This is a genomic window from Pradoshia sp. Z4_20, from assembly GCF_058216035.1.
Window position 1 is genome coordinate 344,335 of sequence record NZ_JBZAJD010000001.1, and the last position, 115,343, is coordinate 459,677.

Genomic DNA, 115,343 nt, shown 5'->3' on the forward strand with positions numbered 1-115,343 from the left:
AGAGTCACTGATCATATCTGTGACTCTTATAAATGGTGATATGTATGAAAAACGGCTGTTCAAACGATACAAATTTGAACCTTCTTAAAAATGAACGTGGAATATTTATGCCTGTTGCTTTATTGTTTTTTTCGGTTATTTTTATCATTTGTATGTATTCGATAGGAAATATGGCTCAGGAAGTGAATTATCATAAGTATCAAACCGAATGGTTAATTACCACCTATCTGGGTGATACGGGTACACATGCTGCAATCTTAATGCTTGATGATGATAGTGTTCCTGAGACAAAAGGGGAATGGATTTATTATAATGGAAGAATAGGCTATCATATAAAACCGCTTGAGAGAGGGTTCTATGAGATCTCATTGGATATTCAGACTGATCATACGGTGAGACGGGAGACGATTACGTACTCAATTGAAGCAAAGAAAGTAGTGAAATGGATAGATAGTTAGGAGTTAGGGGGAGCGAGATGAAAGCCATTTATTTAATTGGATTTATGGGAGCTGGGAAAACGACTGTGGGTAGGGCTCTCGCTGAAAAAATGCGTTGTCCCTTTTATGATAGTGATCAGACGGTGGTTGAACGTACAGGAAGGTCGATTCCGCAGCTCTTTGATGAAGTAGGTGAAGATGGATTCAGGGACCTAGAACAGCAGGCGTTGCAATCATTACCTATCGAAAATTGTATCATTGCGACAGGCGGGGGTATCATTCTTAGGGAAGACAACCGGAAATATATGAAGGAAAAGGGAACCGTTATTTGGCTCCATGCCAATCCGACAGAAATCATAAAAAGGCTCGAGACTGACTCATCACGCCCTTTATTGTCCGGAAATAAAGAGGAACAAATAGTGCAGCTTTATCAAAAGAGGGTTAACCTATATAAGTTAGCTGCTGATTTACAGGTTCATACGGACAGAAAAACAAAAATGGAGATTACAGAAGAGATATTAATGAAAATCACCATAAACTAGCCATCTTTTTTAGAAATTAATGAATAACATCCATGATAAATGGAGATACTTCTGATGGGTGAATGTCGATGAAAACAAATGATTATATAAAATTTTTAACAATTCAGTGGTTAGTGTATATGAAGCAGCCAAAGGAAGTACGTAAAGAGCAACGCCGTCATCATAGAGATGATCGGCCGCCATTAATGAACCATTGGTTCGGAATCATTCCGTTATCAATTGAAATGCTCTTTAAACGTAAGGCGTAATAAAGTTTCTTTAAAAAAGCAGTGGATTTTTTTGCAACCCACTGCTTTTTTGTATTCATTTTTATATCTTCATCAAAGATTAAGCTTTATTCTAAACTATTGTTTAGTTGATGCGAGAATTCAGCCTTAACTTTAAATACCTCTTTTAGATAGCCTGACCGCTAAGATAAAAAAGGCCGCCATTTATGAAGCTGACACGGATTCTGGGTTCATATTGCATTCGTAATGCTTCTTTTTCAAGGTCATACATGTGAGTTTCCTCTTCTTTTTTATCCTCATAAAAATGGTTCAGTAAACTCAAATCTTTATTCCAGCGCACGAGAGCCTCATCAGCCCACCCATGGTCATCCTGATTAATTTTATTTTGGATATAAGTTTTGATACGATGCAATCCGCTTTGATACCGAATAATTGGTGTAAGGGTAAATGTATAATCAGATATTTTAGGTGTAAGCGACAGTTTATCAGCTGAATCAATGAAATTTTCAACGAAAAGACCGTTAATCAGGTTCAATCCTATTGAAAAGAATAAATCCTTTTTTCGGTCGCATTCATAGGAGATATTAACATTTACACCTAACCAAGGAAATAAAGGCATCTGACCACTAGTCACTTTAATCTCCTCAAATAAGCGGATATGCTTCGATAGTCTTTGGGCAGATGCGAATATTTGGTGCAGGCGAGGGGATCCGAAATGTATGAATTCCCCTTTTAAATCAGGAGGAGCTGCCTCTTTGTCGAGGATAAACGTTAAGCTCATCGGATTAGGCACTCCGCCAACTTTCTCGAGATAATGCCAATAAAAAGGTCGGTTCATCAGTTCTTTATCCATATCAATTGTCAACTGCACAGTTAGATGACCTGGCCCTTGATTGATGATTTCGCATTGATTGGCTGTGAAAAATTGAACGAGAAACTCAAGAATTTCCTGTTGCTGCATGTGAAGGCATCTCCTTTTTTAGATCTTGAGCAAGCTGTATTAAAGACGTGAGATTATCCATTTTAACCTTCATCTCACCCTCTGTTTTTGATTTATTGAGGATGTCAGTTAAATGCTCTTCAAGATTCTTAACCTCCAGCCTCGTTAGAATATCATCAAGTTCCCCAACGACACGTTCAAATAATTGAATTTTTTCGTAGAGAATTTTCATAATATGATCCTCAATGGTATTCCTGGTCGCAAAATTATAGATTCTGACATCTTCTGTTTGTCCAAGTCTGTGAATTCGGCCGATTCTTTGTTCCAGTCGCATCGGATTCCAAGGTAAATCAAAGTTTATAATATGATGGCAAAACTGCAGGTTAATTCCTTCTCCACCTGCTTCTGTAGCAATTAAGACTTGTGCTTGTTTTTCGAACAGTTCTTTCATCCAGTCCTTCTTACTACGTTTAAATCCGCCGCGGAATGGAACAGAAGTGATTCCATTTTGCTTAAGAAACCACTGCAAATATAATTGCGTGGCTCGATACTCGGTAAAAATGATAACCTTATCTTTTATAGAATGAATCAATTCAAGCGCTTTTTTCGCTTTTGAATTGCAATCAACCAGTTCGACCAGGTTGATAAGGTTATGTATGGCTTCCTTAAAGCTTAGTCCGGCATCCGGGTTTCGATCGAGCATATTTTTTAACGTAAAGTAGACGGCTTCCCTGCTGCTGCATGCCTCACGCTGAAGGATTAAAGAAGAAAATGTACTCCCGATACCCTCCGGCAATTCTTTCCTAAATGAAGAAACTCCATCATATAGATCCTGTTCCTTTTCGGTGAAATCTATAAAAATTGTTTCAACCTTTCTTTTTGTCCACTCAATGCCGGTATCCTGGCGTTTATTTCGAATCATCACCATATTAACCAATTCTTTTAAATAAGCATCATCCTTTAATGAACGTTTCTTAGCAGAAAAGCGTTCATTAAATTTGGCATAGCTTCCTAAATGCCCTGGCTTAAGCAATGATACAAGATAAAAAATTTCTTCTAGCTTGTTTTGAATAGGGGTTGCCGTTAACAGTAGACAGAACTTTCTCTGGACTTTTTGTACAAACTCATAGTTTTTGGTTTTATTGTTTTTTAACTTGTGAGCCTCATCTATGATGACAATGTCATAGGTTTGTTCGAGTATGGCAGAACGATGAGGCTCTCGTTTAGCAGTATCTATGGAAGTGATTATACATTCAGAATCCCACCCATACCCCTTTCTGTATATGACAGCTGGTATGTGAAACTTCTGATTAAGCTCCTGTGCCCATTGAGATACGAGAGAGGCTGGGACTAGTATTAGTATTTTGCTTGCCAGGCCCCGAATCATATATTCCTTTAAGATCAGACCGGCCTCTATTGTTTTACCAAGACCTACTTCATCAGCTAATATGGCTTTACCATTCATTCTTTCAATGACTTCGGTAGCAGCTTCGAGCTGATGGGTTAAAGGTGTAAATCCTGATAAATGCTTTGGTGCAAGGAGGCCGTTGAAATCTGGAATCAGATTATGCTTTTCGGCATCCAATCCGAGTTTAAAAAGGGAGTAGCTGCACCAGGGGCCATCCTCCATAATCTTTTCCTCAAGCTCCTTTTCCCAATCTTCATCAAAATAGACCTTTGGTGTTAAACTCAATGTGAATCCCAACTTTCTTTATTTAAGCTAGTTAGATAAATGCTTGTTTGTAATTTAACTAAATTCAATAGAATTCTCTTACCTTATATAGGTATAGGTGGTGTCATTAATTTCTAAACAATAGTAGGAGTTTAATCTCCGGCTAAAATCTGATTAAATGCTTTATGCGGATGGCAGAAAATTATAAGGAATTTATTCAGTGACGCCTAAACAATTTTTTTGCCCCAATAAAGCTGAGGTGTTACTGATATTTTTTTAGTTTCCAATCATTCATCGAGATAACGTAAATGTTGCCACCTGATAATTGTTGATGGTAGGATATAAATGTAAGACTATTTAGAAAACGGCTTATCTCTTGCTTTTTGTTTAGTATGACCAATTTACATAATTATATGAGCGAATGAAGGCAAGGGGAGAGACCGTATTTGCGGCACCGAAGGAGCAAATGGTGAATCCATGAATCTCTCAGGTACAGAGACTCTTGCTGGACGCATCTCTGGAGAGCGCTTCCTTTATTGTGAAGCCACCCAAGAGGAAACGCCGAAGTACGTTACCCGGCGGTAAACTTTCAGGTATCAGGACAGAGCCCCCCCTAATAAGGGAGGTTTCTGTCCTTTTTTTCGTGGATCGCTGAAGGATATATCGCTTCGGTCAAATGTGGAAAAGCGGCGTTTTACTTAATAAGTTAACAAGCAATCATTTAAATGGCATAACAAGCAAGAGAATCCGTATAAAACGAATATTTTAGGAGGGTAAGGATGGGAGAATTAAAGCAGACTCCGCTGATCAGTGTGTACAGGGAGTACGGAGGAAAAACAATTGATTTTGGCGGCTGGGAATTGCCTGTCCAATTTTCGGGCATTAAACAGGAGCATGAATCAGTGCGTACAAAAGCAGGCCTCTTTGATGTATCACATATGGGCGAATTCATGATTAAGGGTGCTGGGTCTTTACCATTTTTGCAGCTGATGATGACCAACGATGTCAGTAAGCTGAAAACGGGCCGGGCACAGTATACTGCTATGTGCTATGAGAATGGCGGAACGGTTGATGACCTGATTATTTATAAAAAAGGTGAAGATGATTATTTGTTAGTTGTGAACGCATCTAATATTGATAAAGATTTTGAGTGGTTAAAAAAGCATGCGAGCGAAGATGTAGAACTAAAAAATATATCGGAACAAATAGGGCAATTGGCATTACAGGGACCGCTTGCAGCTGATATATTACAGAACCTTGCAGAGGAAGTAGATCTCAATACCATTGGTTTCTTTGCTTTTCGTGAAGATGTCATGATAAATGGCATTAGTGTACTTGTTTCAAGAACTGGCTACACCGGTGAAGATGGATTTGAATTGTACTGTAAGAGTGAAGATACAGTGAAGCTTTGGAAAGATCTTTTAGAATTCGGTAAGGATAAGGGATTGGTTCCATGTGGACTTGGGGCAAGAGATACGCTTCGGTTTGAAGCAAAACTTCCTTTATATGGCCAAGAGTTATCTCCAAAGATTACACCTATCGAAGCGGGGATTGGGTTCGCTGTAAAAACCGATAAAGAACATTTTATTGGTAAGGAAGTTTTAAAGGAACAGAAGGAAAATAGCGCCCCTAGAAAGCTTGTCGGAATCGAAATGATTGACCGCGGTATTCCGAGACATGGGTACCCGGTTTTCGTTAAGGATGAAAACATCGGGGAAGTGACCACTGGAACACAATCCCCAACCTTAAAGAAAAACGTAGGCCTTGTCCTGATTAATGTAGAATTCGCTAACCTTGATGAGGTAGTCGAGGTTGAGATACGGGGAAAAAGATTAAAGGCGAAAATTGTTAGTACTCCATTTTATAAACGCACTCAGGCAGGAGGAGTAAAAAAATGAAGCATCGTTATTTACCAATGACAGAGCAGGATACTGAACAGATGTTAACAGCGATTGGTGTAGAATCAATCGATGACTTATTTTCTGATATACCTGAAAAAGTAAGGTTTAAGGGTGAATACAAGCTAAAAAAAGCAAAGTCTGAATCAGCACTTCTGAAAGAATTAACTGAGCTGGCCGAGAAAAATGCCAATCTCAGGACCCATAGTTCTTTTCTTGGAGCGGGAGTATATGACCATTACATGCCAGTCATCGTTGATCACGTTATATCAAGATCAGAGTTTTATACCGCTTATACACCGTATCAACCGGAGATTTCCCAGGGAGAATTGCAGGCTATTTTTGAATTTCAAACGATGATTTGTGAACTGACCGGAATGGATGTGGCGAACTCCTCCATGTATGATGGGGGAACTGCTCTGGCCGAGGCAGCCATGCTCTCAGCAGGACATACACGTCGTAAGAAACTGCTTGTTTCAGAGACAGTGCACCCGGAATCACGGGCTGTTTTATCCACTTATGCAAAAGGCCAATATCTTGAGCTTGAAGTTGTCCCCTGTAAAAATGGAGTGACGGATACAGAACAATTGGCGGGTATGATGACTGATGAGGTAGCTGGTTTTATTACTCAATATCCAAACTTCTTTGGCCGAATCGAAAACTTAGCTGAAATTGAACAAATTGTTCATGAACATAAAGGAATGTTAATTGTTTCAAGTAACCCACTTTCACTTGGTGTCTTGAAACCGCCGGGTGATTTTGGTGCAGATATTGTCATAGGGGATGCACAGCCGTTCGGAATCCCGGCTGCATTTGGCGGACCTCATTGCGGATATTTTGCAGTTACTTCTAAGCTGATAAGAAAAGTACCTGGACGTTTGGTTGGCCAAACGGTTGATGAGGATGGGAAGCGTGGGTTTGTATTAACCTTGCAGGCGAGGGAACAGCATATTCGTCGCGATAAAGCGACCTCGAATATTTGCTCTAACCAAGCATTAAATGCTCTCGCAGCCTCTGTGGCAATGACTGCGTTAGGTAAGAAAGGCGTGCAGGAGATGGCGCTTCAAAATCTCCAAAAAGCGCATTATGCAAAGGAGCAATTAAAAGCAAATGGACTTGAAATTGCCTTTGAAGGACCTTCTTTCAATGAGTTTGTTGTTAAGTTAAATGGTTCTGTAGCTGCAGCTAATAAAATGCTCCTACAAAAAGGCATAATTGGTGGTTATGATTTAGCTTGTGATTATCCTGCCTTAACCAATCATATGCTTGTGGCAGTGACGGAGCTGCGTACAAAAGAAGAGATTGATAGATTTGCACAGGAATTGGGGGATTTCCATGAATAAACAGGATCAGCCATTAATATTTGAACAAACCAAGCCGGGCCGTATCGGCTATTCGTTGCCGGAAATGGATGTTCCGGAGTCAGCATTAACTGAGCTTTTGCCTGAGGAGTTCATTCGCACAGAGGAACCAAAGCTGCCTGAAGTATCCGAGTTGGATATCATGCGTCATTACACGGCACTTTCGAGAAGAAATCATGGCGTCGATTCCGGTTTCTATCCGCTCGGTTCCTGTACCATGAAATATAATCCGAAAATTAATGAGAATGTTGCCCGTCTAAATGGATTTGCACATGTTCATCCTCTGCAGGATGCAGAAGCTGTACAGGGTTCTTTAGAGTTAATGTATGATTTGCAGCAAAGTCTAAAGGAAATCACAGGTATGGACGAAGTCACTTTGCAACCGGCTGCGGGAGCGCATGGAGAGTGGACGGGATTAATGATGATTCGTGCCTATCATGAGGCGAATGGTGATTTTGACCGCGTAAAAGTAATTGTTCCTGATTCTGCGCATGGTACGAATCCTGCCTCAGCCACAGTTGCGGGATTGCAAACTGTTACCGTGAAGTCAGGTCCGGATGGTTTAGTAGATTTGGAAGATTTGAAGAGTGTTGTAGGGAAAGATACAGCAGCCTTAATGCTTACAAATCCGAATACACTGGGGCTTTTTGAAGAACAGATCATCGAGATGGCCGAAATTATTCATGATGCCGGTGGAAAACTATACTATGACGGTGCCAATCTGAATGCTGTACTATCCAAGGCTCGCCCGGGTGATATGGGATTTGACGTTGTTCATCTTAACTTGCATAAGACATTTACTGGACCACATGGCGGCGGTGGGCCAGGTTCAGGGCCGGTTGGGGTTAAGAAGGAGTTAATTCCGTTCTTACCAAAACCGCTTATTGTAAAAGAAGAGAATGGCTATCAGCTTGATTACAATCGTCCGCAATCAATTGGCAGAGTAAAGCCGTACTATGGAAATTTTGGAATCAATGTCCGTGCCTATACGTATATTCGGTCTATGGGACCAGACGGATTGAAGGCAGTAACGGAGTATGCTGTCTTAAATGCAAACTATATGATGAGAAGATTGGCAGAGTACTATGATCTCCCATATGATAAGCACTGTAAGCATGAGTTTGTTATCAGCGGAAAACGTCAGAAGAAACTTGGTGTTCGGGCTCTTGATATTGCCAAGAGATTGTTAGACTTTGGCTATCATCCACCAACCATTTATTTCCCTTTGAATGTGGAAGAATGCATGATGATTGAGCCAACAGAAACAGAATCAAAAGAAACACTGGATGGCTTTATTGATGCTATGATTCAAATTGCCAGGGAAGCAGAGGAGAATCCGGAAATTGTACAGGAAGCACCACATACAACGGTAATCAGCCGTTTGGATGAGGCACTGGCTGCTCGTAAGCCTGTATTGAGATATCAAAATTAATAAGAATAAATTTTAAGCAGCTATCATGACCAGATAGCTGCTTTTTTAGAAGAATGAAGTGGTTCAGGATAGGGAGGGAAATACGATCGAAAATATATTCTGCCTTTCAAATGAAAGAATCATGCTGAGAGAAATGATTAGTAGTGATTGGGTTGATGTACATAAATACGCATCACAGGATATAGTTTGTCAGTATCAGCCATGGGGACCGAATACGGAAGAAGAATCGAAAAAATTCGTGAGCCAAGTAATCGAGGATTCAACACAAAAACCAAGAGCAAGGTTTGTCTTCGCAATTATTTATAATGGAAATATGATTGGGGCCGGAGAACTTACAATACGAAGTTTCACTAATAAAGCTGGAGAAATTGGCTATGTTGTTAATCCGGATTATTGGGGAAAGGGAGTGGCGACAGAAGTCGCGTCTTTGTTAATTGAATTTGGATTTAAGGAACTGAACCTGCATCGTATATTTGCAACCTGTGATCCAAGAAATATAGGTTCAGCTAAGGTGTTGGAGAAAGTCGGAATGGTTAGAGAAGGAATCATTCGCGACCATTTGTTCATGAGAGAAGGCTGGCGAGATTCATTATTATACAGTGTTTTAGAACGGTAGCCTGAGATTAGAGTATCGTTCTAATTTCGATTATTCAGTGCCAATCAGGTATAATGGATAAAAGCATCTCTCAAGTTGAGAATCAGCTAAGTAACCGAAAAAGAGGAACATACATGACTGAACATAGCTTCAATGATTTTAACATAAGTCCCGAAATTATTCGGGCATTAAGTAAAATGAATTATTTTCAACCGACAGAGGTCCAGCAAAAGGTGATTCCAATTGCGATTGGTAATCAGGATCTTATCGTAAAAGCACAAACTGGCAGTGGGAAAACAGCTGCGTATGGAATCCCGATTTGCCATCATATAGAGTGGATTGAAAATAAGCCTCAGGCACTTATCCTAACCCCGACCAGAGAATTGGCTGCGCAGGTGAAGGAAGATTTAACGAATATTGGCCGATTTAAGCGGATTAAAGCAGCTGCTGTTTATGGAAAGCAATCATTTGCTAAGCAGCAGCTGGAGCTTAAGCAAAAAAATCATATTGTTGTTGGAACACCTGGAAGAGTGTTGGATCACATTCAAAAAGGTACATTAAATGTTGATGAACTTCGCTATTTGGTAATTGATGAAGCAGATGAAATGTTGAATATGGGCTTTATTGATCAGGTTGAAGCCATTATAAATGAATTACCTAAGGAACGAATCAGCATGCTGTTTTCAGCAACATTGCCGGATGATATTCAAAACCTATCCAATCAATATTTAAAAGAACCAATCTTTATTGAAATTAACAAAAAAGAGATGACGACTCAGTTGATCGAACACTCTTATTATAGGGTCAAGCATGAAAAGAAAGCGGAGCTGCTAAGGAAAGTTACGACGATAGAGAATGCGGATAGCTGCATCGTTTTTTGCCGCACACAGGAACAGGTAAACAATCTGTTTGATACATTGGTTAAATGGGGGTATTCATGCGGTAAAATTCATGGTGGAATGTATCAAGAGGACCGCTTCGATGTTATGAATCAATTTAAACGGGGTGAGTTTCGATATTTAATTGCCACGGATGTCGCTGCGCGCGGAATTGATATTGAAAATATTACACATGTCTTGAATTACGATTTTCCAGTGGAAAAGGAATCCTATGTACATAGGACGGGAAGAACGGGCCGTGCGGGACATACGGGAGTAGCCATTTCTTTTGTAACTCCTTTTGATGAAGAATTATTGAGAGAGACAGAAGAATATATAGGCTTTGCTATTCAGGTAAAAGAGGAGCCAACTGAAGCAGAAGTAGAAAAATGCAGGCCGAATTTCGAATCAAAAATGTTCGAAAATGAGATAAAGGAAGATAAAACGACCGAATTAAACAGTGGAATTATGAAGCTGTTTTTCAATGGCGGCAAGAAAAAGAAATTGAGAGCTGTCGATTTTGTGGGGACAATTGCAAAAATTGAAGGCATATCTGCTGAAGACATTGGAATTATCACAATTCAAGACCAGGCTACATTTGTTGAAATATTGAACAATAAAGGTCCAATCGTCTTACAGGCTATGAAGAATAAAACTGTTAAAGGAAAGAAATTAAAGGTATATGAGGCATTTGAATAATAATAGGATGCTCACCGATCTAAACAGCCCTTCCGAATCGTTCGGAAGGGCTGTTTTAATTAGATCCATCCTAAAGATCTAATCATCATTCTTGATAACCAAATCAGCTCGTTCTAGCGGGGTAACTTTCTTTATATAATACTCTTCTGCTTTCCAGTATCGATTTTGAAATTTATCGATATTCTCCTGTGTGGTCTTGCTTTCACGGCTGAATCTAGTTACTCTGGAACGATCTAGATAAATCATAAAATCAAAGAATGCTCTCCATTCTTTTCTTTGCAGAAATATACCTTCAACGATAATGAGGGAAGTTGCTGGAATCTGGATTACTTGCCATTTTTGCTTATCAGTGGTGGGGTCATATGCAGGGAGGAGTAACTCAGTTATTTCTTTAATTGATTGAAAAAATTAGCTCTTAGCCTCTCCGCGTCCCATTGGAGTCGGTAATATTCAATCCATTCATCGTGACCAGTGTGATAACGTTTATCTTTATCTACAATAAAATCATCAATATGAAAAAGGTGAAATGATAGACTCTGTTTCTCAAGTGACTGTTTCATTCTTTTGGTAAAAGTCGTCTTCCCAGAACGACTGAGGCCATCAATACCAAGAATAAATCTTTGTCCTACTTTAAGTTCGGGTAATTGATTAATTAGATTTTGTATATAATTCCCCATGTATTTCCTTGCCTCCTGTACTTTGAAATTGTCCTCACTTAAATAAAAGAATTTGATTTTTCCGTTATTTAATCTCCTTTAGAAATATTTTCCTTTATAATTATAGAAAAGGCAATACAAAGGAGGCGGTTACGTGGATATTGCTAGACATTATGAACAGATGCCACCCACTTTTCAAAAGTTACAGAAACTGCAGGACAATCTTGAAAAAGACGGGTATTCTTTAGATTCACTTGGACTAATGCTGGACACGGAGGATCAGAATTATTTCGTCACACCATGCGATGTCATTACATTTGCGTCTACCGGAGCGGATGGGATTCATTTTGGTTTATTGACTGATTTTGGAGCTGTTACTGATTTGGAAGAGGCCTATGTGGTTTATGTTAGCCCTATGGATTTTGGATCAGCTGTTTTTTTGGCTGCTCGTAATTTAAAGGAATTTACGAATCTCCTTTTCACGATGAAGGATGCGATCGAAATCGGAAATTTTCTTTCGATTGAGATGGCTGATGAAGGAGAAGAAAGTGAAGACAAAGCGGAATACGAATATGATGAAGAAGAGTTTTTACAAGAGAGGAAATATGTACTTGGAAAATTAAAGGAATCATTAAATTGTACGGTTATTCAAGATGTAAAGTCATATTATAAGAATCTATTTAAGGAGAGAAAACAGCAAATCGCTATACATACACAAGACGGGATTGGGGTGATTCCGATAAGTAATCAACCAATCACACGCGATAAATACGAATTAGAAGAGGATGTGGAAATTGACGTTCAAGATTTACAGGCATACTTTCAGAAAGCTTCCGTAGAAAATAAACTTGCTTTTGTCAGAGATGCACAAACTCTTGGCATTATAATGGATGATGAAGAAGTCCGGGAGTTCGTTTTAAGTGAGCTAAGGGGACTTGGATACAAGATTGAAGCGGATCGATTACAACACAGTAATGAATCCGATTAAAGAGAAAAGTTTTCCACATATCTGAATGGGTATATTAATAAGTAGCCTCCTTTTGTGGAAGAATATAAAAATTATTAATATCGAGTTAGAGGGAGAATAATGGATTTACTTTTATCAATTATATTGCTTTTAGTCATGCTTTTAATATCGAATATTATTAGCCACTATATTCCATCCATCCCCACCGCTTTAACTCAAATAGCTTTGGGGATTTTATTTGCTTTATTCATACAGGATCTATCATTTGAGTTAAAAGCGGAATGGTTTTTGCTTTTATTTATTGCACCGCTATTATTTAATGATGGACGTCGATTTCCACGCGATGATTTATGGAAAATGCGCTGGCCAATATTGGCCAATGCATTTATTCTTGTTTTTTTAACGACTATAATTGGCGGATATTTTATTAACTGGCTGATTCCCAGTATTCCGTTGGCCGCTGCTTTTGCTTTAGCAGCTATCCTTTCTCCAACGGATCCAGTAGCGGTGAATGGAATTGCCGAAAGGATTTACTTACCGACGATTATTTTACGTCTTGTTCGAGGCGAATCGTTGATTAATGATGCGTCTGGTTTAATTGCCTTTAATTATGCGGTTGCTGCGGTTGTAACAGGTTATTTTTCATTGCGGGAGGCAGCAGCCGATTTTGTTTATGTGGTCATTGTTGGCGCGATTGCTGGTATTATCCTCGGATTATTAGCTATCCTAATCCGTTATTCACTAAGAAGACAAGGGATACAGGATGTTACCTTTTATTCTTTGCTGCAATTTGTAACGCCATTTATTGTTTATATTGTTTCAGAAGAAGTCCTGCACGCCTCTGGTGTAATTGCTGTAGTAGCTGCAGGTATTGTTCATTCCAGTTTAAGTGAAAAGACTGGAATGAAAAGTGCGGAGGAACAGGTGGTCACTGAGAATATGTGGTCGATCATCTTGTTTGTACTCAATGGAGTGGTGTTTTTATTATTGGGTTTGAGTTTGCCTTCTTCTATGAGAGCAACGGTAGAGAATCCTCTAATCAGCAATTGGCTTGTGCTCGGTTATGTCCTGGCGATTGGTTTGGCTATCATGATTATCCGAATTGTTTGGTCCTACTGCTTCTTAAGCATGGGTTATTACATAACTAACAGAAAAGAACAATCGAAGCCCAGCTGGAAAGTGGCCCTTCTAACCGGCTTGACTGGCGTACGCGGTGCAATTACCATGGCAGGTGTATTGTCAATGCCATACTTTGTAGCAACTGGAGATTTATTTCCTGAACGGTCTCTAATTGTATTTATAGCAGGCGGTGTTATTTTATTTACTCTTTTAGCTGCGACTATTCTATTGCCTTTGATCAGTAAAAAAGCCATTGAACCAGAGAGTGATGAAGAGAAAGAGTTTTTAGATGCTCAGATGAAATTAAAAATATTGAGGACTGCCATAAAGCGGATTGAAGAAGAACTAGAGCCGGAGAATCAATCCGCTGGTTACGAGTTAATTGGTGAATATAAAAAGATGATTGAGCAAATTCGCTATGAAAATAAGGATTTAGAATTTATTAAGGTATCGCAAAAAGAGAGAATAGAGGCTCGCTTAGTTGGTTTAAGAGCAGAAAGACATTATATCCAGGAGGCTGCTGCTGATGGTTCTGTAAGTGAAGAGATTGTGAAAAGACTCGAGAAGTCCTTGGATATAAGAGAAAATTTACTCACAGAGAATTTCATGTCCAAAATAACGACTCTTTTTGGCCAATTATATAGGAAGTATAAGCAATATAAGCGTGTGATAACCAAGGAAAACGAAAAGACGGCAGTCCTGTTAAATGATATGCGGGATATTCAGATTCAGGCGACAAAAGCTGCCATTGAAAGTCTAGAAAAATATGTAGAGGAAACGAACAATTCACATGTTTCATCCATCATTTATGAGTATCGAAGAATTATTGATAAACTGAAGCAACCAAATAAAGCCCGTTCAAATAATAGTATGAAGGATCAGCAAAAAGAAGAATTACGTTTCAAAGCTATTGAAGCTGAACGAGCTGACATTCAGCGAATGTATGAAGAAGGCCAAATAAATCGCGAACTGGCTCAGGATTTACGTCGATTTGTGAATTATGTGGAGAGTGTTATGCTTCAGGAAATTGAGGAATAGGCTTGCAGGTGTTCTACCTGTGAGCTTTTTTGTTTACCGTTTAAAGGTAAAGGGAAATGTGAGTATAAGATTTCACATAAAATACATTTTTGGTCAAATATACCACTATCTTAGATGATAAAATTTAGGAGAATAAAACGGAGGAGGCAACCAACATGAAAGTATTTATGATTGGCGGTACGGGCTTATTAGGTGCTGAAGGCGCAAGGGTATTAATTGAACAAGGGCATGAAGTGGCAACATTGTCACTGCCACCTATCCCTGAAGGCAGTAACCTTCCTGAAGAAATGGAGATAACTCTGGGAAATTATTTAACATTGACAGATGATGATATTCGTAAATATTTAACAGGCTGTGACGGATTTGTTTTTGCGGCAGGTGTAGATGAAAGAGTAGAGGCACCATCACCAATCTATTCATTTTTTGAAAAATATAATATTACACCATTAGAACGGCTATTAAGAATAGCAAAGGAATGCGGTGTCAAACATTCAGTTGTACTGGGGTCGTATTTTGCTTATTTTAATAGAGAACTACCCGAGTATGAACTGACGAAGCACCATCCATATATAAGGAGCCGTGTAGATCAGGCTAATATGGCTTTATCCTTCGGGGATGATGATATGAGTGTAGCCGTTTTGGAGGTTCCATATGTCTTTGGAAGCCAGCAGGGACGTAAGCCTGTTTGGGTATTCCTTGTTGAACAGATTCAAAATATGAAAGAAGCTGTCATGTATCCTGAAGGAGGAACAACCATGGTGACAGCGAAGCAGATCGGGGAGTGCATTGCTGGTGCCTTAATAAATGGGAAGACAGGTAATTACCCGGTTGGCTATTATAATATGGAGTGGAAAGAAATGCTGACCATCTTCCATAAATACATGGGAACACCGGACAAAGAAATCATAACAATTCCTGCCTCTAATTATATTGAAGCGATGAAGGCGAAAGCAGAAAAACAAAAGAGTGCTGGAATAGAACTGGGATTGGATACGGCTGAATTCGCAAAAATCTTTACTAAAAATCTTTTCATTGATAAAAAGACAATTGTTGACCACTTTGGTGTACAGCCAGATGATATAGAAAAAGCCATCGGAGAATCAGTTCAGTTAAGTCTGGATATATTGGAAGGAAAAAAAGCCGTAGTTGATATGAAAGCTGAATAAATCTACATGAGAGAAAAATATATATAAAGGAAGGGAAGCTTTGTTTCCTTCCTTTTTGTTATGAAAAAGGTAATGGGTCATTATAAAGAACCTTAACAAAAGGCTGTTTCGTAAAGATTGTGGCTTTCGTATGGAAGGGGAAGTTGGTATGGTTCGTATTATATAGTTCAGCCAGAACTTTCTGGTTGAACTTTTTATATGGATTTATTCTATCAGTAGCCAGGGTAGAATTTACGGGGATGTGGGACTGATATGGATTTCCTCCGCTAAACTGTTCACCCCCTACTTGTATAAATATATATAAGGCTAGGTGGACTGAGATCTTGTATAACAAACGAAGCTATAATACTACTTGGAGGAAATAGGGGGGACTGGTGAATCTATCAGAGGAGTATAAAGAACGAACCCAATTGTGGGCGTAGATAGCATTTTAATAAATTAATGGAGGATTAGTTAAAGAAGAAGTAATATTTACAATAAAGAAAACACGCCGTTTTTTGGGGCGTGTTTTCTTTATCTTTATGCCATTTATGATATCAAAAAGGTTATTACTTCAGAGTATTTTTAGAAAAGCATCTCAAAACGTAAACCTTTGGATTGATTCTGGAGGTCTCTTCATAATTTTCCCGTTCTATTACTATATGGAAATAATATCTAGATTGAGTTCGGATTGCCGAGTGGTAAATAAGAATATGAGCTATTATGAAAAGCCTATTTGTTATCCATATTAATTACAAAAATAGAAGGAGGAAGAAAGATGGCTTTGTTGGTTGGACTGCTTTTAATATCTTTTCTAGGTCTAATCGTAGGTTTGAATGATCCGAACGTTGTTCTTTCATGGCTTCCAGAAACTAAAAGAAATAAGCCATTTGTGTGGCGGGTTTTTGGGGGCGCAATAGCAGTATCTTTTATTTGGATACTGTCACCTTCAGTAATTGATAATTTGCTTCTTATCCTATTTCTAGTATCTATCGCAGCTTTATTTGTGGGCTTAATTAAACCGAGCTTTGTTTTGAAGAGAGCTCCTGAAGCCAAAAGGTTGCATGTAGTAATGATTTTTGGTGCTGCAGCGATATTATGTATTACTTTAAGTTCAATAATTCCTCCAGTAGAAGAGTCTGCTGATAGTAGCGCACAGGTAGAGCAACAGCAAGAAGTAGGTACGGTTAAAGCAGAGGAAGAAAAAACTAAAGCGAAGGAAGAAGCAGAGGCTAAGGCAAAGGCGGAAGCGGAGGCTGAGGCGAAGGAAGAAGCGGAGGCTAAGGCAAAGGCGGAAGCGGAGGCTAAGGCAAAGGCGGAAGCGGAGGCTAAGGCAAAGGCGGAAGCGGAGGCTAAGGCAAAGGCAGAAGCAGAAGCTAAGACAAAGGCGGAAGCTAAGAAAAAAGAGGAGACACAGTTCTCAGGATACAAACTTATCAAAGTGGATGGTGGCGATTTATCTGGTTATCGTGAACCCAATGTTGTCGTGGATATCGGCTATGGGGATCGCAAATATTGGGCGTTTACTAATGAATACGGGCAACTAGTACGTGTCATTGCGGACGAGATTATTCTACAAGATGACAGTAGCGAGCATGTAACATCATCTGGTAGATATTACTCTGATGAGGCAAAAGTTCCGGGTGTTGAAAGTGATAATTTTGATGAAGGACATATCATAGCTGACTCTCTAGGAGGGGTATCGAATGCTTATAATATTACCCCACAAGAAAGTACATTGAATAGGTATGGCGACCAAGCATATATGGAAAAAGTGATTCGTGATGCAGGTGGTGCGACAAATTTTGAAGCAATTATCACCTATCCGAATACAAAAACACAGGTTCCTTCAAGCTATAAGTATACGTATACCATCAAGGGCAACAAAGTTGTAGATAAATTTGACAATGTTAACCCGGATGAAGTAAACCAATCACTTGGTTTAACAGAAAGCAAGTCTTCTAACTCAACCAGTTCAAGTAAAAACTCAACTAGTTCAAGTGAAAACTCAATCAGTTCAAATACAGGCGGTAATATTTCTAGTGTCGATACGAACGGTAATGGTGAGGTGACGATTAAAGAAGCAAAAGATGCAGGTTTCAGTATGCCTATAACGAGTGACCACTGGTTGTACCCTTATATGCGGGATAACGATGGTGATGGGATGGTAGGTGAGTAGGCATCTAAACTATAGAAATATTAAAACCCTCCTAGTCAATAGGAGGGTTCTGTAGTGATAAAAATTACTTAAACTGAAAGAGCGTTAGTCCAATAAGCTACTTCCTTTTTGGTGGGGCTATTTTCATATTAACAAAGATAATAACTAGCTAGAATCCTTACCCTTTCCAATCAACGCATTAGTTTGCCAGGTAACCGTTTAATCCCTTCGGTACAAATAATACTTCCTAAAACACCAACTAAAACGCTGGATGAAATAATTTTAAATGCATAATAAATACCTGTACCTGTTATAAAATCTAGTACTAAAAATTTTTTAATGGTAGACCACCTAATCGTATAGAAAACAACTTGATTATGTGTTTTCATATTCTTTAATCACACCCAAATCATTTTTCCTAAGATATGAATATATAAGGTTGTTTGATTCCACTAACCTGCAATATAAGAAGGAGCAATATTATGAATTTTTGAGGGCTTTATAAAATAATGCTATCTAACAGGGAATTTCATGTTAATGGAAGTAATGGGTTTTAGTGGTACTACTAATAGGTGTTACTCTATTTATGGGATTAATCGTAAGAAAGGCTGGCAAGTAAGCAAAAAGCCATGAGAAACATAACTCATGGCATTCGATTACAAGGTATTAATGCTGTTTATTTGGAAGTTTTTTGCTTGGACGTCCATATCCTTGTTTAGCTTGGTTCTTTTCAGCCTTTTGTTGCTTTTCATGCAAATTTTCTACAAATTCATGAGTGCTTTCTTCTTTCATATATTTCATCCTCCCTCTTATGGATTTATAGTTATTTTCTCAATTTTAATGGAATTCATGCATGACGAAAATAGATTATAATAGAGGAAACGAAAATAAAGGGTAGATGGAGGAAAATAGATGACCGGTAAAGTAGGGTTAGTAATTGGGGCAACCGGATTAGTTGGAAAGGAATTGGTGACAACGCTTTTGGATTCACGTGAATTTGAGAAAGTGATTGTATGGGTAAGGACCAGCACGGGTATTCAACATTCAAAGCTTAGGGAAAGTTTTCCGGATTTTGAACAATTGGATCAGGAACCTCTACCAAGTGATGTTGATTGTATTTTTTGCTGTTTGGGTACAACCATTAAGAAAGCGAAGACAAAGGAAGCGTTTAGGAAAGTCGATTATACATACCCGTTGATGCTTGCAGAGAATGCTAAACAGCACCAGGTTCGTCAATTCTTAATTATTTCTGCAATGGGTGCTGATGAAAAATCCCATGTGTTTTACAGCAAAACAAAAGGGCAACTGGAGACTGCATTGAAACAGCTTCAATTAAACAGTCTAACCATTTTTAGACCATCACTTTTATTGGGGAATAGGCAAGAATTTAGATTGGGAGAGGGATTGGCAGCTTTAGTCAGTAAATCTTGCCCGTTTGTATTTAAAGGTCCTCTTAAGAAATATAAGCCGGTACAAGGAAAAATGGTGGCAGAGGCTATGTATATATGTGCGCTGCAGGATAAAAAGGGTATAAATGAAGTTGCTTCCCATGAGATAGAGCAAATTGCCAAGTATTCCGAAATTATAAAATGCTAAAAGTTCACCATCCTTACAGAATCTGAATGGTTAATGTATAATAGAAATTACTATTAGTAAACAGAGGTTACAAAATGAAAAACAATGAAGAACTTATCAATCAACTGGGATTGCAAGATAAAATCACATTAGAGGATATACCAGATATTGATTTATATATGGATCAAGTCATTCAATTATTCGAGAGTAAATTCAAAATGTCTAAGCGGAATGATGATGAAAAAGTTTTAACTAAAACGATGATCAACAATTATGCCAAGGGTAAAGTATTTTTTCCTATTAAAAATAAAAAATATTCTAAGCGGCATTTAATAGTAATCAGCCTGATTTATCAGTTGAAAGGGACACTCTCTATAAGTGACATTAAAACGATTCTGGGACCCTTGAACACTAAGATAGTAGAGGAAGACTTACAGCTTGATGAGCTGTATTCCAGCTTTCTGCGCCTGACTGATCACAATGCTCATAAATTTAAAGAAGACATACTAGAGAGTATCTCTGAGGCAAAAGAAGAAGGGGTACATTTAGGCGGCACTCTGGATGAGTTCAATGGCGATGTTGAATATTTTGAGAAATTATTAATGATCGCTTCTCTTTCTCATATGAGCCAGCTGTATAAAAAAGCAGCAGAGAATCTGGTAGATGAATTTAACAGTGGTAATAAAACGAAATCATAAAAAATATCCGTTTAATTATAAAGAGCCAAGTGCATACCCTGCATTGGCTCTTTGATTTTATTTAGTTTTAATTTTACCCTTCCATTGTTTGAAGCCGCCCTCGAGTTGATAAAGTTCACGATAGCCTTTTTTATATAGCATCTGAGCAGCTCGTGTGCTTCTCATTCCGCTTTGACAATAAAGATAAACAGGTTTATCTTTGCGGAGTTCCTTCATACGCATTTTCAATTGTGTTGAAGGTATGTTGCGGGCTCCTAAAATATGTCCGCCATCAAACTCTTTTTGCTCACGAACATCTATTAACTGAGCTTTTCGATAGCCAGCTTTAAAGTCCTCTTGGGACAATGTCGTAACCATTTTTTTGCTGGAGAACCAACTGTAGATGGAATATCCAATGATCAATACAGCCAGTACAATTAATACGATTAATGATGTTGGCAATTCAATCCCCACTTTCTCTTTCTGTTCACTTTACTATTATACAGTTCGTATATTTGTCTGGCAAAAAAATTTTCTGGTAATAGTTTACGAATTTGTGATAAAAAATTATTGCATTTAGGAAGGTAGACATATTGTCTTTGGATTCAAAATAATGGTTATATCCATATAGCGTTATTAGAAAGGACAATAAGTTTACAAATCACTATAAATCAAGTATCGTGCATTATGGACAAAATTTTATTTTTTAGGAAAAAAATTTTGGGTCGAAAATGCAAAAACGCTGTTATATGAAGCATAGTTAAGCTTCATAATATGCAAGCTGAGATTTTGTTTATTTTGGTTCAAAAATAGTTAAAAAGAAGATTATATCTTTGATTTTCTTTACTTTTTGTAAAATTTTAATAATTGACAATTTTAGCAGAAGATGCTCCAGACACTATATGTGGTATGGATTATAAAAATACAAATACTATATGTTGAATTAAAATGTAGCCTATGATAACGTAGAGATATTCATTTAAGAACTTAACAAAGATAAATAAAAAAGAGATAATATTATTGGTTGAAGGAGAGATCAAATTGCCTACTGTAACAAATCGCAAGTTGTCTATAAATGTCGAAAGGTTAAATAAAGATATAGCCCTATTTCCGCAAGTTTTTCCGATTACTCCAGACATGAATAAGACGTATAAGGGTGTTTCAAGGCTTGTGATGATAGATCGCTATTCCTTCAAAGATACGGAAAAAATGACACTTAGTAATGGAGATTTTGTTGTACTTACCATTAAAGAAGACCCAAAATTTCCTGCCCGTGGACTTGGGTACATCCAACATATTGATTGGGAAGCCAAGAAAGCACATGTATTGGTTGAAGAAGAATTCCGCTCATCCTTGGACAAGCATGATGAAATTAAAACCGGTCTGATTTGTAAATCACTCGACGTCATTGAAAAACCGCTTGAAATTTATTATGAACAGATTGCGAAACGGAATGCACGCGGTTTGGCTGAAGTTGAAAAAACGGAAGAGAAACGCAAGGAATGGTTTGATAAATTTTATAATGAATTAGTTCAAACGAATTTTATCCCGGCAGGACGTGTGCTCTATGGAGCCGGTTCTGAAACAGAAGTAACCTACTTTAACTGCTATGTAATGCCATTTATTAATGACAGCCGTGAAGGGATTTCTGAACATCGCAAACATGTGATGGAAATTATGAGTCGCGGAGGCGGTGTCGGTACGAATGGTTCCACTTTACGTCCAAGAAACACGCTTGCTCGCGGTGTAAACGGAAAATCTTCAGGTGCAGTATCCTGGTTGGATGATATTGCAAAATTAACTCACTTAGTTGAACAGGGTGGTTCCCGTCGCGGAGCTCAAATGATTATGCTTTCTGACTGGCATCCGGATATCGTAGAATTTATCATCTCAAAAATGCAAAATCCTAAAATTTTGCGCTTCTTAATGGAAGTCAGCAAGGATGAAGTAATTCGTAGACATGCATCTGAAAAATTGAAATTCACTCCGCTCACAATGCAAGAGGAAGCCATGTATCAAGGCATAGTCAATTATAAAAACATCTCGGGGTTTGGCGGATTTAATGAGGCAATCATTAAGGAAGCAGAAGAAAAACTTTCCGCTGGTGGAAATGATACTGTTCATAATCCAGACTTTTTAACAGGTGCCAATATTTCAGTGTGCTTAACAAAAGAATTTATGGAAGCTGTAGAAAATGACGGAGAATATGAACTTCGATTCCCGGATGTTGAGTCCTATAATGAAGAAGATATGAAAGCCTATAATGAAAAATGGGCTGATTGCGGTGATGTACGCGAATGGGAGAAACTAGGTTATGCTGTGCGTGTATATCGTAAAATTAAAGCTCGCGAATTATGGAATTTAATCAATATTTGTGCGACTTATTCTGCGGAGCCGGGCATTTTCTTTATCGATAATGCAAACGATATGACAAACGCTAAAGCGTACGGTCAAAAAGTAGTTGCGACGAATCCTTGTGGGGAACAGCCATTGGCTCCTTATTCTGTATGTAACTTGGCTGCTGTCAATCTGGCTGAAATGACAGATAAAGATCGCAAACAAGTGGACTTGGAGAAACTGAAACAAACGGTAAAAGTCGGCGTGCGCATGCAGGATAATGTTATTAACGCGACTCCATACTTCCTTGAAGCCAATAAAAAACAGGCTCTAGGGGAAAGACGCGTTGGCCTAGGTGTAATGGGTCTGCATGATATGCTTATTTATTGTGAAAAAGAATATGGTTCCGAAGAAGGAAATAAGCTGGTTGATATTGTATTTGAAACAATTGCAACTGCAGCATATGAGGAATCTATTGAAATCGCGAAAGAAAAAGGTAGCTTCCCGTTCTTAGTCGGTGAATCAGAGGAAGAAACGAAAGAATTGCGCACACGTTTTATTAATACAGGGTATATGAAAAAAATGCCTGAACATATTCGTGAAGGAATCATGAAATATGGTATTCGTAACTCACATTTGTTAACAGTTGCTCCTACTGGAAGCACTGGTACAATGGTAGGTGTTTCTACAGGTCTTGAACCATACTTCTCATTCACATATTTCAGAAGCGGACGTTTGGGTAAATTTATTGAAGTGAAAGCTGATATAGTAGAAGAGTATTTACGTCGCAATCCTAATGCAGACAGCAATAATCTACCTTCATGGTTTATTTCTGCAATGGATTTAACTCCTGAGAAACACGCTGATGTACAATGCATTATCCAACGTTGGATTGATAGCTCGATCAGTAAAACGGTAAATGCACCGAAAGGATATTCCGTTGAACAAGTAGAACGAGTGTATGAGCGTCTATATAAAGGCGGAGCTAAGGGTGGAACTGTATATGTAGATGGAAGCCGTGATACACAGGTATTAACGTTAAAGGCTGAAAACGATACGGATCAATCTACTCAGCCGCAACATACGAAGCAGCATGTTGTTCTTATCGACACAATTGATGCACTTGAATCAACAAGCGTAACAATCGGAAGCGAAGTTGGAAATACTTGTCCGGTCTGCCGCCAAGGAAAAGTGGAGGAACTTGGTGGGTGCAATACATGTACGAACTGCGGTGCTCAGCTTAAATGTGGATTGTAAATAAAAAATTGATATAAGTGATAAAAAGGATGGTAAAGATTAACGCCATCCTTTTTTTTATTTCTGAACACACTATCTGTTAAGTAGGTGAAAAACATGAAACCATTTATTCCTCAATTAGTTTATTTTGAACCTAAAGCATTGGAATATCCGTTAGGAAAGGCTTTATATGAAAAATTTCAGAGCCTGCCAGTGGAAATTAGGCAAACCACATCCCATAATCAGATTCGCGATTTGCCCGGTGATAATGAACTGCAAAAATATCGAATCGCCAAATCCACGATGGTGATTGGAATACGGAAGACATTAAAATTTGATACATCAAAGCCTTCAGCAGAGTATGCGATCCCGCTGGCTACAGGATGTATGGGGCATTGTCATTATTGTTATTTACAAACAACGCTTGGCAGTAAGCCCTATATTAGAGTGTACGTGAATCTAGAAGAGATTTTTGAACAGGCAAGTAAATATATGGAACAGAGAGCGCCGGAAATCACAAGATTTGAGGCGGCTTGTACCTCCGATATAGTAGGTATTGATCACCTCACGCATTCCTTAAAGGAAACGATTAATTTTATCGGCAGTACTGAATATGGAAGATTACGATTTGTAACTAAATTTCATCATGTCGATCATTTGCTTGATGCTAGACATAATGGAAAAACCAGTTTCCGCTTCTCCATTAACTCCCGTTATGTTATAAAAAATTTTGAGCCAGGAACCTCTTCGTTTGATGAGCGGTTGGAGGCTGCTCGAAAAGTGGCAGCAGCGGGATATCATCTTGGGTTTATAGTCGCTCCGATATATATGCATGAAGGCTGGGAAGAAGGATATTACGAATTATTTGATCGTTTGAGGCATGAGTTAGGTGAAGAGCTGTCCATGATGAAAATTAGCTTTGAACTCATCCAGCATCGCTTTACAAAGCCGGCAAAAAAAGTTATTCAAGCACGATATCCTAAGACAAAGCTTGAGATGGATGAAACGAAGCGTAAGTATAAATGGGGGAAATACGGTATAGGGAAATATGTCTATCCTGATGAAGAAGCGAATGCTTTGAAAACTCATATAGAAAACTCCATCAAAGAGTTCTTTCCGAATGCAGAAATACAATACTTTACCTAATGTGTTCTAAACCTCTCTCTCCCAGATTAAAAATGAGTAAGTAAGGGGGGAGGGGTTTTATTTGTTTATTGACGGAGTGTTTTCCGGAGGAGGTATAAAAGGGTTTGCTCTTATTGGGGCAGTAATTGAATTAGAGAAGCAGGGATATCGGTTTAAAAGAGTAGCCGGAACAAGTGCAGGCGCAATCATTGCCGGGTTTATAGCAGCGGGGTACTCAGGGAGCGAAATTAATGAAATTATGAAAAGCGTTAAATTAACGAAGCTATTGGAAACAAAAAAAAATAAACATTTTCCACTAGCCAAATGGCTCAAATTATATTGGAGTATGGGACTTTACAAAGGGGATGCCTTGGAGCTATGGATTAAAGAGGTATTGGCCAGGAAAAATATTAGGACATTTGCAGATTTAGCTGATAAACAATTGAGAGTTATTGCATCTGATCTAACAAATGGAAGATTGATGGTTTTGCCGGATGATCTGCCAAAATATAATATAAACCCCAATCAGTTCTTAGTGGCGAGAGCGATTCGTATGAGCTGCTCTGTCCCCTTTTTCTTTCAGCCGATTACGCTTCGAACGGTAGGGGAGAAAAGGGTTATCGTAGATGGCGGGGTTTTAAGTAATTTTCCTATGTGGCTGTTTGATCAAGATAATGTTATCGCTGAGAGACCGGTGCTAGGATTAAGGCTGGTACCAGAAAAACAACAAGCAGTGGTCCATGAGCGTGATATCAATAATGCAATCGAACTTTTTACATCTTTATTTGAAACGATGAGGAATGCTCATGATGCCAGATATATTTCAAGAAAATTCGTTAAAAACATTGTGTTTATACCAATTAAAGAGGCTGGATTTATAGAGTTTTCTATTTCTGACAATCAGCGGCTAGTATTAATTGATCAAGGTAAAGAAGCGGCGAAGCATTTTCTTAAGGATTGGGTTTACCGAATCAGATGATATAAAACAATAAACAAGTACACTTTGTAGCATCTACTAATAGTAGGGTGCTTTTTTTGTCTCAAAAAGAGTGGCTCTTAATAGTTATAAACGATAAGAATATGTTGATATAATAAATTGAATGAGAAAATAAAAACATTTTCTTTATATATTAGTAATATTTTCCATCATATAGTGTATTTTGTATAGGACGTTTTTCTCATTTATTAAACGATTATAATTTTTTAAAATAATGATATTGATAATCATTATCAACTGTTATATGATAAGAACCATCATATGTTGAAAGGGAGTTGTATGGATGAAAAGGATTTCATTTTTACTACTATCATTATTCATCCTGCTCGCAGGATGTTCAGGTGGTGGCACTTCACCAAATACAAATACAGATTCAAAGGCATCTGAAAAAAATAAGACCGTGAAGATTGCATGGGCAGATAGTGGGTTCCCATCTCCATTTACATTTACCTCAAATGGTCCCGGAGGATATTTACGCAGCAGTTTCATTTTCGACTCGCTTACTTGGAAAGATGAGACTGGGGTAATTCCTTGGCTGGCATCTTCCTGGGAAGTATCTGAGGACAAGCTAACATACACGTTTAATTTAGAAAAAGATGTGCAGTTTCATGATGGAGAATCATTAACCGCCGATGATGTTGTCTTTTCATATAACTATTTTAAGAAACATGCGTTCCAGTGGAATGCAGATATGTCTAAAATAGCTTCACTAAAGAAAATATCAAATCACAAAGTTGCAATTACGTTGACCGAGGAATATTCCCCATTTATCACTGAAATTGCCGGAATTCTTCCAATTCTACCAGAGCATATCTGGTCAGAAATCGAAAATCCAATGGAATATACGGAAGAAAATGCATTAATAGGTACAGGTCCATATGTTCTTGATAGCTATAACAGCTCGACTGGTAATTATCGTTACCTAGCAAATGAGGCTTATTTCAAAGGTGATGTTACGGTTAAGGAAGTTCAATATTTGAATGTAGAGAATAAAATGCTCTCCCAGCAAAAAGGGGAAATAACCGGCGGCATGACGTATAACTATACAGAAGTGAAGCAAATGGAAGAACAAGGGTTTAAAGCGCTTCAAAGTAATCCAACAGGAAGCGCAGTTCGTATTGTTTTTAATTTGGAAAATGAACAGTTAAGTGATAAAAGGCTACGTCAAGCAATTGCCTATGCACTTAATCGAGGTGAAATAGCAGAAAAAGTATTGGGGAATTCCAAAACCATTGTTGGTAGCGGAGGGGTAATTCCACCTGATTCGGATTGGTTTAATGAAGATGTAAAAAAATATGATTATGATGTGGATCAAGCAAATGAAATGTTAGATTCACTCGGATATGAAAAAAATAAAAATGGTGTTCGAGAAGAGCTTAGCTTAAAACTTCTGGTTTCTTCTACTCCTCAGGAAGCCGAATTAATGAGATCAATGCTTGCTGATGTAGGGGTGAAATTGCAAATTCAAACAGTAGATACAGCTACTTTTACAACTGCTATGAGTGAAGGGAAATATGATATGGCTTTAACAGGGCACATTGGATTAAGTGGGGATCCTGATTTCCTCCGCTTATGGTTCTCTGGTCAGGCAAGCAATGCATATGCTGGGAATGCTGTATTCAATCATCAAGAATTTAACGAGTTGGCTAGTAAACAACTGTCTCAAGAAGGGGAAGAGCGTAACGAAACAGTTGATTCTATGCAGGATATTTTAGCTGAAGAGCTGCCTACATTAGTGATTTACCATCGCCCGTTCTACTTTGTTTATGATGCTAATGTATTTGATGGATGGTTTAACACATATGGTGGTATTTCAGACGGAATTCCATTAACAGATAACAAGGCAGCGTTTATTGAATATGATTAAAATTTTTAAGCTGTACGGTTCTCTTCTTCTTATCTTGATTCTCTTAAATTTTTTTCTTCCTCGACTAATGCCGGGGGGACCTCTTGAATATTTAGAGGGGCAGGAAAGCGGTGCAACTTTAACAGAGCAACAAAAGAATTCAATGATTGAATATTATGGGCTGAATGATTCAATGGCTGAACAATTTATTGATTATATAGTTGGCATCGTACAGTTTGATTTTGGATTTTCATATACTTATAAATTGCCTGTTAATGATATCATAATGGACCATATTTCTTACACGCTATGGATTGTCGGAATTTCTTCTGTTCTATCTATTGTAATTGGTATTTTTTTAGGACTGTTATCGGGTTGGGTTCATCATAAAAAAGGTGATAAAACATTCATGTCAACAATGCTGGCAATTGGCGCTTTACCCGAATTTTTATTCGGTATGCTATTGCTTATTGTGTTTGGAGTTATGCTGGATATGCTTCCAATGAGCGGAGCCCATACACCGTTTATGGATAGCGAATCAATATGGGTAAAAGTTAATGATGCGGCTAAGTATGCTATTTTACCAATAGTGACATTAACCATGGTAAACCTGACAAGGATCTATTTACTCGTGCGTAATGAAACGATTCAGGTAGCTTCCTCACCTTACATTGAATTTGCGAAGATGAAGGGCGTCAGGGAAATCCGGTTAGTTTTCAGACATGCGTTTAAAAATGTTTTAATACCTATATTTACTCTGATTATGATAAGAATTGGCTACACCTTTACAGGAGCAATCTTTGTAGAGACGTTATTTTCTTACCCGGGAATTGGGCAGTTATTAAAAGAGTCCATTCTTTCACGGGATTACCCATTGATGCATGGTCTGTTTTTATTATTTGCTGTTATGATTTTGATTTGCAATGCACTGGCAGATTCTATTTATCCTAAACTAGATCCACGTGTTAGAGGGGGCAAACATGTTGAAAAAGTTCTATAAGTTCCCTTTACTTTGTTTAGCCGTGGTCATGCTGTTGGCATTCTTTGGTCCATTACTTTCTCCTTATTCAGCAATGGATTATAGCGGAGGATTGTTTGAACCTCCTTCATCTGAGCATTGGCTGGGTACAAATCGTTTAGGTCAGGATATATTTAGCCAATTATTATATGGAACCCGTACAAGTGTCTTAATTGGACTTTGTATTGCTCTGTGTTCGACAGTTTTAAGTGTATTGCTGGGACTGGCAGCGGGATATTTGCCGAAATTCGATAAATTCATTAACGGGCTGGCCAATATTTTATTAGTGCTTCCAAATTTGCTTTTGATATTATTGGTTGTTGCTTTTACGGGTTCCGGTGTAATTCAGCTTGTAATCATTTTAAGTCTTTTATCGTGGCCGGGTTATATGAGAATTATTCGATCCTCTGTTTTAACATTAAAAGAAAGAGAATTTGTAAAAGCATCGGCGCTGTTTGGTGGCAGTTCTTTTTATGTATTGAAATCTCATATTCTTCCGCAATTGCAGCCCATCATAAAGACTAAATTCGTGATGACATTTCAATCTGCTGTTTTGACAGAAGCAGGTTTAGCATTCCTAGGTTTGGGTGACCCGAATGTGATATCTTGGGGAAGCATGTTAAATACGGCTTTCACACAAACATCTATTTTCTTAACTGGCCAATGGACATGGATTGTATTGCCGCCAGTGATTATGCTGCTCATCACATCGGTTTCGCTTGCTTTCTTATTGGAAGATAAACAGAAGAAGTCTTCAAAAACAAAGAAACAAAAGGGTACAACACCAGTGACCGGCAAGTCTCGCGATTTAAATTGTCACTTGGAGCAGGTTACATATGACGAGACTACTATTGTTGAAAATATCGAGTTTACGATCAAAAGAGGAGAGATTGTGAGTTTGATAGGACCTTCAGGCAGTGGAAAAACAACGATAGCCAGAGCTTTGTACGGGTTATTGCCGGCTCAAAACTGGTCTGGTGATGTTACATATGACGGTGAATCTGTTCGAGGGAAATCCTTTAGGGAAAAGCACTATTGGAAAACATGTTCATATATCTATCAGGATGCACGGGCAGCATTTAATCCAGTATTAAAATTAAAAGAACAGTTTTTAGAAACCGGTATAAGTCTTGCGGAAGCTGAGAAGAGTGTTGAGGAAGTCACGTTAAATAAAAACATTTTGGACAAGTATCCGCATGAGTGCTCCGGCGGCATGTTGAGCCGGGCTCTAATCGCACTCTCTTTGGTAAATAAACCAGCTTTTGTGATTGCAGATGAATGCACAAGTGCGCTGGATCCTATATTGAAAAAAGAAGTAGTGGAACTCTTGGAGGAAAAAGTCCGTTCACATGGGATCAGTCTATTATTTATCACGCATGATTTAGATGTAGCGTATGCAATCTCGGATCGGATTTTTAGTTTAAGTGATAAACAACTGATGAAGGAAGTGCAATGAATGTTAAGAGTTCAAGATGTAAATAAAAGCTACCAAAATCAGGATGTGCTTCGGGGAATCAATTTTGAGATTTTGTGCAATGAATTTATTTGTTTGATAGGAGAATCAGGGTCAGGTAAATCTACAACGGCTGAAATTATTATGGGAATTCAATCACCGACAAGCGGACTTGTTGAAAAAGAGCCATGTTGTACGATTCAATATATTTACCAAAATCCGGAGCGTTCCTTTAACCCGTTTTGGACAATGGAGAAAAGTTTAATGGAACCGCTTGTACTTAAAAAGGAAAAGCCGGAATCAATAAAAAAGAAAATAAAAGAATTAATGGCTAAGGCGGACTTACCGACGGAATTATTAGCAAAAAAACCAAGCCAATGTTCCGGAGGACAAAAACAGAGATTAGCTATTATTAGAGCTTTATTAATGAATCCTAAGCTTTTAATAGCCGATGAAATTACATCTGCTCTGGATCCGCAAACAGAAAAGTTAATCATCAACCTATTAAAGAAATTTCAGGTTGAATTTCATATGTCTGTTTTATACATTACGCACCGAATTCAGTCTGTCGGTAATGTAGCAGATCGAATGATGGTACTTGAGACAGGGACCATTGTCGAAAGCGGACCTCCTTCTCAAGTTCTAAACCACTCAACACATCCCTACACAAAAAAATTAGTAGAAGCATGCTACTACTTTGAAAACAAAAAGCTGAGACGACTTGCCCAGCTCCGACAAGCATAAGAGTAGGCACGTAGGGAGGTGATCTTTCCTCCTGCAGTGGCTACACTTATGACTCGAGGAGTTAGGAGTTGAAGCTAGATTGAATAATAAGCTGAGACGACTGATTTAAGGAATGAAGACTAAAAACGCCACGTCGTGTGACAACGTCTTCATGACCTACATCCTGTAGGCCCGCGAAGAGCATAAGACAGAGGCTCGGAAGGAGGCGTTATTCCTCCTGCAGAGGCTATGCTTATGACTCGAGGGACTAGGAGTTGAAGCTAGATTGCATAAAAAGCTGAGACGACTGGTCAGGCCCGAAAAGCATAAGACAGAGGCTCGGAAGGAAGCATTATTCCTCCTGCAGAGGTTATGCTTATGACTCGAGGGACTAGGAGTTGAAGCTAGATTACTCAACACAAGGAGGAGATACAATGGAACTTAAAATACTGGAACTATGTCCGAATCATGCATTTAGTTATAAAACAGAATTATCATCCGGTCAACATACTAAATTAATGGAATATGAGTTTGCAAACATTGAATTGGCTCCATACAATGTTTTAGTTATTACGGATTTTGCAGATCAGGAGTATTTGTATAAACATAAAGAAAAAATAGAGCAATTCTTAAACGAAGGAAAGATTGTTGTCTTTTGTGGCCACTTATTCAGAGCATGGCTGCCAGGCTGTACGCCAATGATGCCGAAGAAGATTCGCGGCCATCAGGATTACCTAGTAGAGGTTCTTGAGGATTCACCGATTTTTAAAGGTGTAAAAGTAGAGGATATGGTATATACGAAGGGTGTTGCAGGTTTCTTTGCAAGAGGTTTTTATTTGCCACCGAAACATGCGGAGATTTGCCTAACATTTACAGATGGTAAGGCCATTACGTACATTGATCGTGAAACAACGAATGGGACAGTTATTGTTCATGCTGGCAGGAGTTTATTAGGATATGGTCAGCGGAAAAACACAACAAACCAAATAACTCCTCAATTTATAGAGGTCCTTAAGAAAGAATTAGTACGCACCAAAGGAGTTGAGGCATAATGAGAAAAATAGCTGTGATTTATGGCGGGCATGCGCCGCATTATAGAACGTTTCATGAGCCAAAGTATGCGCAATTCATAGACTCTCTTATTTATCAGCTTGAATTGAAAGATTTTGATTTAACAGGATTTGATGTGTTGATTGTTCCTTCTCAATTAAATGGTCAAATACTGCTTGATAATAAAGAGAAGTTCTATGAGTTTGCTGATCAGGGCGGTATTATTGTGGCTATGGGTCCACAGCCATGGGGATGGCTCCCTAATCAAAAATGGGAAGAACGCGAGACGAATTTTTGGTGGTGGCTTGAAGAAAATGCAAATAGTGGGTTAGTAACTAAAAATGATGACCATGAATTTTTTAAGTATATTACGCTTGAGGATTCAACATGGCATCAACACGGAGTATTTTGGCCACCAGAGCATGCTACCACACTTATAGCTACGGATGATGGCGGATCTGTACTGTATATAGATGAACAATCAACTAAGGGCACTTGGATTATTACGACTCTTGATCCTGACTATCATTATGGTTCCTATTTTATGCCGGCAACTGAACGATTTTTAGATGGCCTTTTTCCATGGTTGTATCGTGGAGAATTTAAATAAGTCAATTTATCAGTTAAACTTTTAATCTATAACTTATGGATTATCCTTTATTATAATCACCCTAGCTTATTATTCTAATTTTACCCGTTAGGTGAAATAAGGATTAAAGTATCAATCATATATTGTTCTTTAACGAAAGCACGTAAAAAACCGAACTCTTTAAAAAAGGGCCCGGTTTTTTTTACGTGCTTTCTTTCCTTCTATGACAGTCAGTTTGACATCTGACTTTTTCTTAGGTCTGTTAATCAGCTGTTCTTTAGAAATGACGGTTAATCCATGTGTATTATGTCTGCTTCTTTTGGTTTTAATCATTTCATGTTTACGTTTCTTCTTAATTGTTTTTCGGGCTGCTTTCCTGTATGCCTGATACTCTCCACCCGAGTTACCATTCCTGAATCGTGTAATAACAAAATAAATCAACCCAACAACAGCGGCTCCAATGAGTACGTTTTTAATTAGTTGGAACGGGTTATTTATCAAAGTGGAAATTAACCCCAAAACTGCGAAACCAAGAAGGATATAAATAATAATCATCGAATTCTTACGATTCACAGAAAGCACCTCCTTTAAGAGCATCATTGGCATATTTAGGAAAAAATAAACAACAAGCAAGGAAATTATTTTTCTTTTATTATTCTTTACACTATTTTTTCTTCGAGTAAACCTTGTTTGTAGTTATTTTCAGTTTCGAGCATTTTGTTAAATGATACGATGGCTACCTCAATTTGTTCATCGCTTGGTTCCTTTGTCGTTAAAAGCTGCAACCATAGTCCCGGATAACCTAAAAAGCGCAATACAGGAACGTTACGTACTTTATTGGTTAACTGCAGTACTTCGAATGATACACCTAGGACAATTGGTATTAAGGCAATTCGGTTTAAAATACGAATATAAAGGACATCAGAAGGAACGAACATATATAGAAAAACTCCAACAAATACGGTGAATAAAATAAAGCTGCTTCCGCATCGATAATGCAATCTAGATGCGTTACGAACATTTTCCACCGTTAATTCCTTATTGCTTTCAAATGCGTTGATAACCTTATGTTCTGCCCCATGGTATTGAAAGACTCTTTTTACGAGCGGTGTTAACGATACGATATAGATATATAGTAATAATAATGTGAGTTTGAAAAAACCTTCTAATAATACTTGTACTGTTTCTCCGGGTGCTATGCTCTTAAAAATAACAGCCAAAAATATTGGTACTACGGTAAAAAGTAATTTACTGAGTATAAAGGATAAAATCCCAATGCCTGCTACGCCCAAAATCATACCCAGTTTAGACGTTTCTTCTTCTTCAATCTTATGGTCATCTGCTGGGTCAACGTCATATCGATCTGTAGAGAAAGATAAATGCTTGGAGCCGATTGCACTGGATTCTAATAAAGCCACAATACCACGCAGAAACGGAATCTTTTTTAATTTTATCAGCAGGGGATGGCTTGTTTTTGGCAATGCATAGGAATCGAATGATCCATCTTTTCGTTTAATGGTTGTAACGGTACAATGTTTGCCTCCAAACATTACACCTTCTAATACAGCCTGTCCGCCGTAGATTGGCTTATTATCCAATTTATTCATCACTCCATAATGGTTAAGTTGTCTATATTATCTATTCTACAGAATTTTTCTCTATTTCACTAGTGATTGTTTCCATTTCTCTTATGAACTTTGTCTATTTCGCACATACTAGCAGTTGTGAGGTGATTGGATATGGAAACAGCAAAAGAAAAGCTGAAAAAGCCGATGGGCTATTATGGTGTAATTAATTCAGTTGGATTTTATGGAGGATTGCTTTGGGGTGCGATTTTTCAAATCTGTCACTATTTTCATTTTACGGAAATAGGTCCAACATTTCTTCTTCGCACATGGGTGAAAGCCGATTTTGTTAAAGGGTGGATGGGCGTGGTACTGTCAATTTTATGCCTGTGTCTTATTTCTATGCTCTTTGCTTATGTTTACTCCTTTATTTTTCGTAAGATGCAATCTTATTGGATTGGTATTGTTTATGGGATTGCTCTGTGGGGTCTTTCATTCCTTGTATTAAGGCCATTATTTCCAGGAATGAAAACGGTTGGGGAACTATCAGCGGATACCATTGTAACGACACTATGTATCTTTGTCTTGTACGGACTATTTGTCGGGTACTCCATTAGTTTTGAATATCATGAACGGAAACTAGAGGCAGAGGAAGGAAAGAAAGTAAAAGTGGATTCCGTCCAGTAATAGGTAGTCGAATTTTTCACTCTTGTGTTAAAATTGAAAGTATCACTTTAAAACACGGGAGCCTGGTTATGGATAAAAAAATTTATTTAATCAACGGACCAAATCTAAATTATCTGGGGTTTCGAGAGCCCGAGATTTATGGAAGAACGACTCTTGCAGATCTTGAAGAGTCGTTAGCGACTCAGTCTATAAAACTCGGGGCGCAATTGGTGTGTTTTCAATCCAATTACGAAGGAGCGATGATAGATAGGCTATATGAGGCGGAAACAAACTCGGCTTCAGGGATTATCTTAAACCCAGGGGCATTTACGCACTACAGCTATGCGATACGGGATGCGATCGCCTCTATTTCAGTTCCGGTAATAGAAGTACATATTTCAAATGTCCATGCCAGAGAACCTTTTCGTCATCAATCTGTCACTGCCCCTGTCACGAAGGGTCAAATTGTAGGGCTTGGGTTGAATGGCTATGAATTGGCGTTACGTGCTTTATTGACTACTTAATCATGAGGGAGAGGTCTATTCAATGGAAAAAATTCAGAGATTGCGTGAAAGATTAAGTCAGGAACATATTGATGCTATCATTATTACAAACCCATATAACCGCAGATATATTTCTAACTTTACTGGAACAGCGGGAGTAGTCGTAATTTCCCAGAAGGATGCAAAATTTATTACAGATTTTAGATACGTGGAGCAAGCGGGTAAACAGGCAGTTGGATTTGAGATTGTCAAACATAGCGGACCAATTCAAGATGAGATAGCGGCTCAATTGAAGGAAATGAATGCAAAAAAAATCGGGTTTGAACAGGATGACCTTACTTATGCTACCTATAAGTTATATGAAAAAGTTGTGGAAGGTGAACTTGTTCCTGTTTCCAATGTTGTTGAAAAATTGCGCTTGATTAAGACACCGCAAGAGATTAAGATATTAAAGGAAGCAGCAGACATAGCAGATGCTGCATTTAAACATATTATTGAGTATATTCGTCCAGGTTTAACTGAAATAGAAGTATCAAATGAATTAGAATTCTTTATGCGTAAAGCAGGGGCTACTTCATCATCATTTGATATCATTGTCGCTTCTGGTGCACGTTCTGCATTGCCGCACGGTGTTGCAACAGAAAAAGTAATAGAAAAAGGCGATTTTGTCACAATGGATTACGGTGCCCTTTATAATGGGTATATATCTGATATTACACGTACAGTGGCGGTCGGTAACCCAACTGATGAATTAAAGAAAATCTATGATGTTACCCTGGAAGCTCAGTTGTATGCAATGGAGCATATTAAACCGGGTATGACAGGTCGCGAAGCAGATGCTCTTGCAAGAGATATCATAGCTGCCAAAGGATATGGGGAATACTTCGGTCATTCCCTTGGACATGGGATTGGGCTTGAAGTGCACGAAGGTCCTGGACTTTCTGCTAAATCTGATATTATTTTGGAAAAAGGCATGACTGTCACTTGTGAACCTGGTATTTATTTACCTGGAGTTGGAGGAGTAAGAATTGAAGATGATCTCCTTATTACGGATGATTCTAACGAAACCTTTACTCATTCAACGAAAGATTTACTTATTTTATAAGGCTGTAGGAGGCTATATTGTATGATTTCTGTTAATGATTTTAAAACTGGTTTAACAATTGAAGTGGATGGCGGTATCTGGCAAGTAATTGAATTCCAACACGTAAAACCTGGTAAAGGAGCTGCGTTTGTACGTTCTAAATTACGTAATCTTCGTACAGGTGCTATCCAGGAGAAAACTTTCCGTGCTGGTGAAAAAGTTGCTAAAGCACATATCGAAAACCGTAAAATGCAATACTTATATGCAAGTGGAGATAATCATGTGTTTATGGATAACGAAACATATGATCAAATCGAATTGTCATCTAAGCAAATCGAATATGAATTGAAATTCTTGAAAGAAAACATGGAAGTGTCTATCATGATGTTCCAAACGGAAACACTTGGCGTTCAGCTTCCAACAACTGTTACATTGGTAGTAACTGAAACAGAACCAGGTATCAAAGGTGATACAGCATCAGGCGGTACGAAACCAGCTACTGTTGAAACTGGTCTTACTGTTCAAGTTCCTTTCTTTGTAAATGAAGGTGACAAACTGATCATCAATACTTCTGATGCATCTTATGTATCAAGAGGTTAATAAATAGGTGTAAAGACTCCCGGGAGTAAATTCCCGGGAGTTTTTTGTTTAAGCCAAAATATATAGTGAACAACCCCGTCATCCAATTCCACCTTTCCTTAGTTCCGCCATTCCAATTAATTTACTGGATTCTTCTATCTCTATACCTTTTTCCGAATCTAAAGAGATTTTTATTTTACGGTTATAGTCATTTAACCGCGCGTTTGTTTCTAAAAAAGTCATAAACGGCCTGTCCATGAATACATTTTAAATAATGACAGACCAGGCGAGGGAGAGATATGGATTCAATCATTGAATTATTACCTCCGGCTATTGGCGCTGAGTTAAAAGAAATAGCCAAAAATCCAGGGGAAATTGAAGAAATAAGAATTAGAGTTGGAAGACCGCTTGAAGTCATGTTCGGAAATGGAATCACGTATGGGCATAAGCCTGTATTACGGGAGGATGCAGATTTATTTCTTAATAAAGTCAGCCAGTTTTCCTTTTATATGCTCGAGGAAGAGTTGAAACGCGGTTATATAACCGTTCAGGGAGGACATCGGATTGGTTTAGCAGGGAGAGTCATTCTAGAAAATGGAAGAGTGAAGGGACTTAGAGATATCACTTTTTTTAATATCCGGATTGCCAGACAAAAGAAGGGGTTGGTAAATGAATGGGTTCGTTATTTATATCATAATCGATGGCTATCGACTCTGATTATCGGACCGCCGCAAACGGGGAAAACGACATTTTTAAGAGATCTAGCCCGCTATGCTTCCAGTGGAGATCGCTCCTATCCGGTCCGTGCGATGAAAGTGGGAATTGTAGATGAGCGATCTGAAATTGCCGGATGTGTTCAAGGAGTTCCACAAATGGATTTCGGTATCAGAGTAGATGTGCTTGATGGCTGCCCAAAGGCTGAAGGAATGATGATGATGATTAGATCTATGAGCCCGGAAATCATTGTGGCCGATGAAATCGGAAGAATAGAAGATGCTGAGGCGATGATGGAAGCCGTAAACGCTGGTATAACGCTCTTTATAACGGCGCATGGACATTCGCTTGATGATATATTAGCCAGACCCATCATGAAAAACATCGTACAGGAAGCTAATTTTGAGAGAATTGTGGAACTCAAGAGAATAGATCGGCCAGGATGTATATCAAAAATAAAAGATCGTACAGGCAAGGTGCTATTTGATGGGGAAAGAGTGAGAATATGATTAAAATTTTAGGTGCAGTTTTAATTGTTATAGCTACATCCCTTATCGGCTTTGAAGTTTCTAAAAAATTAATCACCAGACCTAAACATATCCGTGATTTACGAGCGGCACTTCAAATTTTGGAAGCTGAAATTATGTATGGGCATTCTCCCTTAAAAGAAGCGGTATTAACACTGGCGAAACAAATTCCTGCTCCAGTTTCAATTCTTTTTTCGGACTTTGCAGGCAGGCTCGGCTCAGCCAATCAATCTGTGTCGGCAGCATGGGGTGAAAGTCTTGAAGTGGTAAGAAAACAATCAGAACTACAGCAAAAAGAAATAGATATCCTTCTCCAATTCGGAGAAACATTAGGTAGACATGATCGGGAGAGCCAGCAAAAACAAATTCAGTTGGCATTGGTTCATCTCGAGAGGGAGGAAGCAGATGCCGTTGATAAGCAGGTGAAATACGACAAAATGGCCAGAAGTCTAGGGTTTTTTGCAGGTCTGCTCATTGCCATTTTAATGATGTAGCGAGAGGGAGGATAGTGGGTTATGGGGATTGATATCGATATTATTTTTAAAATTGCAGGGGTCGGGCTGATTGTTGCGTTCATTCATACGATTCTTGATCAGGTGGGCAAGAAGGAATATTCACAATGGGTCATATTGGTGAGTTTTATTTATATCTTATTTAATGTGGCACAGGTGGTAGGTCAGTTGATTGATCGAATTAAATCCGTGTTTTTATTTCAATAGGAATATTGGGGTGATGAGCCATTGAAATGTTGCAGATAACGGGTGTTGCACTGGTTGGGGCATTTCTGGCAATGATCATCAAGGAACAAAAGCCAAATTTAGCTTTCTTACTTGTTGTATTTGTCGGAAGCGCTATATTTCTTTTTCTGATAGATAAAATCTACGAAATCATTCAAATGATTCAGCAATTGGCCGTTAATGCAAATGTGAATATGGTTTACTTACAAACAGTTTTGAAAATTATTGGAATTGCCTATATTGCTGAATTTACATCACAAATAACAAAAGATGCCGGGCAGGGTGCAATTGCTTCAAAAATTGAATTGGCTGGAAAGATTATTATCCTCACGATGGCCATTCCAATTTTAACGGTCATTATTGAAAGTGTCATTCAGATGATTCCTAACTAATCATTGTGGTGAAAGGTTTAAAGGGGCTGAAGAATAAATGAAGCAATTAAAGTGGACAAGTATCATCATTCTATTTCTAATTCTTAGCTTAAGCAATGGCCAAACAACTCAAGCCTCTCCCACCTCTACTGATTTGCCAGAAGAAACGCAGGCTGTTGAAACATTTAATGTGGGCGATATTCCTCTTGATGATTTAAAACAATTTTGGGATTCGGTTTACGAGGAATATGGAGGTTTTTTGCCTGAGTCCCAAAAAGGAAGCTTTGTAGATTTTATAAGTGGAGAGAAAAAATTCTCTTTAAAAGAATGGCTCAGTGGTATTCTCAAATTCATCTTCCATGAAATTATTGCTAATGGAAAATTACTCGGAACGCTCATTCTGTTGACTGTATTCAGTGTCTTTCTGCAAACATTGCAAAGCACATTTGAAAAAACATCTGTCAGTAAAGTGGCAAATGCAATTGTCTTTATGGTTTTGATGATTATTGCACTGAATAGCTTCTATGTAGCAGTTGATTATGTGATAGATACGATTGCCGCCATCACGGATTTTCTGGTTGCCTTAATCCCTTTATTGCTTGCGCTAATCGCAAGCTCTGGAGGTGTTCTGTCATCAGCATTCTTTCATCCGATGCTCCTGTTTTTAATGAATACGAGCGGAGCGTTAATTGAATATATTGTTTTGCCGATGTTATTTCTATCGACTCTGCTAAGCATAGTCAGCATGCTTTCTGAGCACTACAAGGTCACTCAATTAGCTGGTTTATTACGAACCTGGAGTGTGGGATTGCTAGGTATCTTCATGACCGTATTTCTAGGAGTGATCTCCGTGCAAGGAGTATCAACTGCAGTGGCGGATGGAATTGGGATTAGAACAGCAAAATTTGTGACTGGGAATTTTATTCCGGTAGTTGGAAGGATGTTTACCGATGCAGCTGATACCGTAATTGGAGCATCTCTCCTCTTAAAAAATACAGTTGGGATAGCGGGTGTGGTCATTCTATTGATTATGACAGCTTTTCCAGCTTTAAAGATATTGTTAATCGCCATGGTATATAAGGTGGCTGCAGCGATTTTACAACCGCTTGGAGCTGGGCAGATGATTAAGTGTCTCGAGATTATCAGCAAAAATATCATTTTCGTTTTCGCTGCATTGGCCATTGTCAGCCTTATGTTCTTCCTGACCGTTACTGTAATCGTGGCTGCAGGAAATATCACGATGATGGTTCGATAGGAGGCTGAATGAATGAGTATTTTAACTGACTGGGTAACTAATATAATCGTTTTTATCTTATTTGCGATCATTTTGGACATGCTCCTCCCAAACTCAACCATGCAGAAATATACAAAGCTAGTTATCGGGTTACTTTTGATCGCTGTTTTCATCGCTCCCATTCTATCTATTTTTAATAAAAATTTTACAAGTAACATTCAGGAAAAAATCATGCAGAGCAGTACATGGAAAAATCCAAAATTAGAAAATTCAATGGAAAGTAAGAAAAGAGAAATAGAAGAGACACAGCAGGCATATATATTGGAACATATGGCTGTCCAATTAAAGAATGAAGCAGAAAAGGAGCTGATGGACCAAAGTAATTATGCCATTCAAGATATTACAATTACACTTTTGGATAAGAATGGAGAAATGAATGTAGAAAATATTGAAACCATACACGTATTTGTGGCAGAAAGCCAAGAGTCCAGCTCAGAGGTTGTGCAGCCCGTAGAAAAAATTGATATTAACATTGATCAGAAACAAACCAATATGAATGATATACCGTCATCCGAACTATCCACAATACTATCTAATATATGGGGGATCGATTCAAATAAAATTGTAATCGGATTAAATGAAGGGGGTGATGGGCTTTGAAGAATGATTGGATTCAAAAGATTAAGGACTTATTGTCCAAAGGAGATGAGGGAGGCAAACAAAAGAAAACATATCGGTATCTTGCCATTATTTTAATTGCCGGTATATTACTGATGGTGGCAAGCATGTTTACGAATAAACCCACCTCTGAAAATGGACAAACAAATAAAGTTTTTCAAGCGAGTTCTACGCAAAATCAGAAAGAAGAGGAAGCGGTCACGACCTGGAAATCAACTTCATCAAAAAAGTCTGGATCAATCGGAGATATTGAAAAAATGTATGAAAGTGAATTGAAGGGTACATTGGAAACGATGCAAGGGGTATCAAATGTATCCGTTATCGTCAATATTGACGCAACAGAAACAAAGGTTTACGAAAAGAATTCAGTCGCGCAGCGCCAAACAACAGAAGAAACAGACCGTGATGGCGGGCAGAGAAAGGTTGAGGATTTTTCAACAGATGAAAAGATTGTGATTATACGCGAAGGGGATAAAGAGGTTCCTCTGGTTAGAGAAACGAAGAAACCGGCTATTCGTGGAGTATTAATTGTGGCAAAGGGAGCAGATGATGTTCGTGTAAAAAAGGAAATCATTGATGCGGTAACCAGGGTGCTGGATGTACCAAGTCACCGTGTAGCCGTATCAGCTAAAAAATAAGGATTTTAAGGAGGAAAAATATGTTGTTAAGAAAGCAAACAGTTTGGTTATTGACGATGTTAAGTTTGGTGGCGGTGCTAAGTGTATATTATATAACAACACCACAGGATACAGCGGTAAATCAGGAACAGGATACTCAGACTACGAAAGAAAAAACAAATACAAATTCGTCTAAAGATTCAACTGAAAATGAAGAGTCTTCCACAGTTATAACAAATGAATCAAGTGATTCTATTTTTGAAGCGATGCGTATTGATCTGAATGATGAAAGAAGCAGGCAGAAAGAGGAACTGACAAATAAAGTTGCTTCAAGCGATTTATCGGAAGAAGAGAGAGTGGAAGCACACGCACAGATTGAGGCATTGGCCGAAATGTCCACAAAAGAGGATATGCTAGAGACGATGATTATTGCGCTTGGTTATAAAGACGCATTGGTAAGGGCTGATGGTGATCAAATTCAAATTACTGTAAAAGCTGATAAACAGGATGCAGGGGCTGCAAATGAAATTATCCAAATGGTCACAAAAGAAATTGGCAAAACAAATGCAGTTGCTGTTGAATTTCAACCGGAAAAATAATACCAATCTATGAAACGATATCGGTGAGCTGCCGATATCGTTTTTGGTGTAAGGAAAGAGTTAAAAGCAATTCCCCTCCATAATTGCTAGTTTATATAATTCAAATCACAACTACCAGCAAATGATGGAGCGTAATTAGGTGAACAGTGTTCTCAAAATGTTAGTATTGGCAGGAAGCTATACTCTGTGTAGCCATCAGTAAATAAAAATGGAATCGGACAAGTTGGCGTATCTGAAAAAGGATTTTAGGTAATCTGTGATTATCTGGAATACGTCCAGAGAGATTAGGAAACTCTTTAAAAGCAGGCCGGCAAAATTCTGTTTATATAGTTTTACAGATATTTAACGTAGCTCATCTCAGGGTGGGATTATTAGTTTTAGTAAACAATCCAATAATTTTATATGTAAATAAAAAGGATTGTGAGGTGTTTTTATCGAACTTGTAAATAACCTGCCATAAGAGAAAGCAGAGGAGGGAGTTAAATTAGGAAAGCTTCTAAATTGATCTATAGAGATTTTATTAGTGAAATTTAAATGCTTTTTTTGAGGAAATAAACTACTCACTTCATTGCCGAATCAAGCAGCTAGAGTAAGTTTTGTATGCGCATACAGACTGAATAACTGGATTTTTTTAATAATCTTTTTAACAAAAATTAGAAAATTGCAAAAGGGGTATCTATTTATCAAAATTGAATTTCTACCAGCTATTATAGTATTATATTAGTATCTGGTCATAAATAGGAGGGGTGGTTCCTGATGAAAGTACAGGAAATAAGAGAAATTATAAAATTAATTAACCAAACAACTATTAATGAGTTTGAGTTTGAACAAGAGGGTACAAAAATAAAAATTATTAAAAGTACTGGATTAGAAAACAGTATACAACCAACAGATGCACCAGTGCCTGCACCGGCAGTACAATCTGTATCTAAACAAGAGGTTCAATCTGAGAGTATAGAAGAGAAACCGCCTGTTGTGGGAGAAAAAACAGAACAACCATCCAACCTTCACAAGATTACTTCGCCAATGGTTGGCACATTTTATGGAGCATCATCGCCTGATGAAGACCCATACATAAAAATTGGTGAAAAAGTTAAGAAGGATACAATTGTTTGCATTGTGGAAGCGATGAAATTGTTTAATGAAATTGAGGCTGAAGTTTCCGGTGAGATTGTGGAAGTATTGGTGGAAGATGGCCAATTGATTGAATACGGTCAACCTCTGTTTTTAGTAAAAGCCGAATAGGAGGAACCGACTCATGATAAAGAAAGTACTAATTGCAAACCGTGGTGAAATTGCCGTTCGAATTATCCGCGCCTGCAAGGAATTAGATATTGAAACGGTAGCTGTTTATTCTGAAGCTGATAAAACTGCCCTGCATGTACAAATTGCGGATGAAGCCTACTGTATTGGGCCCACTGCCTCTAAGGACAGTTATTTAAATAAGGTAAATATAATCAGTCTGGCAAAATTAACAGGATGTGATGCTATTCATCCAGGCTACGGCTTTTTAGCCGAAAATGCTGATTTCGCCGAAATGTGTAAAGAATGTCATCTGATTTTTATTGGCCCGTCAGCGGATGCCATTTCAAAAATGGGTACAAAGGATGTAGCTAGAGAGACCATGCGCGCGGCCGGTGTACCGGTAGTGCCAGGTTCGAGAGGAATTGTGGATGATGAAGATGCTGCCATTCAGGTTGCTTCTGACATCGGATATCCGGTCATTATTAAAGCGACTGCCGGGGGCGGCGGTAAAGGGATTCGAATAGCAAGAGATGAAGCCGATCTGCTAAAAGGTTTTCGCATTACCCGCCAAGAGGCATTAACTGCTTTTGGCAATCCCGGTGTTTATATTGAAAAATTTATTGAAGATTTCCGCCATGTTGAAATTCAGGTTTTAGGGGACACGTTTGGGAATGTCATCCATCTGGGTGAAAGAGATTGTTCAATTCAAAGAAGAATGCAAAAGCTCGTAGAAGAAACACCTTCGCCTGCAATTGATAGTGAAATGAGAGCCGAAATGGGCGAAGCGGCAGTGACTGCAGCAAAAGCTGTCGATTATACCGGAGCGGGAACAGTTGAGTTTATTTTCGATCATCACAAGCGAAAATTTTATTTCATGGAAATGAATACAAGGATTCAAGTTGAACATCCTGTTACAGAGATGGTGACTGGAATTGATTTAATTAAGGAGCAAATCAGAGTAGCCTCCGGTGAAAAATTATCGGTTGAGCAAAATGATGTTCAATTTAACGGTTGGGCAATTGAATGCAGAATCAATGCGGAAAATCCGAATAAAAATTTTATGCCGTCAGCGGGTCAAGTGGAAATGTATTTACCCCCAGGTGGATTTGGCGTAAGGGTTGATTCGGCAGCATATACAGGCTATTTTATTCCTCCATATTACGATTCTATGGTAGCAAAATTGATAGTCCATGCTCCAACGAGAGACGAAGCTGTTCAAAAAATGAAACGTGCATTATCAGAATTTGTAGTCGAAGGTATTGAAACAACCATACCCTTTCATTTAAGGTTAATGAACCATGATGTTTTTGTTTCTGGAGATTTTAACACAAAATTTCTTGAAACTTATGACGTTATGAATCCATAATAGAGGTAGAAGATTTGGAGGTGTATGACATGGAACAAAATCAAACAGTAGATTTAGAGAGCTATGATGATGGATTGGGCAAGGTTGAAATTGCCCCTGAAGTTATTGAGGTGATCACTGGTATAGCAGCAAGTGAAGTAGAAGGAATTGCCCAAATGCGAGGTAATTTTGCTTCAGGTGTTGTAGAAAAGCTTGGTAAAAAGAATCATGGCAAAGGTGTAAAAGTTGAACTTAATGAGGACAGCATTAAAATTGATGTTTATTGCCTTGTGAAATTCGGTGTATCTATCCCGAAAGTAGCTCAGGAAGCACAGGAGAATATCCGCCAAACATTATTAAATATGACTGCTCTTGAAGCAACTGAAGTGAATATTCATATTGTTGGCATTCAATTTGAAACAGCTAAAGCTGAATCAGATTACCAGGATACAATCTAAATAATTGTATAACTAATGGTGTATAGGCTGCCCTCATTGTGGCACTGACGCACCGACTAAAAAGCACTCAGAACTGAACTTCCCTATATTAAGTTAGGTATTCATCTAACTTTCTTGGGGTAGATCAGCCATACTGAGTGCTTTTATTTTTTGGAAACAAATTTTGTATATAGTTCACTATAAGGGAAATAATGGGAGATCTAAGATGTCGTTCGCATCTGCAGGTAAGTTAATAGTAAATCACTTAATGACAATCTTTAAATGATGTTACTATACTACCTTTACTTGTCATGATGTGGTATGATTTCATATATGATACGAGGTGCACAAAGTTTAGTGTACTTTTCGAAAGTAAAGGAGTAAGAATTATTCATGAAACGCAGAGAGGCAAGAGAAAAAGCTCTTCAAGCTCTTTTTCAAATAGACGTTGGGAAAGTAGAAAGAGAACTAGCTATAGAACATGTGGTGGAAGAATCAGAGGCAGATCCCTATTTGGTTCAATTGGTAAATGGAACGACAGATCAGTTGGAAAAGATAGATAGTCTTATTATATCCAATTTAGAGAATTGGAAATTGGACCGTCTTTCTAATATAGATCGTAATATTTTAAGAATAACTACATACGAACTGTTATTCAACGAAGAAGTTCCGCAGAACGCTGCCATTAACGAAGCAATCGAATTAGCTAAACTATTTGGGGATGATCAGTCTCCGAAGTTTATTAATGCAGTATTATCCAAGATAAAAGAATCTTTATAAATAGAAAAGATGATAAGATTTTAAGGGGGAGCTGCTGTCATGCCGGCACAGATACTTAACGGGAAATCGATATCAGCAACAATCCGCGAAGAGATTGCAAGTGAAGTTGAATTATTAAAAGAAAACGGCATTATACCAGGTCTTGCGGTTATCCTGGTCGGTGACGATCAGGCATCGCAAACATATGTGCGAAATAAAGAAAAAGCATGTGAACAATTGGCGATGAAATCCGAGTTGATCACCTACCCTGCATCTATTTCCGAAGACAGGCTTCTTGATAAGCTTGTAGAGCTGAATCATCGTCCGGATATCCATGGGATTTTAGTTCAGTTACCTTTACCGGGGCATATTGATGAAAAACGGGTAATTGAAACGATTGATCCTGCTAAGGATGTAGATGGTTTTCACCCAATTAATATTGGCCGAATGATGACCAAGCAGGAGGCATTGTTGCCTTGTACACCATTTGGGATATTAAAAATGGTACAAAAAACAGGAATTGAGATTGCCGGTAAACATGTTGTGGTTGTGGGTCGAAGTAATATTGTCGGCAAACCTGTCGGACAGCTATTTTTAAATGAGAATGCGACCGTAACCTATTGTCATTCAAAAACAGTCGATCTGAGACACTTCACTAAGCAGGCCGATATCCTGATTGCAGCGGTGGGAATTGCTAAAATGATTAAAGCGGATGATATAAAAGAAGGCGCTATAGTAATTGATGTTGGTATGAACAGGGATGAATCGAATAAATTATGCGGTGATGTCGATTTTGATGATGTCATACACAAAGCATCTTATATCACGCCTGTTCCCGGTGGTGTTGGTCCGATGACAATTACGATGCTCATGTATAATACGGTTCAAGTTGCTAAAAAATCTTTGTAAAATAATAAAGAGTATGATTATAAAAAGCTGCCGAAAATTGCTATAATAACATTTACGGCAGCTTTTTTATGTGTAAAATAATAATTCGAAGAAGGAGGCCATATATAAAATGGAGAAAAATCAATATTTAACTGTGGCCGCCTTAACCAAGTATATTAAACGAAAATTTGATGCAGATCCTCATCTTGCGGATATTTATGTAAAGGGAGAAATATCAAATTTCAAAAAGCATTCCAGCGGTCATATGTACTTGACATTAAAGGATGATAAATCAAGAATTAATGCGGTGATGTTTGCTAAATCTGCACAATCGCTCGCGTTTACTCCTGAAAACGGGATGAAGGTTCTGTTGCGAGGAGAAATACGTGTTTATGAACCTACCGGCGGATATCAAATGTACATAAAAGAAATGATGCCTGATGGGATTGGAGAGCTCTTTATTGCATTTGAGCAGTTGAAGAAAAAGCTCGAGCAAGAAGGACTCTTTCAAAGGATGTATAAAAAGCCAATCCCCCTGTTTCCGGCTAAAATTGGAGTGATTACGTCTCCAACTGGAGCTGCGATTCGCGATATTATTACGACCTTAAAAAGGCGTTATCCAATTGGGGAAATTTTGATCTTTCCGGCTTTAGTTCAAGGGAAACAGGCAGCACCCTCTATCGTAAAAGCGATTGAACAAGCAAATGAGTATCCGATTGATGTCTTAATTGTCGGTCGGGGCGGTGGATCTATTGAAGAATTATGGGCATTTAATGAAGAAATAGTCGCAAGAGCTATCTATGCTTCTAAAATACCGATTATTTCAGCTGTTGGCCATGAAACAGATACAACGATCAGTGATTTTGTAGCTGATTTAAGAGCTCCTACTCCTACTGGGGCAGCAGAAATGGCAGCGCCAAGGGTAAGTGATATTGCAGAACGGATTACTATAATGGAAACGAAGCTGATTCGTTACTCTAATCAGCGGATTGAAACAGAGAAAAATCGCTTGTCTGCTATTCATAAATCATATGCTTTCAAATATCCCCACCTGTTATATCAACAAAAATTAGAGCAGCTGGATAGAGTGGCGGAGCGTATTTCACGGAACAGCAAGCTTTATTTCGAACGTAAACAAGACCAATTGTTGGCACTCACGAAAGCGGTGGAGCGTAATATTCCATTGAATTCGATATCGAGAAAAATACGTGAAATTGAACAAATAGAGTCTCGCATGACCCGTGCGGCTGTCCATACAGTTAAAAGTAAACAGCGGGATTATTTGAATACGGTAACGCTTCTTGAGGCAGTCAGCCCTCTTAAGATTATGGAAAAGGGGTTTGGACTGGTTTATAAAGATGAAGATAACTTGATAAAATCAACTGAGTCTGTAAAAATAGGCGATCAAATAACAGTTGTTGTACAAGACGGTGAAATCGACTGTACGGTTAATGATATTAGGGAGAGTGATTGATATGAGTAAAAAGGAAGAGGTTGCTATCACATTTGAAGAGGCAATGTCTAAGCTTGAAGGAATCGTGGCGCGACTCGAGGATGGAGAAGTACCATTGGAAGAGTCGATTAATCTTTACAAAGAAGGAATGGAGTTATCCAAATGGTGTCATGATAAGCTTAAAACAGCTGAAGAGCAATTAACGTTAATTATGAAAGAAGATGCGTTTAAGCCATTTTCCATTGATGAGGAGGAGTAACATGGAAGAGTTTGCTTCCTTCTTAAATAGTAATAAACATCAAATTGAGTCAAGGATGGAAGAAATCGTCTCTAATTTAAATACCCCGTCAACTCTCCAAAAGGCAATGGGTTATTCTTTGGAAGCCGGCGGAAAAAGACTAAGGCCTTTATTAGTGCTGGCTGTTTTACATGCCTTTGGCAAAGAGGGAGAGATTGGCCTTGATACAGCATGTGCTATTGAAATGATACATACGTATTCATTGATTCACGACGATCTCCCGTGTATGGATAATGATGACCTAAGAAGAGGCAAGCCAACGAACCATAAGGTATTTGGAGAGGGAATGGCAGTCCTGGCGGGCGATGCACTCCTTACATTAGCATTTGAAGTCGTTGCTAATCAGTCTAAATATGAAATAAACCCGTCAGTCAAACTTGAATTAGTTCTTGAATTGGCGAGAGCAGCCGGAGCTGAGGGCATGGTTGGGGGTCAAGTGGCCGATATAGAAGCAGAGGAAAATGGTGTTGATTTACAGGGTCTTGAGTATATCCATGAAAATAAGACTGGTAAACTACTTGGGTACAGCATTATGGCCGGAGCCATACTTGCGGGAGCAAGCTTGGAACAGAAGGAGAAGCTAAGGGAGTTTTCCCGCCATCTTGGCCTTGCTTTCCAAATCCGCGATGATATTCTTGATGTTGAGGGTTCCGAAAGTGTAATAGGTAAACCTGTAGGAAGCGATGTTACTAATCATAAAAGTACATATCCATCCCTTTTAACAATGGATAAAGCTAAAATAATGCTGGATCAGCATATTCATTCAGCAAGAATATTACTTTCCGAAATTGATTTTAATGAGACCTTATTACTGAAGTTTGTTGAATTGGTAGCAAACCGTGACCATTGATTTGGAAGGTTTTCCATCCAAATCCACTTACCTAGAATTATGATGTATGCTATACTTTTTGGTATCTAAGAGTGGTGCAGTATTCTAGTCGGTCTACCGTTCTGGAGAGTGAGCCTAAAAATTCACTAAAGGGCACATCGATGATGGTTCTTGGATTGGCTCGGGGCGCCCAGCTTTGGGTCGATTCAGGAAGTAAGGAATTAGGGCGATCCACAATGGCATGTGGGCGTTGACCCTGGTTTCGCGGAGGCTTTATTCTGATTTGAAAATAAATTGGAATATTGGAAAACCTGCATAAACAGGAAACTGTGTGCAGCGTAGCCTGCCTTGAGTGAAGTTTGAGGGGATTGCGAAAGGAGCGTATATACATCAGTTGGCCATTGATATATCTACTGCCATCGCATGAAATCGGCTTTGCAAAAGAGGCTAAAGAATTGGTTAAGGGCTGTCGGGGAAATCTCCTAGACTGTTCAATGACATATATGAAGGATTAAGGTACGGACTAAGTGGCAATCCAGTCCAATTGACGGAAACGCAGTTGAGTCAGATTTAAAGGGGAACCGCCGATATGGCGACATTCGGTAACTGACTGGGAAATCCTACTGGACCTAAGCCGTAAAATTAACTTCCTATATGACCACTCTCCTATAAAAATTACTTTAAAAGCTTGCTGATAGCAGGCTTTATTTTGCATATAGGATGGTTAGAGTATATATATTATGAAAAAAATATTGAAAGAATCAGCCAGATGGACAGTTACGATTACCGTTATTACGTTTCTTCTTGCAGCTATATTTACAGTCGTATCTACCGTAGCTTTAAATGGCGTTGGTTGGATAAGTGGTTTGGCGATTGTTCTTAGCATTGTACTTATTGGTATCTTCTTTGATATGATTGGTATTGCAGCTACTGCTGCTGATGAAATTCCTTTTCATGCAATGGCCTCCAATCGGGTACACGGAGCGAAGCATTCTATTCGGATCGTTCGAAATGCCGATAGGTTTGCAAGCTTCTGCAATGATGTAATCGGGGATATTTCGGGTATTGTTAGTGGAACAGCAACTGCAATTGTGATTGTGCAATTATCAATCAGCTTTGACTGGAATGAAGCGTCAGTAGCTGAAAGTGTTGGTTCGATTATTTTAACGAGTTTAATCGCAGCATTGACAGTGGGCGGTAAAGCAATGGGCAAAACCCTTGCTATTCGATATTCAAAGGATATTATATTTGCAGTGGGCAAAGTATTGTACATTCTCGAAGAACATTTCCAAATTGTTATTATAAAGGAAAATAAGGGAAAGAGACTCAAAAGAAAAAGAAATGAAAGTGAGTGATCCTGATGGATATGCTATCCATAAAAGACCCATCTTTTCTTAAAAAGATGTCCAATGCGGAATTGGAGTCTTTGGCACAGGATATTAGGGATTTTTTAATTAAACAACTATCTGTTACCGGCGGGCATATTGGACCAAACTTGGGTGTAGTAGAGTTAACGCTCGCCTTACATAAGGAGTTTAATAGCCCAAAGGATAAATTTTTGTGGGATGTCGGCCATCAGTCTTATGTTCATAAAATATTGACAGGGCGGGCATGTCAGTTTGAAACTCTCCGTCAATACAAAGGGCTGTGTGGATTTCCAAAGATGAATGAAAGTGAGCATGATGTTTGGGAGACAGGTCATAGCTCAACTTCTTTGTCAGCTGCAATGGGTATGGCGATTGCTCGTGACTTGAAAAAAGAAAAAAGCTTTATCATTCCTATTATTGGTGATGGTGCTTTAACAGGTGGTATGGCCCTTGAAGCATTAAACCATATAGGACATGAAAAAAAAGATATGATTGTTATCTTAAATGATAACGAGATGTCCATTGCTCCAAACGTAGGTGCCCTGCATTCTATTCTCGGAAGAATGCGGACAGGAGGCAAATATAACTATGTTAAAGATGAGCTGGAACAACTGCTTAAAAAAATACCGGCTGTGGGTGGCAAGCTTGCTAATACAGCTGAACGTATAAAAGACAGTTTGAAGTATCTGGTTGTTTCCGGAATGTTTTTTGAGGAACTGGGCTTTACTTATTTAGGTCCAGTTGATGGACACGACTTTGAAGATTTGTCTGAAAACCTTAAATATGCTAAAAAAACAAAAGGTCCTGTTCTTTTGCATGTGATTACGAAAAAAGGAAAAGGTTATAAACCTGCGGAAACAGATGCAATTGGTACGTGGCATGGTACGGGGCCATATAAAATCGAGACAGGCGATATAATCAAGGAATTGAATGCACCTCCGGCATGGAGTGCACTTGTCAGCGAGACTGTCAGAAGATTGGCGAGAGAAGACGAGCGGATTGTAGCGATTACTCCGGCAATGCCGGTAGGTTCGAAGCTGCTCGGATTTGCTTCTGAATTCCCTGATCGAATGTTTGATGTCGGAATCGCGGAACAGCATGCGACTACTGTTGCTGCAGGACTTGCCACGCAGGGAATGAAGCCATTCCTGGCGATTTATTCTACATTCCTGCAACGTGCTTATGACCAGGTTCTTCATGATATATGCCGACAAAAATTAAATGTCTTCATTGGAATTGATCGGGCAGGACTTGTTGGAGCAGATGGAGAAACCCATCAGGGTGTATTTGATATTTCCTTCCTGCGCCCTATGCCTAATATGGTTATTATGATGCCCAAAGATGAAAATGAGGGACAGCATATGGTGAATACGGCTATTCAATATAATGATGGTCCAATTGCCATGCGATTCCCAAGAGGAAATGGTTTGGGTGTTCCGATGGATGAAGAGCTAAAAACAATCCCGATTGGTACTTGGGAGGTCCTGCGTGAAGGAAATGATGCTGTCATATTAACATTCGGCACAACCATTCCAATGGCGATGGAAGCAGCTGATAGACTTCAGAAGGATAATATTCATGTGAAGGTAGTAAACGCTCGTTTTATAAAACCATTGGATCATGAAATGCTTGCTGAATTAATGTCTGCCAATTTGCCAATCCTAACAATAGAAGAAGCTGTTCTTCAGGGTGGTTTCGGAAGTGCAGTACTTGAATTTGCAGAGGAAAATGGATTCCATAAAGCTTATATCGAAAGAATTGGAATACCGGATGAATTTGTAGAACATGGCAGCGTTGGTAAATTGCTTCATGATATTAACCTAACGGCTGAACAAGTGGTAGAAAAATTATCTAAGATGACCTATAAAGTGACGAAAAAGGCGTATTAAATATGAAAAAAGAACGTGTAGATGTATTATTGGTTGAACGTGGATTAGCGGAAACAAGAGAAAAGGCAAAAAGGGCAGTAATGGCTGGTATTGTTTATTCAAACGACCTGCGAATGGACAAGGCTGGTGAAAAAATAGCTACCGATGCGCCGCTATCCATAAAAGGGCAAGTAATGCCTTATGTATCAAGAGGCGGCTACAAGCTGGAAAAGGCTATGGAGACATTTACTATTTCCGTTAAGGATAAGTTAATGATTGATATTGGGTCATCGACGGGAGGGTTCACAGACTGTGCCCTGCAGAACGGTGCAAAAAAATCATATGCTGTTGATGTCGGTTATAACCAACTGGCTTGGAAGCTGAGACAGGATCCGCGGGTAGTCGTAATGGAAAGAACGAACTTCCGTCATTCAGTACCTGAGGATTTCACTGAAGGTCTGCCAGAATTTGCTACAATTGATGTTTCTTTTATATCGTTAAAGCTTATCTTACCGGCTTTAAAACGAATTCTTGTGCCTGGAAGCGATGTTGTAAGTCTTGTAAAACCGCAATTTGAAGCTGGTCGTGAGCAGGTTGGAAAAAAAGGAATTATTCGTGATAAAAAAGTACATCTTCAAGTTGTGGAGCAAATTCGAGACTTTGCTATCCAGGAAGGCTATATACTAAAAGAAGCTACTTTTAGCCCCATTACAGGCGGGGATGGAAATATTGAATTTTTATTCCATTTATACTGGCCAGGGGAAGGTTCCGATTGTACACAAGATGTAGTCGTGAATCTTGAGCAGGTAGTTGAAGCGGCACACGAAGCGTTAAAAACGAATAAAGGTGAAGATAAGTGAAATGTTTAATCCCCCGGTGGCTTTGCCATGGGGGTTATTTCTTTATGCAATCCTTGCATAAAAATACATAAAATACATGTACTTTTGTGACAAAATCCGCTAACATTAGGTATGGAAGGCATTATATTGAGAGGTGTCAAACTAGATGAATAAAGGTCAAAGACATATAAAAATACGTGAAATCATTACAAATAATAATATTGAAACACAAGATGATTTAGTGGATATTTTAAGAGCGGAAGGGGTAAATGTTACGCAAGCGACTGTATCAAGAGACATTAAAGAACTGCATCTGGCAAAAGTACCAATGCAGGATGGACGCTATAAATACAGCCTGCCAGCAGATCAGCGCTTTAACCCTTTTCAAAAACTTAAACGGGCATTGGTAGATGCGTTCGTGCGAATTGATTCAGCCAACAATCTATTGGTCATGAAAACATTACCAGGTAATGCTCAGGCAATTGGTGTGTTAATGGACAATTTGGATTGGGAAGAGATTCTCGGAACGATTTGCGGAGATGATACATGTTTAATTATTTGCAGAGATGAAAAAGATGCTGAAATCATATCAAAACGTTTTCTTGATATGCTTTAAGAAAGTTGGGATGAAAGATGTTATTGGAACTCTCCATTCGTAATTTCGCCATCATTGAATCACAAACGCTCTCCCTCGATAAAGGTTTGACTGTACTTACTGGTGAAACAGGTGCCGGTAAATCTATAATCATTGATGCAGTACAGCTATTGGCCGGTGGACGAGGATCGTCTGAATTCATAAGACATGGTGAAGAAAAAGCTGAACTGGAAGGTTTGTTTCAGTTGCCGGATTCATTACACCCAGCCATAGAGAAAGCAAAAGAATTTGGGATTGAATCTGAAGACAATATAATTATTATCAGAAGAGATATGTATACCTCAGGGAAAAGTGTGTGCCGAATCAATGGGAAGATGGTTACAATCTCAACCTTAAGAGAGGTAGGGAGAAAATTAATTGATATTCATGGACAGCATGAACACCAGGAGTTAATGGATCCCGATTTTCATCTCCCTTTATTGGATCAATTTGGCGAGCAGGATATTAAACAATCTCTGACTGAATATCGGAAGCTTTATAAGCAATATAATGAAACCCGTCAGCAAATGAAAAAATTAAGTGAAAATGAGCAGAAAATGGCACACAGGCTTGATTTGATACAATTTCAATTTGATGAGATCCAAAAGGCTGAATTGGAGATTGATGAAGAAGAGCAATTAATGGAGGAAAAGCATAAACTGAGTAACTTTGAAAAGGTTCACCAAAGTCTACATAATTCCTATATGTCCTTAAATAATGAGAATGGCGGACTTGATTGGGTCGGTAATGCGATGACAGACCTACAAGGAATTGAACACATTGATGAACAATATAAAGAGTTATCTGAATCAGTGAAAAATGCGTTTTATATTCTTGAGGATGTAACAAGCTCGATTCGTTCCCAATTGGATTTATTGGAGTTTGATCCTGAAAGACTTCATGATATTGATGCAAGACTTAATGAAATTAATCATTTGAAGCGGAAATATGGTAAGACGATCAAGGAAATTCTGGAGTATGCTGCAACCATTGAGGAAGAGATTGATACGATATTGAATCGCGAAACACATCTTGAAAAATTAAAAACCCAGCTATCAGCTTTAGAGAAAGAAGTAATCCTAGAGGGCACAAATCTGTCAGAGCTGAGACAAAAATATGCACATCTTCTAACGGACGCAATCCACCGTGAACTTAAAGAGCTGTACATGGATAAAGCCGTATTTGAAGTGTATTTTCATCATTCTGGACAAGATCAATCCAATCTTATTGGTGAGAACGGGATAGATCAGGTGGAATTTTATATTTCTGCTAACCCTGGCGAGCCTGTAAAGCCGCTATCCAAAACAGCCTCCGGTGGAGAACTTTCACGTATTATGCTGGCTATCAAAAATATCTTCTCTCAACACCAGGGAATCACATCGATTATCTTCGACGAAGTAGATACAGGAGTCAGCGGACGGGTTGCACAGGCAATAGCCGAAAAGATATACCGTGTGTCGGAAGGCTCGCAGGTATTATGTATCAGTCACTTGCCGCAGGTAGCAGCTATGGCAGACATTCATTTATTTATCTCTAAGGAAATTACAGAAGGCCGTACAAAAACGAATGTCAAACCGCTTGAAAAAGAGGAACGAGTAATAGAGATTGGCCGAATGATTTCCGGTAAAGAATTAACAGCTTTAACAGAAGAGCATGTAAAAGAAATGCTGAATCAGGCTGATCAAATTAAATACAATATAAAGACAAACTGAGGAGCGTTCTCCTCAGTTTTTTTCAATACTATTGTCTCCTCATTAAAATTATCTTATGTAAATATTTTACCATTGTTATTCCTATCCATAATGGGTAGCTTTTTATTTTGTACTTTTGTTATAAAGTCAATCCCTCTCGGCAAAATTATAAGGGTAGCCATAGAAACGAGGAGAGTGAATGGATGAAATCGATATCAATAAGAAAATGTTTCGGTGTATTTCTCCTTGTTTCGCTGTTAGCCGTTATTTTTAGCCACCCAATGCAAAAATATTTTGAAATTCCCACCAAACTTACTTTATTTGAAGGACAAAATAAATCATTTAAAAAAAGCCAGTTCCTTAACGCAGAAGTGGTCTCTGCAAACTCTGGAGTTTTAATTGATAATCGTTCCAAGGCTCTGAATATTAAGGGCTCTAAAAATGGGTATAACCAAGTCGTTTTTAATATTGCAGGTATTCCTGTTAAAACGGTTGACATAGAGGTTTTAAAGGATTTTAAGGTAATTCCGGGAGGGCAATCCATTGGAGTGAAATTGAATACATTGGGTGTCCTTGTGGTAGGCCATCATCAAATAGCAACCGAGAAAGGCAACCTTTCGCCAGGTGAGATTTCAGGAGTGCAAGTTGGAGATATTATTACTGCTATAAACGGGAAACCAATTACCAAAATGCAGGATGTCGCTCCTTTCGTTCAGGAATTTGAGAAGAATAATAAACCGCTGATTGTAGATATATTTCGGGATAATGTAAAATTGACCAAACAATTATCTCCTTTAAAGGATAAGAATGAGAAAGTATTTAAATTGGGGTTATATATTCGTGATTCAGCTGCGGGTATAGGTACAATGACCTTTTACCATCCACAGACGAGAAAATATGGGGCTTTAGGTCATGTTATTTCTGATATGGATACAAAAAAGCCAATTGTAGTGAAGGATGGTCAAATTGTTAAGTCAACCGTTACCTCGATAGAAAAAGGAAGCAATGGAAATCCTGGAGAAAAGCTGGCTCGTTTTGCAGCTGATCGGGAAGTAATCGGGAATATAAACCGTAATTCTCCATTCGGTATTTTTGGACGGTTGAATCGGCAAGTGGACAATGGAGTAAATGATACACCAATGCCAATTGCTTTATCAAATGAAGTCGAAGAAGGACCAGCTGAGATTTATACAGTTGTGAACGGAAATAAGGTAGAGAAATTCGATATTGAGATAATCAGTACTATTCCGCAAAAATTTCCGGCAACTAAAGGAATGGTTTTGAAGGTTACCGATAAAGATTTATTAAGCAAAACTGGCGGGATTGTGCAAGGAATGAGTGGGAGTCCAATTATACAAAAAGGGAAGGTTATTGGCGCAGTCACGCATGTTTTTGTCAACGACCCAACAAGCGGATACGGAGTTCATATTGAATGGATGCTCAATGAAGCAGGTATTAATATCTATCAAAAGGATCAAAAAGCAGGGTAATTCAGCCTGCTTTTTCCTTTTATTGGTAGTATAATGGGGAGTAGAGTGGAGATTTTTCGACAATTGAATAATATTATTTGCATGTTAAGACGAAAACAGTCGAAATAAAGAGGATTCAGGAGCAAAACTTGTATTAATATATAATTTTAAGTATTTTTCATTTTTTCAATGCTTTTTATATTGCAATGTCGAATTTCTCGGTTAGAATAAAGATTAGAAATGATAGAAAATAAAGGAAATGTCTGAGGAGGATATCTGGTTGAAAAAAATAAAAGTATGTGTCGTTGATGACAATCGTGAACTTGTTGCTTTATTGGAAGAGTATATATCAGAACAGCCGGATATGGAGATTACAGGGGTTGCCCATAATGGACAGGATTGTTTAAGCATGCTTGAACAGCAAACGCCGGATGTTTTAGTACTTGATATTATCATGCCGCATTTGGATGGTCTGGCCGTTTTGGAGCGAATTAAAGATTCTCAAAAAGGAACGAGTGTTCCGAATGTCATCATGTTAACTGCTTTTGGCCAGGAAGATGTTACGAAAAAAGCGGTTGAACTAGGAGCGTCATATTTTATACTTAAACCATTTGATATGGATAACCTTGTCAATCATATTAGACAGACAGGTGAAAAGGGTGCTGGCATAGCGAGAACGAGCACATATACACCGCGTCAGCCATCGGAATCTAAGCCTCTAAACCTTGATGCAAGTATCACTAGCATTATCCACGAGATTGGGGTACCTGCGCATATTAAAGGCTATATGTATTTACGTGAAGCAATTTCTATGGTTTATAACGACATTGAACTGCTTGGTTCGATTACTAAAGTCCTTTATCCGGATATTGCGAAAAAATTCAACACTACTGCGAGCCGTGTAGAACGTGCTATTCGACATGCAATTGAGGTCGCATGGAGCAGAGGAAACATTGAATCCATCTCCTCATTATTTGGATACACAGTCAGTATGACGAAAGCGAAACCGACAAACAGTGAGTTTATTGCAATGGTCGCTGATAAGCTTCGACTCGAACATAAAGCATCTTAATCATATGTAATTGACGTACTTGTGATCTAACCCTTAGTGGTGCGACGCGATTAATTAATAAACCTTATGTACCAACTGTCTGGTTTATTATCATAAAGAGGTATCTGTGAAATGAAATTTGCATGGATACTTCTTTTCTTTCTAATCATCTGACCTTTAATCTGGATTAAATACCACATATTAGCTACAAAAGTTTACCCGTTTTGTTTTAACCCCTTCTTCATGTACTCCCCTAGCTTTATGCCTTGCAGATTTTCCTAATCTTGTGAGACTCGAAAATGAAAGAACAGCTACCTTTACGGGAATACTGTTTAATAATTACCTCCAGAGAAAATATCCTACTTCCTCCGGTTTTGTTAGTTTGTATTCTAAATCCTGTCCTATAAAATAGATGCATGAAATAAACTGATATAGGGAATAGGAATTTATATGTTTTGAACGGAGGTATGAATATTGACATTAATATTTGGACATAGAGGATATGCTGCTGTGTATCCGGAAAACACGATGATTTCTTTTATCGAAGCCTTTAATGCAGGTGCAGATGGGATTGAATTGGATGTACAATTAACGGAAGATGGTGAGCTTGTTGTCATCCATGATCTAACGGTTGACCGTACGACAGACTCAGAAGGTAATGTTCGTGATTTTACTCTTGCAGAGATTAAAAAGCTCAATGCTGCCAATAACTCCAAAACTGTAGAATTTGCTAGTATACCTACTCTTCGGGAAGTTATGGAGTGGTTGGCTACAAATGATTTACTATTGAACATTGAATTAAAAAATGGGGTATTTCCCTATCCAGGCATGGAAGAAAAAGTGATTGAAATGATTCGTGAGTATGACATGGAAGAGAGGACGGTTTTGTCCTCGTTTAATCACTATAGTATGGTCTATTGTCATCGATTGGCTCCTGAGATTGAAACAGCGCCATTATACTCAGATGGGCTATATATGCCCTGGATTTATGCAAGCTCGATAAAAGCGAAAGGGATTCATCCAAAATACAAAGCAGCACCTAATGAAATCATTGAGGAATCTATGAAAGCTGGGATTGCAGTCAGGCCTTATACGGTGAACCGCAAAGCAGATATGAAGCGATTATTTAAGGTGGGATGCACTGCATTTATTACGGATGACCCAGATAAAGCGATTCAGCTCAGGAATCAATATCAATAATTTCATCTGAACTTATCCATTTTCGTGGTATATTTATCCATATAGATAAATAGGGGATGATGAATTGTTAGTGTTACTCTGTATCGTCGGCTGCATAGTTATAGGGTATTTTACCTTTGCGATATTTGGCTACTTATATGGCGGTATAATTGTTTTGGGAATAGTATTAGGATGTCTTGTCAGAAGCTTATACCTTATAACTAAGGTACATAATTATCTTTTAAAAGATGAGCCAAGAAAAGATAAAGTAAAAGAGGCCTACCAAAAGTATTTGCAAGAAGGCAGATCATATAAGTAGACTAAAATGGGCAGCCTTTGGTTTAAAATTAGATATATGCGTACATAAATAGATCAACTAAAGTAGGATATAGCAATAGGATATCTTTTGGTTGGAGCCTTTCTAATCGTGATATAGTCGAAGCGTGGAATCGTGTTTCGTGAATAGCATTATAACAGACGAACGTATTGTATACGTTCGTTTTTTAGTATGAAAAAAGGTATTTCGGAAATGGAAAACGAATATATACTTTTTCAGCTAACGGTTAGAAGAGTGGAATGAGGTTACCAATTTTAAACTAATTTGTAAAACAAACTTTACTTTTGGTAAAATTAGTTTTACAATTAACTTAACAAATATTTACAAAGGAGGGCTTGTGTGGGAGGAGAGGGATATTTATTATCAAATAGAATTCGTATTCTAAGAGCCGAACGAAAAATGACTCAACAGGATTTAGCTAAAAGCGCAGGGGTTAGCAGACAGACAATTATTTCGATAGAAAAAGGTAACTATACCCCGTCATTAGTGCTAGCCTTTGATATTGCAGAAGCTTTTAATGTTAGGATTAATGAAGTATTCCAGTATAGAAAAAAAGGGGAGGGGTTATAATGGCAGTGTTTCTGCTTATCGCTATAATCGCGTATATATTGATCTTTTTTGGTTCTGTGTTCTTTAGTGTGAAATTCCAATTTGGAGACGAGAGTAAGGATGAGAGAGGGAAGGGTATATTAAACACATCTTACTCAATTGCTTTCCCGATATTCATATTAGGATGGTTCTTTATTTTTTTAATTGATGAATTTATAACACCATTTTCTTTTGATGGTTACAAAATGGCTATATGGTTCTTATTAACTGGAACCTATATTATTCACGCTGTTAGTTTATATAATTTGAAAAGGATTTCATAAAGTTTACTGGAAGTTCAGCCATTAAATAAAATAGTTTTACCTCTTTTAGAACTAATTGCGAAATTAGGTCAATTAAGGAGACAGCCAATAAAAGCTGTCTCCTTCTTTAGTCATAAGTACCAAGGTTACGAACAAATCCTTTTATAATTCCCTCACCTCCTGCCTTATCCTCATATAGCGATTAATTTAAATAACATTTCAATTACCAACTCTTTTAAATATGTGTCATAAAAAAAGACCAAATCATGTAGGATCTGGTCTTCAAAATTGGTACTTCTATTGGCACCCTTGCAAAACTTAATGGTTGTATGCCTGTAAGGATCACCTGAAATTCATTTACGGACAGGTTTCTCACTAAATCGATTTTGAACTTTATTACGTTTTCGATCGCGATAAAACACGAATCCGGCAATAAAAGAAAGTCCGCCAATAAATAATAGTAAACCTAATAAAAATTGTACCCAAAGGGCAGGTAGCATTGGGCTGAGTCTGCCAAAAATCATGTCTCTCATCCATTTAATTCCGAGTGCGGTTAGAAGGCCCGGAATCAATAAAAGCGCAAAGGCGATTATCCGTTGCAATTCATCACGTCCTGATTAAGTGTATTTCTATCTTCAACTTTATAAAATATAGAAAATTTGTCAAGTTTATTCAAATAACTTATGATAGAGGAAACAATGAAAAAATTTGCACTATTCTGTACCCTCACTTCAAAAGGAGGAGATTGCCTTGCAAACAGTTTTGATTATTGGGGCGGGCACTGGAGGGCTATCCATTTTAAAAATCTTACTTGAGGCAAAGGATTATCAGGTTATAGGAGTGGTGGATCGTCATTCGAGTGCAGTGGGACTTCAATTAGCTGAACAAAATCATATAAAAACAGGTAGTGATTGGGTAGATTTTATCACTGATGGCTCGGATATCATTTTTGAAGTGACAGGGGATGAGCAAGTTTACCAGGATATAGCCCGCCATAAAAGTAATCACACTCTTTTAGTTCACGGGCAGATTGCCTTTCTGTTAGCCAATCTGATTCAAGAGAAAGAAAGTTTAATCAGGAAGTCGAAAGAAGAGGCTTATTTACATGAATTAGTTTTGAATGCGACCGATAACGGGATGGTACTTATAAATACAGAAGAGAAAATAATCTTTTTTAATCAGGCTGCAGCAACGATTACGGGTGTCCCCAGAAAACAAGCAATCGGTCAGCACATACATAGAGTTATTCCTGCGTCCCGTCTTCCTGAAATCCTCAAAACAAGAAAAACGGAGAGCAATCAACGGGCTCATTTGGATAAAAATTTAGATGTGGTAACAACCAGAATGCCTATCAAGAATGAAGAAGGCGGTTTACTGGGAGCTTTGGCCGTTTTCAAAGGAATCACGGAATTTACAAGCTTAGCAGAGGAAATTACAAATTTAAAGCATATTCAAAACATGCTCGAAGCTATTATTCATTCGAGTGAAGATGCAATAACTGTAGTGGATGAGGATGGGAATGGAATCTTAATTAATCCTGCGTATACCAGAATTACCGGGTTGACCGAAGAGGATGTCCTGGGCAAACCGGCTACGGCAGATATTACAGAAGGTAAAAGTATGCATATGCAGGTTTTGAAAACAAAAAAACCTGTCCGGGGCGTACGAATGAAGGTAGGGGCATCGAACCGGGATGTGGTGGTTAATGTAGCACCGATTATGGTGAATGGTCATTTGAAGGGAAGCGTTGGCGTCATTCATGACCTTTCTGAAATACAAAGCCTAACACAGGAACTGAAAAGGGCGAGACAAATCATTCGTAATCTAGAGGCCAAATATACATTTGACGATATTATTGGCCAATCTAAAGAGATGAAATTGGCATTGGAGCAGGCGCGTTTATGTGCCCGTACGCCAGTTACCGTATTATTGAGGGGTGAATCGGGTACAGGCAAGGAATTATTCGCCCATGCAATCCATAATGCCAGTGATCGAAAATATAATAAATTCATTCGCGTGAATTGCGCAGCGATATCGGAGTCGCTTTTGGAGAGTGAGTTATTTGGCTATGAAGATGGAGCTTTTTCAGGTGCAAAGCGAGGCGGTAAACGAGGACTGTTTGAAGAAGCCAATAATGGCAGCATATTTCTTGATGAAATTGGTGAGCTTTCTCAAAATATGCAGGCAAAGCTTCTTCGCGTTTTGCAGGAGAATGAAATAGTTCGTGTAGGAGGAACCAAGCCTATTTCCATTGATGTGCGTGTGATAACAGCGACCAATGTCAATCTTGAGAAAGCGATTGCAAAAGGAAACTTCAGAGAAGATTTATATTACCGAATTAACAGAATGCCTATTTATATTGAGCCTTTAAGGGAACGTAAGGAAGATATTCCCCCATTATGCGTCCACTTAATCAAAAAGTTAAATTTGGAGTATGGCCGAAGTATTGAGGATATAAGCGGTGAGGCACTCATCATGCTTCAGGAATATGATTGGACTGGAAATGTAAGGGAAATAGAGAATATATTAGGGAGAGCCATAATTTTTATGGATCAGCATGAAAAAATTATACAAAAGAAGCATTTACCTGAAAAATTATTGAAGGCTGCAGAAGGTTCTCCTAACCATACAATCGAAAAAAGACCAACATTAAATAATAAACAAAGTTTAGCAGATCAATTGGATGAAGTGGAGAAAAGCATTATTATGCGTTCTTTAGAAAAGCATAATGGGAATAAAACTGCTGCCAGCCGTGATCTGGGTTTGTCCATTCGTAATTTTTATTATAAATTGCAAAAGTTTAGTCTTGAATAAACTTGCATGCAGAATTTTTCGTGTGTGCAAATTTTTGCAGGTTCTATGAAAAAAGGATTCTTCTAAAAAGGTCGATTACTCAACAAAATTCATGTTGGCACGATTCTTGCATCTAAAGACTGTGGGTGAACCAAAACAAGGGGCCAAGATGGTATGGCTTGAGTTTTACAGCAGCTATGCTGTTCATAACAAGTCTGCAGAGGAGGCAAGTTCAAAAAGCCAAATAACTTCATTTTAAATCTTAAAGTGTGAAAGGTCAGTAAAAAGTAAAGGTTAGACCGAAGATAGAGAGGGGAAATGAAAAATGGAAATTTTTAAATATATGGAGCAATATGATTATGAACAATTGCTGTTTGTACAGGATAAACAATCTGGTTTAAAAGCTATTATTGCCATACATGATACAACCCTCGGACCTGCGCTTGGCGGCACAAGAATGTGGACATATGATACAGAGGATGCTGCAATAGAGGACGCTCTTCGATTAGCGAAGGGAATGACGTATAAAAATGCAGCTGCCGGCCTGAATCTCGGCGGAGGTAAAACCGTTATTATCGGTGATCCGCGTAAAGATAAAAATGAAGAAATGTTCCGTGCCTTTGGTCGTTATATTCAAGGGTTGAATGGAAGATATATTACGGCTGAGGATGTAGGAACAACAGTGGCTGATATGGATATTATCCATGAGGAAACGGACTATGTAACGGGTATTTCACCTGCTTTTGGTTCATCAGGAAATCCATCCCCTGTCACTGCTTATGGCGTGTACAGAGGAATGAAAGCAGCAGCAAAAGAAGCATTTGGCACAGATTCGCTGGAAGGAAAAGTAATCGCTATCCAGGGAGTAGGAAACGTAGCCTATAATCTTTGTAAGCATCTACATGAAGAGGGTGCACAATTAATAGTTACAGATATTAATAAAGAATCAGTGAATCGTGCTGTGGAGGATTTTGGAGCAAAAGCAGTGGATCCTGAAGATATATATAGTGTCGATTGTGATATCTATGCACCTTGTGCGCTTGGTGCAACTATAAATGATGAAACTATTACGCGAATCAAAGCAAGAGTAATTGCGGGTGCAGCTAATAATCAATTAAAGGAAACTCGTCATGGAGATGCCATTCATGAAATGGGTATCGTTTACGCACCTGATTATGTAATTAATGCCGGTGGGGTAATTAATGTCGCGGATGAATTATATGGCTATAACAAGGATCGGGCGTTGAAAAAAGTAGAGGGTATATATAGCAATATTGAAAGAGTCATAGAGATTGCTAAAAGAGACGGAATTCCGACCTATGTTGCAGCGGACCGAATGGCTGAGGAGAGAATTGAAAAATTAAAACAATCCAGAAGCCAGTTTTTATTAAACGGCCGCCATATACTAAATCGTCGCCGTTAGAGTCACCTGAGAATGAAGAGTCCGTATACGTGTAAACTTGCGGATTCTTGTTCTCTAATAAGGCTCATTTTTGGTTTGTGAATGAGGGTTAACTTAATAACCTCTGACCATGTGGTAAGACCAGTAGAATTAGGATGGAGTTATATGAGAAAGTGTGTATCCCTTAAATATTAAGTACTGAATATAGATGTTAGGATGTGGATTTTAAATGGCAACTGATTATGATTTGGTCATTTTGGGCGGTGGCACAGGCGGCTATGTAGCAGCCATAAGAGGCTCCCAGTTAGGTTTGAGAACAGCTATTGTTGAAAAGGGCAAGCTAGGCGGAACCTGTCTCCATGCTGGATGCATACCGTCAAAAGCACTTTTACGCAGTGCTGAGGTCTACCAAACTATCAAACATGCAGAAGAGTTTGGTGTGGAAGTATCCGAACCTCGTCTAAATTTTCTAAAGGCACAGGAAAGAAAAGAAAGAATCGTTGAACAGCTCCATAAAGGTGTGCAACATCTAATCAAACAAGGAAAAATCGATTTATATGAAGGGTATGGACGCATTCTTGGACCATCCATATTTTCGCCAATGCCAGGGACCATTTCAGTTGAGATGAATAATGGAATGGAAAATGAAATGTTAATTCCGAAAAATGTCATTATTGCAACAGGTTCAAGACCAAAATCCTTGCCGGGTTTAAAAATTGACGGTGAATTCGTAATGACATCAGATGAAGCTTTACAGCTATCCGAATTACCATCTTCTTTGCTTGTTATCGGAGGAGGAGTTATTGGAGTAGAATGGGCATCCATGATGGCTGATTTTGGAGTAGAGGTAACTATACTGGAATACGCAGATCGTCTTATACCAACAGAAGACCGAGATATTTCGAAAGAGATGCAAAGGATCTTAAAGAAAAAAGGTATTAGGATCGTTACTAGAGCAAAAGTAATGCCAGAAACGCTGCAAACTGGACAGGGCGTATCCATATCCGCAGAATTAAACGGAGAAAAGAAGGAATATAAGGCTGAAAAAATTCTTGTATCGGTTGGTCGCCAGGCTAATGTTGAAGGGATTGGTCTTCAAAACACCGATATACAAATTGATAACGGCGTAATAGCTGTTAATGAGTTTTATCAAACAAAGGAATCGCATATCTATGCCATTGGTGATGTGATTGGAGGCATGCAACTGGCTCATGTCGCAAGCCATGAAGGAATCACTGCAGTGGAGCATATAGCTAACCAAAGTCCACATCCTATCCAATACGATTTTATTTCCAGATGCATATATAGTAGTCCTGAGGCAGCAAGTGTAGGAATCACAGAAGATGAAGCTATTCAGCGCGGTCATAAGGTCAAGGTCGGAAAATTCCCGTTCAAAGCAATTGGAAAGGCATTGGTCTTCGGAGAGTCAGACGGTTTTGTGAAAATGATTTCTGATGAAGAAACGGATGATTTATTAGGTGTACATATGATTGGCCCGCATGTAACAGATATGATTTCTGAGGCAGGCTTGGCCCTTGTATTAAATGCTTCAGCTTGGGAGGTTGCTCATACTATTCATCCGCATCCTTCATTGTCTGAAGTGATTAGAGAAGCAGCTCTGGCTGTTGATGGAAAAGCGATTCATTCGTAAAAATTTGAGCAAGGCTTTAGAGGAGGTTTACTAAATGACAAAAAACAGGCATGAAGTCCTGGGATTAACGGACGAAATGGTATTGGAAATGTATGAAACAATGCTGATGGCAAGGCGTATAGATGAAAGAATGTGGCTGTTAAATCGCTCTGGGAAAATTCCGTTTGTGATTTCCTGTCAGGGTCAGGAGGCAGCTCAGGTTGGAGCAGCTTTTGCCCTTGATAGGGAAAAGGATTATGTACTGCCTTACTATCGCGATATGGGGGTAGTTCTAACATTTGGTATGACACCAACTGAGTTGATGCTCTCAGGATTTGCCAAGCAGGAAGATCCAAACTCCGGCGGCAGGCAGATGCCAGGTCATTTTGGTCAGAAGAAAAATCGAATTGTAACAGGATCATCGCCGGTTACCACTCAAGTTCCCCATGCAGTCGGAATCGCATTGGCTGGAAAAATGGAAAAGAAAGATTTGGTTACATTTGTAACTTTTGGTGAAGGTTCATCAAATCAGGGAGATTTTCATGAAGGTGCCAATTTTGCTGGTGTACATAAACTCCCTGTTATTTTTATGGTTGAAAATAATAAATATGCGATTTCGGTACCAATTGAAAAACAATTAGCCTGTGAAAAAGTGTCAGACCGAGCTATTGGATATGGGATGCCTGGTGTCACAGTAGATGGCAATGATCCGCTCGAAGTGTATAAAGCTGTTAAAGAGGCTGCTGACCGTGCCCGACGCGGGGAAGGCCCTTCTTTGGTTGAAACTGTATCCTACCGGCTTACTCCGCACTCAAGTGATGATGATGATCGAAGCTACCGTGCTCGAGATGAAGTGGAAAAGGCAAAAACGGAGGATCCGATTCTCACATTTGGGGCGTATTTAAAGGAAATTGACCTTCTGGATGAAGAGAAAGAAACAGAAATCAATAAAAGGGTCATGAAAATCGTAAATGAAGCAACAGATTACGCTGAAAATGCTCCGTATGCAAAAGCAGAAGATGCTTTGAAGTTTGTATATGCTGAGACGGAAGGAGAGTAAACCATGCCTGTCATTTCATATATCGATGCAATAACCATGGCGATGAAAGAAGAAATGGAACGAGATGAAAAAGTTTTTATCCTTGGTGAAGATGTTGGCAGAAAAGGAGGAGTGTTTAAGGCTACAAACGGGCTGTACGAGCAATTTGGTGAAGATCGAGTAATTGATACGCCTTTGGCTGAATCTGCTATTGCGGGGGTAGGAATCGGAGCTGCAATGTATGGAATGCGACCGATTGCAGAAATACAATTTGCGGATTTTATTATGCCGGCAATAAACCAAATCATTTCTGAGGCTGCCAAAATCCGCTATCGGTCCAATAATGATTGGCATTGTCCGATGGTCATACGTGCTCCTTACGGTGGTGGGGTACACGGTGCCTTATATCATTCACAATCAGTAGAGGCCATTTTTGCCAATCAGCCTGGTTTAAAAATTGTTATGCCATCTACACCATACGACGCAAAAGGGCTTTTAAAAGCAGCAATACGTGATGAAGACCCTGTACTTTTCTTTGAGCATAAACGTGCGTACCGTCTGATCAAAGGGGAAGTCTCCAATGATGATTATGTATTGCCGATAGGCAAAGCGGATGTAAAAAGGGATGGAGATGATATTACGGTTATCACTTATGGACTTTGTGTTCACTTTGCGCTTCAGGCTGCTGAAAAATTAGCTCAGGATGGAATCTCAGTGCATGTTTTAGATTTAAGGACAGTGTATCCCCTCGATAAGGAAGCAATTATCGAGGCTTCCTCCAAAACTGGTAAAGTGCTATTGATAACGGAAGATACGAAGGAAGGCAGCATAATAAGCGAGGTGGCGGCGATCATTGCCGAGAACTGCTTGTTTGAGCTGGATGCACCAATTAAACGTTTAGCAGGTCCTGATCTTCCGGCGATGCCATATGCTCCAACTATGGAAAAATATTTTATGGTCAACCCGGAAAAAGTGGAAAAAGCCATGAGAGAATTAGCAGAATTTTAAACTGATTGCGAAAGGAGATAAATAGCGAATGCCAATAGAACAGATGAAAATGCCGCAGCTTGGGGAGAGTGTAACAGAAGGGACGATCTCGAGCTGGCTTGTAAAGCCCGGTGACCGAGTGAATAAATATGACCCGATAGCTGAAGTAATGACGGATAAAGTGAATGCCGAAGTTCCATCTTCCTTTACTGGAGTAATTAAAGATTTGATTGCAGCAGAGGGAGAGACACTTCCTGTCGGGGAAGTCATGTGCAGTATCCAACTAGCAGGAGAGCCTGATAGTTCTGAAGAGGCACCAAAGGAAGAAAAGAATCATTCTGAGGAAAAAAGTGAATCGCTAATTCAGACCGACCAATCTAATAAGGCACGTTATTCTCCGGCCGTATTAAAATTATCCCAGGAACATGGGATTAACCTCGAAAACGTGGCTGGAAGCGGAGCCGGCGGTCGAATTACTCGTAAAGACATTTTGAAAGCTGTGGAGGGCGGCACTGCTGCTAAGGCCCAAGTTAACATTGAAAATGCTGAACCGAAAGCGGATACTCAGATGTATGAGCCTGATTTGGGTGTAAAGCAAAAATCATCAGGCAGTGATATGAAGATAGAAAGTGGAGATCGAGAAATACCTGTAACTGGTATAAGGAAAGCTATTGCACAAAATATGATGCGTTCTAAACATGAGATTCCGCATGCATGGACAATGGTGGAAGCGGATGTAACCAATCTCGTTCAATACCGTGATTCACTTAAGAAGGAATTTAGGCAAAAGGAAGGCTATAATCTAACTTATTTTGCCTTTTTTGTTAAAGCGGTTGCTCAAGCATTAAAAGAGTTTCCAGAAATGAATTCAATGTGGGCTGGAGATAAAATTGTCAGGAAAAAAGATATTAATATCTCGATTGCTGTGTCGACGGATGAAGCGTTGTATGTTCCGGTTATTAAATATGCAGATGAAAAAACAATTAAAGGGATTGCACGTGAAATTAATGAATTGGCTGAAAAGGTCCGTTCCGGTAAATTAAAGTCCGAGGATATGCAGGGCGGTACCTTTACGGTAAATAATACTGGTTCATTTGGATCCATCCAATCGATGGGAATTATAAACCATCCACAGGCCGCTATCTTGCAAGTGGAGTCAATTGTCAAGAAACCAGTTGTCATGCACGGCAATATGATTGCTATCCGAGATCGGGTCAATTTATGTCTATCACTAGATCACCGTGTTCTTGATGGATTGGTATGCGGAAGGTTTTTGGCTCGAGTGAAAGATATCCTGGAACATATCACAAGCGAAAATACACCGCTATATTAATAGAAAACATGAGGGCACACAGTATGTGTGTCTTCTTTTATTTGCTTGAATCATTTCCCAAGAAATAATTTACTGGATTAAATGGACATTGTATACACCTGTGAATTCATCGACGTTTTTCTTTTCATTTTATTTTAAAGGAATTTTTCTCGGAGTTGAAGAAATGATAGAGTGACTGACGTCTGATTAAGGAGATGTAGCTATGCACTATTTGATAGAACCAATAGCATTTGTGAAGAATAGCAGGAAAGAAATAGTGGATGATGATTGGGGTGCTATTGTATCGTCCATTGAACTGGCTGAGAATATAAGTCAATCGTCTTTAAAAGGTATACACGAATTCTCTCATTTAGAAATTATTTTTTATTTTGACAAAGTGGATGATAGAAATATTCAGTATGAAGCCAGACATCCCAGAAATAATAAAGAATTTCCCGAGGTAGGCGTCTTTGCACAAAGAGGGAAGAATCGGCCGAATAAGCTTGGGGTTACAATCGTTGAATTGGTGGGAGTTAAACAGAGAGTATTAACTGTTAAAGGGCTAGATGCTCTGGATTGTACCCCTATCATAGATATTAAGCCTGTAATGAAAGAATTTTTGCCAAAAGAAAGAGTTCTTCAACCCACCTGGTCAAATACTTTAATGGAGAAGTATTGGTGAATTGATTTAATAAGGACTTAAGAGATTTGCACTATTTTTCCTTTTATTGGAGAAAAAGGTCATTTGCATGATAAGATTAATTAACATACTATTTCGTTAATTGGCGAGGGGAGGGAGCTTTCTTTTAGTAGAAAGCAAGCTATGAATATAAAGGATGCAAAGAATGATAGGTTTCAACAGACAACAGTGGAGGAGTGGGAAAAAGCAGTTCTAAAATCTTTAAAGGGAAAAGAACTGGACACATTACACACTCAAACGTTTGAAAAAATTATTTTGAAACCGCTTTACAATCTGGATTCAGAAAAAGATGAAGTACCCGGTAAACCTCCTTATACAAGAGGAATCTATGAAAATGGCTATCAGCATCACCCGCTAAAAATTTGCCAAGTGGCAACAGGAAGCAATATTAAGGGAACTATACTCGAGGCATTGGAGAATGGGCAAAATACGATTTCCTTTGATGTAAACAAAATGGGCAGTGAAGAACTTATCATACTATTGAATGATTTGCCGATTGAGGACTATCCTTTATTTCTAGAGGCTGGTTCTGGTAACCGGCAGGAAATCATTATGGAAAAGTTAGCTGAGGTTAACGGGCTATCTGATCAACAAGGAGCAGTGGTACGAGATTTAATTACTGAATGGGCTGAAAGAGGGTCTATACCTACTAAAGAAAACAATGCCTTATCTGATTGGTTTCACTATATAAAGAACTGGAATCTATCTTCCTCAACAATAAAAACAATTCTAGTCAATAGTAGGCCTTATCATGAAGCAGGTGCAGATGCCGTCAAAGAGATTGCGTATTCATTATCACTTGGTGCACATTATGTATTTGAAGGCATGCAGGCAGGGTTATCAGCACAAGAAACGGCAGAAAAAATAATTTTTTCATTCTCGATTGATTCCTCCTTTTTCATGCAAATTGCCAAACTTCGAGCTGCGCGAAAGCTTTGGTTTGCGGTTGGTAAGGCATATGATCAGGAAAACATCTTTAAAATGGACATCCATGCACAGACCTCATTAAGAAATAAAACCGGGTTTGATCATTATGTAAATCTCCTTCGTACAACAAATGAAGCATTGGCAGCTGTAATTGGGAACTGTCAGTATCTCACGGTCATCCCATTCGATCAATTGCAAAGAGAAAAGAGTTCTCTTGGAAAACGCCTGGCAAGAAACATTCCACATATTCTTAGGGAAGAGAGCATGTTAATGAAAACAGCTGATCCAGGCGGGGGTTCTTACTATTTGGAGGCTTTAACAGATGAACTGTGTCAACAGGCATGGGATCAGTTTATTAAACTGGAGAAAAAAGGCGGCATTCTTTCAGAGTTAAAGAAGGGGCAAATACAACGAGAGTTAGCAGAGCTAGCTAAAAACAGATTATCAGCGGTAGCTATTAGGAAGGAAAAGATGGTGGGTACAAATGTGTATGCAAATCCAAAAGAAGAACGACCGGATCTCACGCAGAATTTAATGGATACGCAAAGCATTCAAAAGAGTGAAAAAGAAATATTCCCGCTTAAACCAATCCGTTTAGCATCAGAATTTGAAGCTATTAGATCGATGAATTTGACCTGGGGCAATGAGATGGAGCAACGGCAAAGAATCATAGTGATTGGACTGGGCAGCGTCTCTCAATCTAAGCCATATATTGATCTTTCAAAAGAAGTATTGGCGGCAGGGGGTCTGAGTTATACAGAGCGAACCGGAATAGTAAATCAAGAAATGCTGGAAGAGATAATAAGAGGTTGCCAGGGAAGCTATTTCCTGATATGCGGTGATGAGAATCACCTGAATACGCCATTATCCAATTTAAAAGTAGACAGCAATATGCATATTTATGCAGTGGGGAATTTTGATTTGGCTATCAAGGAATTTAATTGGAAGAAAATTGACCGACATACAAATATGATTGACCTATTAACCATATTGTCATCAAGGCAGGGGGTAAAGGCATGAAAAAACCGGATTTTTCACAAATAGATTGGCAGTCTGTCCATGAGGATTTCGTTTCAGATTCAGCAGATATACGTTCGGATATTCCTGACTTTGAAACAAATGAGCAAATACCGTTAAAGCCTCTATATAATCGGGATGATTTAGAACTGGTGGAGCATGTACCGTCCTTCCCGGGGATTGCTCCCTTTACGCGGGGGCCATATGCAGCGATGTATGTAAACCGCCCATGGACAGTTCGCCAATATGCAGGCTTTTCTACTGCTGAAGAATCGAATGCTTTTTACAGACGGAATTTGGAGATGGGACAAAAAGGGTTATCGGTTGCATTTGATTTAGCGACTCATCGAGGCTATGATTCTGATCATCCGCGTGTGGTTGGGGATGTTGGGAAAGCGGGAGTTGCGATTGATTCGATAGAAGACATGAAAATACTATTTTCCGGTATACCACTAGAGAAAATGTCTGTGTCGATGACAATGAATGGTGCCGTATTGCCGATAATGGCATTTTATATTGCTACAGCAAAAGAACAGGGCGTAGATTCATCACGGCTTACCGGTACGATACAGAATGATATTTTAAAAGAATATATGGTACGTAATACATATATTTACCCACCAGCTATGTCTATGAAAATTATTGCCGATATCTTTGAGTATACCTCCGCTCATATGCCGAAATTTAATAGTATATCAATCTCTGGCTATCATATGCAGGAGGCAGGAGCACCTGCGGATTTGGAGCTTGCCTATACACTGGCTGATGGAATTGAGTATGTGAGAACAGGATTGAAAGCGGGCATAGCTATTGATACATTTGCCCCACGTTTATCGTTTTTTTGGGGTATCGGTATGAACTATTTTATGGAAGTTGCTAAGCTAAGAGCGGCTCGCTTTTTATGGTCAAAACTTATGAAGCAATTTGATCCGAAAAATGAAAAATCGCTGGCACTTAGAACACATTCGCAAACATCCGGTTGGAGCCTTGCTGAACAAGATCCCTTCAATAATATCGCCAGAACTTTAATAGAGGCACACGCAGCGGCACTTGGGCATACTCAATCCTTACATACAAATGCTTTTGATGAAGCGATTGCGCTGCCGACAGAGTTTTCAGCTAGTATCGCCAGGAATACGCAGTTATTCCTGCAGGAGGAAACCGGAATTACAAATGTTATTGATCCATGGGGTGGTTCCTATTATGTCGAGTCCTTAACGAATCGTTTAATTGAGAAAGCATGGGCACATTTGGAGGAAATTGAACAGCTTGGAGGGATGGCCAAGGCAATTGAATCCGGTATTCCAAAGATGAGGATTGAGGAAGCTGCTGCACGCCGGCAAGCCAAAATTGATTCCGGTGAAGAAATCATGATTGGAATCAATCAATACCGGACAGAAGAAAAAGAAGAATTTGATATCCTTGAAATTGATAATTCAAAGGTCCGCGAACAGCAGATTAAACGACTCGAAACGATTAAGGGTACGCGTAATCAGGAACAAGTTACAAAAACACTGAATGCATTGACCAAAGCTGCACAGTCTGGAGAAGGCAATTTGTTGGAATTGGCTGTTGAGGCAGCCATTGCGAGAGCAACTCTTGGTGAAATCTCGGATGCGATAGAAGCGGTATCGGGTCGCCACCGCGCTGTTATCCGAACAATCAGCGGAGTCTATGGTTCCCATTATCGGGAGTTAGATAAAATCAATGAAGTTAGAGAATTAACAGAGGAATTTTTGCTTAATGAGGGTCGCCGTCCTCGAATATTAATTGCTAAAATGGGTCAGGACGGTCATGACCGTGGGGCCAAAATTGTTGCATCAGCTTATGCAGATCTTGGATTTGATGTCGATATGGGTCCTTTATTTCAAACACCGGAGGAATCTGCTAAACAGGCAGTTGAAAATGATGTGCATGTCATTGGGATGAGTTCTTTAGCCGGAGGGCATAAAACATTGTTGCCTCAATTGGCCAGTGAACTAAAAAAACTTGGCCGGGAGGATATCGTCATTATTGCAGGAGGCGTCATACCGGAGCAGGACTATGATTATTTATACAAGCATGGTGCTTCAGCTATATTTGGTCCTGGAACCGTCATACCGGAAGCGGCTATCAAAATAGTAAATGAAATTTATAAAAGGCTAGGGTATGAGGAAGTGTCCAGTCATGACAGACCATAATCAGCAATACGAAAGAAAAAGATATAAGAGAGTCCATACGAAGCCCGTTGATACAGAGGAAATTGTCCGGAACTTAAAAGCCGGGCAATTACAAGCATTATCAAAAGCCATTACTTTCGTTGAAAGCAAAGGGGACGTTTATCGTCCGCAGGCTGAAGAGATTTTGCAATCTATCCTCCCCTTTACAGGGAATTCAATTCGCATCGGTATTAGTGGGGTTCCAGGGGCAGGAAAGAGTACATTTATTGAGAATATGGGGCTATTTTTATGTGAGCTTGGGTATAAAGTGGCCGTACTTGCCATTGACCCCAGCTCTTCCATCAGCGGAGGCAGTATACTTGGAGATAAGACTAGGATGGAAGAACTTTCGAAACATCCAAATGCCTTTATCCGCCCGACCCCATCAGGAGGTAAATTAGGCGGTGTGCACCGTAAAACAAGAGAAAGCATGATGATTTGTGAGGCTGCCGGATATTCAGTGATCTTAGTAGAAACGGTTGGAGTGGGACAAAGTGAAGCTGAAGTCAGGGATATGGTAGATTTTTTTCTGCTGCTGACTCTTACGGGTGCAGGAGACGAACTGCAAGGAATGAAAAAAGGCATCCTTGAGCTTGTCGATGGAATAGCTGTTAATAAAGCTGATGGGGAAAATGAAAAGCTAGCAATGCGAGCGAAAGAGGAATACCGTCAAATCCTCCGTGATCATATACCGGCTACAAAGGATTGGACTGTCAGGACGTTTGCTTGTTCAGCCTTGCATAAACAGGGTCTGAATGAAATTTGGGAGGCCATTATAGAATTTTCCGTTTTCACAAAGGAAACAGGTGAATTTTCGAATAGGCGAAAACGGCAGGTCACAAAATGGTTTGAGAGTGAAGTAGAACAGCAAATCATTGATCATTTTTATACCGATAAAGCTGTTAAGAAACTATTACCGATTATCGAAGCAAGTGTCAGAGATGGAGAGAAAATAGTTTCAAAAGCAGCTGCTGAATTATTTCATCTGTATTTTTTTTCGAAGGATAAGTAAAATGTAGAGTAGTACATAAAAAAGATGGATAGCCTTATGGCTATCCAAAAGTTTAGGAGTATAGGGGGTCATCTTAATTAAAGGTACTATTCCCCTGTGTAAGTAAACTAAACCTGTCATCTGGAATATTTTATAAAAAACGGCTGCTCTGATACTATAAGGGTAGCTCCGATAGAAAGGAAGATGTTTAAGTGAGCATGAATTTTAATTTATTTATGAACGACGTGGTTCGCCAGGCTCGTCAGGAAATACAAAATGCAGGTTACAAAGAATTAACAACTGCAGAAGAAGTAGATGAGACTCTAAGCAAAAAGGGAACAACGCTTGTTATGGTTAACTCTGTTTGTGGATGTGCAGGTGGTATTGCTCGTCCTGCTGCTTATCATGCAGTGAATTATGATAAAAGACCAGACCAATTGGTAACGGTCTTTGCCGGTCAGGATAAAGAAGCTACTGCCAGAGCAAGAGAATACTTTACGGGCTATCCGCCTTCCTCTCCATCATTCGCTCTTTTAAAAGATGGAAAAATCATTAAAATGGTTGAGCGTCATGAGATTGAAGGGCATGAACCTGTAGAAGTAATTGAAAATCTGCAAAAAATGTTTGATGAATATTGTGAAGAAGTCTAATCGATCTTACCTCAGGTGAAAAGAGGAAAATAAGCTCAAAAAAGATAAGAATGAAAATGTCTAAATATAATAAAATTCTGTATATAATTTTATTATAATGTTATGGGAGAAGTATCATTTTTTGATACTTCTTTTTTAGTTTAACGCGTGAAAACTCAAGAAAAATTAATTATATATACATAATAATTAAATATTTTGCAAAACAGATTTTATGTGTTAAAATACATTTTGTTGCATATATATAATATTTATTAAATCTTAAAATATAGTTTGATAGTTTAATTGTGTAAGGAAATGAAAACTATCATCATGAAAAACACATTATAGTGGGGGTAAAGGACAATGAAAAAATGGTTGCTTAGTTTATTGACAGCAGTATTAGCAGTTTCGGTATTAACGGCTTGCGGAAGTTCTGACGAGTCAGGAAATGGTTCTGAAGATGAAAAAGTTTTAAAAATGGCTACATCGGCTGATTATAAACCATTCGAATACATTGATACAGCGAAAAGTGATGAAATTATCGGATTTGATGTAGATTTGGCAAAAGCGATTGCTGGGAAACTTGGTTATAAAGTAGAAGTTGTCGATATGGATTTTGGCGGTTTAGTAACGGCTGTGAAAAATGGACAAGCTGATTTTGTTATGGCTGGGATGACTCCAACTGAGGAGCGTGAAAAGAATGTGGATTTCTCTGATATTTATTACACAGCGAACCATATGATTGTCACTTCAAAAGATAACAAAATCGAATCAGTTAAAGATCTGGAAAATAAAACTGTCGGGGTACAAATGGGTTCTATTCAAGAAGAAAAAGCTCAGGAATTAGCTAAAACAACAAAAATGACAGTTGAAAACCGTGACAAAATTCCTGAATTGGTACAGGAAATAAAATCTGAACGTTTTGATGCGGCTATTATTGAAGATTTAGTGGCACAAGGGTATCTTGATAAGAATGAAGATTTAACAGGATTCCTTCTTGAAGGAGATGCAGAAGAAGTTGGATCTGCCATTGCTTTCAAAAAAGGCAGTGAATTGCGCGATCAATTTAATGAAGAGTTGAAAAAGATGAAAGAAAATGGTGAACTTGAAGAGTTAGTTCTAAAATGGTTTGGCGGAGACGCTGAATAATAATTTCAGAAAGGGAGAACCCCTTTCTGAAATTTTCTTTTTATTAACAGTGATAGGAGAAAGTACATGAATCTTGATTTTACAGATATTATCCCTTCCATGCCCTATATAATGGAAGGTGTATATACGACATTGCAAATAGCAGCATTGGCTGCATTGTTTGGTTTCTTGCTTGGAACCATTATAGCTTTATGCAAAATCACTACAATTAAGCCGCTCATTTGGTTATCAGATTTTTATACATCTATATTTAGGGGTACTCCATTAGTTCTTCAATTAATGATTATTTATTTTGCTTCACCGCAATTATTTGGTTTTCAAATTGAAGGGTATTGGGCAGCAGTTCTAGCGTTTTCTTTAAACTCGGCTGCATATATTTCCGAAATTATCCGTGGGGGAGTTCTTGCGGTAGATAAGGGTCAAAGGGAAGCAGCCATGGCACTTGGTGTTCCATACAGCAGCATGATGGCCAATATCATCCTTCCGCAGGCATATAAAAATATTTTACCTGCCTTAATGAATGAATTCATCACGCTTACAAAGGAATCTGCGATCGTTACAACTATCGGGGTAATGGATATCATGAGACGCGCATACCAAGTTGGGGGACAAACCTTCCAATATTTAGAGCCGCTTCTGTTTGCAGGTTTAATCTATTACGTATTGGTTATGATTTTAACGCTAATCGGAAAAATGCTTGAAAAGAGGTTGCAGCACTGATGATAAAAGTAAAAGAGCTATATAAAAGCTATGGAAAGCTGGAAGTTCTAAAGGGGATTTCCACAGAGATAAAAGAAGGAGAAGTGATTGCTGTAATTGGACCATCCGGTTCCGGTAAATCAACATTTCTTCGTTGTATGAACCTAATGGAAAAACCAACTGGCGGACAGATTTGGATAAAGGGTGAGGAGATTACTGCACCGAAAACAGATGTGTTAGCGATGCGTCAGAATGTAGGAATGGTATTCCAGCACTTTTATCTGTTTCCTCATAAGACGGTTTTGGAAAACATCATGTACGCACCAATGAAAGTCCGCAAAGTCAAGAAAGAGCAAGCCAAAAAGGAAGCAATGGAACTATTGGCAAAAGTAGGAATGGAAGATAAAGCGAATGTGTATCCTGAACGCCTCTCCGGCGGTCAAAAACAAAGGGTGGCCATAGCGCGAGCATTAGCCATGAAACCTGAAATTATGCTGTTTGATGAACCTACTTCAGCGCTTGATCCTGAGATGGTGAAAGAAGTACTCGAAGTTATGAAATCACTGGCAACTTCAGGGATGACAATGGCGATTGTGACGCATGAAATGGGATTTGCCAAGGAAGTAGCCGATCGTGTTTTATTTTTAGATGGAGGAGTGATTGTGGAGGATGCCCCTCCGGCAGAGTTTTTCTCGAATCCTAAATCTGAACGTGCTAAAGACTTCTTGCAAAAGGTACTCTAAAAAGTTTATGCTATTAGTAAAAAGATGGTCTGATTTCAGAGCGTCTTTTTTGCATTAAATTGCATGAGAGGGACTACATAAACTATGTTTAAAATCGGATATCGAACCGTTAAAACGGCTATAGGGACTCCAATTGCTATATACATAGCCCAAATAATTGGGCTTCAGAGTTTTGCCTCTGCTGGAATCATTACTATATTGTGTATTCAAAGAACAAAAAAGCGATCGTTCAGGGCTGCCGGTGAGCGTTTCTTTGCCTGTTCATTGGCCATGCTTTATTCCTTTGCATTTTTTGAACTTCTCGGATATACACCTCCTGTCATTGGATTAATGCTGTTGTTTTTTATTCCGACAACTGTTGCATTAAATATTTCTGGCGGTATTGTGACAAGCAGTGTAATTATTTTGCACTTATACGCTTCTAATTCGATTACATTGTCAAGCTTACTTAATGAATTTTTACTAGTTGTCATTGGGATTACAGTTGCCTTTCTGGTTAACTTTTATATGCCGAACATGGAGCGGGAGCTAAAAAAATACCGAATGGATATTGAAAAGCTCTATAGTATTATTTTTAAGGAATTAAGTAATTATTTGGTGACAGGGAACAGTGCCTGGAGCGGTAAAGAGATTATAGATGCAGAAAATTTAATTCGAAAAGCGGTTTACTATGCAGCTTTGGAGGAAGAAAATCATAAAATAGTCGATGATGCCTCGTACTATCACTATTTTAAACTCCGTGAAAAACAGTTGAGTATCTTAAAGAGAATACTGCCTTTAGCTGCTAAGATGGATTTGTCGGGTGATGAGGTCAGTCATGAACTTGGTGAATACATTGGATTTTTAAGTGATAATGTTCATCATCATAATACCGCTAATGAATACATCGAGATGCTTGAGAAGTTAGTGAAGGAAGTAAAAAAGAAAGAAATTCCAACATCCTTCGATGATTTTGAGAAACGGGCCGCACTTTTCCAGCTGATCAAAGAATTGAAAGACTATCTAATAATCAAAAGTACAGTGAAACCACTGCCAAATTCTAAAGAAAAGAAATGAATGAAAACACAGTTCAGAGCCCATCCTAAACAAAAAGGATGGGTGTTTTTTATGAAATGGATGTCACTCTGGTTATTATTGCAAGTAATGTCTCCAATATGGCCTTTAGGACCCAACCCAATTCCCGGGGATCCGTTTATCGTGATTAATAAACAAACCAATCAGCTAGTATTTTATGTTGATAATCAGGAAAGATATCAATTTTCGATTGCTACTGGAAAGAATGATGAAGATACACCAGAGGGTCTATTTACGATTATTACAAAATTCGAGGATCCTGAATACTCCAGAAAGTCGATTCCCGGTAATGATGAAAGAAACCCACTCGGCTCTAGATGGATGGGGTTTGATGCACGTAAAACGAATGGTAGAAATTACGGGATTCATGGAACGAATCAGGAGGATTCGATTGGAAAAAAGGTGTCTGCTGGATGTATCCGGATGAAAAATCAAGAAGTCCAGGTACTGTTTGAATTAGTTCCGCTTGGTACAAAGGTGTACATCTATGATAATTCAGAGCCTGCTTCTTTTTATGCGAGACTATTTCATGCCATAAACGAAAAAACCTCATCTGACTCTCCGTGAAGAGAAAAAGATGAGGTTTATTTTTTATAGGAAAGCTGACAAACCGGATAATAAGGTCACCGCGACCATCGTAAAAATCATAATATAAACGATTATCTTCTGTGTACGCTTTTTAGACATAGAGCTACACTCCTTTTACATTCTTCTATTTGATACTACTATGTTTAGCAAAACTCCTCAAGTCTAAAAAAATTTCATTCACTATTTGAGCAAAATATCTTTATAGAATTTTAAGAATGCTCTATTATTTAAGATAGGAAAATAAAGGGGGATTTGTATGCAAAAGGGAATTGACCATATCGGCATTGCTGTTCGTTCCATTTCGAAAGCGCTTCCTTTATATGAGGGGATTTTTGGTATGGTAAATGAAGGGGAAGAAATAGTCGAGAGCCAGGGAGTTAGGGTAGCTTTTTTATCCACTGGTAATACACGAATAGAGTTATTGGAGCCCTTGAATGAATCAAGTGCTGTTGCAAAATTTATTGCAAAAAGAGGGGAAGGCATACACCATATTGCGCTTGAAGTGAGTGATATTAAAGAAAGAATTAAAGAAATAAAGGATAATGGCATTCAATTGATTGATGAAGAACCCAGACCCGGAGCACATCATACACAAGTAGCTTTTATACATCCTAAGTCGGTACAGGGAGTTTTAGTAGAGGTTCTAGAGAAACCGGAACGGGAGGAATAAAATAGTGGATATGTATGAAAGAATAACCGAACTGTATGATAGAAAAAATGATATCGAGCTTGGTGGCGGATGGGATAAGATTGAAAAACAACACGAAAAAGGAAAATTGACAGCTAGAGAGAGAATCGATATTTTGATGGATGATAATAGCTTTGTTGAACTGAATGCTTTTGTTGAACATCGCAACAGAGACTTTGGTTTGGATCAAATAAAAGGGCCTGGCGATGGGGTTGTAACCGGCTATGGCAAAATTGATGGAAGGCCAGTTTATATTTTTTCTCAGGATTTTACCGTATTTGGCGGAGCATTGGGTGAGATGCATGCCAAGAAAATATCATCCATTATGGATTTGGCTGCTAAAAACGGAGCTCCAATAATAGGATTAAATGATTCCGGCGGAGCGAGAATTCAGGAGGGTGTCACCTCGCTGGATGGATATGGCCAGGTTTTTTACCGCAATGTTATCTACTCGGGCGTTGTACCGCAAATATCAGTTATCATGGGTCCATGTGCAGGTGGTGCCGTATATTCTCCAGCCATTACGGATTTCGTTTTTATGGTGGATCAAACAAGCCAAATGTTCATCACCGGTCCAAAAGTGATAGAAACCGTGACTGGGGAAAAAATTAGTTCAGAAGATTTAGGCGGAGCGAAAGTGCATAATTCTATTAGTGGAAATGCACATTTTGAAGGAAAAACTGAGGAAGAAACATTACGTTTGGTAAGGAAATTGCTTTCCTATCTGCCTTTAAATAATGAAGAAAAACCACCAGTAAGTGAATGGACTGAGCAAAATGATTATTGCCCTGATATTGCTGAATTGGTACCTTATGACGGTATCCGTCCTTATGATGTTAGGAAGGTTGTAAAAGCAGTAGTCGATCAGGATTCCTTCTTTGAAATCCAAGAGAGTTTTGCTCGAAACCTAGTGATTGGTTTAGCGAAAATTAAAGGTGAGACAGTCGGTTTGGTATGTAATCAACCGAAATATATGGCGGGAGGACTCGATATCAATTCTTCTGATAAGGCGGCAAGATTTATCCGTTTCTGTGATTCATTTAATATCCCGATTATTACATTTGAGGATGTAACGGGATTCTTTCCGGGAATTAAACAGGAGCATGGAGGAATTATTCGGCATGGTGCGAAAATTTTGTATGCTTATTCGGAAGCAACCGTTCCAAAATTAACGGTGATTTTAAGAAAAGCATATGGGGGAGCATATGTAGCCTTAAACAGTAAATCGATTGGGGCTGATCTTGTCTATGCTTGGCCGAATGCTGAAATCGCTGTGATGGGGCCACAAGGTGCAGCCAATATCATTTTTGCTAAAGAAATTAACAATAGCCCTGATCCTGAAGCCGTACGCCAACAAAAAATTGAAGAATACCGTGTAAAATTTGCTAATCCATATGTAGCGGCAAGTCAAGGGATGGTCGATGATGTTATCGATCCAAGAGAAACCCGAATTAAATTGGCACAGGCTTTAGAGATGCTTCGAACAAAAAAAGAATCAAGGCCGTCAAAAAAACATGGAAATATTCCGCTTTAATTAAATTGAAGAGTCCTATTAAGGGCTCTTTTCTTGTAAACTATTTTTTTTAATAAAGATTAATTTTATCTGATTATTAAACAGCTGACTAAAAGACTTGTAATTTCTCAATGATACTAACCGTACACCTCATTCCCTGAAAAAGGGAATGCCCAAAATTATTATTTGCAAAGGGAAAAACTGTCTGCCATATGTCAAGCGCCTGCTCTTTTCTTATGAGAAAAACATCGGTATACTTATAAAGTAACTTATTCCTGATAGGAGGAAGACAATTGATTAATGAAGAGAGATTATTACAAGAATTCTTAGAATTAGTACAAATTGATTCTGAAACAAAAAATGAAGGACAAATAGCAAAAATCTTAAAAGATAAATTCAGTCTTCTTGGACTAGACGTTTACGAGGACAATGCAAAAGAACTTACTGGCTTTGGAGCAGGCAACTTAATTTGTACGCTGCCTGGCACTAAAGAAGGTGTTGATACGATTTATTTTACATCCCATATGGATACGGTTGTTCCTGGTAACGGTGTCAAACCTTCCATTAAAGATGGTTATGTAGTAACTGATGGTACAACTATTCTTGGGGCAGATGATAAAACTGGTCTTTCCGTTATGCTGGAAGTTATCCGTGTATTAAAAGAAAACAATATTGAGCACGGCACAATCCAGTTCATCATTACAGTTGGTGAAGAATCCGGCTTAGTCGGTGCGAAGGTATTAGATCGTTCTCTTATTAAAGCTACATATGGTTTTGCGTTGGATAGTGATGAAGCTGTTGGCAACATAATTGTTGCAGCACCGACACAAGCTAAAGTTCAGGCTGTTATTAAAGGTAAAACAGCGCATGCAGGCGTTGCGCCGGAAAAAGGTGTTTCTGCGATTACGATTGCGGCTAAAGCCATCGCCAAAATGCCGCTTGGACGAATTGACGAAGAAACTACTGCTAATATTGGCCGCTTTGAGGGCGGTACTCAAACAAACATCGTTTGTGATCACGTAGAAATTCTAGCGGAGGCGCGCTCCCTAATCCCTGAGAAAATGGAAGCTCAGGTTGCGAAAATGAAAGATGCCTTTGAATCAACAGCTGCAGAAATGGGCGGTACTGCTGAAGTAGAGGTAACGGTTATGTATCCTGGTTTTAAATATGATCATGGTGATCATGTGGTGGAAGTTGCTAAAAAAGCAGCCGTTAAAATCGGCCGTGAACCAAAACTTCAGCACAGCGGTGGAGGCAGTGATGCGAATGTCATTGCTGGACACGGCATTCCTACAGTTAATCTTGCGGTAGGATATGAGGATATCCATACTACAAGTGAAAAAATGCCAATTGCTGAGCTTAATAAGCTTGGTGAAATGGTACTTGCGATTATTGAAGAAGTAGCAAGTCCATCTAAATAATAGTGTTTGTTCAAGGTGCCACTGGATTATTCCGGTGGCCATTTTACATAAAATTGTTTAGTGCCGGATAAACAGTGAATATAAGGGAATAAGAGGGTTTAAAGAGATGGAACAACGTCAAGTAAAAAAAGGCGGAAGAGTCATTTTACATGTGGATATGAATAGCTTCTACGCCTCAGTTGAAATGGCACATAATCCTGAATTGAAAGGCAAGCCATTGGCGATTGCCGGGAATGCAAAAGAAAGAAGAGGGATTATCGTGACATGCAGCTATGCAGCGCGTAAACACGGGGTGAAAACCACCATGCCTATTTGGCAGGCGCAGAAGCTTTGTCCCGGCCTTATCCTGATGGAACCTAATTTTGACCGGTACCGTGCTGCCTCGCAAGGTATTTTTGATTTGTTGCGGATGTATACACCGCTTGTAGAACCAGTTTCGATAGATGAGGGGTATTTGGATATTACCGATTATTGCGGAGATAGATCACCAGTTGAAATAGCCCAGACGATTCAAAAAAGGATTATGGAAACGATGGATTTGCCTTGCAGTATAGGTATAGCTCCAAATAAGTTTTTAGCGAAAACGGCTTCAGATATGAAAAAACCAATGGGAATTACGATTCTTAGAAAGCGTGAAGTTCAGGCTAAACTTTGGCACCTGCCGGTTGGAGAGATGCATGGAGTGGGCCAGAAAACAGCTGAAAAACTATCATCAATAAAAATTGAAACTATTGGTGATTTGGCCAATGCACATGAGGTTTCGCTTAAAAAGCTGCTTGGAATTAATGGGGTGCGATTAAGAGAAAGAGCCAATGGCATTGACAGACGTGTGGTAGATCCGGAGTCGATATATGATTTTAAAAGTGTCGGGAATTCAACTACATTACCAAGAGATGTAACAAACCAGCATGAATTGTTTGAAGTCCTTCATCGCTTGAGTGAAAAAGTATCTGCTCGGTTAAAGAAGAAGGAACTGCTGACCATAAAAGTTCAAATAACGATTCGTTATAAGGATCGAAAAACAGTAACTCGAGGTAAAACCCTTCAAAATCCTATTTATAAAGCTGAAGATCTATATAGCCATGCACGAAATCTTTTTTCAAAGCATTGGAATGGAAATCCAGTCAGGCTATTGGGGGTAACAGCAAATGAAGTAGTTGAGCAGCAGGAAGCAATTAAGCAATTGGACATATTTTCTTTTGATCAGGATGAAAAAGAAGTGAAATTGGATACTGCTGTGGAAAAGCTAACCAAAAAGTTTGGGGATAAAATTATCCGTAAAGGGATAGAAATAGATAACAACAAAGTGGATGCTAATACCAGTTTTAGCAAGGGCTTCTTAAAACGTCCCAAACCTAGGAATGACAAGGGAAACTAATTCGTAGCACTTGCGAAAATAGTGTAAAATTGCTAAAGTTAATACGATTTAATATAGCGAATAAATCAATGAAAGGAATGTTTACAGATGGAAAAACAACAAATCGGTGTAATCGGTCTTGCCGTTATGGGTAAGAATTTAGCATTTAATATTGAAAGCCGTGGATATTCCGTTTCAGTATATAATCGTTCATCCGAAAAAACAGATGCTATGATGAAAGAGGCAGAAGGCAGAAATGTTCATCCTACCTATTCAATCGAAGAATTTGTAAACTCATTGGAAACGCCGCGTAAAATCTTAATCATGGTTAAAGCGGGTGCAGCAACAGATGCAACTATTGCCCAATTAACTCCTTACCTTGACAAAGGGGATATCCTGATTGATGGCGGTAACACGTTCTTTAAAGATACGCAGCGCCGTAATGAAGAATTAAGCAAGCAAGGCTTCCATTTTATTGGGACTGGTGTATCTGGCGGTGAAGAGGGAGCACTGAAAGGCCCTTCTATTATGCCTGGAGGACAAAAGGAAGCATACGAGCTTGTAGCTCCAATTTTAAAAGCTATTTCCGCTAAAGTTGGCGATGATGCATGTTGTACATATATTGGGCCGGATGGGGCTGGTCATTATGTGAAAATGGTTCACAATGGAATTGAATACGGAGATATGCAATTGATTTCCGAATCCTATGCTTTATTACGCCATATTCTAGGGCTTAATGCTGATGAACTTCATGGTGTATTCTCCGAATGGAATAAAGGTGAACTTGATAGCTATCTAATCGAAATCACAGCTGACATCTTTACGAAAAAAGATGACGAGACCGGTAAGCCGATGGTAGATGTAATCCTTGATAAAGCAGGACAAAAAGGAACTGGAAAGTGGACAAGTCAAAGTGCACTGGATCTTGGTGTTCCACTGCCAATCATTACTGAGTCTGTTTTTGCGCGTTTCTTATCCGCGTTGAAAGAAGAACGTGTGGAAGCCTCTAAAGTTTTAACAGGTCCTGAGGTTAAACCATTTGCCGGAGATAAAGCAGCGTTTATCGAATCAATTCGAAAAGCTTTATATTTGAGCAAAATTTGTTCATATGCTCAAGGCTTTGCACAAATGAAAGCTGCATCAGACGAATACAATTGGGATCTTCAGTATGGTGATATTGCGATGATCTTCCGTGGCGGATGCATCATTCGTGCACAATTCCTTCAAAAGATTAAAGATGCTTATGATCGCAATCCTAACCTTAAGAATCTTCTTTTGGACGATTATTTCAAAGAAATTGCATTAAGCTATCAGGAAGCATTGCGTGAAGTAATTGTTGCAGCTGTTCAGGCTGGTATTCCGGTACCATGCTTTACAGCAGCATTGTCCTACTATGACAGCTACCGTGCAGAAACATTGCCTGCAAATCTATTACAGGCACAACGTGACTACTTTGGAGCTCACACATACGAGCGTGTAGATAAAGAAGGCATTTTCCATACTGAATGGATGGAATCTAAATAATATCAATAAAGCAGCTTAAAGATCCTTGTTCTTTAAGCTGCTTTTTTATGTATAATTATAGGAATGAAATCCATTCTAGGAAATAGATTTTAGCAAACCCTCAGTGACTGAAAAGTCATAATAGTTTTAGAACAGTTTGACATCGTTCAAGAGCTGGCATATACTGTAAATAATAAATGGTAAAGGACTGATATTGGGACGATGAGAATCTAATCTTGTTTTCTGCGATGTTTTTTTATAAAAACAGAAGCCTGAAAATTGGATTAGTGTGCCCATAACACGTTCTTTCATTGAATAGAGTATAAATAAAGGATTCAGCTGCCATGGCTGTATTCATATTTGTATACCTCTGTTGATCAACGATGTTCACACCCCAATAGGCTTCTGTTGGGGTTTTTAGTTGTTAATTTTAAGAGGTGAGAATGAATATGCTAAGTCTGAAGGAAATACAAAAAAGCTATGGTGAAAGAACGATTTTAAAGAATATAAATATGATTATAGAATCTGGGGATAGAATTGGGCTGATTGGCTATAACGGGGCAGGTAAAACAACGTTAGCCAATATTATGACAGGAGCAATTCAAGCGGATAAAGGGAATATTAGTTTTGGGAAAGATCATGTCAGTATAGGATATCTGCGGCAGTCAATTGACTATACAGCCAGTATCTTTCAATCCATGTTGGAGACCGGGGCTGAGGCTGGAATGTTTGAGCTGACGAGTCAGCTTGGATTAGAAGGGTCACAGTTGTGGAATCAAGAACGATTGGACCATTTAAGCGGGGGAGAACGTTTAAAGCTTGCACTCGCACATATTTGGTCAACCAAACCTGATTTATTAATTCTGGATGAACCAACAAATCATTTAGACTTTGATGGGATTCTTTGGCTGGTAGAGGAGCTTGCATCCTATCAAGGTGCGGCCATTATCATCTCACATGATCGATACTTCCTGGACCTGGCTGTTAAACGTATATATGAAATTGAGGATGGTATTGCGCATGAGTACACTGGCAATTACAGTGCTTATAAGAAACAAAAAGAAGAAAACAGAAGAATTCATAAACATCAATATGATCAACAACAGAAAGAAATCAAACGGGTAGAAGCGCAAATGAATCAATTGAAGAATTGGTCAGAAAAGGCACACCGTGATTCAACGAAGCATGGCACTGCCTCTGAAAGAAAATTAATGGGCAAAAAAGAATATTACCGAGTTAAGGCCAAGAAGAAGGATATACAGGTTAAATCCAAGCGAAAAAGGCTGGAAGCGGAACTTACAAAAAAAAGAATAGAAAAGCCTGCTGATGAAGTAAAGATTGAATTTGATTTTCAGGCGGCGGACAAGCGCGGTAAACGGATAGTGGAGGCAAAGGATTTAAAAAAGCAATATAGAGATCATACAGTTTTCCAAAGCAGTTATTTTTATATAAAACACGGGGAGTCAATTGGCGTCGTTGGTCCTAATGGCGCGGGGAAAACAACGCTAATTCGGCTGATTCTAGATCAAGAGCCCATCAGCGGCGGAGAGTTATGGAAAAGTCCTACTCTGAAAATCGGCTACTTAAGTCAGGATGTTGGTGATCTGCCGGTTCATAAGAAACCAATTGAAGCTCTTGAACTTTATGACAGGTATTCGATATTTAGGGCGAAAACGTATTTGGCTAATCTCGGAATTACAGCAAGACAAGTAGACGAACCGATTTCCTCTTTATCGATGGGGCAGCGTACAAAAATCAAGCTAGTTCAAATGCTGATGGAAGGCTATGATTTGTTGATACTGGATGAACCGACTAATCATCTTGATTTGCCGAGCAGAGAACAATTGGAGGAGACTCTCTCTACCTTTGCCGGGACCTTGTTAATTATATCGCATGATCAATATTTAATTGAACGTTTGTGTAACAAGCTGTTGGTTATTGATGAAAAGATTATTAACCGCGTTGAAAGCAACAATCGAAAGCCAGTCAGACAAATAAAAGCAATGAATAAGAATATCGAAGAAGAACTTATGGTCGTAGAGACAAAACTAGCTGCAGTCTTAAGTCAATTGAGTTTATTAACACCCGGCGATTCTAAGTACAGTGCATTGGATGAAGAGTTTAAACAATTAATTGAGCAGAAGACTATGCTGAATAGAACCGGAAATTAGCCATTTATCTTAAAGAAGTGCTCTGCAGATATGATTGAAATTATTATGGTGTTCACTATTGGTGAATTTCACGCCCGATAAGTAAGAAGAACCCGCCATCATTTTCTGTGGGCCATCATTTTTTTATAGTATCATTTGCGAGACGTTCCTACTCATGAAGCTATAATTTGATATTCATAAAAAATAAACGAAACTACAAAGAGACGATCCTTTGTATATCGACTCAAAAGTTAGTTTTCCACTCTAACTTTTAGGGGATATTACCACTTGGTCGTCTCTTTTACTATATCTCGTACTTATTTATTTGTATTTAGATGCTAATTTTCTGCCGTAATACCAGTATGTCAGCATCCCAAAGATATACGCAATAACATCCCAAGCATCACCGGTACTCGTTTTTATAAATAGAGGAGTTATGACCTCCCAACAGATTCCACAAAATAAACCGGCAACCAGGAAGTGATGGATCTTTGTTAGCTGAAACGTAGTCCAGTTACTTAGAGACAGAACAAAGTTCAGGTATGCTGCAAAGGAGATGCCTCCTAGGTAGTCATTGAAATGACATCGCAGCAGATATCCGAGGACAGGAATTTGTACATCCGCTTTAATTAATTCATTTACTTGAAAAAGGATTAGCGGCACAATGAAAAATAACAGATCCTTTTTTTGTCTCTTATTTAACCGCATATTGAGAAGAGAACCAATGCGACTATGATTGCGAAAACAGTTGACCAGAAACCCATAAGGCAGTCTCCTTTACATGATAAATTAAGGGGGTTCAATTTTTTTATTGATTTTCTACAAACTCATATTCAGAAACTCTATAACTACATATGTACACCTTAGAATGCTACATAGACTGGATGACCTAGTTCAAAATTATATTCATCCTAAGAGAAAATATGCAGTGTCGTTTCAAGATTTTTTTCTAATGCAGGGAATGTATATCTTTCATATTCTGAGATCGTAAGTACAGAGTCCGTCAGTTTGACCGTTGAGATTTCTGTACTTATCGCGTTAATAGCATATCATCCACAAGGAGAGAAAAAATATCCGCTAACTCTTTATACATGACAACTGACACCTCATCTTTCCTATGATTATACTAAAAATACTACAACTATCTAATACCCTATTGTCGCTTAGAATAATCCGCTTTCATTATTCTAGAAAAATATATTATTTTATTAGAATGATAATTATCTATAAATAGAGGCTTGTTTTTTAGATAATTTAAGCTGGGTATTTTCATCCAAAAAGAGAGAATAAAATGAAATAAAATCCACTTCCTTTTATGTAGAGATGGCTATATTTTGGATTTTGTGACTCAAAGAATATTTTCAGTATAAATTATTATAATATATCAAGAATCTTTTGAAATTAAAAAAAGTTTCATGTATAGTTTAAATGTAGTAGAGATATACATGATGCTATAAAAAGTTGATAGGGCAGAGGAAATGTAAGGGTTTTAGTAAGTTTATTGATTTGTTATTTAGAACGATGAATCTCTTAAAAATTACTTTTCGGGTTTAATATATAGGAATATCAAATTCTATGTTTCTAACTGTTAATAAATCTGGAATCTTACAAGTTATAGAATTCATCGCCCTGATTTATGATCCACACATTAATCTGCCAATTAATTTAATGACGATTAGGAGGATGAACAATGGGAAGATTACAAGATCAAGTAGCCATTATTACAGGTGGAGCGAATGGTATAGGCAAATCAATTGCGACACGCTATGCGGAAGAAGGGGCAAAGCTGGTAATTGCCGATTTCAATGAAGAAGCATTGCAGGCTACTGTCAATGAATTTAAATCGCAAGATGTTGAGATAATGGGTGTAAAAGTAAATGTGGCAGTTGAAGAAGATGTTCAAAAAATGGTAGAAGAAACCGTAGCCACATTTGGCCGCGTAGATATTTTAGTTAACTGTGCAGGTGTATTAGATAAAATGCAGGCCGCTCATAATGTAGAAGATTCAGTTTGGAGCCGCGTAATGGATATTAATGTTGGCGGTGTAATGCGCGGTACACGTAAAGTATTGCCATACTTCCAGGCTCAGGGCAGCGGCGTGATCGTGAATCTTTCCTCCATTGCAGGTTTAACTGGTGGACGTGGCGGATTTACGTATACTGCGGCTAAACATGCAGTTACGGGCATGACTAAAAATATTGCTTCTCATTATGGCCCGCAAGGTATTCGTTGCAATGGAATCGCACCGGCACAAGTTGAGACTGGGTTAACCAGTTCGGTGGATGGTATGGATATGGAAGGATTACAATATGCAACGCGTGGTGTTAGTTTAATGCCTCGTGCTGCTAAGCCGCAAGAAATCGCAGACATTGCCTTGTTCTTGGCAAGTAATGAATCTTCCTATATCAATGGTGTCGTATTGGCAGCTGACGCAGGCTGGTCTGCTTACTAATCAGATTCAAAAAATGAATGGGTATGAAAAAGAGGCTGGGATATAAGTATTTCAGTCAATGATAAATCCGACCTATTAGGTGATATTTCAATAAATATTTCACCTAATAGGTCGGATTTTTATTTGTTTTCAATAGATTGGTTACTTCTGTATACCATTATTAAACTTAGTGGAATGGAGCGGAAGCCACCGACTCCTGCGGGAAATAACGGAGGCTAAAGCCTTCCTCCCCACGGAAAGCGAGTGGCGTAAGCGCGCAATGGAACGGACTTTTTTCCAAATTGGCTCTTTAATAAACAACAAAGTCGATAAATTAGATATCGTTCGTTTTTTCAGGATCGTTTATAAGTTATGTCCCATCCTCTATTATACTTTTGCATTCCTATAAATCATAAGAAAACAAGGGAACCAAATGGATTCCCTTGTTTATGCTTATTACTATGAGTCTTGAACTAACAACTAGCATAAAATAAGAAATCTTAAACTAATTGTACCTCATCACCTATCCGGATTTTTCCGGTTTTAAGAACGGAGGCATATACACCGAAACAATTCTGACGAGTTCTATTAATAAATTTTAATAGAGAAGGATCCTTTTCGCTGTTTTCGGGATTAATGGTAATAATCATGCATCTTTCACAATGTCGGTTAACTTGTATTTCAACCGATTCACCAATCAAAAGACGTCTTCCGAACCAGGTATCTTCTATATATGGTTGCTTTTCAGTTAGATCGAGGACCAAGTTAGGGCGAAACCGTTTATAGTCTATCAGACTTCCATACTGCTTTTTTAATTCTAGAAGAGAAGCATCTGTTACGAGCAATAAATGTTCCACCTCAATTGCGCCTAGTGGCACATCATTCGGGGTGAATTGTACAGGAGTAATACTCCTGTTTGCTGCCGTTTCTAGGTCCTTAATCAATCCAGGGTGATTCCACGTTACTCTTTTTCCTGATGGCGTGACTACTTCGATGGGTGGATAGGTATCCAAGCTGTCAGGACCCATAAAGGATGCTTGGTAACTTGCCATGATTGGAGCCTGAGTGATGGTCAGAAATTTATTTGTACGGCTATTGTCTATATAAGCATGACTGCGATCCCCATAAAGACCATAGGGCATTACATTAGATTCCTGAACATGTTCACCTGTAAAGGATTTAACAGGGTGGCGCATAATTGCTTTCACGTGCCCGATTAACATAGCAACCCGCCTTTATTTATATTTCTTTTTGAACTTCTCGATACTGGTATTTGAACCAATCAGTAAAAAGTCGTCTCCTTCTTGTAATTTGAGATCCGCAAAATGCGATAATATTGGCTGTCCATTACGAAGGACTAAGGACACCGTAATATCGAATTTTCTTGAAAAATTCAATTCGTTCAATGACTTTCCATGCATCGTTTCAGGTACTTGCATTTCAATTGCAGAAATATCCTTCGTGATTTCAATATATTCAATGACACCTGTTAATAATTCCTGACGTGCCACTTTCCGACCAGCTTCTTCCTCTGGAAGGATAATACGATCGGCACCAAGGCTTTTTAAAATTTCCCCGATTTCTCGATTGTTAGCCTTGGCGATGATTTTTTTTGCTTTTCTTTCTTTCAGTTTTTTTGTAATTAAAATGGCCGAAAAGGCATCAGAGCCAATTGCAACAAAGACCGCATTGAATTGATCGATTTTCAGTTCATCGAGAACAAGCGGATCACGAAAGTCACCGACAATCGCATGAGTCGAATATTCATCTAAGGACTCGAGATTTTTTTCACTGCGATCTGTAACGATTACTTCACAATGTTGTTTGTATAATTCTTTTACGATGCCAGTACCAAATCTTCCTGCTCCAATGACTAGATATGATTTCATGAAAAATGTCCCCTTTTTAGCCTACTGCTAAGTCTTCTTTTAAATATCTTGTTTTAACTTTTTCTACTTTAAAAATAGTATAAATGAAACTGAATACACCTATTCGGCCGATAATCATCAGCATGATTAAAATGGATTTTGAAACAGGTGTTAATTCAGATGTAATTCCAAATGATAAGCCTGTATTTGTCAGGGCAGATAACACCTCAAACATCAATGGCTCCAATGGCTGCGTTTGTAACATGGTTAATAAAATCGTAGAACCAAAAAACAATGCCATAAAAGTAAAGAAAACCATAAAGGATTTATCAACTGCTTCCTGAGCAATGGTTTTTTTATAGATAACAACCTCTTTTTGTGATTTCGCTACAGATAATACCTTTGATAATAGTACTGCAAAGGTGGTCAATCGTATACCGCCTCCTGTACTGGAGGAAGCTCCCCCTATAAACATAAATAGGGTCAAACATAAAAAGGTAGTGATTGTTACTTGTGAGACATCAATCGTTGAAAGCCCACCATTTCTTGCTGTTGCCGAAAAAAACAATGAATTCGATAGTTTTTCCCAAATGGAAAGTCCGCTAAACGTATTATTTGTTTCCAAAAAGAAAAATATAGCCATACCGATAAATAGTAGGAGAAAATGAAGTCTTATATTAATCTTTGTAAACAAACTTTTCTTCCTTCTAAAAGATAAGAAGTACTCTACCAATGTCGGATAGCCAAGACTTCCTAAGAAGATTGTTATAGCCGTTGTTATTAGGAAAAGATGATTATGTTTAAATGAAATCAGGCTATCACCGAATAAATCAAATCCGGAATTAGTGAAGCTTGCTACTGCATGAAAGGCAGACACGAATGCCGCATCCCAAAAATCATCATATCGGGGTCGTATCTCCCCTAATAATATAAAGAAACAAATCGTTTCTACTAATAAGGCAATGACTAAAACCGAAATTCCAAGAGATGTAATGGAACTTAGTTTTGACTGGTTTTGGTCCTTGGATAAAAGAAGCATACTTGATACCGTAATCTTCTTGTCCATCACGACAAACAGGTAACTGATTAATACAACAATCCCGATTCCGCCAAGCTGCATTTCCACCATTAAGATGGATTGTCCCACCCTGGTTAATTCTGTTCCTACGTCTATTGTAGTAAGTCCTGTTACGCTTAAGGCGCTTGTGGACAGAAATAGAGAATCCATTATAGAAAACCCGATGGAATTGGACTGGGGTATCCATAACAAAAAGGCAAATAAAATGATAAAACCTATGTATAGGAAGAATATTTGCCGGAATGAGTGGATTGAAGATTTGCTCTGCTGCATATTTATTTAATCTCCATTTCTTCTTTGTAAAGTTAGTGTATTGATTCATAATATAACCCGTTTGCTGTAAAAGCCAATATCATCGTACTATATCTCATAATAAAACACCAAATAACATTTTTTCGTGTTCACTAAACAGTTTTTTATCCTATCACAATTTATACGAATTTAAAACAGTAAAATAAACTTATAGGATTACGTTTATGACAGAAAATCAACCCGTAAAAAAAAATACTAGTTAACTAGACAAATAGATGGCGATTTTTCTAAAGAACTGAATATAAATAAGTGAGGACTTAATGGGAGGGGAACCATTATGGACAATATCCAAAATTTATATGAGCGTTATAAAAAAGGCGAGAAATTTGCTAAGCCCTTTAGCCAAAAGCAAGTGGGGAAGCTAAGTGCAAAAGATCCAACAGAACTGGCATCCAATAACAAAGTGGTTCAGGATATGCTAAAGAAGTATTCACAACAGTTCCAAAATAATAGACATTTTATATGAGCATCTGTATTAAACTTTGACCTTATTACTATATGAATAAGGGCATTTTTTTTGTAAACAAATAAAACCCCTTTAATTAGGGGTTTTGGCAAAGGGCCATTCTTCTTTTTCAACCATAAGTGCATACTCAATATTTTCAGCTTGATACATTAGGGCATAATGTAAAAATAAGATATTTTGTTTATCAATAACATCAAATTGAGAAGAGTAGCTGGACAATATGGTCACCTTATCAGTTCCGCGATAGTTGAAATGGAAAACAAGTCTGTTTTTCTTTATTTTCACAAGGGGAGCCTCCCAGTTTAACACTTCTGGATCGCCGGTTTCTTTTGAAAGTATGGCATATTCCCGTTCGACTCCGATAAGCTGATGTAAATCCTTGGTTTCGCATTCAAAGGCAATATTATATCGTTGTTTATAACTGATTTTAAAGTCCTCCAAAAAGTAATCAAGTGCGGAAAAATAATTCACCTCCATCGTTTCTTCATCAAGGAATGTGAACAACTTTCCGATGCTTGCATCTGAATACATGGCTGACAGAAGGGTTGCTTTTGAGCTTTGCAATTCTATAAAGGCAACTGCAGCCGTTTCTTTATCCTCCACCTCAAATTCCATTTGAAATAGCTTGAAACGTTTGAGCTGCCTCGTTGTACTAGGAATAATTAAAAATAAAATGATCCAGACTGATAATAAGAAGATTCCCTTCAATATGGTAAGCAGAAAGGTGGAGGAAATCAGTGGTTTAATTACATATTCCGTCCACCATGTAGGAGGAACAGCAGTTGAAATAGGAAGCGGTTTCACATCACCCCATAACAATTGATATAGTGTCCAGCCGATGATGAAGAGCAGCCCGCTATAATAAATAAAAGTCAGTATATCGTTTATTAGGTCTTTGATTGATGAAAGGAACTGTTTGAGGACTTCTGCAATCCGACTCACGAAATAGTCACCTCTTCACATTTTACAGGAAAGACCATAAATGTATATGCGAAGAGGTGGAGAAATAGAATAGGTAATTAAGTTTTAATCCATTTTTAAAATGGGTGTCTTATATCCAACCGTATGAATATTATTCAGCTTGACTTTATGGTTGGCATTTTTAATTGCGATATCTCCAATCTTTGATTCAGCCTGTACATTTGATATAGTTGCTTTTGCTACACCTTTACCAATATCGATGGCAGTTGGAGCTGAGTTTTTTATGGAAATAGTACTTAAACGAATGTCATCGGTATGCTGCCTGCCGCCAACTATTTTTATATCCGTACCCGCAGTTTGGAAATTTTCTATTGTTATATTTGCCAGTGTGATATGACGAGATTTATATTGAATGGAAACCATTGGATTCCTTTGATAATCATAATTCGAATCTCCGAGCAGAGTGAAATGGTTAATAACCACATTTTGATAGGCTGATACGACTAGACACCTTGGAGTCGAGCCTTCATAAAGATCTGTGAAAATGGGTGCAATTGCAACGATATTCGTCGCTGTTATATTAAAGGCAGATTTAGACTGTGGCTCTGATTCGAGATGGTGGCCTATGTGCCGAAAGTTATAGGAACGATTATCATGGATAGATATATGTCCGATAATATGAACATTGGAAGCAGCTGATGCAGTACCATGCGCCTTTATTTCAACCCCTCCAAAGCACCTGGTTGAAGAATTATTAATCAGCCAAACATCGTCAGATCCGTCATCTACCTCAAACCCATTTGAATTGGAGAATCCCTTCATGTGAGCTCTGCCGCTTGGATCACACATATGGCTGTTTGTAATCAGAATATGGCTGCTATGATGTGTTGTTATTCCATCATCTCCAAATCCATAGCCAGAAAGATGATCTAACCATATATATTGGCTCGGCCATCTCGAACGTGTGCCATCGCCCAAATATGTATAGTAGGCAGCTGAAACATCAAAACAGTGTAAACCTGCATTACGGGCTACAACATCCTTCACCCATCCATAAGTAACATGAGCATATGTTAAACAGCTCGAACGGTTATTACCGGAACTAGTTCGATCGCTCTGTGGAAGCCTTTCTACATTCCAGTCAAGTGTCATCCCCTGTACGAGAATATGATGATTACCACGGATTGGACTAGAGTTTGTAATAAGAATAGCTTTCTTTGGTGTTTCATTGGCTAATTTAAGAACCGTTTTATCTTTACCTTCTCCTATCAGACATGTGTAGGAGGGGAGCTTTAGTCCCTTAACAATAAAAACACCTTCCGGAATATAAACCATTCGCTTACCTTTACCAAGAGCAGCCTCAAACGCTTTAGTATTGTCTGTTATCCCATCACCAACAGCACCATAGTCGGTTACATTGATCTGTTCCTGGATCTTTTGATTTAAATGCTGATACTCTTCATCTAATTTCTTTTTCCATGCTGGAAAAGGGTGACCGTTCAAGATTGTGAAATCAGCTGGATTTTTTAGCTCAGGCTGTCTGCTTGTTGTCAATAAGAGACGGGGAAATGCATATTTTAAATCCCTTAGTGGCTTCCGATTAGGCATGGAAAGAGGGGAAAACTTATTTAATTTTTCATTAAGCAATGAAAACGTCTCTTTTACCAGACTTGCTGGAGTTTGGTTTGAGGGAAGCCATCTAGATAAGAGAATTTCATTTTTATTTGGATCATGATTTTTCGATAAGTACAACATACTGGAGTTTCACTCCTCACGTGAATGAAAAATGGATGTTATTGTATTCCCTTACTAGATGTAAATTAATCGTAATGAAAATGTAATATCGTTTGTAGGTATCTTAGCATATTATATGGGTATAAAATATAAGAATCATATGTAGAAACAACTAGAGGAATCATGCTTGAAAGAAGGAGACTGCGATTGAGGAAGTTATTTAAAACTGAAGTAGGAAGTTGGATTATCTCTATCGCATTTGCAATCGTCTTAGCTTATCTTGTAAAAACATTTATCATTTCCTTTTTTATAGTTGAAGGAGCCTCAATGGAACCAACACTTTATAATAATGAAAAAGTCTTGGTCAATAAGTTAGCGGCGTATAGCGGTTCAGTTGATCGTCAGGATATAGTAGTCATTCGAGATGATGGAAAAGATAAATACTATATAAAGCGGATTATAGGGTTACCTGGAGAAAAGGTTGAATATAAGAATGACTCGCTTTATATAAACGGCAAGCAAAAAGATGAGCCATATCTGCCTGATGAACAAGGAGAAGTTGATTTACTGAAAATGAATAAAACAGGTGACTTTGATCCATTGAAAGTTCCTAATGATCATTATTTTGTGATGGGAGATAATCGGTTGAACAGCAGGGATAGCCGTAATGGATTGGGCTACATAGATGAAGATGATATAGTCGGTACATGTGAATATGTCATTCTCCCATTTGAACACGCACGTAAAACAGATTGATAAAATTGCATCTCCACATGGTGTGGAAAAGGTGAATGGCTCTCGAGCCATTCACCTTTCCGTTTTTAAATATTGCGTTTATAGGTTTCTTTTGTCAGCACCGGGAATTGATCCACAGGAGCATCGAGTTTTTGTATATTGAAAACCTCTCCATATTTCTCAAGTTCATTGGCTATTTGATCCTGCAACTCTCTGGTCGGAACCTCCACGTTGTATTTAGTACCTTCATGCAAAAGCCTTGGCTCCGTTTCAAAATAAACATAGTACATGGGAAATTCCTCCAAATCATCATTTGGTTATTGTATTCCCTTTTTGAAGTTAACAAAACAATTTTTACATTATAGACCAATAATCTGATATAAATATAGATCCATATAGTCTATCTTTTGATCGTTGCTTTTTGTCTCAATCGTTCCTTCGAAAATGGATTTTCCGTCTTCGAAATTAAAGATGCTTATATAAGGTTTGTTTTTTTCTCCTCTATAAGTGAGAATCATTTTGTTGTGATATACATTTATATTGTGATCAAACATTTCTGAGTTAACTTGGATTTTATGATCCTTTGTGATTTTTTGTTTCTCAAAATCATACGTAACCATAGCGACTATTTTCTTTCCGTTCTCATCTTTAATAGCGGAAACATATAATGAAGTTTGATCATAAGCTATATTAAAACTAGAACCATCTTCTTGTAATAGCTGTTTCGTTAAATCACTCGGAAGGGTCAACCTATCTAATTTCTTTGTTTTATAGTTGTACACATATAAGTCACGGCTAACAGTTTGACTGTTTTCATCTGTATGGATAGTCTTATCTATCTGAAATGTAAAATGAGTACGAGCTTGCGTCGGGTTAGTATCTGTTAAACTGGTTATATAAATATCTTGCTGATCCGTTGATTGTTCAGTTGTCAAAATCGAATTATCGTCAATTAGTTTTTCCTTTTTAAGGTTAATCGTATATTCCTGAAGTATTTCTGTCCCATCTTTCGAATTACTGCGTGTCATGACAAATAATTCATTCGTGGAGATTTGGACATCAAGGATATCAATAAAAGATGAATATTCCTGATTGGGCAGGTTTACTTCAAAAGAGGTTGTATCCTCTGTTTTCTTATTGAGCTGATCAATTTTTAAACTGAAATTATGCATTCCATGTCTGGTAGAAAAATCATACTTGGAGTCGACAAAAATGACTTGATTTGTGTCATTGTACAACTGGTTACTATAAATTTTTCCTCTCATAAAGGAAGAATACTGATTTGCTAAATCTTTCAATTCCGCTGTTTCTAAATATTTTTCCCCGTAGTCCACCTGCTCAAAAAAAGGTAATTCAGATCGATAAGTGGCCCCCTCTTTCGTTACATTAAACGTTTCTGTGAATCCACCTACTTGATAATCTGCTTCCAATGATAAGGTGTCTAAGATTTTAGCATCTCCATTTATTTGTTTGACGTAAAAATCAGGGAGGGTGGAGGAAGAAAAGGCCTGATTTATATAAAATACTGATATGGATAGCACAGCAACAAGCAGGATCAGAATAGAATTTCGATATTTTTTCATATGTTTCCTCTCCTTACACAGTTATTTTCTTATTTAATAAATAGCGGCTTAATAAAATGGAGATAATGCCTAAAATACTGGCTGTAACGCTTACAATGATGATTTGCTCAGATGTATAAATGTAATTACCTATTTCTAATAATTCGATTAATATAATAGGTGCTGATAATACAGCTATAACACCTACACAGTATAGGATGGCAAGAATGATTCCTTTCCATTTAAAGCTGCGCTCAAGCAATATGGCCGTGAATAGGATGCTCAAAGCAATAAATCCTGCACCATAATATAAAACGAATTCTGTGAAGGTAGATGGGAGAATAACCGTAATAAATTGAGATCCCTTGATTAAGCTGCCAATCGATACCTCATGTAAATAATCCGCTGATATAAACCATTTCAAAATTTTTGATTCAATTAGAAGGAGTATCAATTGGATAGATACTAGTGAGAGTACAAGTAGCATTATAGCTGTTAATTTCGAAAAATAAATATTCATTCTTGATGTAGGAATCATTAATAAACGATAGATAAAGGATCCTTTACCTGACCAGTCACGGTACCAAATTAGAAAGATATATAAGAAGATGGCACCTGCACATAAGGCAATCGGACCATTAAACCAAATAGAATTCACATAATTGTCCATGCCATAATAACCAAATTCTTCAATAAAGACTTCTATAGGGACACCATTCGTTAATGATTTATTAGCGTCACTCATGTAGATGTTAGCTTCAATGATTAACCCGGCAACTTGTATAATAAAAACAGCAATAATCAATCCAAATAAAATTTTTGTAAATCGATTTAACTCCATATTCACAAGCTTAAAAAAGCGATTCATCCTCTATACACCTCTCTCATTACATCTACGACAGACTTACCTTCGTTATTTCGAACTTCTTCTGCATTAAATTCTTTATAAACGACTCCGTCATTTAACAAAACAACTTTATCAATGAGGTGCTCAATATCGTTGATTTCATGGGTTGTGATGATAACACCGCGGTCTTCAATCAGGTGGCTTGTAAAGACATCTGCTATTTGTTCACGGCTGAAAATATCGATACCGGAGAATGGTTCATCCATAAGAACATAATCAACATCCAGAGCCAATCCCAATAACAAATTCACTTTCGCGGTATTTCCTTTAGATAATGTTGAAATCCGTATGTTTTCATCCAATTTGAAAAAGCTCAATAATTCATCGGCGCGATCTTGGTTCCAACTCTCATAAAAATCATTCATAAAATCCATTGCCTGCATAATGGTGAAGTTCGAAAGCATCGTGAACGTATCTGGAATAAATGTGATTTTCTCATACGTATCCTTCGTTCTTTTAGTTCCGTTTATAAGAATTTCTCCACCATCAATAGGAGTAAGGCCCATGATGGATTTCATAATCGTTGTTTTACCTACACCGTTTATACCGATTAAACACGTGATTTCCCCTTTGTTGGCTGTGAATGATACATCATCCAATACGTTTTTTCTTCCAAATTTTTTCGTTACATTTTTTACTTCTAACATGAAATCCCCTCCTTACTCTTGTTCCGCATTATATTTTTCTTTGACAATACTCAACAGTTCATCTACTGGTAATTGAATCGGTTTAATTGCCTGAACAAAGGTATCAACGGCTTCAACAATGAGTTCCTGACGAACGCTTGACAATATGACCTTGTCGGTTGTGACCCGGCTTGGGAAATTTCTTTCTGTGTGAATCAATCCCTGTTCCTCCATTTCCTTATACGCTTTTTGAGCAGTATTGGGGTTTATTTTTAGAAGATTGGCAAGCTCACGTCGAGAAGGAATCTCCTCTCCGCTTGCAAGCCGACCGGTCGCTATTTGTTCTTTGAAGTAACGGACAACTTGTAAATATACAGGATCCCGGTTATTAAAGATGATGTTCATTAATTCATCTCCTATGGCTTTTTAACCAATTATTAGTGTGTGTACTATGTAGTTCATACACTTGATATGTGTACTATACAGTTAATACACTAAAACTGTCAATAGGATAGTAAAAAATTCCCTGAAATAGTTTTAAAACGTGTAATTATTTAAGAAGGGTCATGGCAAAATAATAAGGATTCTCTGGGGAAGGAGTTTACTTGTTATGCATAATACAGGCCTGGTTCTAGAGGGTGGCGGAATGAGAGGGCTATATACAGCTGGAGTTCTGAGGTATTTGATGGAACAGGATATATATGTGCCATATACAATTGGTGTTTCAGCTGGTGCATGTAATGGCTCTTCTTATATTGCACGGCAAATAGACCGTAATTATGCGGCGAATATCGATTATGTCTCACACCCGGAATACCTATCCTATAAACGTTTTCTGAAGAAACGTGAATTATTTGGAATGGACTTTATTTTTGATAAAATTCCAAATGAACTGGTCCCATTTGATATAAAGGCTTTTTGTGAAGCAAAGGAACAGTTTGTCGTGGGTGTTACAGATTGCGTAACAGGCGAACCTGTATACTATAGAAAAGAGCACCTAATAAAAGATATTACAACGATTCTGCGCGCATCCAGTTCGATTCCTTTTTTTGCTCCGGAAATCTCTTATGATGGAAGAATGCTGCTGGATGGCGGTGTTGCCGATCCAATACCGATACAAAAATCTCAAGCAGACGGGAATACGAAAAATATCGTTGTGCTTACTGGGAATAAAGGCTATATGAAAGCATCGTCGCTTGATTGGCTTGGAAAAAGAAAATATAAGAACTATCAAGGGCTGCTAAAGGCTCTTCGCAAACGGCATATCGTTTACAATGACACGATCCGCTATTTGGAGGAACAAGAAGAAAAGGGACTTGTCGTCATTATTCGTCCATTAGTGAAATCAGATGTCAGCCGTGTTGAGCGTAACCCTAAAAAGCTGAAAAAGCTGTACAATCAAGGATATGCTGAAGCCAAGGCTGCTTATGGAAAAATCAAACGGTTATTATAATAAAAACCCATCACTTAAATGGTGATGGGTTAACGTTTAGTATGAAATTAGGCTAATTCTGATTGTAAGTAATTCCAGATTAACTGGGCAGTATATTCAATAGAGCTGATATGGGTTCTTTCAAAAGCATGTGAAGCATCAATGCCGGGTCCAATTAATCCGTGTATGATATCATAGCCGGCACGGATGGCAGCAGAAGCATCAGATCCGTAAAAAGGATATATATCTACACGGTAATCAATCTTGTGTTGCTTTGCCAATTCGACTAAATGCTGACGCAGGCCATAATGATAGGGTCCGCTAGAATCTTTTGCACAAATGGAAACACTGTATTCATCCGTAGATTGTCCTTCTCCAATTGCTCCCATATCTACAGCCAGGTATTCAACAGTTTCAGCAGGAATGTTGGAGTTTCCGCCATAGCCTATTTCTTCATTATTTGAAATTAAGAAGTGGGTCGTATAGGGGAGAGTGATGCCTTCTTCTTTTAACTGTTTAATGATATACATCAGTATGCCGACACTCGCTTTATCATCTAAATGACGGGATTTAATAAATCCATTGTCTGTCAGTTCAACACGGGGCTCGAAGGAAACAAAATCACCTACAGAAATACCTAGACCTTCTGTATCCGTCTTGCTTTTTGTCACAGCATCAATTCGAACTTCAATCGTTGCATCCTCGCGTTTAATATCTCCCATTTTCTGATAAACATGGACAGAAGTTTGATTTAAAAGAATCGTCCCTGTAAACGTTTTACCTTCAGCTGTATGGATTTTACAATATTCGCCTTCAACAGAATTCCAACGAAATCCGCCGATCATCGATAATTTTAAACGCCCGCTTGGTTTGATTTCTTTCACCATAGCACCTAATGTATCTACATGGGCTGTTAGAAAACGGTGCTTTGAATCATCCTGTCCCTTGATTGTTGCCAATAGGGCACCTTTATTTGTTTTTACTGCAGGTATTCCTTGAGATTGTAAAAACTGTGCTACATGATCAATTACTTCCGTTGTATAGCCGCTCGGACTTGGAATGGATACAAGGTCTTTTATGTACTGGAAAATTTCCTGGCCATTGGCTTTCATGGTTCCGAATCACTCCTTTTTATGTATAGATTTATTATATACCTTTGTTAAAAAGTTGGACAATAAAGGCAGAAATAACTTGCTTTTTTAGCAGTAGGACTGTAAATTTATAGTTAAATAAATATTCTGAAAAATCTTATCAAGAGAGATGGAGGGACAGGCCCTGTGAAGTCTCAGCAACCGCCAATATGGAAAGGTGCTAATTCCTGCAGGAACAATCATTCCTGGCCGATAAGAAGGGACTCACTCTAATGAAAAGTCTTCTTCTTGAAGACTTTTTTCGTTTTTAAGCATATTTTTATTCACTGGGAAAATGAGTGGATGTAAGTAATTCGTAACTTTGATGGCAAATTAGAGCCGGATGAAGGTAAATCAGAGTAACTGTATTTCGGGGATTAATAAAGAGAGAGGGGTCATACATATGACAACAGTTAAAATCGAAACACTCTTAGCTCAAATAGGCAATCGAAGTGAAACACAAACAGGTACTGTTAATCCGCCAGTTTATTTTTCCACAGCCTATCGCCATAACGGAATAGGGGAATCAACAGGGTTTGATTACATAAGAACAGGAAACCCAACCAGAAAATTATTAGAGGAAGCAATTGCCGAGCTAGAGGGTGGTAAACAGGGATTTGCCTTTAGTTCAGGTATGGCTGCCATTCACTCATTGCTATGTTTATTTTCTCCAGGTGATGAAATAGCCGTCTCTGCCGATCTGTATGGAGGGACATATCGGTTATTTGAGCAAATATGGAAGACGTATGGCATCAAGTTTAACTATTGCCATACATATGAAGATTTCGCTGAATCCATTACGGAAAATACGAAGGCCTTCTTTATAGAAACACCGACAAATCCGCTTATGCAGGAAATGGATATTAAAGAAATTGCTCAACTGACCCAATCTAACAATCTACTGCTCCTTGTGGATAATACGTTTTATACACCCATTTTGCAAAGACCGATTGAGCAGGGAGCAGATATCGTTGTCCACAGTGCCACCAAATATTTAGCAGGACATAATGATGTATTGGCTGGATTAATTGTCTCAAAGAGTAAAGAGGTTGGTGCGCGCCTAGAAGAATATCAAAATGCAACAGGCGCTGTACTGCCGCCATTTGACTCCTGGCTTGTGATGAGGGGAATGAAAACATTGAGCCTAAGGATGAGGCAGCATGAGGAAAATGCTAAGATAATCAGCCGATTTTTAAGAGAAAGAGAAGAAGTGACAGATGTCCTTTATCCTGGTAAAGGGGGGATGATATCGTTCCGGCTGAAATCAGAGGAATGGATCAATCCATTTTTAAAAAGCCTTCGCATCATATCTTTTGCTGAAAGTCTGGGTGGAGTAGAAAGTTTAATGACGTACCCTGCTACACAAACACATGCGGATATCCCTGAGGAAGTGCGTACACAAAATGGAGTCTGTAATTGTTTGCTGCGCTATTCTGTTGGGATAGAGCATGCGAATGATTTGATTGATGATCTTATTCAAGCTTTTGAATCATTATCGGTTTAGGTTATTAGAAATTTGAACTTTACAGGCATTTAGGTGCATCATGAAGGATTCCAGAAGTAATACCTAAAAAGGATAAATTAGAAAATTATGCAAATTAACGACCCGTTTTGATATACTATACCAAAATGGGTCTTTGGGGAGAATGAAAATGGCTGAACTGGTGATTTCTATTAGCAATCTTCAAATGCATTATGGATCGAAAGAAGTACTTCGAGGAATTAATCTTGATGTAAACAAGGGACAAATTATTGGCTATATAGGTCCCAATGGGGCGGGGAAAACTACCACAGTTAAAATATTGCTCGGACTCCTTACAGACTATACAGGCTCAGTGAAGGTCTTTGATAAAGAGCTTTCTGAGGATAGGATTACCTATAAAAATAGAATTGGCTATGTGCCTGAATTGGCAGATTTATATGATGTATTGACTGCACGTGAATATTTGACTTTTATAGGTGAGCTTTATGGCTTATCTTATGAGCAGGCTGACCAAAAGGCTTTTAAACTAATGAGGCTATTAAATATTGAAGAAATGTATGATTCACGAATAAATAGTTATTCAAAAGGGATGAAGCAAAAGGTTCTATTAATTTCAAGCCTTCTTCATAATCCGGATATTTTATTTTTAGATGAACCTTTAAGCGGTCTCGACGCGAATAGCGTTATGGTCATTAAAGAATTGCTTGGACTGCTGGCAAGCGAGGGAAAAACTATTTTTTATTCCTCACATATCATGGATGTCGTCGAGAAAATTAGCAATCGAATTATTTTACTGCATGAAGGCAGGATTGTTGCAGATGGAAGCTTTGCAGAATTACAGGATGTTGGCAAGGAAGGAACTCTTGAAGAAATTTTTAACCAATTAACTGGTTTTACACAGCATCGTTCAATTGCCGAAGATATTGTATCTGTTGTTAAAGAGGATTAATAGATGAAAAAATTTATGAGTTTGCGTGTGTTGGATAGAGGACAAAAGCTCTTTCAGTGGATGGGAATTGATTATCCGGTTATGAGAAGAATTCTTCAGGTTAAGCTTACAATGGATGCCAGAAGAGTTCCAACTTTGATGAATGATGGGTCTGGAAATACAGGTAAGGATTCAAATCAATTTTTAAAATCCTTATGGGTTTATGCGCTTATGGGTCTAATACTGATTCCTTTTATTATTATGGGTGAAAATTATTTTTTCCAAATGAGTATGTTGTTTGCGGTATTTATGTTTTTTATCATTACATCTTTAATATCTGATTTTTCCCATGTGATGCTTGATATACGGGATCAGTCTATTTTATTGTCTAGACCGGTTGATGGGAGAACGGTCTCGGTGGCAAAGCTGATACATATTATTATTTACCTTGGCACAATAACCCTTATTTTTATTGCGCCTGCGTTCATTGCTGCTATTGTTACTCAAGGAATTGGCTTTAGTCTGTTATTTTTGCTGGTCATTATATTGATTGATATATGGATAGTCTTGCTTACTGCTTTAATCTACTTGGTTATTTTAAAGTATTTTGATGGAGAGAAATTAAAGGATTTTATCAGTTATGTACAAATCTCCTTGTCTATTTTAATGATTGTTGGCTATCAACTAACGGTAAGGATATTTGACCTTGTAGATAGGCAAGTAGAATTTACACCAACTTGGTGGAGCTATATTCTTGCGCCTATTTGGTATGCCGCTCCCTTTGAGGTAATACTAAATGGGAATTTTGCATGGCAATATATTCTCTTAATCAGCTTGGCTGTAATTGTACCGCTTGTTTCTGTCATTATTTATATTAAAAATGTTCAAAACTTTGAGCAGTATTTACAAAAGTTAACTAATCATACAGGAGCCTTATCGAAAAAGAAACGCAGTCATTTTTCAATGTTCCTATTACGAAATAAAGAAGAACGAGTCTTTTATCATTTCGCAAAAAACCTCATGAAAAACGAACAGGCGTTTAAACTGAAGGTATATCCATCTATTGGAATGGTTATTATTTTTCCGTTTATTACACTACTCAATCAATTCGGGGAAAATGGATGGAAAGGTATTCAAAATGGCAGCGGTTATTATACAATTTATTTCAGTGCGCTTATGATTCCAACTATTGCTATTGCACTCCGATATACCGATTCATATAAAGGAGCATGGATATACAGGGCCTCTCCATTACAGAGTGCTAAGTCTATCTTTATAGGTACATGGAATGCGGTTATGGCCAAGTATGTTCTTCCCATCTATTTGGCATATAGCTTTCTATTTATTCTTATATATGGAAGTGCTATCTTTTGGGATCTATTGATTGGTCTCTTTACGTTATTTATAATGGCAGTCCTGTCGTTCAGGACATATACAATTATATTGCCATTTTCTAAACCAACTTCTGCAACACAGGAGAATGAGGGGATTAAGACCGTTTTCCTGCTTTTCATTCTTGGCGTATTTGCAGGTTTTCACTTTCTTATAAGCAAGGTTGAGTATGGTTTATATGGATATGGGGGAGTCTTGCTGATCACAGCTATTCTTGTATGGCGATATGGATTTAGGATCGACTTTAAAGATTTAAAGGATTGATACGATTTTAATAACCACTGTGTTCGTATCAAAAAGCGCTGTTTATTTTATTGGTGGTTGACTTTCTTTAAAATCAAAGTAGGCATTTTGTAATACAATTTGATATTCTATACGTACGATAAGCGGATTTGATGGAAAATGGATAGGGGAGTGGAGAGATGAAAGCTTTAATCAATATAGATTATACAAATGACTTTATAGCAGATGCTGGCAAATTAACATGCGGTAAACCTGGAAAGGAAATTGAAGAGTACATTGTTACTTTAACAAAAAGATTCATTGAGGACAAAGATTTTGTTGTATTTGCTATTGATGTACACGATGAGAATGATCCATTTCACCCTGAAAGTAAATTATTCCCACCGCATAATATACGTGGTACCGAAGGTCGTTTATTATTTGGAAATCTTCAAAATGTGTATAATACTAATATTGGACAAGAGAACCTGCTATGGATTGATAAAACACGATACTCTGCCTTTGCTGGTACTGATTTGGAAATTAAATTGCGTGAACGCGGAATCACGGAATTACATTTAGTAGGAGTTTGTACAGATATCTGTATTTTGCATACAGCAGTGGATGCCTATAATAAAGGGTTTAAAATAGTAATACATAAAAATGGAGTGGCGAGCTTTAATGAAGCAGGTCATGAGTGGGCCTTATCCCATTTTGAAAATACGCTGGGAGCCAGTGTTTTGTAATTGAAGGAGGAAGTTTGATGACACATTATCCGGACGACAGCTTTGCTTTGCATACAGACCTATACCAAATTAATATGATGGAAACCTATTTTAAAGATGGGATTCATAATAAAAAAGCGGTATTTGATGTGTATTTCAGGCGCAACCCATTTAAGAACGGTTATGCCATATTTGCCGGACTTGAACGGGTGATTACATATATTAAAGACTTAAAATTTACAGAGAGTGATATTCAATATTTAAGGGAAGAGCTTAAGTATGACGAAGTATTCCTTGAATATTTAAAAGAACTGCGTTTTACAGGCACCATCAGAAGCATGAAAGAAGGCGAGCTCGTTTTCGAAAATGAGCCTTTAATGCGAATTGAGGCTCCGCTTGCAGAAGCTCAGCTGGTTGAAACAGCAATATTGAATATTATTAATTACCAAACTCTTATTGCAACAAAAGCATCACGTCTGAGTGTAGTAACTGGTGGTGAATCCCTGTTTGAATTCGGTACAAGGAGAGCACAGGAAACGGAAGCGGCAATTTGGGGAACAAGAGCCGCTTATATCGGCGGTTTTCAGGCAAGCAGTAATGTCAGAGCTGGCAAGAAATTCGGCATTCCGGTAGTAGGAACTCATGCGCACGCGCTTGTTCAGGCTTATCGGGATGAATATACAGCCTTCCGAAAATATGCAGAATCACATTATGATTGCACCTTCCTTGTTGACACCTTTGATACATTAAAATCAGGTGTGCCAACTGCCATACGAGTAGCGAAGGAAATGGGCGATAAAATTAATTTTAAAGCCATTCGTTTGGATAGTGGGGATTTAGCTTACTTGTCTAAGAAAGCACGCAAAATGCTTGATGAAGCAGGCTTCACAGATACATTAATTACGGCTTCCAATGATTTAGATGAAGCAACAATCCTGAACCTGAAAGCACAGGGCGCCAAAATTGATATGTGGGGTGTCGGAACCAAACTGATCACGGCCTATGACCAGCCAGCTTTAGGAGCTGTATATAAAATGGTCAGCATTGAAGATGAAAACGGCGATATGGTTGATACAATCAAAATCAGTGCAAATCCTGAAAAAGTGACTACTCCTGGCATGAAGAATGTGTATCGGATTATTAATAAGGAAACAAATAAATCGGAAGGGGATTATATTACACTCGAATATGAAAATCCTGCTTCTGAGAAAATATTGACTATGTTCCATCCTGTACATACCTTCATTAGCAAGGAAGTAACAAATTTTGATGCAGTACCACTGCATGAAAACATCTTTGTGGATGGGCAATTAGTGTATAAAACACCAGACTTGACGGTTATTCAACAATTTGCAAAGGATAACCTGGACTTGCTTTGGGATGAATATAAACGGTTCCTTAATCCGGAAAAATATCCGGTTGATCTAAGTCCAAAATGCTGGGAAAATAAACGGGTTCGTATTCAGGAAATAATGGAACACGTGAGAAAAACAGAAGCTGAAGTGAAAAACTGGAGATAATCAGCAATCCACCTTGCCAATAGACAAGGTGGATTTTTTGCTTTCAAAATAAATTTTAGGAAGGGAGTGCTTATACCTTGAAATGGAGACAATTATTTCGTGAGTATCGTAATATCCTTCCGAATGATTTAGAACAAGTTAGAATTAAAGGGATAAGATTACGCAAACGGCGAACCATGCTGAAAAAGAATGAATGTGGCTAAGAAATATTTAATGAACCTGGCATATAGCCAGGTTTTTATTTTTACTGACTAAAATCCGCTATAATATCAGACTGAATGTCGGTAAATGATGAAATGAGGGGAACGAAAATTATAAAAATAGGTTTCAGGATGTATGTTAGAACTTGACTTTTAAATATATAATATTGGAAACAAATGGAAGAGGGTGGGTGCATGAAAGTAGGTTCGTTGATTAAATATTATCGGACTAAGCAGGGATTAACTCAAAGTGAGCTGGTCGAAGGCATATGTTCTGTACCTCATCTAAGTAAGATTGAACATAATGAGAAGGAAGCAAATGACCAAACTATCCATTTATTATTACAACGTTTAGGAGCAGACTTAACGAATGTTTATGAACAAAATAATACGGTGAAAAGATTGCTGGATGAATGGATTGAATGCATCAATTATTTTCAGATTGAAGAGGCAAAAGAGATTGATCGGAAGTTAGATAGTTTGGTAGATTTCATTGCCTATACACCACATTTATTTTTATATGAATTGTATAAAATGAGATATTTATTATTTATTAAGGATACTAAAAAAGCCATTCAACACTATAAATGGCTTGATAAACATAAGAAGAATTTAAATTATCAGGAGCTATATTTGCTTCATTATTATCATGCTATTTGTCTGCTCATCCAAAATAAGTACAGACAGGCCAATGAAGTTTTAGAGGAATTAGTTTCTGCAAGCAGGGATGGGATGAGTGTTTCTGCGGATGTTTATTATCATTTGGCACTTGCTAAATGTCATATGGAACAGCATGGGCATGCTATCTTCTATGCTAACGAGGCACTAAATGCCTTTACTGCCCAATATAATATAAAGCGAATTATGCACACGCTTGTGATTCTCGGCATTAGTTATACCGATACAGGCATTTATGAGGTGGCAGCAGAGTGCTATAAACATTTGAAAAGAAATGCTGAGATCCTAAATGAATCGGCAACTTTATCGATTGCCTATCATAATATTGGCTATTTAAAGCAGAAAAAAGGAGAGCTGAGTGAAGCAAGAGACTATTATTATAAAGCTGTAAATTGTGAAGCGGAGAATGCCCAATCTTCTATGGTGAGCCTTTATGCTTTGGCAGAAACCTCTTATTATTTGGGAGAATGGGAACAGGCGAAAGAGTATTTACATCACTTAAAGAAGAAAGCTCAAGAAACCGGGTCTAAAATATATCAAATGCTGCCCAATTATTATTTATATATGATTCAGGGGGAAGAAGAAAGAGCGATTAGCTATTTAGAAGAGTATACCCTTCCTTATCTATATAATGGGGAATCTCATTATAATGATATTCGCAGTGTTAGTAAAATTTTGGCAGATTATTATAAGAAATCAGGAAAGTTTCAGAAAGCCTTGCAATATATTTATACAGACTACTAGTTAAGGAGGAGAATAGATGAAAAGAAAAGCTCCCATTTTGCCGCCAATCGTATAAATGGTGTCATTTTAGAGAGGGTCAAAAGGACTGATTGTCCAATCAATCAGTTCTTTTTTGTTTTCATTTTTGCATAATTAATTTAGTGGATTATTAAATTATCTGAAAATTTACATAAATTTTATTGGGAAAATATAATTCTACTAGGTACAAACACCTGTTTGTATTAATCGCCAAATAGGTCGCAAATAGGATAGAAAAATGTCGATAGGTAAGAAAAAGCGCAAAAAATATAGTAATTTGTCACAAAAACTAATCTGATAACTTGGGAAAGTTTTTTTATTTGACAAAATAGAAAATAATAATTCTGAATTAATAGTTAATTTGTTCCGTGTTCAAAGAAAAAAATAGCCACTATAATAACGATACAACAAGAAAAGTTCACAGAAAATTCAAAAAACGAGAGGAGACTGAAAGATGAAAAAAAGGAAGATATTTGCTGGAGTTGTCCTAAGTGTATCAATGGCTTTATCTTTTGGCTCAGGAACAAATGCTGAGGATAGGTCGACTGCAAAGGCAAAGGATGTCAGCTCAGAGAAAACCTATCGTGTTCTGATTCAGGGATCTCAGTCAGAAAAAACAAAAGTAAAGAAAAATATGGGGACACACCGAGACTTCAGCAACCAAGGATTTACGACAGATGTTTCTGAAAAAGAATATCAGAAACTATTGGAAAATAAAAATATCGAAGTAGAAAAAGTACCTGAATTTAAAATTGCTGCAACTGTTATAGAAAAAGCTACTTCTGCACCTACAACCCGAGTGCCATGGGGAATTAAAGCAATCTATAATAATAGCTCTCTTACTTCTACATCAGGCGGCAGTGGAATTAAAGTAGCAGTTTTAGACACAGGCGTGTTAAAAACGCATGCGAGTCTTTCATCCAATATTGAACAATGTAAGGATTTCACTCAAACAAGCAGCACGGTTGTGAATGGCTCCTGTGCTGATGGGAATGGTCATGGTACCCATGTAGCCGGAACAGTGGCTGGCAATGGTACTGGCGTATATGGGGTTGCCCCTCAATCCAAAGTATGGGCCTATAAAGTTTTGGGTGACGATGGATCTGGTTATTCAGATGATATAGCAGCAGCAATTAGACATGCGGCAGACCAAGCATCCTCTACAGGTTCAAAAGTAATTATTTCAATGTCACTTGGTTCCAGCTCTAATAACTCTCTCATTAGCAGTGCTGTAACATATGCTTATGGAAAAGGTGTTCTAATTATTGCGGCAGCTGGTAATAGCGGCTATTCTGCCAATACAATCGGATATCCGGGTGCTTTGGCGAATGTAGTGGCTGTGGCAGCTCTTGAGAATGTTCAGCAAAATGGAACATACCGTGTGGCTAACTATTCTTCCAGAGGTAACCCATCCACAGATGGTGATTATGTAATTGGCTTAAAGGATGTTGAAATCTCTGCTCCAGGTTCTGCAGTTGAATCAACCTGGCATACGGGTGGATATAATACAATCAGTGGAACCTCAATGGCAACACCGCATGTATCCGGATTGGCAGCGAAAATATGGGCTTCCAATACAGGATACTCTCATACACAGCTACGCGCGGAATTACAAAGACGTGCGAAGTTAGTTGATATTAAAGGTGGATATGGAGCCGCTACAGGTGATGATTACGCATCCGGTTTCGGTTTTGCAAGAGTACAATAATAATTGAAACTTACGAATCAGCCTCCCGGTTTTTGGGAGGCTGATTGATAAGAGGAATAATTTAGAGAGTAAGAGTAATCTGATATGGAATTCAATGGAATCTGTAAAACTAAGGAGGTGTTTCCAGATGAAAGTATAAAAAGAATGATGCAAAACAACCAAACTTGTGGGGAATTCATCTTAAGCAGAGGAAAATCTACTGACGTGGAGCTGAAATTAGCAAAAGCGAGTATATAAATAGCAGAATCCAGCCGAATTGGACGGAAATCCAGCCAACTGAGTCCGAAAGCCGACTGATATATCAGATACAACGAAACAATTACACTATTTAATTATTCATTACTATCCCCCTTTAGGTAGTTGCCATTAGCAAAATCCTTATAAAGGAATTGATGATAATGAAAAAATGGTTTCGAATGAAAGGATGCGTAGAGTTATTTCGCTCGATAGCCAAGAAAGGAATGCTTTATTTTTATCAATTGGGGTTAGTTAGTATTGCCGGCTGGACATTGGCAAGTTTAGTGATGGCATATCAGGAAGTCTTGATGAATCCGATACAACTGCTCATGGTAACAGAATTGTCTAACCTTGATAAAGGTTGGTTCGTAGCATTGATGACCAATATAGTAACATCAGATGCAAATCGGATTATTGGAAGAGGGCTGTTGTTGCTGATTATTTGGATACTACTATTTCTATTTGTGCCTTTAGCAACGAGGAGTTTAAAGAGCTTCAGATTATTTCAGTTTGAGATAGAGCTGGAGGATGAAGATCCTTTGGAGGAACAAGTCCCTGTCGAAATTTTTCAATATGCACGGTTAAAAATCATTTCTAATATCTATGCCGAAAACAATAAAATGAGTCTCTACCGTTTCTATAATGAACAAGCCGGTTGGGCAGATTATAAAGAGGCACTGGCTTTCTATCTGGAAATAATGGCGGAGGAATACTGGGAGCAGGTTAGGATAGGAATCAATTGGGGGGTATATGAGTGGCAGGCTTTACCGGAAGAATGGAAACACCAGGCTTATATATCAGCAGATAAAGATAAGCCTTGTATAAAGAATAAACAAACGACTGTATATGGACCATCAAAAAACTCCATGATTTATACGTATCAGCATTTTGACACCGTCCTTGTAACGGTTCTTTGGAGTTATACTCATGAGTTTGATGCTATTGACCAGCAATGCATGTATATACTTCATC

The 115,343-nt window shown here is 38.3% G+C and carries 109 protein-coding genes, 1 pseudogene and 3 riboswitches (2 of these 113 only partly in view); of the genes and pseudogenes, 89 read left to right on the plus strand and 21 right to left on the minus strand.

The genetic code is table 11. The annotated features are described in order from the left end of the window. The 4 genes from comGF to AC4BHP_RS01680 form a co-directional block, all read left to right on the plus strand. On the plus strand, nucleotides 1-88 hold the 3' end of the coding sequence (comGF, locus tag AC4BHP_RS01665) for a competence type IV pilus minor pilin ComGF (RefSeq protein ID WP_066105054.1). Its footprint begins 359 nt before the window's first position; the window shows 88 of its 447 coding nt (coding positions 360-447); the start codon falls outside the window, past its left edge; it ends in the stop codon at nucleotides 86-88. 19 nt (nucleotides 89-107) lie between these two features. Further along, nucleotides 108-458: a hypothetical protein gene (locus tag AC4BHP_RS01670; RefSeq protein WP_490551144.1), complete on the plus strand. Its 351-nt coding sequence runs from the start codon at nucleotides 108-110 to the stop codon at nucleotides 456-458. A gap of 17 nt (nucleotides 459-475) precedes the next feature. Continuing rightward, complete coding sequence (locus AC4BHP_RS01675) at nucleotides 476-979, plus strand: shikimate kinase (protein WP_066105050.1); 504 nt, start codon at nucleotides 476-478, stop codon at nucleotides 977-979. Between the two features lie 68 nt (nucleotides 980-1,047). Continuing rightward, complete coding sequence (locus AC4BHP_RS01680) at nucleotides 1,048-1,227, plus strand: YqzE family protein (protein WP_066105047.1); 180 nt, start codon at nucleotides 1,048-1,050, stop codon at nucleotides 1,225-1,227. Between the two features lie 145 nt (nucleotides 1,228-1,372). On the opposite strand, the gene AC4BHP_RS01685 is transcribed toward AC4BHP_RS01680, so the two are convergent. Continuing rightward, nucleotides 1,373-2,167: a YqhG family protein gene (locus AC4BHP_RS01685; protein ID WP_066105044.1), complete on the minus strand. Its 795-nt coding sequence runs from the start codon at nucleotides 2,165-2,167 to the stop codon at nucleotides 1,373-1,375. Next, nucleotides 2,145-3,776, minus strand: a complete 1,632-nt coding sequence (locus AC4BHP_RS01690; RefSeq protein ID WP_139892644.1) for a DEAD/DEAH box helicase — start codon at nucleotides 3,774-3,776, stop codon at nucleotides 2,145-2,147. The genes AC4BHP_RS01685 and AC4BHP_RS01690 overlap by 23 nt, the downstream gene beginning before the upstream one ends. Before the next feature lie 463 nt (nucleotides 3,777-4,239). Continuing rightward, nucleotides 4,240-4,330, plus strand: a riboswitch (glycine riboswitch). A gap of 3 nt (nucleotides 4,331-4,333) precedes the next feature. Beyond that, a riboswitch (glycine riboswitch) is annotated at nucleotides 4,334-4,425 on the plus strand. A 172-nt stretch (nucleotides 4,426-4,597) separates the two neighbouring features. Here AC4BHP_RS01690 and gcvT point away from each other — a divergent pair. From gcvT to AC4BHP_RS01715, 5 genes are all read left to right on the plus strand, one after another. After that, entirely contained in the window at nucleotides 4,598-5,716 is a 1,119-nt protein-coding gene (gcvT, locus tag AC4BHP_RS01695) for a glycine cleavage system aminomethyltransferase GcvT (RefSeq protein ID WP_490551145.1), read from the plus strand. Further along, a complete protein-coding gene (gcvPA, locus tag AC4BHP_RS01700) occupies nucleotides 5,713-7,059 on the plus strand; it encodes an aminomethyl-transferring glycine dehydrogenase subunit GcvPA (RefSeq protein WP_066105037.1) in 1,347 nt (448 codons plus the stop codon). Before gcvT ends, gcvPA begins: the two co-directional genes overlap by 4 nt. Further along, entirely contained in the window at nucleotides 7,052-8,509 is a 1,458-nt protein-coding gene (gene gcvPB / locus AC4BHP_RS01705; RefSeq protein WP_066105034.1) for an aminomethyl-transferring glycine dehydrogenase subunit GcvPB, read from the plus strand. Before gcvPA ends, gcvPB begins: the two co-directional genes overlap by 8 nt. A 121-nt stretch (nucleotides 8,510-8,630) precedes the next feature. Then, nucleotides 8,631-9,125: a GNAT family N-acetyltransferase gene (locus AC4BHP_RS01710; protein WP_490551641.1), complete on the plus strand. Its 495-nt coding sequence runs from the start codon at nucleotides 8,631-8,633 to the stop codon at nucleotides 9,123-9,125. A gap of 113 nt (nucleotides 9,126-9,238) precedes the next feature. Next, entirely contained in the window at nucleotides 9,239-10,681 is a 1,443-nt protein-coding gene (locus AC4BHP_RS01715; RefSeq protein ID WP_490551146.1) for a DEAD/DEAH box helicase, read from the plus strand. Between the two features lie 78 nt (nucleotides 10,682-10,759). On the opposite strand, the pseudogene AC4BHP_RS01720 reads toward AC4BHP_RS01715, so the two are convergent. Further along, a pseudogene (locus AC4BHP_RS01720) lies at nucleotides 10,760-11,358 on the minus strand (kinase). Between the two features lie 133 nt (nucleotides 11,359-11,491). On the opposite strand from AC4BHP_RS01720, the gene AC4BHP_RS01725 reads away from it, so the two are divergent. The 4 genes from AC4BHP_RS01725 (at nucleotide 11,492) to AC4BHP_RS01740 (ending at nucleotide 17,785) form a co-directional block, all read left to right on the plus strand. Further along, the gene (locus tag AC4BHP_RS01725) at nucleotides 11,492-12,325 is read left to right on the plus strand and encodes a hypothetical protein (protein WP_490551147.1); all 834 of its coding nucleotides are present in this window, start codon (nucleotides 11,492-11,494) and stop codon (nucleotides 12,323-12,325) included. A gap of 99 nt (nucleotides 12,326-12,424) precedes the next feature. After that, entirely contained in the window at nucleotides 12,425-14,461 is a 2,037-nt protein-coding gene (locus AC4BHP_RS01730; RefSeq protein WP_148630108.1) for a Na+/H+ antiporter, read from the plus strand. 155 nt (nucleotides 14,462-14,616) lie between these two features. Next, nucleotides 14,617-15,627, plus strand: coding sequence for an NAD-dependent epimerase/dehydratase family protein (locus AC4BHP_RS01735; RefSeq protein WP_139892499.1), 1,011 nt, complete (start codon nucleotides 14,617-14,619; stop codon nucleotides 15,625-15,627). A gap of 1,099 nt (nucleotides 15,628-16,726) precedes the next feature. Further along, nucleotides 16,727-17,785 (plus strand): DNA/RNA non-specific endonuclease, encoded by a 1,059-nt coding sequence (locus AC4BHP_RS01740; protein ID WP_490551642.1) that lies wholly within the window; start codon nucleotides 16,727-16,729, stop codon nucleotides 17,783-17,785. 645 nt (nucleotides 17,786-18,430) lie between these two features. On the opposite strand, the gene AC4BHP_RS01745 is transcribed toward AC4BHP_RS01740, so the two are convergent. Continuing rightward, nucleotides 18,431-18,556, minus strand: coding sequence for a DUF4023 domain-containing protein (locus AC4BHP_RS01745; protein WP_077248062.1), 126 nt, complete (start codon nucleotides 18,554-18,556; stop codon nucleotides 18,431-18,433). 120 nt (nucleotides 18,557-18,676) lie between these two features. Between AC4BHP_RS01745 and AC4BHP_RS01750 the strand changes: the two genes are divergently transcribed. Next, nucleotides 18,677-19,360, plus strand: a complete 684-nt coding sequence (locus AC4BHP_RS01750; protein ID WP_490551148.1) for an NAD(P)H-binding protein — start codon at nucleotides 18,677-18,679, stop codon at nucleotides 19,358-19,360. A 74-nt stretch (nucleotides 19,361-19,434) separates the two neighbouring features. Next, nucleotides 19,435-20,037, plus strand: a complete 603-nt coding sequence (locus tag AC4BHP_RS01755) for a DUF1836 domain-containing protein (protein WP_066105014.1) — start codon at nucleotides 19,435-19,437, stop codon at nucleotides 20,035-20,037. Between the two features lie 57 nt (nucleotides 20,038-20,094). On the opposite strand, the gene AC4BHP_RS01760 is transcribed toward AC4BHP_RS01755, so the two are convergent. Next, on the minus strand, nucleotides 20,095-20,478 hold the full coding sequence (locus tag AC4BHP_RS01760) for a rhodanese-like domain-containing protein (protein WP_225983605.1): 384 nt from the start codon (nucleotides 20,476-20,478) through the stop codon (nucleotides 20,095-20,097). Between the two features lie 579 nt (nucleotides 20,479-21,057). Between AC4BHP_RS01760 and AC4BHP_RS01765 the strand changes: the two genes are divergently transcribed. The 9 genes from AC4BHP_RS01765 to AC4BHP_RS01805 all read left to right on the plus strand — a co-directional run bounded on the left by AC4BHP_RS01765 (nucleotide 21,058) and on the right by AC4BHP_RS01805 (nucleotide 32,411). After that, nucleotides 21,058-23,610 (plus strand): vitamin B12-dependent ribonucleotide reductase, encoded by a 2,553-nt coding sequence (locus tag AC4BHP_RS01765; RefSeq protein WP_066105649.1) that lies wholly within the window; start codon nucleotides 21,058-21,060, stop codon nucleotides 23,608-23,610. Nucleotides 23,611-23,706: 96 nt separating this feature from the next. Next, complete coding sequence (gene splB, locus AC4BHP_RS01770) at nucleotides 23,707-24,735, plus strand: spore photoproduct lyase (RefSeq protein ID WP_490551149.1); 1,029 nt, start codon at nucleotides 23,707-23,709, stop codon at nucleotides 24,733-24,735. 61 nt (nucleotides 24,736-24,796) lie between these two features. Further along, nucleotides 24,797-25,693: a patatin-like phospholipase family protein gene (locus AC4BHP_RS01775; RefSeq protein ID WP_066105006.1), complete on the plus strand. Its 897-nt coding sequence runs from the start codon at nucleotides 24,797-24,799 to the stop codon at nucleotides 25,691-25,693. A 301-nt stretch (nucleotides 25,694-25,994) separates the two neighbouring features. Beyond that, nucleotides 25,995-27,578 (plus strand): ABC transporter substrate-binding protein, encoded by a 1,584-nt coding sequence (locus AC4BHP_RS01780; protein WP_490551150.1) that lies wholly within the window; start codon nucleotides 25,995-25,997, stop codon nucleotides 27,576-27,578. After that, nucleotides 27,571-28,557, plus strand: coding sequence for an ABC transporter permease (locus AC4BHP_RS01785; protein ID WP_139892494.1), 987 nt, complete (start codon nucleotides 27,571-27,573; stop codon nucleotides 28,555-28,557). The genes AC4BHP_RS01780 and AC4BHP_RS01785 overlap by 8 nt, the downstream gene beginning before the upstream one ends. Further along, the gene (locus tag AC4BHP_RS01790) at nucleotides 28,541-30,031 is read left to right on the plus strand and encodes an ATP-binding cassette domain-containing protein (protein ID WP_490551151.1); all 1,491 of its coding nucleotides are present in this window, start codon (nucleotides 28,541-28,543) and stop codon (nucleotides 30,029-30,031) included. The genes AC4BHP_RS01785 and AC4BHP_RS01790 overlap by 17 nt, the downstream gene beginning before the upstream one ends. After that, nucleotides 30,032-30,772 carry an ABC transporter ATP-binding protein gene (locus AC4BHP_RS01795; protein WP_490551152.1) on the plus strand — a complete coding sequence of 247 codons (741 nt, stop codon included), beginning with the start codon at nucleotides 30,032-30,034 and terminating at the stop codon, nucleotides 30,770-30,772. A gap of 413 nt (nucleotides 30,773-31,185) precedes the next feature. Beyond that, on the plus strand, nucleotides 31,186-31,803 hold the full coding sequence (locus AC4BHP_RS01800; protein WP_490551153.1) for a phosphate starvation-inducible protein PhoH: 618 nt from the start codon (nucleotides 31,186-31,188) through the stop codon (nucleotides 31,801-31,803). Continuing rightward, nucleotides 31,803-32,411, plus strand: coding sequence for a hypothetical protein (locus tag AC4BHP_RS01805; protein ID WP_490551154.1), 609 nt, complete (start codon nucleotides 31,803-31,805; stop codon nucleotides 32,409-32,411). The genes AC4BHP_RS01800 and AC4BHP_RS01805 overlap by 1 nt, the downstream gene beginning before the upstream one ends. Nucleotides 32,412-32,570: 159 nt before the next feature. Here AC4BHP_RS01805 and AC4BHP_RS01810 read toward each other — a convergent pair whose 3' ends face one another. Next, nucleotides 32,571-32,963 (minus strand): SA1362 family protein, encoded by a 393-nt coding sequence (locus tag AC4BHP_RS01810; RefSeq protein ID WP_490551155.1) that lies wholly within the window; start codon nucleotides 32,961-32,963, stop codon nucleotides 32,571-32,573. Between the two features lie 86 nt (nucleotides 32,964-33,049). Further along, nucleotides 33,050-33,997: a DUF1385 domain-containing protein gene (locus AC4BHP_RS01815; protein WP_066104984.1), complete on the minus strand. Its 948-nt coding sequence runs from the start codon at nucleotides 33,995-33,997 to the stop codon at nucleotides 33,050-33,052. Between the two features lie 132 nt (nucleotides 33,998-34,129). Between AC4BHP_RS01815 and AC4BHP_RS01820 the strand changes: the two genes are divergently transcribed. The 4 genes from AC4BHP_RS01820 to efp all read left to right on the plus strand — a co-directional run bounded on the left by AC4BHP_RS01820 (nucleotide 34,130) and on the right by efp (nucleotide 36,808). Then, nucleotides 34,130-34,642 carry a YqhR family membrane protein gene (locus tag AC4BHP_RS01820; protein WP_066104981.1) on the plus strand — a complete coding sequence of 171 codons (513 nt, stop codon included), beginning with the start codon at nucleotides 34,130-34,132 and terminating at the stop codon, nucleotides 34,640-34,642. Between the two features lie 68 nt (nucleotides 34,643-34,710). Next, complete coding sequence (gene aroQ / locus AC4BHP_RS01825) at nucleotides 34,711-35,145, plus strand: type II 3-dehydroquinate dehydratase (protein WP_490551157.1); 435 nt, start codon at nucleotides 34,711-34,713, stop codon at nucleotides 35,143-35,145. A 22-nt stretch (nucleotides 35,146-35,167) separates the two neighbouring features. Then, nucleotides 35,168-36,229, plus strand: a complete 1,062-nt coding sequence (locus AC4BHP_RS01830) for a M24 family metallopeptidase (RefSeq protein WP_139892486.1) — start codon at nucleotides 35,168-35,170, stop codon at nucleotides 36,227-36,229. A 21-nt stretch (nucleotides 36,230-36,250) separates the two neighbouring features. Then, nucleotides 36,251-36,808 (plus strand): elongation factor P, encoded by a 558-nt coding sequence (gene efp, locus AC4BHP_RS01835; protein ID WP_066104976.1) that lies wholly within the window; start codon nucleotides 36,251-36,253, stop codon nucleotides 36,806-36,808. A 78-nt stretch (nucleotides 36,809-36,886) separates the two neighbouring features. On the opposite strand, the gene AC4BHP_RS01840 is transcribed toward efp, so the two are convergent. Continuing rightward, nucleotides 36,887-37,030 (minus strand): hypothetical protein, encoded by a 144-nt coding sequence (locus AC4BHP_RS01840; protein ID WP_180350001.1) that lies wholly within the window; start codon nucleotides 37,028-37,030, stop codon nucleotides 36,887-36,889. A gap of 56 nt (nucleotides 37,031-37,086) precedes the next feature. Between AC4BHP_RS01840 and spoIIIAA the strand changes: the two genes are divergently transcribed. The 26 genes from spoIIIAA to AC4BHP_RS01970 all read left to right on the plus strand — a co-directional run bounded on the left by spoIIIAA (nucleotide 37,087) and on the right by AC4BHP_RS01970 (nucleotide 60,825). Further along, nucleotides 37,087-38,010: a stage III sporulation protein AA gene (gene spoIIIAA, locus AC4BHP_RS01845; RefSeq protein WP_490551158.1), complete on the plus strand. Its 924-nt coding sequence runs from the start codon at nucleotides 37,087-37,089 to the stop codon at nucleotides 38,008-38,010. After that, nucleotides 38,007-38,522, plus strand: coding sequence for a stage III sporulation protein SpoIIIAB (gene spoIIIAB / locus AC4BHP_RS01850; protein ID WP_066104970.1), 516 nt, complete (start codon nucleotides 38,007-38,009; stop codon nucleotides 38,520-38,522). Before spoIIIAA ends, spoIIIAB begins: the two co-directional genes overlap by 4 nt. A 21-nt stretch (nucleotides 38,523-38,543) precedes the next feature. Then, nucleotides 38,544-38,747, plus strand: coding sequence for a stage III sporulation protein AC (spoIIIAC, locus tag AC4BHP_RS01855; protein ID WP_049670184.1), 204 nt, complete (start codon nucleotides 38,544-38,546; stop codon nucleotides 38,745-38,747). Between the two features lie 26 nt (nucleotides 38,748-38,773). Beyond that, nucleotides 38,774-39,157, plus strand: coding sequence for a stage III sporulation protein AD (spoIIIAD, locus tag AC4BHP_RS01860; RefSeq protein WP_066104967.1), 384 nt, complete (start codon nucleotides 38,774-38,776; stop codon nucleotides 39,155-39,157). A 37-nt stretch (nucleotides 39,158-39,194) separates the two neighbouring features. Beyond that, nucleotides 39,195-40,391 (plus strand): stage III sporulation protein AE, encoded by a 1,197-nt coding sequence (spoIIIAE, locus tag AC4BHP_RS01865; RefSeq protein ID WP_066104964.1) that lies wholly within the window; start codon nucleotides 39,195-39,197, stop codon nucleotides 40,389-40,391. Between the two features lie 12 nt (nucleotides 40,392-40,403). After that, on the plus strand, nucleotides 40,404-41,030 hold the full coding sequence (gene spoIIIAF / locus AC4BHP_RS01870) for a stage III sporulation protein AF (protein ID WP_066104961.1): 627 nt from the start codon (nucleotides 40,404-40,406) through the stop codon (nucleotides 41,028-41,030). Beyond that, nucleotides 41,027-41,686 carry a stage III sporulation protein AG gene (gene spoIIIAG / locus AC4BHP_RS01875; RefSeq protein WP_066104959.1) on the plus strand — a complete coding sequence of 220 codons (660 nt, stop codon included), beginning with the start codon at nucleotides 41,027-41,029 and terminating at the stop codon, nucleotides 41,684-41,686. The genes spoIIIAF and spoIIIAG overlap by 4 nt, the downstream gene beginning before the upstream one ends. Before the next feature lie 20 nt (nucleotides 41,687-41,706). Beyond that, on the plus strand, nucleotides 41,707-42,264 hold the full coding sequence (locus AC4BHP_RS01880) for a SpoIIIAH-like family protein (RefSeq protein WP_066104956.1): 558 nt from the start codon (nucleotides 41,707-41,709) through the stop codon (nucleotides 42,262-42,264). A 753-nt stretch (nucleotides 42,265-43,017) separates the two neighbouring features. After that, nucleotides 43,018-43,509, plus strand: coding sequence for an acetyl-CoA carboxylase biotin carboxyl carrier protein (accB, locus tag AC4BHP_RS01885; protein WP_066104953.1), 492 nt, complete (start codon nucleotides 43,018-43,020; stop codon nucleotides 43,507-43,509). Between the two features lie 13 nt (nucleotides 43,510-43,522). Continuing rightward, nucleotides 43,523-44,875: an acetyl-CoA carboxylase biotin carboxylase subunit gene (gene accC, locus AC4BHP_RS01890; RefSeq protein WP_066104950.1), complete on the plus strand. Its 1,353-nt coding sequence runs from the start codon at nucleotides 43,523-43,525 to the stop codon at nucleotides 44,873-44,875. Nucleotides 44,876-44,904: 29 nt separating this feature from the next. Next, nucleotides 44,905-45,312: an Asp23/Gls24 family envelope stress response protein gene (locus AC4BHP_RS01895; RefSeq protein WP_066104947.1), complete on the plus strand. Its 408-nt coding sequence runs from the start codon at nucleotides 44,905-44,907 to the stop codon at nucleotides 45,310-45,312. Nucleotides 45,313-45,684: 372 nt separating this feature from the next. Continuing rightward, nucleotides 45,685-46,071 carry a transcription antitermination factor NusB gene (nusB, locus tag AC4BHP_RS01900; protein WP_066104944.1) on the plus strand — a complete coding sequence of 129 codons (387 nt, stop codon included), beginning with the start codon at nucleotides 45,685-45,687 and terminating at the stop codon, nucleotides 46,069-46,071. A gap of 39 nt (nucleotides 46,072-46,110) precedes the next feature. Next, nucleotides 46,111-46,959, plus strand: coding sequence for a bifunctional methylenetetrahydrofolate dehydrogenase/methenyltetrahydrofolate cyclohydrolase FolD (gene folD / locus AC4BHP_RS01905; protein ID WP_066104942.1), 849 nt, complete (start codon nucleotides 46,111-46,113; stop codon nucleotides 46,957-46,959). Nucleotides 46,960-47,068: 109 nt separating this feature from the next. Continuing rightward, the gene (gene xseA / locus AC4BHP_RS01910) at nucleotides 47,069-48,412 is read left to right on the plus strand and encodes an exodeoxyribonuclease VII large subunit (RefSeq protein WP_066104940.1); all 1,344 of its coding nucleotides are present in this window, start codon (nucleotides 47,069-47,071) and stop codon (nucleotides 48,410-48,412) included. 1 nt (nucleotide 48,413) lies between these two features. Continuing rightward, nucleotides 48,414-48,650 (plus strand): exodeoxyribonuclease VII small subunit, encoded by a 237-nt coding sequence (gene xseB / locus AC4BHP_RS01915; protein WP_066104937.1) that lies wholly within the window; start codon nucleotides 48,414-48,416, stop codon nucleotides 48,648-48,650. A gap of 1 nt (nucleotide 48,651) precedes the next feature. Then, nucleotides 48,652-49,539: a polyprenyl synthetase family protein gene (locus AC4BHP_RS01920; RefSeq protein WP_066104933.1), complete on the plus strand. Its 888-nt coding sequence runs from the start codon at nucleotides 48,652-48,654 to the stop codon at nucleotides 49,537-49,539. A gap of 719 nt (nucleotides 49,540-50,258) precedes the next feature. Next, on the plus strand, nucleotides 50,259-50,873 hold the full coding sequence (locus AC4BHP_RS01925; RefSeq protein WP_066104932.1) for a CNNM metal transporter family protein: 615 nt from the start codon (nucleotides 50,259-50,261) through the stop codon (nucleotides 50,871-50,873). 5 nt (nucleotides 50,874-50,878) lie between these two features. After that, nucleotides 50,879-52,774, plus strand: a complete 1,896-nt coding sequence (dxs, locus tag AC4BHP_RS01930) for a 1-deoxy-D-xylulose-5-phosphate synthase (RefSeq protein ID WP_139892485.1) — start codon at nucleotides 50,879-50,881, stop codon at nucleotides 52,772-52,774. Between the two features lie 2 nt (nucleotides 52,775-52,776). After that, complete coding sequence (locus AC4BHP_RS01935) at nucleotides 52,777-53,613, plus strand: TlyA family RNA methyltransferase (RefSeq protein ID WP_066104926.1); 837 nt, start codon at nucleotides 52,777-52,779, stop codon at nucleotides 53,611-53,613. A 145-nt stretch (nucleotides 53,614-53,758) separates the two neighbouring features. Next, nucleotides 53,759-54,208, plus strand: a complete 450-nt coding sequence (gene ahrC / locus AC4BHP_RS01940; protein ID WP_066104923.1) for a transcriptional regulator AhrC/ArgR — start codon at nucleotides 53,759-53,761, stop codon at nucleotides 54,206-54,208. A gap of 17 nt (nucleotides 54,209-54,225) precedes the next feature. Continuing rightward, entirely contained in the window at nucleotides 54,226-55,938 is a 1,713-nt protein-coding gene (gene recN / locus AC4BHP_RS01945) for a DNA repair protein RecN (protein ID WP_066104921.1), read from the plus strand. 182 nt (nucleotides 55,939-56,120) lie between these two features. Then, entirely contained in the window at nucleotides 56,121-57,407 is a 1,287-nt protein-coding gene (gene spoIVB, locus AC4BHP_RS01950; RefSeq protein WP_066104920.1) for a SpoIVB peptidase, read from the plus strand. Between the two features lie 259 nt (nucleotides 57,408-57,666). Beyond that, nucleotides 57,667-58,458, plus strand: a complete 792-nt coding sequence (gene spo0A, locus AC4BHP_RS01955) for a sporulation transcription factor Spo0A (protein ID WP_066104919.1) — start codon at nucleotides 57,667-57,669, stop codon at nucleotides 58,456-58,458. Nucleotides 58,459-58,911: 453 nt separating this feature from the next. After that, nucleotides 58,912-59,637, plus strand: a complete 726-nt coding sequence (locus AC4BHP_RS01960) for a glycerophosphodiester phosphodiesterase (RefSeq protein WP_140462039.1) — start codon at nucleotides 58,912-58,914, stop codon at nucleotides 59,635-59,637. A gap of 655 nt (nucleotides 59,638-60,292) precedes the next feature. Then, on the plus strand, nucleotides 60,293-60,523 hold the full coding sequence (locus tag AC4BHP_RS01965) for a helix-turn-helix transcriptional regulator (protein ID WP_490551161.1): 231 nt from the start codon (nucleotides 60,293-60,295) through the stop codon (nucleotides 60,521-60,523). Continuing rightward, nucleotides 60,523-60,825, plus strand: a complete 303-nt coding sequence (locus AC4BHP_RS01970; RefSeq protein ID WP_066104914.1) for a hypothetical protein — start codon at nucleotides 60,523-60,525, stop codon at nucleotides 60,823-60,825. The genes AC4BHP_RS01965 and AC4BHP_RS01970 overlap by 1 nt, the downstream gene beginning before the upstream one ends. A 332-nt stretch (nucleotides 60,826-61,157) precedes the next feature. Here AC4BHP_RS01970 and AC4BHP_RS01975 read toward each other — a convergent pair whose 3' ends face one another. Further along, nucleotides 61,158-61,406: a DUF2627 domain-containing protein gene (locus AC4BHP_RS01975; protein WP_066104911.1), complete on the minus strand. Its 249-nt coding sequence runs from the start codon at nucleotides 61,404-61,406 to the stop codon at nucleotides 61,158-61,160. A 148-nt stretch (nucleotides 61,407-61,554) separates the two neighbouring features. Here AC4BHP_RS01975 and AC4BHP_RS01980 point away from each other — a divergent pair, with 148 nt between their 5' ends. The 16 genes from AC4BHP_RS01980 (at nucleotide 61,555) to AC4BHP_RS02055 (ending at nucleotide 80,661) form a co-directional block, all read left to right on the plus strand. After that, entirely contained in the window at nucleotides 61,555-63,618 is a 2,064-nt protein-coding gene (locus AC4BHP_RS01980; protein WP_139892481.1) for a sigma-54 interaction domain-containing protein, read from the plus strand. Nucleotides 63,619-63,922: 304 nt separating this feature from the next. After that, nucleotides 63,923-65,020: a branched-chain amino acid dehydrogenase gene (gene bcd, locus AC4BHP_RS01985; RefSeq protein ID WP_066104907.1), complete on the plus strand. Its 1,098-nt coding sequence runs from the start codon at nucleotides 63,923-63,925 to the stop codon at nucleotides 65,018-65,020. Between the two features lie 208 nt (nucleotides 65,021-65,228). Next, nucleotides 65,229-66,650, plus strand: a complete 1,422-nt coding sequence (gene lpdA, locus AC4BHP_RS01990) for a dihydrolipoyl dehydrogenase (protein ID WP_490551163.1) — start codon at nucleotides 65,229-65,231, stop codon at nucleotides 66,648-66,650. A 34-nt stretch (nucleotides 66,651-66,684) separates the two neighbouring features. Beyond that, nucleotides 66,685-67,689 carry a thiamine pyrophosphate-dependent dehydrogenase E1 component subunit alpha gene (locus AC4BHP_RS01995; protein WP_139892477.1) on the plus strand — a complete coding sequence of 335 codons (1,005 nt, stop codon included), beginning with the start codon at nucleotides 66,685-66,687 and terminating at the stop codon, nucleotides 67,687-67,689. Nucleotides 67,690-67,692: 3 nt separating this feature from the next. Beyond that, on the plus strand, nucleotides 67,693-68,676 hold the full coding sequence (locus AC4BHP_RS02000; RefSeq protein ID WP_066104899.1) for an alpha-ketoacid dehydrogenase subunit beta: 984 nt from the start codon (nucleotides 67,693-67,695) through the stop codon (nucleotides 68,674-68,676). Nucleotides 68,677-68,704: 28 nt separating this feature from the next. Continuing rightward, a complete protein-coding gene (locus AC4BHP_RS02005) occupies nucleotides 68,705-69,988 on the plus strand; it encodes a dihydrolipoamide acetyltransferase family protein (protein WP_490551165.1) in 1,284 nt (427 codons plus the stop codon). A gap of 202 nt (nucleotides 69,989-70,190) precedes the next feature. Next, complete coding sequence (locus tag AC4BHP_RS02010; RefSeq protein ID WP_490551166.1) at nucleotides 70,191-70,649, plus strand: SAM-dependent methyltransferase; 459 nt, start codon at nucleotides 70,191-70,193, stop codon at nucleotides 70,647-70,649. Nucleotides 70,650-70,790: 141 nt separating this feature from the next. Further along, nucleotides 70,791-72,614 carry a methylmalonyl-CoA mutase family protein gene (locus AC4BHP_RS02015; protein WP_490551168.1) on the plus strand — a complete coding sequence of 608 codons (1,824 nt, stop codon included), beginning with the start codon at nucleotides 70,791-70,793 and terminating at the stop codon, nucleotides 72,612-72,614. Then, nucleotides 72,611-74,791, plus strand: a complete 2,181-nt coding sequence (scpA, locus tag AC4BHP_RS02020) for a methylmalonyl-CoA mutase (RefSeq protein ID WP_490551169.1) — start codon at nucleotides 72,611-72,613, stop codon at nucleotides 74,789-74,791. Before AC4BHP_RS02015 ends, scpA begins: the two co-directional genes overlap by 4 nt. Continuing rightward, nucleotides 74,778-75,821, plus strand: a complete 1,044-nt coding sequence (gene meaB, locus AC4BHP_RS02025) for a methylmalonyl Co-A mutase-associated GTPase MeaB (RefSeq protein ID WP_066104884.1) — start codon at nucleotides 74,778-74,780, stop codon at nucleotides 75,819-75,821. Before scpA ends, meaB begins: the two co-directional genes overlap by 14 nt. A 191-nt stretch (nucleotides 75,822-76,012) precedes the next feature. Then, nucleotides 76,013-76,450, plus strand: coding sequence for a BrxA/BrxB family bacilliredoxin (locus tag AC4BHP_RS02030; protein WP_139892467.1), 438 nt, complete (start codon nucleotides 76,013-76,015; stop codon nucleotides 76,448-76,450). Between the two features lie 342 nt (nucleotides 76,451-76,792). Further along, entirely contained in the window at nucleotides 76,793-77,578 is a 786-nt protein-coding gene (locus AC4BHP_RS02035) for a transporter substrate-binding domain-containing protein (RefSeq protein ID WP_066104877.1), read from the plus strand. A 66-nt stretch (nucleotides 77,579-77,644) separates the two neighbouring features. Then, nucleotides 77,645-78,298, plus strand: a complete 654-nt coding sequence (locus AC4BHP_RS02040) for an amino acid ABC transporter permease (protein WP_139892463.1) — start codon at nucleotides 77,645-77,647, stop codon at nucleotides 78,296-78,298. Next, nucleotides 78,298-79,020, plus strand: coding sequence for an amino acid ABC transporter ATP-binding protein (locus AC4BHP_RS02045; RefSeq protein WP_066104869.1), 723 nt, complete (start codon nucleotides 78,298-78,300; stop codon nucleotides 79,018-79,020). The genes AC4BHP_RS02040 and AC4BHP_RS02045 overlap by 1 nt, the downstream gene beginning before the upstream one ends. Before the next feature lie 84 nt (nucleotides 79,021-79,104). Beyond that, on the plus strand, nucleotides 79,105-80,076 hold the full coding sequence (locus tag AC4BHP_RS02050) for an aromatic acid exporter family protein (RefSeq protein ID WP_139892462.1): 972 nt from the start codon (nucleotides 79,105-79,107) through the stop codon (nucleotides 80,074-80,076). A gap of 51 nt (nucleotides 80,077-80,127) precedes the next feature. Continuing rightward, complete coding sequence (locus AC4BHP_RS02055; RefSeq protein ID WP_066105640.1) at nucleotides 80,128-80,661, plus strand: L,D-transpeptidase; 534 nt, start codon at nucleotides 80,128-80,130, stop codon at nucleotides 80,659-80,661. 24 nt (nucleotides 80,662-80,685) lie between these two features. On the opposite strand, the gene prli42 is transcribed toward AC4BHP_RS02055, so the two are convergent. Continuing rightward, the gene (prli42, locus tag AC4BHP_RS02060; RefSeq protein WP_139063836.1) at nucleotides 80,686-80,781 is read right to left on the minus strand and encodes a stressosome-associated protein Prli42; all 96 of its coding nucleotides are present in this window, start codon (nucleotides 80,779-80,781) and stop codon (nucleotides 80,686-80,688) included. A gap of 157 nt (nucleotides 80,782-80,938) precedes the next feature. On the opposite strand from prli42, the gene mce reads away from it, so the two are divergent. From mce to AC4BHP_RS02095, 7 genes are all read left to right on the plus strand, one after another. Continuing rightward, complete coding sequence (gene mce, locus AC4BHP_RS02065; RefSeq protein ID WP_066104864.1) at nucleotides 80,939-81,352, plus strand: methylmalonyl-CoA epimerase; 414 nt, start codon at nucleotides 80,939-80,941, stop codon at nucleotides 81,350-81,352. Nucleotide 81,353: 1 nt separating this feature from the next. After that, nucleotides 81,354-82,904 (plus strand): acyl-CoA carboxylase subunit beta, encoded by a 1,551-nt coding sequence (locus tag AC4BHP_RS02070; protein ID WP_175354280.1) that lies wholly within the window; start codon nucleotides 81,354-81,356, stop codon nucleotides 82,902-82,904. 272 nt (nucleotides 82,905-83,176) lie between these two features. Further along, nucleotides 83,177-84,304: a M20/M25/M40 family metallo-hydrolase gene (locus tag AC4BHP_RS02075; protein WP_490551172.1), complete on the plus strand. Its 1,128-nt coding sequence runs from the start codon at nucleotides 83,177-83,179 to the stop codon at nucleotides 84,302-84,304. Nucleotides 84,305-84,410: 106 nt separating this feature from the next. Continuing rightward, nucleotides 84,411-85,682, plus strand: a complete 1,272-nt coding sequence (locus AC4BHP_RS02080; RefSeq protein WP_490551173.1) for a DNA polymerase IV — start codon at nucleotides 84,411-84,413, stop codon at nucleotides 85,680-85,682. Nucleotides 85,683-85,769: 87 nt separating this feature from the next. After that, nucleotides 85,770-87,185 carry an NADP-dependent phosphogluconate dehydrogenase gene (gnd, locus tag AC4BHP_RS02085; protein WP_066104849.1) on the plus strand — a complete coding sequence of 472 codons (1,416 nt, stop codon included), beginning with the start codon at nucleotides 85,770-85,772 and terminating at the stop codon, nucleotides 87,183-87,185. A 422-nt stretch (nucleotides 87,186-87,607) separates the two neighbouring features. Further along, nucleotides 87,608-89,335, plus strand: a complete 1,728-nt coding sequence (abc-f, locus tag AC4BHP_RS02090) for a ribosomal protection-like ABC-F family protein (RefSeq protein ID WP_490551175.1) — start codon at nucleotides 87,608-87,610, stop codon at nucleotides 89,333-89,335. A gap of 1,669 nt (nucleotides 89,336-91,004) precedes the next feature. After that, nucleotides 91,005-91,766, plus strand: a complete 762-nt coding sequence (locus tag AC4BHP_RS02095) for a glucose 1-dehydrogenase (RefSeq protein ID WP_140462046.1) — start codon at nucleotides 91,005-91,007, stop codon at nucleotides 91,764-91,766. A gap of 479 nt (nucleotides 91,767-92,245) precedes the next feature. Here AC4BHP_RS02095 and AC4BHP_RS02100 read toward each other — a convergent pair whose 3' ends face one another. From AC4BHP_RS02100 to AC4BHP_RS02110, 3 genes are read right to left on the minus strand one after another with little or no spacing between them, the layout of a single operon-like run. Continuing rightward, nucleotides 92,246-92,968 (minus strand): MOSC domain-containing protein, encoded by a 723-nt coding sequence (locus AC4BHP_RS02100; protein ID WP_066104834.1) that lies wholly within the window; start codon nucleotides 92,966-92,968, stop codon nucleotides 92,246-92,248. Nucleotides 92,969-92,980: 12 nt separating this feature from the next. Continuing rightward, complete coding sequence (locus AC4BHP_RS02105) at nucleotides 92,981-93,634, minus strand: potassium channel family protein (protein ID WP_066104829.1); 654 nt, start codon at nucleotides 93,632-93,634, stop codon at nucleotides 92,981-92,983. 16 nt (nucleotides 93,635-93,650) lie between these two features. Further along, nucleotides 93,651-94,964, minus strand: a complete 1,314-nt coding sequence (locus tag AC4BHP_RS02110) for a TrkH family potassium uptake protein (RefSeq protein ID WP_066104823.1) — start codon at nucleotides 94,962-94,964, stop codon at nucleotides 93,651-93,653. A gap of 316 nt (nucleotides 94,965-95,280) precedes the next feature. Between AC4BHP_RS02110 and AC4BHP_RS02115 the strand changes: the two genes are divergently transcribed. Continuing rightward, complete coding sequence (locus AC4BHP_RS02115; RefSeq protein ID WP_066104817.1) at nucleotides 95,281-95,469, plus strand: hypothetical protein; 189 nt, start codon at nucleotides 95,281-95,283, stop codon at nucleotides 95,467-95,469. A 72-nt stretch (nucleotides 95,470-95,541) separates the two neighbouring features. Here AC4BHP_RS02115 and AC4BHP_RS02120 read toward each other — a convergent pair whose 3' ends face one another. Continuing rightward, nucleotides 95,542-96,411: a hypothetical protein gene (locus tag AC4BHP_RS02120; protein ID WP_066104814.1), complete on the minus strand. Its 870-nt coding sequence runs from the start codon at nucleotides 96,409-96,411 to the stop codon at nucleotides 95,542-95,544. 84 nt (nucleotides 96,412-96,495) lie between these two features. After that, nucleotides 96,496-98,145 (minus strand): glycosyl hydrolase family 28-related protein, encoded by a 1,650-nt coding sequence (locus tag AC4BHP_RS02125; RefSeq protein WP_139892452.1) that lies wholly within the window; start codon nucleotides 98,143-98,145, stop codon nucleotides 96,496-96,498. A gap of 186 nt (nucleotides 98,146-98,331) precedes the next feature. Between AC4BHP_RS02125 and lepB the strand changes: the two genes are divergently transcribed. Next, the gene (gene lepB / locus AC4BHP_RS02130) at nucleotides 98,332-98,880 is read left to right on the plus strand and encodes a signal peptidase I (protein ID WP_254654709.1); all 549 of its coding nucleotides are present in this window, start codon (nucleotides 98,332-98,334) and stop codon (nucleotides 98,878-98,880) included. 65 nt (nucleotides 98,881-98,945) lie between these two features. Here lepB and AC4BHP_RS02135 read toward each other — a convergent pair whose 3' ends face one another. The 5 genes from AC4BHP_RS02135 to AC4BHP_RS02155 form a co-directional block, all read right to left on the minus strand. Then, entirely contained in the window at nucleotides 98,946-99,149 is a 204-nt protein-coding gene (locus AC4BHP_RS02135) for a hypothetical protein (protein WP_066104806.1), read from the minus strand. 69 nt (nucleotides 99,150-99,218) lie between these two features. After that, nucleotides 99,219-100,442, minus strand: a complete 1,224-nt coding sequence (locus AC4BHP_RS02140; RefSeq protein ID WP_490551177.1) for a hypothetical protein — start codon at nucleotides 100,440-100,442, stop codon at nucleotides 99,219-99,221. Between the two features lie 13 nt (nucleotides 100,443-100,455). Further along, a complete protein-coding gene (locus tag AC4BHP_RS02145) occupies nucleotides 100,456-101,289 on the minus strand; it encodes a hypothetical protein (RefSeq protein ID WP_066104800.1) in 834 nt (277 codons plus the stop codon). Continuing rightward, complete coding sequence (locus AC4BHP_RS02150) at nucleotides 101,286-101,975, minus strand: ABC transporter ATP-binding protein (RefSeq protein WP_066104796.1); 690 nt, start codon at nucleotides 101,973-101,975, stop codon at nucleotides 101,286-101,288. Before AC4BHP_RS02150 ends, AC4BHP_RS02145 begins: the two co-directional genes overlap by 4 nt. A 12-nt stretch (nucleotides 101,976-101,987) precedes the next feature. Continuing rightward, nucleotides 101,988-102,359, minus strand: coding sequence for a GntR family transcriptional regulator (locus tag AC4BHP_RS02155; RefSeq protein ID WP_066104793.1), 372 nt, complete (start codon nucleotides 102,357-102,359; stop codon nucleotides 101,988-101,990). Nucleotides 102,360-102,564: 205 nt separating this feature from the next. Between AC4BHP_RS02155 and AC4BHP_RS02160 the strand changes: the two genes are divergently transcribed. Next, nucleotides 102,565-103,407 (plus strand): patatin-like phospholipase family protein, encoded by an 843-nt coding sequence (locus tag AC4BHP_RS02160; RefSeq protein ID WP_066104791.1) that lies wholly within the window; start codon nucleotides 102,565-102,567, stop codon nucleotides 103,405-103,407. Nucleotides 103,408-103,454: 47 nt separating this feature from the next. On the opposite strand, the gene AC4BHP_RS02165 is transcribed toward AC4BHP_RS02160, so the two are convergent. After that, nucleotides 103,455-104,498: a M42 family metallopeptidase gene (locus AC4BHP_RS02165; protein WP_148630075.1), complete on the minus strand. Its 1,044-nt coding sequence runs from the start codon at nucleotides 104,496-104,498 to the stop codon at nucleotides 103,455-103,457. 133 nt (nucleotides 104,499-104,631) lie between these two features. After that, nucleotides 104,632-104,736, plus strand: a riboswitch (SAM riboswitch). Between the two features lie 183 nt (nucleotides 104,737-104,919). Between AC4BHP_RS02165 and AC4BHP_RS02170 the strand changes: the two genes are divergently transcribed. The 9 genes from AC4BHP_RS02170 to AC4BHP_RS02210 form a co-directional block, all read left to right on the plus strand. After that, nucleotides 104,920-106,020, plus strand: coding sequence for a methionine biosynthesis PLP-dependent protein (locus tag AC4BHP_RS02170; RefSeq protein WP_066104782.1), 1,101 nt, complete (start codon nucleotides 104,920-104,922; stop codon nucleotides 106,018-106,020). Nucleotides 106,021-106,162: 142 nt separating this feature from the next. Beyond that, complete coding sequence (locus tag AC4BHP_RS02175) at nucleotides 106,163-106,948, plus strand: ABC transporter ATP-binding protein (protein WP_066104780.1); 786 nt, start codon at nucleotides 106,163-106,165, stop codon at nucleotides 106,946-106,948. 3 nt (nucleotides 106,949-106,951) lie between these two features. Then, nucleotides 106,952-108,583, plus strand: a complete 1,632-nt coding sequence (locus AC4BHP_RS02180) for an ABC-2 family transporter permease (protein ID WP_066104778.1) — start codon at nucleotides 106,952-106,954, stop codon at nucleotides 108,581-108,583. A gap of 158 nt (nucleotides 108,584-108,741) precedes the next feature. Then, nucleotides 108,742-109,287: a cysteine hydrolase family protein gene (locus AC4BHP_RS02185; protein ID WP_066104776.1), complete on the plus strand. Its 546-nt coding sequence runs from the start codon at nucleotides 108,742-108,744 to the stop codon at nucleotides 109,285-109,287. 17 nt (nucleotides 109,288-109,304) lie between these two features. After that, nucleotides 109,305-110,786, plus strand: a complete 1,482-nt coding sequence (locus tag AC4BHP_RS02190; RefSeq protein ID WP_066104773.1) for a nicotinate phosphoribosyltransferase — start codon at nucleotides 109,305-109,307, stop codon at nucleotides 110,784-110,786. 77 nt (nucleotides 110,787-110,863) lie between these two features. Then, nucleotides 110,864-110,989 (plus strand): hypothetical protein, encoded by a 126-nt coding sequence (locus AC4BHP_RS02195; protein WP_257469149.1) that lies wholly within the window; start codon nucleotides 110,864-110,866, stop codon nucleotides 110,987-110,989. 192 nt (nucleotides 110,990-111,181) lie between these two features. Next, nucleotides 111,182-112,408, plus strand: a complete 1,227-nt coding sequence (locus AC4BHP_RS02200; protein ID WP_066104769.1) for a helix-turn-helix domain-containing protein — start codon at nucleotides 111,182-111,184, stop codon at nucleotides 112,406-112,408. Nucleotides 112,409-112,880: 472 nt separating this feature from the next. Then, complete coding sequence (locus tag AC4BHP_RS02205) at nucleotides 112,881-114,134, plus strand: S8 family peptidase (RefSeq protein WP_490551178.1); 1,254 nt, start codon at nucleotides 112,881-112,883, stop codon at nucleotides 114,132-114,134. 398 nt (nucleotides 114,135-114,532) lie between these two features. Next, nucleotides 114,533-115,343: the 5' portion of a hypothetical protein gene (locus AC4BHP_RS02210; protein ID WP_066104763.1), read on the plus strand. It continues 107 nt past the right edge of the window; the window shows 811 of its 918 coding nt (coding positions 1-811); the start codon lies at nucleotides 114,533-114,535; its stop codon lies off the right edge, out of view.

Excerpts from the sequence above, each read along its gene's own strand:
- spoIIIAD (WP_066104967.1), top strand. The coding sequence starts at position 38,774 with ATGTTGCAGATAACGGGTGTTGCACTGGTTGGGGCATTTCTGGCAATG.
- AC4BHP_RS02100 (WP_066104834.1), bottom strand. The coding sequence starts at position 92,968 with ATGTTAATCGGGCACGTGAAAGCAATTATGCGCCACCCTGTTAAATCC.
- AC4BHP_RS02080 (WP_490551173.1), top strand. The coding sequence starts at position 84,411 with ATGGAACAACGTCAAGTAAAAAAAGGCGGAAGAGTCATTTTACATGTG.
- AC4BHP_RS01710 (WP_490551641.1), top strand. The coding sequence starts at position 8,631 with ATGCTGAGAGAAATGATTAGTAGTGATTGGGTTGATGTACATAAATAC.
- AC4BHP_RS02180 (WP_066104778.1), top strand. The coding sequence starts at position 106,952 with ATGAAAAAATTTATGAGTTTGCGTGTGTTGGATAGAGGACAAAAGCTC.
- AC4BHP_RS01805 (WP_490551154.1), top strand. The coding sequence starts at position 31,803 with ATGAGAAAAATAGCTGTGATTTATGGCGGGCATGCGCCGCATTATAGA.
- gnd (WP_066104849.1), top strand. The coding sequence starts at position 85,770 with ATGGAAAAACAACAAATCGGTGTAATCGGTCTTGCCGTTATGGGTAAG.
- mce (WP_066104864.1), top strand. The coding sequence starts at position 80,939 with ATGCAAAAGGGAATTGACCATATCGGCATTGCTGTTCGTTCCATTTCG.
- AC4BHP_RS02135 (WP_066104806.1), bottom strand. The coding sequence starts at position 99,149 with ATGTACTATGTTTATTTTGAAACGGAGCCAAGGCTTTTGCATGAAGGT.
- AC4BHP_RS01750 (WP_490551148.1), top strand. The coding sequence starts at position 18,677 with ATGACCGGTAAAGTAGGGTTAGTAATTGGGGCAACCGGATTAGTTGGA.
- abc-f (WP_490551175.1), top strand. The coding sequence starts at position 87,608 with ATGAATATGCTAAGTCTGAAGGAAATACAAAAAAGCTATGGTGAAAGA.
- recN (WP_066104921.1), top strand. The coding sequence starts at position 54,226 with ATGTTATTGGAACTCTCCATTCGTAATTTCGCCATCATTGAATCACAA.
- efp (WP_066104976.1), top strand. The coding sequence starts at position 36,251 with ATGATTTCTGTTAATGATTTTAAAACTGGTTTAACAATTGAAGTGGAT.
- AC4BHP_RS02010 (WP_490551166.1), top strand. The coding sequence starts at position 70,191 with ATGCACTATTTGATAGAACCAATAGCATTTGTGAAGAATAGCAGGAAA.
- AC4BHP_RS01925 (WP_066104932.1), top strand. The coding sequence starts at position 50,259 with ATGAAAAAAATATTGAAAGAATCAGCCAGATGGACAGTTACGATTACC.
- aroQ (WP_490551157.1), top strand. The coding sequence starts at position 34,711 with ATGGATAAAAAAATTTATTTAATCAACGGACCAAATCTAAATTATCTG.
- AC4BHP_RS01675 (WP_066105050.1), top strand. The coding sequence starts at position 476 with ATGAAAGCCATTTATTTAATTGGATTTATGGGAGCTGGGAAAACGACT.
- AC4BHP_RS02035 (WP_066104877.1), top strand. The coding sequence starts at position 76,793 with ATGAAAAAATGGTTGCTTAGTTTATTGACAGCAGTATTAGCAGTTTCG.
- splB (WP_490551149.1), top strand. The coding sequence starts at position 23,707 with ATGAAACCATTTATTCCTCAATTAGTTTATTTTGAACCTAAAGCATTG.
- AC4BHP_RS02185 (WP_066104776.1), top strand. The coding sequence starts at position 108,742 with ATGAAAGCTTTAATCAATATAGATTATACAAATGACTTTATAGCAGAT.
- AC4BHP_RS02190 (WP_066104773.1), top strand. The coding sequence starts at position 109,305 with ATGACACATTATCCGGACGACAGCTTTGCTTTGCATACAGACCTATAC.
- scpA (WP_490551169.1), top strand. The coding sequence starts at position 72,611 with ATGAAAAAACCGGATTTTTCACAAATAGATTGGCAGTCTGTCCATGAG.
- AC4BHP_RS02115 (WP_066104817.1), top strand. The coding sequence starts at position 95,281 with ATGGACAATATCCAAAATTTATATGAGCGTTATAAAAAAGGCGAGAAA.
- gcvPA (WP_066105037.1), top strand. The coding sequence starts at position 5,713 with ATGAAGCATCGTTATTTACCAATGACAGAGCAGGATACTGAACAGATG.
- AC4BHP_RS01820 (WP_066104981.1), top strand. The coding sequence starts at position 34,130 with ATGGAAACAGCAAAAGAAAAGCTGAAAAAGCCGATGGGCTATTATGGT.
- AC4BHP_RS01670 (WP_490551144.1), top strand. The coding sequence starts at position 108 with ATGCCTGTTGCTTTATTGTTTTTTTCGGTTATTTTTATCATTTGTATG.
- spoIIIAB (WP_066104970.1), top strand. The coding sequence starts at position 38,007 with ATGATTAAAATTTTAGGTGCAGTTTTAATTGTTATAGCTACATCCCTT.
- AC4BHP_RS01690 (WP_139892644.1), bottom strand. The coding sequence starts at position 3,776 with ATGGAGGATGGCCCCTGGTGCAGCTACTCCCTTTTTAAACTCGGATTG.
- AC4BHP_RS02165 (WP_148630075.1), bottom strand. The coding sequence starts at position 104,498 with ATGAAAGCCAATGGCCAGGAAATTTTCCAGTACATAAAAGACCTTGTA.
- AC4BHP_RS01830 (WP_139892486.1), top strand. The coding sequence starts at position 35,168 with ATGGAAAAAATTCAGAGATTGCGTGAAAGATTAAGTCAGGAACATATT.
- AC4BHP_RS02015 (WP_490551168.1), top strand. The coding sequence starts at position 70,791 with ATGAATATAAAGGATGCAAAGAATGATAGGTTTCAACAGACAACAGTG.
- AC4BHP_RS02150 (WP_066104796.1), bottom strand. The coding sequence starts at position 101,975 with ATGTTAGAAGTAAAAAATGTAACGAAAAAATTTGGAAGAAAAAACGTA.
- AC4BHP_RS01895 (WP_066104947.1), top strand. The coding sequence starts at position 44,905 with ATGGAACAAAATCAAACAGTAGATTTAGAGAGCTATGATGATGGATTG.
- bcd (WP_066104907.1), top strand. The coding sequence starts at position 63,923 with ATGGAAATTTTTAAATATATGGAGCAATATGATTATGAACAATTGCTG.
- AC4BHP_RS02105 (WP_066104829.1), bottom strand. The coding sequence starts at position 93,634 with ATGAAATCATATCTAGTCATTGGAGCAGGAAGATTTGGTACTGGCATC.
- AC4BHP_RS02040 (WP_139892463.1), top strand. The coding sequence starts at position 77,645 with ATGAATCTTGATTTTACAGATATTATCCCTTCCATGCCCTATATAATG.
- AC4BHP_RS01735 (WP_139892499.1), top strand. The coding sequence starts at position 14,617 with ATGAAAGTATTTATGATTGGCGGTACGGGCTTATTAGGTGCTGAAGGC.
- spoIIIAF (WP_066104961.1), top strand. The coding sequence starts at position 40,404 with ATGAGTATTTTAACTGACTGGGTAACTAATATAATCGTTTTTATCTTA.
- xseA (WP_066104940.1), top strand. The coding sequence starts at position 47,069 with ATGGAGAAAAATCAATATTTAACTGTGGCCGCCTTAACCAAGTATATT.
- AC4BHP_RS02140 (WP_490551177.1), bottom strand. The coding sequence starts at position 100,442 with ATGAAAAAATATCGAAATTCTATTCTGATCCTGCTTGTTGCTGTGCTA.
- AC4BHP_RS01745 (WP_077248062.1), bottom strand. The coding sequence starts at position 18,556 with ATGAAAGAAGAAAGCACTCATGAATTTGTAGAAAATTTGCATGAAAAG.
- AC4BHP_RS01840 (WP_180350001.1), bottom strand. The coding sequence starts at position 37,030 with ATGACTTTTTTAGAAACAAACGCGCGGTTAAATGACTATAACCGTAAA.
- AC4BHP_RS02200 (WP_066104769.1), top strand. The coding sequence starts at position 111,182 with ATGAAAGTAGGTTCGTTGATTAAATATTATCGGACTAAGCAGGGATTA.
- AC4BHP_RS01755 (WP_066105014.1), top strand. The coding sequence starts at position 19,435 with ATGAAAAACAATGAAGAACTTATCAATCAACTGGGATTGCAAGATAAA.
- AC4BHP_RS02125 (WP_139892452.1), bottom strand. The coding sequence starts at position 98,145 with ATGTTGTACTTATCGAAAAATCATGATCCAAATAAAAATGAAATTCTC.
- nusB (WP_066104944.1), top strand. The coding sequence starts at position 45,685 with ATGAAACGCAGAGAGGCAAGAGAAAAAGCTCTTCAAGCTCTTTTTCAA.
- AC4BHP_RS02155 (WP_066104793.1), bottom strand. The coding sequence starts at position 102,359 with ATGAACATCATCTTTAATAACCGGGATCCTGTATATTTACAAGTTGTC.
- AC4BHP_RS02000 (WP_066104899.1), top strand. The coding sequence starts at position 67,693 with ATGCCTGTCATTTCATATATCGATGCAATAACCATGGCGATGAAAGAA.
- AC4BHP_RS01715 (WP_490551146.1), top strand. The coding sequence starts at position 9,239 with ATGACTGAACATAGCTTCAATGATTTTAACATAAGTCCCGAAATTATT.
- AC4BHP_RS02045 (WP_066104869.1), top strand. The coding sequence starts at position 78,298 with ATGATAAAAGTAAAAGAGCTATATAAAAGCTATGGAAAGCTGGAAGTT.
- spoIIIAC (WP_049670184.1), top strand. The coding sequence starts at position 38,544 with ATGGGGATTGATATCGATATTATTTTTAAAATTGCAGGGGTCGGGCTG.
- AC4BHP_RS01685 (WP_066105044.1), bottom strand. The coding sequence starts at position 2,167 with ATGCAGCAACAGGAAATTCTTGAGTTTCTCGTTCAATTTTTCACAGCC.
- AC4BHP_RS02055 (WP_066105640.1), top strand. The coding sequence starts at position 80,128 with ATGAAATGGATGTCACTCTGGTTATTATTGCAAGTAATGTCTCCAATA.
- AC4BHP_RS01780 (WP_490551150.1), top strand. The coding sequence starts at position 25,995 with ATGAAAAGGATTTCATTTTTACTACTATCATTATTCATCCTGCTCGCA.
- AC4BHP_RS02145 (WP_066104800.1), bottom strand. The coding sequence starts at position 101,289 with ATGAATCGCTTTTTTAAGCTTGTGAATATGGAGTTAAATCGATTTACA.
- AC4BHP_RS01920 (WP_066104933.1), top strand. The coding sequence starts at position 48,652 with ATGGAAGAGTTTGCTTCCTTCTTAAATAGTAATAAACATCAAATTGAG.
- AC4BHP_RS01880 (WP_066104956.1), top strand. The coding sequence starts at position 41,707 with ATGTTGTTAAGAAAGCAAACAGTTTGGTTATTGACGATGTTAAGTTTG.
- AC4BHP_RS01995 (WP_139892477.1), top strand. The coding sequence starts at position 66,685 with ATGACAAAAAACAGGCATGAAGTCCTGGGATTAACGGACGAAATGGTA.
- xseB (WP_066104937.1), top strand. The coding sequence starts at position 48,414 with ATGAGTAAAAAGGAAGAGGTTGCTATCACATTTGAAGAGGCAATGTCT.
- AC4BHP_RS01815 (WP_066104984.1), bottom strand. The coding sequence starts at position 33,997 with ATGAATAAATTGGATAATAAGCCAATCTACGGCGGACAGGCTGTATTA.
- AC4BHP_RS01785 (WP_139892494.1), top strand. The coding sequence starts at position 27,571 with ATGATTAAAATTTTTAAGCTGTACGGTTCTCTTCTTCTTATCTTGATT.
- AC4BHP_RS02050 (WP_139892462.1), top strand. The coding sequence starts at position 79,105 with ATGTTTAAAATCGGATATCGAACCGTTAAAACGGCTATAGGGACTCCA.
- gcvPB (WP_066105034.1), top strand. The coding sequence starts at position 7,052 with ATGAATAAACAGGATCAGCCATTAATATTTGAACAAACCAAGCCGGGC.
- lpdA (WP_490551163.1), top strand. The coding sequence starts at position 65,229 with ATGGCAACTGATTATGATTTGGTCATTTTGGGCGGTGGCACAGGCGGC.
- dxs (WP_139892485.1), top strand. The coding sequence starts at position 50,879 with ATGGATATGCTATCCATAAAAGACCCATCTTTTCTTAAAAAGATGTCC.
- AC4BHP_RS01680 (WP_066105047.1), top strand. The coding sequence starts at position 1,048 with ATGAAAACAAATGATTATATAAAATTTTTAACAATTCAGTGGTTAGTG.
- AC4BHP_RS01935 (WP_066104926.1), top strand. The coding sequence starts at position 52,777 with ATGAAAAAAGAACGTGTAGATGTATTATTGGTTGAACGTGGATTAGCG.
- AC4BHP_RS02095 (WP_140462046.1), top strand. The coding sequence starts at position 91,005 with ATGGGAAGATTACAAGATCAAGTAGCCATTATTACAGGTGGAGCGAAT.
- AC4BHP_RS01730 (WP_148630108.1), top strand. The coding sequence starts at position 12,425 with ATGGATTTACTTTTATCAATTATATTGCTTTTAGTCATGCTTTTAATA.
- AC4BHP_RS02175 (WP_066104780.1), top strand. The coding sequence starts at position 106,163 with ATGAAAATGGCTGAACTGGTGATTTCTATTAGCAATCTTCAAATGCAT.
- accC (WP_066104950.1), top strand. The coding sequence starts at position 43,523 with ATGATAAAGAAAGTACTAATTGCAAACCGTGGTGAAATTGCCGTTCGA.
- spoIIIAE (WP_066104964.1), top strand. The coding sequence starts at position 39,195 with ATGAAGCAATTAAAGTGGACAAGTATCATCATTCTATTTCTAATTCTT.
- AC4BHP_RS02110 (WP_066104823.1), bottom strand. The coding sequence starts at position 94,964 with ATGCAGCAGAGCAAATCTTCAATCCACTCATTCCGGCAAATATTCTTC.
- spoIVB (WP_066104920.1), top strand. The coding sequence starts at position 56,121 with ATGAAATCGATATCAATAAGAAAATGTTTCGGTGTATTTCTCCTTGTT.
- gcvT (WP_490551145.1), top strand. The coding sequence starts at position 4,598 with ATGGGAGAATTAAAGCAGACTCCGCTGATCAGTGTGTACAGGGAGTAC.
- AC4BHP_RS02005 (WP_490551165.1), top strand. The coding sequence starts at position 68,705 with ATGCCAATAGAACAGATGAAAATGCCGCAGCTTGGGGAGAGTGTAACA.
- ahrC (WP_066104923.1), top strand. The coding sequence starts at position 53,759 with ATGAATAAAGGTCAAAGACATATAAAAATACGTGAAATCATTACAAAT.
- AC4BHP_RS01795 (WP_490551152.1), top strand. The coding sequence starts at position 30,032 with ATGTTAAGAGTTCAAGATGTAAATAAAAGCTACCAAAATCAGGATGTG.
- prli42 (WP_139063836.1), bottom strand. The coding sequence starts at position 80,781 with ATGTCTAAAAAGCGTACACAGAAGATAATCGTTTATATTATGATTTTT.
- AC4BHP_RS02205 (WP_490551178.1), top strand. The coding sequence starts at position 112,881 with ATGAAAAAAAGGAAGATATTTGCTGGAGTTGTCCTAAGTGTATCAATG.
- meaB (WP_066104884.1), top strand. The coding sequence starts at position 74,778 with ATGACAGACCATAATCAGCAATACGAAAGAAAAAGATATAAGAGAGTC.
- spoIIIAA (WP_490551158.1), top strand. The coding sequence starts at position 37,087 with ATGGATTCAATCATTGAATTATTACCTCCGGCTATTGGCGCTGAGTTA.
- AC4BHP_RS01800 (WP_490551153.1), top strand. The coding sequence starts at position 31,186 with ATGGAACTTAAAATACTGGAACTATGTCCGAATCATGCATTTAGTTAT.
- AC4BHP_RS02160 (WP_066104791.1), top strand. The coding sequence starts at position 102,565 with ATGCATAATACAGGCCTGGTTCTAGAGGGTGGCGGAATGAGAGGGCTA.
- folD (WP_066104942.1), top strand. The coding sequence starts at position 46,111 with ATGCCGGCACAGATACTTAACGGGAAATCGATATCAGCAACAATCCGC.
- AC4BHP_RS01970 (WP_066104914.1), top strand. The coding sequence starts at position 60,523 with ATGGCAGTGTTTCTGCTTATCGCTATAATCGCGTATATATTGATCTTT.
- AC4BHP_RS02170 (WP_066104782.1), top strand. The coding sequence starts at position 104,920 with ATGACAACAGTTAAAATCGAAACACTCTTAGCTCAAATAGGCAATCGA.